This is a genomic window from Streptomyces sp. AK08-02 (assembly GCF_033795085.1).
GTDB classification, from domain to species: domain Bacteria; phylum Actinomycetota; class Actinomycetes; order Streptomycetales; family Streptomycetaceae; genus Streptomyces; species Streptomyces echiniscabiei.
In genome coordinates, this window is sequence record NZ_JARAZV010000022.1 from 1 (window position 1) to 115,343 (window position 115,343).

The 115,343-nt window shown below is 70.3% G+C and carries 97 protein-coding genes, 3 tRNA genes and 7 pseudogenes (1 of these 107 running past the window's edge); 44 read left to right on the forward strand and 63 right to left on the reverse strand.

All coding sequences use genetic code 11. The annotated features are described in order from the left end of the window. Window positions 1-325 precede the first annotated feature (325 nt). On the reverse strand, window positions 326-2,647 hold the full coding sequence (locus tag PV734_RS37595; RefSeq protein WP_319093272.1) for a glycoside hydrolase family 3 N-terminal domain-containing protein: 2,322 nt from the start codon (window positions 2,645-2,647) through the stop codon (window positions 326-328). 47 nt (window positions 2,648-2,694) lie between these two features. Further along, complete coding sequence (locus PV734_RS37600) at window positions 2,695-3,726, reverse strand: LacI family DNA-binding transcriptional regulator (protein WP_319093273.1); 1,032 nt, start codon at window positions 3,724-3,726, stop codon at window positions 2,695-2,697. Between the two features lie 190 nt (window positions 3,727-3,916). On the opposite strand from PV734_RS37600, the gene PV734_RS37605 reads away from it, so the two are divergent. The 6 genes from PV734_RS37605 (at window position 3,917) to PV734_RS37630 (ending at window position 10,071) form a co-directional block, all read left to right on the forward strand. After that, window positions 3,917-5,236, forward strand: coding sequence for an extracellular solute-binding protein (locus PV734_RS37605; RefSeq protein WP_319293874.1), 1,320 nt, complete (start codon window positions 3,917-3,919; stop codon window positions 5,234-5,236). Beyond that, window positions 5,233-6,135 (forward strand): carbohydrate ABC transporter permease, encoded by a 903-nt coding sequence (locus PV734_RS37610; protein ID WP_415924328.1) that lies wholly within the window; start codon window positions 5,233-5,235, stop codon window positions 6,133-6,135. The genes PV734_RS37605 and PV734_RS37610 overlap by 4 nt, the downstream gene beginning before the upstream one ends. Further along, entirely contained in the window at window positions 6,135-7,046 is a 912-nt protein-coding gene (locus tag PV734_RS37615) for a carbohydrate ABC transporter permease (RefSeq protein ID WP_319293876.1), read from the forward strand. Before PV734_RS37610 ends, PV734_RS37615 begins: the two co-directional genes overlap by 1 nt. A 472-nt stretch (window positions 7,047-7,518) precedes the next feature. Next, window positions 7,519-8,424 (forward strand): NADP-dependent oxidoreductase, encoded by a 906-nt coding sequence (locus PV734_RS37620; protein WP_319093276.1) that lies wholly within the window; start codon window positions 7,519-7,521, stop codon window positions 8,422-8,424. Window positions 8,425-8,518: 94 nt separating this feature from the next. Next, entirely contained in the window at window positions 8,519-9,580 is a 1,062-nt protein-coding gene (locus PV734_RS37625; RefSeq protein WP_319293878.1) for an alkene reductase, read from the forward strand. 11 nt (window positions 9,581-9,591) lie between these two features. Beyond that, window positions 9,592-10,071 carry a MarR family winged helix-turn-helix transcriptional regulator gene (locus PV734_RS37630; RefSeq protein WP_319293880.1) on the forward strand — a complete coding sequence of 160 codons (480 nt, stop codon included), beginning with the start codon at window positions 9,592-9,594 and terminating at the stop codon, window positions 10,069-10,071. Between the two features lie 113 nt (window positions 10,072-10,184). Here the strand turns inward: PV734_RS37630 and PV734_RS37635 are convergent, their stop codons facing one another. The 3 genes from PV734_RS37635 to PV734_RS37645 form a co-directional block, all read right to left on the reverse strand. Then, window positions 10,185-11,345, reverse strand: coding sequence for a DUF418 domain-containing protein (locus tag PV734_RS37635; protein ID WP_319293881.1), 1,161 nt, complete (start codon window positions 11,343-11,345; stop codon window positions 10,185-10,187). Between the two features lie 407 nt (window positions 11,346-11,752). Then, entirely contained in the window at window positions 11,753-12,865 is a 1,113-nt protein-coding gene (locus tag PV734_RS37640; RefSeq protein WP_319293883.1) for a sensor histidine kinase, read from the reverse strand. Next, a complete protein-coding gene (locus PV734_RS37645; RefSeq protein ID WP_319093281.1) occupies window positions 12,862-13,557 on the reverse strand; it encodes a response regulator transcription factor in 696 nt (231 codons plus the stop codon). Before PV734_RS37645 ends, PV734_RS37640 begins: the two co-directional genes overlap by 4 nt. 543 nt (window positions 13,558-14,100) lie before the next feature. Here PV734_RS37645 and PV734_RS37650 point away from each other — a divergent pair. After that, window positions 14,101-15,408, forward strand: coding sequence for a DUF418 domain-containing protein (locus PV734_RS37650; protein ID WP_319293885.1), 1,308 nt, complete (start codon window positions 14,101-14,103; stop codon window positions 15,406-15,408). Window positions 15,409-15,456: 48 nt separating this feature from the next. Here PV734_RS37650 and PV734_RS37655 read toward each other — a convergent pair. Further along, window positions 15,457-15,703 (reverse strand): annotated as a pseudogene (locus PV734_RS37655) (alpha-amylase family glycosyl hydrolase); the annotation flags it as partial. A 35-nt stretch (window positions 15,704-15,738) separates the two neighbouring features. Between PV734_RS37655 and PV734_RS37660 the strand changes: the two are divergent. From PV734_RS37660 to PV734_RS37670, 3 genes are all read left to right on the forward strand, one after another. Beyond that, complete coding sequence (locus PV734_RS37660; protein ID WP_319293887.1) at window positions 15,739-15,927, forward strand: hypothetical protein; 189 nt, start codon at window positions 15,739-15,741, stop codon at window positions 15,925-15,927. Window positions 15,928-16,315: 388 nt separating this feature from the next. Beyond that, window positions 16,316-18,427, forward strand: a complete 2,112-nt coding sequence (locus tag PV734_RS37665) for a LamG domain-containing protein (protein WP_319294031.1) — start codon at window positions 16,316-16,318, stop codon at window positions 18,425-18,427. A 421-nt stretch (window positions 18,428-18,848) separates the two neighbouring features. After that, window positions 18,849-19,097: a hypothetical protein gene (locus PV734_RS37670; RefSeq protein WP_319293889.1), complete on the forward strand. Its 249-nt coding sequence runs from the start codon at window positions 18,849-18,851 to the stop codon at window positions 19,095-19,097. A gap of 4 nt (window positions 19,098-19,101) precedes the next feature. On the opposite strand, the gene PV734_RS37675 is transcribed toward PV734_RS37670, so the two are convergent. The 10 genes and pseudogenes from PV734_RS37675 to PV734_RS37720 form a co-directional block, all read right to left on the reverse strand. Then, entirely contained in the window at window positions 19,102-19,371 is a 270-nt protein-coding gene (locus PV734_RS37675; RefSeq protein ID WP_319093472.1) for a gas vesicle protein K, read from the reverse strand. Window positions 19,372-19,514: 143 nt separating this feature from the next. Further along, window positions 19,515-19,709, reverse strand: a complete 195-nt coding sequence (locus PV734_RS37680) for a gas vesicle protein (RefSeq protein ID WP_319093285.1) — start codon at window positions 19,707-19,709, stop codon at window positions 19,515-19,517. Next, window positions 19,706-20,551, reverse strand: coding sequence for a GvpL/GvpF family gas vesicle protein (locus PV734_RS37685; protein WP_319293891.1), 846 nt, complete (start codon window positions 20,549-20,551; stop codon window positions 19,706-19,708). Before PV734_RS37685 ends, PV734_RS37680 begins: the two co-directional genes overlap by 4 nt. Continuing rightward, complete coding sequence (locus tag PV734_RS37690; RefSeq protein ID WP_319093287.1) at window positions 20,541-20,906, reverse strand: gas vesicle protein; 366 nt, start codon at window positions 20,904-20,906, stop codon at window positions 20,541-20,543. The genes PV734_RS37685 and PV734_RS37690 overlap by 11 nt, the downstream gene beginning before the upstream one ends. Beyond that, complete coding sequence (locus PV734_RS37695; RefSeq protein ID WP_319093288.1) at window positions 20,903-21,190, reverse strand: gas vesicle protein GvpG; 288 nt, start codon at window positions 21,188-21,190, stop codon at window positions 20,903-20,905. Before PV734_RS37695 ends, PV734_RS37690 begins: the two co-directional genes overlap by 4 nt. A gap of 61 nt (window positions 21,191-21,251) precedes the next feature. Continuing rightward, on the reverse strand, window positions 21,252-21,965 hold the full coding sequence (locus PV734_RS37700; protein ID WP_319293893.1) for a GvpL/GvpF family gas vesicle protein: 714 nt from the start codon (window positions 21,963-21,965) through the stop codon (window positions 21,252-21,254). Window positions 21,966-22,565: 600 nt separating this feature from the next. Beyond that, window positions 22,566-22,790 (reverse strand): annotated as a pseudogene (gene gvpJ, locus PV734_RS37705) (gas vesicle protein GvpJ); the annotation flags it as partial. Window positions 22,791-23,032: 242 nt separating this feature from the next. Further along, window positions 23,033-23,362: a gas vesicle protein gene (locus PV734_RS37710; protein ID WP_415924329.1), complete on the reverse strand. Its 330-nt coding sequence runs from the start codon at window positions 23,360-23,362 to the stop codon at window positions 23,033-23,035. Between the two features lie 284 nt (window positions 23,363-23,646). Beyond that, window positions 23,647-24,033 (reverse strand): annotated as a pseudogene (locus PV734_RS37715) (transposase); the annotation flags it as partial. Between the two features lie 135 nt (window positions 24,034-24,168). Further along, the gene (locus PV734_RS37720) at window positions 24,169-24,762 is read right to left on the reverse strand and encodes a TetR/AcrR family transcriptional regulator (protein WP_319093290.1); all 594 of its coding nucleotides are present in this window, start codon (window positions 24,760-24,762) and stop codon (window positions 24,169-24,171) included. A gap of 57 nt (window positions 24,763-24,819) precedes the next feature. On the opposite strand from PV734_RS37720, the gene PV734_RS37725 reads away from it, so the two are divergent. Continuing rightward, entirely contained in the window at window positions 24,820-25,740 is a 921-nt protein-coding gene (locus PV734_RS37725) for an alpha/beta hydrolase (protein WP_319293895.1), read from the forward strand. Here the strand turns inward: PV734_RS37725 and PV734_RS37730 are convergent. The 8 genes and pseudogenes from PV734_RS37730 to PV734_RS37765 all read right to left on the reverse strand — a co-directional run bounded on the left by PV734_RS37730 (window position 25,679) and on the right by PV734_RS37765 (window position 31,110). Beyond that, window positions 25,679-25,999, reverse strand: a complete 321-nt coding sequence (locus tag PV734_RS37730; RefSeq protein ID WP_319294033.1) for an XRE family transcriptional regulator — start codon at window positions 25,997-25,999, stop codon at window positions 25,679-25,681. The genes PV734_RS37725 and PV734_RS37730 overlap by 62 nt on opposite strands. Before the next feature lie 18 nt (window positions 26,000-26,017). Next, window positions 26,018-26,197: a hypothetical protein gene (locus tag PV734_RS37735; RefSeq protein WP_319293897.1), complete on the reverse strand. Its 180-nt coding sequence runs from the start codon at window positions 26,195-26,197 to the stop codon at window positions 26,018-26,020. Between the two features lie 329 nt (window positions 26,198-26,526). After that, window positions 26,527-26,727: pseudogene (locus tag PV734_RS37740) on the reverse strand (IS256 family transposase); the annotation flags it as partial. A 164-nt stretch (window positions 26,728-26,891) separates the two neighbouring features. Continuing rightward, window positions 26,892-27,830 carry an ABC transporter substrate-binding protein gene (locus PV734_RS37745; RefSeq protein WP_319293899.1) on the reverse strand — a complete coding sequence of 313 codons (939 nt, stop codon included), beginning with the start codon at window positions 27,828-27,830 and terminating at the stop codon, window positions 26,892-26,894. 10 nt (window positions 27,831-27,840) lie between these two features. Further along, complete coding sequence (locus PV734_RS37750; RefSeq protein ID WP_319293901.1) at window positions 27,841-28,578, reverse strand: ABC transporter permease; 738 nt, start codon at window positions 28,576-28,578, stop codon at window positions 27,841-27,843. After that, complete coding sequence (locus PV734_RS37755) at window positions 28,575-29,228, reverse strand: ABC transporter permease (RefSeq protein ID WP_319093294.1); 654 nt, start codon at window positions 29,226-29,228, stop codon at window positions 28,575-28,577. The genes PV734_RS37750 and PV734_RS37755 overlap by 4 nt, the downstream gene beginning before the upstream one ends. Continuing rightward, window positions 29,225-30,403: an ABC transporter ATP-binding protein gene (locus tag PV734_RS37760; RefSeq protein WP_319293903.1), complete on the reverse strand. Its 1,179-nt coding sequence runs from the start codon at window positions 30,401-30,403 to the stop codon at window positions 29,225-29,227. Before PV734_RS37760 ends, PV734_RS37755 begins: the two co-directional genes overlap by 4 nt. Continuing rightward, a complete protein-coding gene (locus PV734_RS37765; RefSeq protein WP_319293905.1) occupies window positions 30,400-31,110 on the reverse strand; it encodes an IclR family transcriptional regulator in 711 nt (236 codons plus the stop codon). Before PV734_RS37765 ends, PV734_RS37760 begins: the two co-directional genes overlap by 4 nt. A gap of 343 nt (window positions 31,111-31,453) precedes the next feature. On the opposite strand from PV734_RS37765, the gene PV734_RS37770 reads away from it, so the two are divergent. Genes PV734_RS37770 through hutU form a run of 5 tightly spaced genes read left to right on the forward strand, consistent with a single transcriptional unit; the run spans window position 31,454 to window position 37,550 of the window. Then, complete coding sequence (locus tag PV734_RS37770; RefSeq protein WP_319293907.1) at window positions 31,454-32,995, forward strand: histidine ammonia-lyase; 1,542 nt, start codon at window positions 31,454-31,456, stop codon at window positions 32,993-32,995. Continuing rightward, window positions 32,992-34,215 (forward strand): CaiB/BaiF CoA-transferase family protein, encoded by a 1,224-nt coding sequence (locus PV734_RS37775; protein ID WP_319293909.1) that lies wholly within the window; start codon window positions 32,992-32,994, stop codon window positions 34,213-34,215. The genes PV734_RS37770 and PV734_RS37775 overlap by 4 nt, the downstream gene beginning before the upstream one ends. A 20-nt stretch (window positions 34,216-34,235) precedes the next feature. Next, entirely contained in the window at window positions 34,236-35,111 is an 876-nt protein-coding gene (locus tag PV734_RS37780) for a 3-hydroxyacyl-CoA dehydrogenase family protein (RefSeq protein WP_319093299.1), read from the forward strand. Beyond that, window positions 35,104-35,886, forward strand: a complete 783-nt coding sequence (locus tag PV734_RS37785; RefSeq protein ID WP_319093300.1) for an enoyl-CoA hydratase-related protein — start codon at window positions 35,104-35,106, stop codon at window positions 35,884-35,886. The genes PV734_RS37780 and PV734_RS37785 overlap by 8 nt, the downstream gene beginning before the upstream one ends. Window positions 35,887-35,891: 5 nt before the next feature. Next, complete coding sequence (hutU, locus tag PV734_RS37790) at window positions 35,892-37,550, forward strand: urocanate hydratase (protein ID WP_319294035.1); 1,659 nt, start codon at window positions 35,892-35,894, stop codon at window positions 37,548-37,550. Window positions 37,551-38,067: 517 nt separating this feature from the next. On the opposite strand, the gene PV734_RS37795 is transcribed toward hutU, so the two are convergent. Beyond that, the gene (locus PV734_RS37795; protein WP_319293911.1) at window positions 38,068-41,934 is read right to left on the reverse strand and encodes a carboxypeptidase regulatory-like domain-containing protein; all 3,867 of its coding nucleotides are present in this window, start codon (window positions 41,932-41,934) and stop codon (window positions 38,068-38,070) included. Between the two features lie 848 nt (window positions 41,935-42,782). On the opposite strand from PV734_RS37795, the gene PV734_RS37800 reads away from it, so the two are divergent. Further along, window positions 42,783-43,223 (forward strand): hypothetical protein, encoded by a 441-nt coding sequence (locus PV734_RS37800; protein ID WP_319093302.1) that lies wholly within the window; start codon window positions 42,783-42,785, stop codon window positions 43,221-43,223. Window positions 43,224-43,522: 299 nt separating this feature from the next. On the opposite strand, the gene PV734_RS37805 is transcribed toward PV734_RS37800, so the two are convergent. The 4 genes and pseudogenes from PV734_RS37805 to PV734_RS37820 form a co-directional block, all read right to left on the reverse strand. Next, window positions 43,523-43,861, reverse strand: coding sequence for an XRE family transcriptional regulator (locus PV734_RS37805; RefSeq protein WP_319293913.1), 339 nt, complete (start codon window positions 43,859-43,861; stop codon window positions 43,523-43,525). Beyond that, window positions 43,858-44,239, reverse strand: a pseudogene (locus tag PV734_RS37810) (type II toxin-antitoxin system RelE/ParE family toxin). Before PV734_RS37810 ends, PV734_RS37805 begins: the two are co-directional and overlap by 4 nt. Window positions 44,240-44,383: 144 nt before the next feature. Further along, complete coding sequence (locus PV734_RS37815; RefSeq protein ID WP_319293915.1) at window positions 44,384-45,223, reverse strand: hypothetical protein; 840 nt, start codon at window positions 45,221-45,223, stop codon at window positions 44,384-44,386. Beyond that, window positions 45,220-45,954, reverse strand: coding sequence for a MerR family transcriptional regulator (locus tag PV734_RS37820; RefSeq protein WP_319093306.1), 735 nt, complete (start codon window positions 45,952-45,954; stop codon window positions 45,220-45,222). The genes PV734_RS37815 and PV734_RS37820 overlap by 4 nt, the downstream gene beginning before the upstream one ends. Window positions 45,955-46,291: 337 nt before the next feature. On the opposite strand from PV734_RS37820, the pseudogene PV734_RS45955 reads away from it, so the two are divergent. Further along, window positions 46,292-46,404, forward strand: a pseudogene (locus PV734_RS45955) (DNA-binding response regulator); the annotation flags it as partial. 78 nt (window positions 46,405-46,482) lie between these two features. Here PV734_RS45955 and PV734_RS37825 read toward each other — a convergent pair. The 5 genes from PV734_RS37825 to PV734_RS37845 all read right to left on the reverse strand — a co-directional run bounded on the left by PV734_RS37825 (window position 46,483) and on the right by PV734_RS37845 (window position 47,842). Then, complete coding sequence (locus tag PV734_RS37825; protein WP_319293917.1) at window positions 46,483-46,890, reverse strand: PIN domain nuclease; 408 nt, start codon at window positions 46,888-46,890, stop codon at window positions 46,483-46,485. Next, window positions 46,887-47,120, reverse strand: coding sequence for a type II toxin-antitoxin system VapB family antitoxin (locus PV734_RS37830; protein WP_319093309.1), 234 nt, complete (start codon window positions 47,118-47,120; stop codon window positions 46,887-46,889). Before PV734_RS37830 ends, PV734_RS37825 begins: the two co-directional genes overlap by 4 nt. A 329-nt stretch (window positions 47,121-47,449) precedes the next feature. Further along, a tRNA-Ile gene (locus tag PV734_RS37835) sits at window positions 47,450-47,523 on the reverse strand. Between the two features lie 167 nt (window positions 47,524-47,690). Further along, window positions 47,691-47,763 (reverse strand) — tRNA-Asn (locus tag PV734_RS37840). Between the two features lie 6 nt (window positions 47,764-47,769). Then, window positions 47,770-47,842: transfer RNA gene (locus PV734_RS37845), tRNA-Asn, on the reverse strand. A gap of 255 nt (window positions 47,843-48,097) precedes the next feature. On the opposite strand from PV734_RS37845, the gene PV734_RS37850 reads away from it, so the two are divergent. From PV734_RS37850 to PV734_RS37865, 4 genes are all read left to right on the forward strand, one after another. Further along, entirely contained in the window at window positions 48,098-48,403 is a 306-nt protein-coding gene (locus PV734_RS37850; RefSeq protein ID WP_319093310.1) for a YtxH domain-containing protein, read from the forward strand. Window positions 48,404-48,532: 129 nt separating this feature from the next. Further along, window positions 48,533-49,993, forward strand: coding sequence for an FGGY family carbohydrate kinase (locus PV734_RS37855; RefSeq protein WP_319093311.1), 1,461 nt, complete (start codon window positions 48,533-48,535; stop codon window positions 49,991-49,993). A gap of 271 nt (window positions 49,994-50,264) precedes the next feature. Further along, window positions 50,265-51,998 carry an ABC transporter ATP-binding protein gene (locus PV734_RS37860; RefSeq protein ID WP_319093312.1) on the forward strand — a complete coding sequence of 578 codons (1,734 nt, stop codon included), beginning with the start codon at window positions 50,265-50,267 and terminating at the stop codon, window positions 51,996-51,998. Beyond that, window positions 51,998-53,932 (forward strand): ABC transporter ATP-binding protein, encoded by a 1,935-nt coding sequence (locus tag PV734_RS37865; protein WP_319293919.1) that lies wholly within the window; start codon window positions 51,998-52,000, stop codon window positions 53,930-53,932. Before PV734_RS37860 ends, PV734_RS37865 begins: the two co-directional genes overlap by 1 nt. Before the next feature lie 208 nt (window positions 53,933-54,140). Here PV734_RS37865 and PV734_RS37870 read toward each other — a convergent pair whose 3' ends face one another. From PV734_RS37870 to PV734_RS37890, 5 genes are all read right to left on the reverse strand, one after another. Further along, the gene (locus PV734_RS37870) at window positions 54,141-55,550 is read right to left on the reverse strand and encodes a sigma-70 family RNA polymerase sigma factor (protein WP_319293921.1); all 1,410 of its coding nucleotides are present in this window, start codon (window positions 55,548-55,550) and stop codon (window positions 54,141-54,143) included. Window positions 55,551-55,780: 230 nt separating this feature from the next. After that, window positions 55,781-57,694 (reverse strand): DNA primase, encoded by a 1,914-nt coding sequence (gene dnaG / locus PV734_RS37875; protein ID WP_319293923.1) that lies wholly within the window; start codon window positions 57,692-57,694, stop codon window positions 55,781-55,783. A 299-nt stretch (window positions 57,695-57,993) separates the two neighbouring features. Further along, the gene (locus PV734_RS37880) at window positions 57,994-59,259 is read right to left on the reverse strand and encodes an NAD(P)/FAD-dependent oxidoreductase (protein WP_319293925.1); all 1,266 of its coding nucleotides are present in this window, start codon (window positions 59,257-59,259) and stop codon (window positions 57,994-57,996) included. 196 nt (window positions 59,260-59,455) lie between these two features. Further along, a complete protein-coding gene (locus PV734_RS37885) occupies window positions 59,456-60,823 on the reverse strand; it encodes a deoxyguanosinetriphosphate triphosphohydrolase (protein ID WP_319293927.1) in 1,368 nt (455 codons plus the stop codon). Between the two features lie 122 nt (window positions 60,824-60,945). Continuing rightward, complete coding sequence (locus PV734_RS37890) at window positions 60,946-61,851, reverse strand: sirohydrochlorin chelatase (RefSeq protein ID WP_319293929.1); 906 nt, start codon at window positions 61,849-61,851, stop codon at window positions 60,946-60,948. A gap of 211 nt (window positions 61,852-62,062) precedes the next feature. Here PV734_RS37890 and PV734_RS37895 point away from each other — a divergent pair, with 211 nt between their 5' ends. After that, a complete protein-coding gene (locus tag PV734_RS37895) occupies window positions 62,063-62,830 on the forward strand; it encodes a SanA/YdcF family protein (protein WP_415924330.1) in 768 nt (255 codons plus the stop codon). 216 nt (window positions 62,831-63,046) lie between these two features. Further along, window positions 63,047-65,149, forward strand: a complete 2,103-nt coding sequence (locus PV734_RS37900; RefSeq protein WP_319093322.1) for a molybdopterin oxidoreductase family protein — start codon at window positions 63,047-63,049, stop codon at window positions 65,147-65,149. Window positions 65,150-65,174: 25 nt separating this feature from the next. On the opposite strand, the gene PV734_RS37905 is transcribed toward PV734_RS37900, so the two are convergent. Beyond that, entirely contained in the window at window positions 65,175-66,401 is a 1,227-nt protein-coding gene (locus PV734_RS37905; protein ID WP_319293933.1) for a cytochrome P450, read from the reverse strand. 266 nt (window positions 66,402-66,667) lie between these two features. Between PV734_RS37905 and PV734_RS37910 the strand changes: the two genes are divergently transcribed. Continuing rightward, window positions 66,668-66,841 carry a hypothetical protein gene (locus PV734_RS37910; protein WP_319293935.1) on the forward strand — a complete coding sequence of 58 codons (174 nt, stop codon included), beginning with the start codon at window positions 66,668-66,670 and terminating at the stop codon, window positions 66,839-66,841. A 26-nt stretch (window positions 66,842-66,867) separates the two neighbouring features. Here PV734_RS37910 and PV734_RS37915 read toward each other — a convergent pair whose 3' ends face one another. The 6 genes from PV734_RS37915 to PV734_RS37940 all read right to left on the reverse strand — a co-directional run bounded on the left by PV734_RS37915 (window position 66,868) and on the right by PV734_RS37940 (window position 72,947). Further along, window positions 66,868-68,280, reverse strand: a complete 1,413-nt coding sequence (locus PV734_RS37915) for an alkaline phosphatase family protein (protein ID WP_319293937.1) — start codon at window positions 68,278-68,280, stop codon at window positions 66,868-66,870. Window positions 68,281-68,299: 19 nt separating this feature from the next. After that, entirely contained in the window at window positions 68,300-69,466 is a 1,167-nt protein-coding gene (eboE, locus tag PV734_RS37920) for a metabolite traffic protein EboE (RefSeq protein WP_319293939.1), read from the reverse strand. 7 nt (window positions 69,467-69,473) lie between these two features. After that, window positions 69,474-70,340, reverse strand: coding sequence for a TatD family hydrolase (locus tag PV734_RS37925; protein ID WP_319293941.1), 867 nt, complete (start codon window positions 70,338-70,340; stop codon window positions 69,474-69,476). Between the two features lie 2 nt (window positions 70,341-70,342). Then, window positions 70,343-71,029: an EboA domain-containing protein gene (locus PV734_RS37930; RefSeq protein WP_319093327.1), complete on the reverse strand. Its 687-nt coding sequence runs from the start codon at window positions 71,027-71,029 to the stop codon at window positions 70,343-70,345. Between the two features lie 111 nt (window positions 71,030-71,140). Further along, a complete protein-coding gene (locus tag PV734_RS37935) occupies window positions 71,141-71,989 on the reverse strand; it encodes a sugar phosphate isomerase/epimerase family protein (protein WP_319093328.1) in 849 nt (282 codons plus the stop codon). Window positions 71,990-72,017: 28 nt separating this feature from the next. Next, entirely contained in the window at window positions 72,018-72,947 is a 930-nt protein-coding gene (locus PV734_RS37940; protein ID WP_319093329.1) for an SCO3242 family prenyltransferase, read from the reverse strand. A 485-nt stretch (window positions 72,948-73,432) separates the two neighbouring features. On the opposite strand from PV734_RS37940, the gene PV734_RS37945 reads away from it, so the two are divergent. Both PV734_RS37945 and PV734_RS37950 read left to right on the forward strand, forming a co-directional pair. Beyond that, window positions 73,433-75,094 carry a M4 family metallopeptidase gene (locus tag PV734_RS37945; RefSeq protein ID WP_319093330.1) on the forward strand — a complete coding sequence of 554 codons (1,662 nt, stop codon included), beginning with the start codon at window positions 73,433-73,435 and terminating at the stop codon, window positions 75,092-75,094. Window positions 75,095-75,302: 208 nt separating this feature from the next. After that, window positions 75,303-76,100, forward strand: coding sequence for an SAM-dependent methyltransferase (locus PV734_RS37950; RefSeq protein WP_319093331.1), 798 nt, complete (start codon window positions 75,303-75,305; stop codon window positions 76,098-76,100). A gap of 77 nt (window positions 76,101-76,177) precedes the next feature. On the opposite strand, the gene PV734_RS37955 is transcribed toward PV734_RS37950, so the two are convergent. After that, window positions 76,178-77,017, reverse strand: a complete 840-nt coding sequence (locus PV734_RS37955; RefSeq protein ID WP_319293943.1) for an inositol monophosphatase — start codon at window positions 77,015-77,017, stop codon at window positions 76,178-76,180. 65 nt (window positions 77,018-77,082) lie between these two features. On the opposite strand from PV734_RS37955, the gene PV734_RS37960 reads away from it, so the two are divergent. After that, window positions 77,083-77,982 carry a LysR family transcriptional regulator gene (locus PV734_RS37960; protein WP_319093333.1) on the forward strand — a complete coding sequence of 300 codons (900 nt, stop codon included), beginning with the start codon at window positions 77,083-77,085 and terminating at the stop codon, window positions 77,980-77,982. 9 nt (window positions 77,983-77,991) lie between these two features. On the opposite strand, the gene PV734_RS37965 is transcribed toward PV734_RS37960, so the two are convergent. Then, entirely contained in the window at window positions 77,992-78,600 is a 609-nt protein-coding gene (locus tag PV734_RS37965; protein WP_319293945.1) for an NAD(P)-binding oxidoreductase, read from the reverse strand. Window positions 78,601-78,782: 182 nt separating this feature from the next. Beyond that, window positions 78,783-79,109 (reverse strand): antibiotic biosynthesis monooxygenase, encoded by a 327-nt coding sequence (locus PV734_RS37970; RefSeq protein WP_319293947.1) that lies wholly within the window; start codon window positions 79,107-79,109, stop codon window positions 78,783-78,785. A gap of 495 nt (window positions 79,110-79,604) precedes the next feature. Between PV734_RS37970 and PV734_RS37975 the strand changes: the two are divergent. Continuing rightward, window positions 79,605-79,691: pseudogene (locus PV734_RS37975) on the forward strand (type I restriction endonuclease subunit M); the annotation flags it as partial. Between the two features lie 26 nt (window positions 79,692-79,717). Here the strand turns inward: PV734_RS37975 and PV734_RS37980 are convergent. The 4 genes from PV734_RS37980 to PV734_RS37995 form a co-directional block, all read right to left on the reverse strand. Next, on the reverse strand, window positions 79,718-80,233 hold the full coding sequence (locus PV734_RS37980) for a hypothetical protein (protein ID WP_319293949.1): 516 nt from the start codon (window positions 80,231-80,233) through the stop codon (window positions 79,718-79,720). Window positions 80,234-80,388: 155 nt separating this feature from the next. After that, entirely contained in the window at window positions 80,389-80,754 is a 366-nt protein-coding gene (locus PV734_RS37985) for an ankyrin repeat domain-containing protein (protein ID WP_319293951.1), read from the reverse strand. A gap of 446 nt (window positions 80,755-81,200) precedes the next feature. Next, window positions 81,201-81,983 carry a DUF4253 domain-containing protein gene (locus PV734_RS37990; RefSeq protein ID WP_319293954.1) on the reverse strand — a complete coding sequence of 261 codons (783 nt, stop codon included), beginning with the start codon at window positions 81,981-81,983 and terminating at the stop codon, window positions 81,201-81,203. A 91-nt stretch (window positions 81,984-82,074) separates the two neighbouring features. Beyond that, entirely contained in the window at window positions 82,075-82,692 is a 618-nt protein-coding gene (locus PV734_RS37995; protein WP_319293956.1) for a DUF6000 family protein, read from the reverse strand. 301 nt (window positions 82,693-82,993) lie between these two features. On the opposite strand from PV734_RS37995, the gene PV734_RS38000 reads away from it, so the two are divergent. After that, on the forward strand, window positions 82,994-83,926 hold the full coding sequence (locus PV734_RS38000; RefSeq protein WP_319293958.1) for an aminoglycoside phosphotransferase family protein: 933 nt from the start codon (window positions 82,994-82,996) through the stop codon (window positions 83,924-83,926). Window positions 83,927-84,092: 166 nt separating this feature from the next. Here the strand turns inward: PV734_RS38000 and PV734_RS38005 are convergent, their stop codons facing one another. Continuing rightward, window positions 84,093-84,686 (reverse strand): NAD(P)H-dependent oxidoreductase, encoded by a 594-nt coding sequence (locus PV734_RS38005; protein ID WP_319293960.1) that lies wholly within the window; start codon window positions 84,684-84,686, stop codon window positions 84,093-84,095. Window positions 84,687-84,978: 292 nt separating this feature from the next. Here PV734_RS38005 and PV734_RS38010 point away from each other — a divergent pair, with 292 nt between their 5' ends. From PV734_RS38010 to PV734_RS38020, 3 genes are all read left to right on the forward strand, one after another. Beyond that, on the forward strand, window positions 84,979-85,551 hold the full coding sequence (locus PV734_RS38010) for a hypothetical protein (protein WP_319293962.1): 573 nt from the start codon (window positions 84,979-84,981) through the stop codon (window positions 85,549-85,551). A gap of 203 nt (window positions 85,552-85,754) precedes the next feature. Next, a complete protein-coding gene (locus PV734_RS38015) occupies window positions 85,755-86,396 on the forward strand; it encodes a class F sortase (RefSeq protein WP_319293964.1) in 642 nt (213 codons plus the stop codon). A gap of 124 nt (window positions 86,397-86,520) precedes the next feature. Then, the gene (locus PV734_RS38020; RefSeq protein ID WP_415924331.1) at window positions 86,521-87,585 is read left to right on the forward strand and encodes a S1C family serine protease; all 1,065 of its coding nucleotides are present in this window, start codon (window positions 86,521-86,523) and stop codon (window positions 87,583-87,585) included. A gap of 68 nt (window positions 87,586-87,653) precedes the next feature. Here the strand turns inward: PV734_RS38020 and PV734_RS38025 are convergent, their stop codons facing one another. Further along, on the reverse strand, window positions 87,654-88,439 hold the full coding sequence (locus PV734_RS38025) for a sulfite exporter TauE/SafE family protein (RefSeq protein ID WP_319293965.1): 786 nt from the start codon (window positions 88,437-88,439) through the stop codon (window positions 87,654-87,656). A 165-nt stretch (window positions 88,440-88,604) separates the two neighbouring features. On the opposite strand from PV734_RS38025, the gene PV734_RS38030 reads away from it, so the two are divergent. Genes PV734_RS38030 through nirD form a run of 3 tightly spaced genes read left to right on the forward strand, consistent with a single transcriptional unit; the run spans window position 88,605 to window position 92,886 of the window. Beyond that, window positions 88,605-89,879 (forward strand): NAD(P)/FAD-dependent oxidoreductase, encoded by a 1,275-nt coding sequence (locus PV734_RS38030; RefSeq protein ID WP_319093344.1) that lies wholly within the window; start codon window positions 88,605-88,607, stop codon window positions 89,877-89,879. Further along, entirely contained in the window at window positions 89,879-92,509 is a 2,631-nt protein-coding gene (gene nirB, locus PV734_RS38035) for a nitrite reductase large subunit NirB (RefSeq protein ID WP_319093345.1), read from the forward strand. Before PV734_RS38030 ends, nirB begins: the two co-directional genes overlap by 1 nt. Next, window positions 92,506-92,886 carry a nitrite reductase small subunit NirD gene (nirD, locus tag PV734_RS38040; RefSeq protein ID WP_319093346.1) on the forward strand — a complete coding sequence of 127 codons (381 nt, stop codon included), beginning with the start codon at window positions 92,506-92,508 and terminating at the stop codon, window positions 92,884-92,886. The genes nirB and nirD overlap by 4 nt, the downstream gene beginning before the upstream one ends. A gap of 76 nt (window positions 92,887-92,962) precedes the next feature. Here nirD and PV734_RS38045 read toward each other — a convergent pair whose 3' ends face one another. Beyond that, complete coding sequence (locus tag PV734_RS38045) at window positions 92,963-93,892, reverse strand: oxidoreductase (RefSeq protein ID WP_319293966.1); 930 nt, start codon at window positions 93,890-93,892, stop codon at window positions 92,963-92,965. A gap of 128 nt (window positions 93,893-94,020) precedes the next feature. Further along, window positions 94,021-94,884: an SAM-dependent methyltransferase gene (locus tag PV734_RS38050; protein WP_319293968.1), complete on the reverse strand. Its 864-nt coding sequence runs from the start codon at window positions 94,882-94,884 to the stop codon at window positions 94,021-94,023. 200 nt (window positions 94,885-95,084) lie between these two features. Here PV734_RS38050 and PV734_RS38055 point away from each other — a divergent pair, with 200 nt between their 5' ends. Next, on the forward strand, window positions 95,085-96,257 hold the full coding sequence (locus tag PV734_RS38055) for an alkaline phosphatase PhoX (RefSeq protein WP_319293970.1): 1,173 nt from the start codon (window positions 95,085-95,087) through the stop codon (window positions 96,255-96,257). Window positions 96,258-96,321: 64 nt separating this feature from the next. Then, window positions 96,322-96,915, forward strand: a complete 594-nt coding sequence (locus PV734_RS38060) for a hypothetical protein (protein ID WP_319093350.1) — start codon at window positions 96,322-96,324, stop codon at window positions 96,913-96,915. A 7-nt stretch (window positions 96,916-96,922) separates the two neighbouring features. Here PV734_RS38060 and PV734_RS38065 read toward each other — a convergent pair whose 3' ends face one another. Continuing rightward, a complete protein-coding gene (locus PV734_RS38065) occupies window positions 96,923-97,519 on the reverse strand; it encodes an NAD(P)H-dependent oxidoreductase (protein ID WP_319093351.1) in 597 nt (198 codons plus the stop codon). A 112-nt stretch (window positions 97,520-97,631) separates the two neighbouring features. Between PV734_RS38065 and PV734_RS38070 the strand changes: the two genes are divergently transcribed. Next, on the forward strand, window positions 97,632-98,483 hold the full coding sequence (locus tag PV734_RS38070; RefSeq protein WP_319093352.1) for a helix-turn-helix transcriptional regulator: 852 nt from the start codon (window positions 97,632-97,634) through the stop codon (window positions 98,481-98,483). Between the two features lie 178 nt (window positions 98,484-98,661). Here PV734_RS38070 and ppdK read toward each other — a convergent pair whose 3' ends face one another. After that, the gene (gene ppdK, locus PV734_RS38075; RefSeq protein WP_319093353.1) at window positions 98,662-101,382 is read right to left on the reverse strand and encodes a pyruvate, phosphate dikinase; all 2,721 of its coding nucleotides are present in this window, start codon (window positions 101,380-101,382) and stop codon (window positions 98,662-98,664) included. A gap of 412 nt (window positions 101,383-101,794) precedes the next feature. After that, on the reverse strand, window positions 101,795-103,018 hold the full coding sequence (locus PV734_RS38080; RefSeq protein WP_319093354.1) for an ROK family protein: 1,224 nt from the start codon (window positions 103,016-103,018) through the stop codon (window positions 101,795-101,797). Between the two features lie 119 nt (window positions 103,019-103,137). On the opposite strand from PV734_RS38080, the gene PV734_RS38085 reads away from it, so the two are divergent. The 3 genes from PV734_RS38085 (at window position 103,138) to PV734_RS38095 (ending at window position 108,814) form a co-directional block, all read left to right on the forward strand. Next, window positions 103,138-104,661 (forward strand): MGH1-like glycoside hydrolase domain-containing protein, encoded by a 1,524-nt coding sequence (locus PV734_RS38085; RefSeq protein WP_319093355.1) that lies wholly within the window; start codon window positions 103,138-103,140, stop codon window positions 104,659-104,661. Beyond that, window positions 104,658-106,595, forward strand: a complete 1,938-nt coding sequence (locus PV734_RS38090; RefSeq protein ID WP_319093356.1) for a glycogen debranching N-terminal domain-containing protein — start codon at window positions 104,658-104,660, stop codon at window positions 106,593-106,595. Before PV734_RS38085 ends, PV734_RS38090 begins: the two co-directional genes overlap by 4 nt. Before the next feature lie 182 nt (window positions 106,596-106,777). Further along, a complete protein-coding gene (locus PV734_RS38095) occupies window positions 106,778-108,814 on the forward strand; it encodes a sulfatase-like hydrolase/transferase (RefSeq protein ID WP_319293972.1) in 2,037 nt (678 codons plus the stop codon). 68 nt (window positions 108,815-108,882) lie between these two features. Here PV734_RS38095 and dusB read toward each other — a convergent pair whose 3' ends face one another. Then, window positions 108,883-110,049 carry a tRNA dihydrouridine synthase DusB gene (gene dusB, locus PV734_RS38100; RefSeq protein WP_319093358.1) on the reverse strand — a complete coding sequence of 389 codons (1,167 nt, stop codon included), beginning with the start codon at window positions 110,047-110,049 and terminating at the stop codon, window positions 108,883-108,885. Window positions 110,050-110,114: 65 nt separating this feature from the next. Between dusB and PV734_RS38105 the strand changes: the two genes are divergently transcribed. Beyond that, window positions 110,115-111,674 (forward strand): MFS transporter, encoded by a 1,560-nt coding sequence (locus PV734_RS38105; RefSeq protein ID WP_319093359.1) that lies wholly within the window; start codon window positions 110,115-110,117, stop codon window positions 111,672-111,674. Window positions 111,675-111,803: 129 nt separating this feature from the next. Next, window positions 111,804-114,068, forward strand: coding sequence for an ATP-binding protein (locus tag PV734_RS38110; RefSeq protein ID WP_319293973.1), 2,265 nt, complete (start codon window positions 111,804-111,806; stop codon window positions 114,066-114,068). A gap of 4 nt (window positions 114,069-114,072) precedes the next feature. Here PV734_RS38110 and PV734_RS38115 read toward each other — a convergent pair whose 3' ends face one another. Then, window positions 114,073-114,942, reverse strand: a complete 870-nt coding sequence (locus PV734_RS38115) for an MEDS domain-containing protein (protein WP_319293975.1) — start codon at window positions 114,940-114,942, stop codon at window positions 114,073-114,075. 162 nt (window positions 114,943-115,104) lie between these two features. Continuing rightward, window positions 115,105-115,343: the 3' end of a helix-turn-helix transcriptional regulator gene (locus PV734_RS38120; RefSeq protein ID WP_415924332.1), read on the reverse strand. The gene runs 751 nt beyond the window's last position; 239 of the gene's 990 nt are visible here — the last part of the coding sequence; the start codon falls outside the window, past its right edge — the gene reads right to left on this strand; it ends in the stop codon at window positions 115,105-115,107.

Sequence of the window (115,343 nt, forward strand, 5' to 3'; positions counted from 1 at the left end):
ACGCTGACGCCGTACCCGGTGTCCCAGGTCGCACGATCACGTTAGCCCGAACAGCCCAGACCACCACAAGCCCGCACGCGAACGATCACACGATCGAGGTAATCCGACCTTGCACTTACTCCTTCGCGAGCAGCTCCAACCCCCGACAAGGGGACCGTCCTGCGCGGCGACACGGCCTACGTCCTGAGCGCGGCCTACGTCACCGCCCAGGATCCCAACCTCGTCCTCGTCCACCTGAACCACTGAGCAGCCGCGTCCGCGCAGGGTGCCGGAAGAGAGCGGCGCCCCGGCAGCGCCGGCGCGACGCGTCCTGCCACGCCCCGAGTCAGTCGGTGTGAGCCGGCGTGTGCAGCACCCGGTCGTGGCCCGCCCCGCGGACCGGGCCGGTGAGGCGGAGGGTGCCGGTGAGGCGGACGTCGGTGCTGGAGGCGCCGAGCATGACGGTGATGTCGCCGGGTTCGACGATGCGCCGCAGGTCGGGGCCGGTGTAGGCGAGGCGGTCGGTGTGCAGGCGGAAGGTCACCCTGCGCTGCTCGCCGGGGTCGAGCCGGACCCGGGTGAAGCCGGTCAACTGGGTTACCGGGCGCGGTAGTCGCGCGATCGGGTCGGCGGTGTAGAGCTGGACGACCTCCGTGCCGGGGCGGTCGCCGGTGTTGCGGACCAGGCAGCTGATGTCGACCTCGCCGTCCGTGGGGACGGTGTCGGCGCTCAGGGTGAGAGCGTCGTACGCGAAGGTCGTGTACGAGAGTCCGTGGCCGAACGGGTAGGCGGGCGTGGGGTCGAGGTTGCTGACGCCCTCGGTGTTGCCGCCCAGCGGCGCGTGCAGATAGGTGCCGGGCTGGCCGCCCGGAGTGCGCGGGACCTGGACGGGCAGCTTGCCCGACGGCACGACGCGTCCGGCGAGGATGCCGGCCAGGGCGGGGCCGCCCTCCTCGCCGGGGAAGAACGCCTGGACGATCGCCGCCGCCCGGTCGGTGTACGCGCCGAGGGCGTACGGGCGGCCGGAGACGACGAGCAGGACGACCGGGGTGCCGGTGGCGAGCAGCGCCTCGACCAACTCGCCCTGGACGCCGGGCAGGGCGAGGTCCTCGGCGTCGCAGCCCTCGCCGGAGGTACCGAGGCCGAAGAGGCCGGCCCGGTCGCCGACGACGGCGACACAGACGTCCGCGTTCCGGGCCGCCGTCACCGCCGCGTCGATGCCGTCGCGGTCGGCGTCCTTCACGGGGCAGCCCTGTTCGTAGGCGATGAGGGTCCCGGGAAGCTCGGCGGCCAGGGCGTCCAGCAGGGAGGGGGCCTCGATGCCGTTGTCGTGGCCGGGGTGGTGCGGAAGGACGTGGTTGGGGAAGGAGTAGCAGCCGAAGAAGGCGTTCGGGTCGTCGGCGCAGGGACCGACGAGGGCGATGGACCCGGTGTCGGCGGCCAGGGGGAGGATCCCGGCGCGGTTGTCGAGCAGGACGACGCTCTCCTCGGCGAGGGCGCGGGCCAGCGCGCGGTGCTCGGGCGGGTCGAGGTCGATCGGGCCCGTGGAGGTGGCGGTGGAGGTGGAGATGTCCGGGTCGAAGTCGGCGTCCAGGAGGCCCAGTTCGACCTTCTGGCGCAGTACGCGGCGTACGGCCCGGTCGACCAGGTCCTCCGGGACGGTGCCCGCGCGGACGAGTTCGGCGAGGGGTTCGCCGTAGCAGAGGGTGTCGGGGAGTTCGACATCGATGCCGGCCTCCAGGGCGCGGGCGCCGGCCTCGCCGTACGTCTCGCCGATGCGGTGCATCGTGCGCAGGAAGGCGACCGACCAGTAGTCGGAGACGACCGTGCCCTCGAAGCCCCACTCGTCGCGCAGGAGCCGGGTGAGTAGTCCGGGGTCCGCGCCCGCCGGTACGCCGTCCACGTCGGCGTAGGAGTTCATGACCGAGCGGGCGCCGCCGTCCCGGACAGCCGCCTCGAACGGGGGCAGGATCACGTCGGCGAGCTCGCGCGGGCCCATGGAGACGGGGGCGTGGTTGCGGGCGCCCTTGGAGGCGGAGTACCCGGCGAAGTGCTTGAGGGTGGCGATGATCCCGGCGCTCTCCAGGCCGCGCACATAGGCGGCGCCGCTGGTCGCGACGAGGTACGGGTCCTCGCCGAGGGTCTCCTCGACCCGGCCCCAGCGGTAGTCGCGTACGACGTCCAGGACCGGGGAGAGTCCCTGGTGGACGCCGACCGCGCGCATGCTCGTACCGATGGCGCCGGCCATGCGTTCGACGAGTTCGGGGTGGAAGGCGGCGGCCCAGGCCAGCGCGGTGGGGAAGACCGTCGCATGGTGCGTGGTGAACCCGGTCAGGCACTCCTCGTGGGCGATGGCGGGGATGCCCAGCCGGGTGCCGTCCATCAACTCACGCTGAAGAGACGCCAGTTGGGCCGCACCGGTCGCCGGGTCGACGGGCTTGGTGCCGAACGGGCGGGTGAGATGGCCGAGGCCGTCCTTGCTGGCCTGCTCGAACTCGGTGTGACGGGCGAAGACGTCCTGCATGGGGGCCACGTTGCCGCTGACGTGTTCCACGCCCGGCCAGGCGCTGCCGAGCTGGGCGAGCTTCTCTTCCAGGGTCATCTGGGCGAGCAGGGCCTCGACCCTGTCGTCACGGGGGCAGGCCGGATCGGCCCAAGGCGTGGTCATGGCGTGTCCTCGGGGTGGTGTGGGCGGGGGTCGCGGGGGGCGACTGTTCAGGAAGAGGTGGGCGGCGGGGCGGTGGACGAGCGGACGACGAGCTGGGTGGCCAGCTCCACCCGGTGGCTGTCCAGGGGTTCTCCCGCGGTGAGCCGCAGCAGGGTGCGCAGCGCGGCGCGGCCGATCTCGACGAAGGGCTGGCGGACGGTGGTCAGGGGCGGGGCGGAGGTGCTGGCCGCGCCGGTGTCGTCGAAGCCGACGACGCTCAGGTCTTCCGGCACCCGCAGGCCGTGTCGGCGGGCGGCCTCGATGACGCCGAACGCCGACTGGTCGTTGCCGGCGAAGACCGCGGTCGGCGGGTCGTCGAGGGCGAAGAGTTCCAGGGCGGCCCGGTGCGCGGGTTCGAAGCGGAAGTCGCCCTGCTTGATGAGCCGGGGGTCGGGGGTGATGCCGGCGCCGGTGAGCGCGGCCTGGTAGCCGTGCAGCCGGGCGGTGTTGCAGACGGCGTCGTGCCGGCCCTCGATCATCGCGATCCGTCGGTGGCCGAGCTTCAGCAGGTGCTCGGTCGCGGTCATACCACCGGCGAAGTTGGTCGCGCCGATGCTCGGCACGCTCTCGTCCGGCACGTTCGTCGGGTCGATCAGCACCACCGGGACACCGGCCTGCGCGAACTGGGCGCGCTGCCGGGCCGTCAGCACGGACGTCACCAGGATGACGCCCTCCCGCCCGGCGTTGGTGATCTTCCGGGACCAGGCGGCACCCAGCGGGTCGTCGGGCGCCGTACCGAGGACGACGTCGACGCCCGCCTCGGCCGCCGCCTGGGTCACCCCCTGCGCGATGACCAGGTTGTTGGGGTTGACCAGCGCGTCGAAGGTCAGGTCGATGGTGCGCACCGGCGACTGTGCGCCGCCCGGGCCGCGGGCCACGTAGTCGTGCTCGACGAGCAGTTGCTCGACGCGCGCCCGGGTCTCGGGAGAGACGTCGCTACGACCGTTGACCACCTTCGACACGGTGGCCACAGAGACCCCGGCCGCCTCGGCGACACCGGTCAGGGTGGTCCGGCTCCGCGTAACGGCTCTCTTCGCCATGCTGATCCTTTCGAACGTTTACGGGGACGGTAGCGCAAGCTTTCGCACCGGTCCAGAGCGGAATTGTCCGGAAAAATAATCCGCTCAGCGTCTTGACCTCCTCGAACAGCACACCTACTTTATCGGCCAGAAATCGCGGAGATTTCGAAAACTTTCGAATCGGACCCTCTGCTGAGCGAAGGAGCTCCCGATGGCCCTGAGAACCCCGATCCGTGTCATGGTCACCGCCTCGACGGCGGCACTCGCCCTCACTCTGACCGCCTGCGGAAGCGGCGGGCGCGGCACCGGAGCCGGCTCCGGTGACGGCGCGCTGGTCTGGGCGCTGACCCAGGGGTCCGAAGCGACCTTCCGGGCCTCCGCCACCGAGTGGAACAAGCGGCACCCGGACAGCGCGATCACCTACCAGTACTTCCAGAACGACCCCTACAAGCAGAAGCTGCGCACCGCCGTCGGCGCCGGCAACGGCCCGGTCCTCTTCGAGAACTGGGGCGGCGGCGGGCTCAAGAGCTACGTGGACGCGGGCAAGGTCGCCGACCTCACCGCCGACCTCGACGCCAGCCCGGCGTGGAAGGACCGCATCTTCCCCTCGGTCCTGAAGTCGGCCACCTTCGACGGCAGGACCTACGGCGTCCCCGTCAACGGCGTGCAGCCCGTGGTCCTGTACTTCAACCAGGAGCTGTTCAGGAAGGCCGGCGCCGAGCCGCCCAAGACCTGGGACGACCTGCTCGCCCTGGTGAAGAAGTTCAAGGCCGAGGGCATCGCGCCGATCTCCATGGGCGGCGCCTCCAAGTGGCCGGACCTGATGTGGCTGGAGTACCTCGTCGACCGCGTCGGCGGCCCCGACACCTTCGCCGCCATCGCCGACGGCAGGAAGGGCGCCTGGTCCGACCCGGCCGTCATCGAGGCCACCCGGATGATCAAGCAGCTCGTGGACGCGGGCGGCTTCGCCAAGGGCTTCACCTCGGTCTCCGCCGACACCGGCCAGGCCGAGGCCCAGCTCTACACCGGCAAGGCCGCGATGATCCTCCAGGGCAGCTGGGGATACGGGTCCATCGCCACCGGCGCTCCCAAGTTCGTCGCCGGGGGGAACCTCGGCTGGACCGGCTTCCCGGCGGTCACCGGCGGCAAGGGCGACGCGAGCAACATCGTCGGCAACACCGCCAACTTCTTCTCCCTGTCCGCGCAGGCGACCGCCAAGGAGAAGAAGGCCGCCGTGTCGTACCTCAGGGACGGCGTCTACAACGACACGTACGTCGACAGCCTGCTCAAGAACGGCGACGTCCCGCCGGTGAAGGACCTGGACGCCAAGATCAAGGCCTCGGCCAACGCGGACTGGTCGTCGTACGTCTACAACCTCACCCGCGACGCGAAGAACTTCCAGCTCTCCTGGGACCAGGCCCTCAGCCCCGAACTGGGCAACGACCTGCTCACCCACCTCGACCAGCTCTTCCTGGGCCAGATCAGCCCGGAGCAGTTCTGCGCGCAGATGGACGAGGCGGCGGCGAAGTGAGCACCGCCAAGGTCGCCGCGTCGCCCCGGCAACAGGGCGGCCCGCCCTTCCTCATGGCCCTGCCGGCCCTGCTGCTGTTCGCCGTCTTCGCGCTGGTCCCGATGGGGATCGTCGTCTACCTCAGCTTCACCCACTGGGACGGACTGGGCAGCCCGGCGTGGGCCGGGGCCGACAACTGGCGCGAGGTGCTGACCAGCGACGTCACCCGGCACGCCCTCTGGCTCACCCTCAAGTTCATGCTGGTCTCCTGGGTCGTACAGACCCCGATCAGTCTGCTCCTGGGCGTCTTCGTCGCCGGAAAGCAGCGCTACCGGGCCCTGCTCGCGGTCTTCTACTTCGTCCCGCTGCTGATCTCCACGGCGGCCATCGCCATCATCTTCAAGAACCTGCTCGACCCCAACTTCGGCCTGGGCGCGAGTCTGGACCTGCCCCTGCTGAACCAGAACTGGCTGGGCGATCCCGAACTCGCCTTCTACGCCGTCGTGTTCGTCATCGCCTGGCAGTTCGTACCGTTCCACACCCTGCTCTACCAGGCGGGCACCCGGCAGATCCCGGGCTCGCTGTACGAGGCCGCGGCGATCGACGGGGCCGGCCGACTCGCCCAGTTCTGGCACATCACCCTGCCCCAGCTCCGCTACACCGTCGTCACCTCCTCGATGCTGATGCTGGTCGGCTCCCTCACCTACTTCGACCTCGTCTTCGTCCTCACCGGCGGCGGCCCCGGCTACGCCACCCGCCTCCTCCCGCTCGACATGTACATCACCGGCTTCCAGAGCAACGAGATGGGCCTCGCCAGCGCCATCTCCGTCATCCTGGTCGCCGCCGGGCTCCTTCTCTCCCTGATCGTCGTCCGCTTCTCCGGCTTCTCCCGGATGCGCAGCCAGCAGGCAGGTGTGTGATGTCCGCGCTCTCCCACGCCCCGCAGACCGACTCCGAGGCCACTGCGGCCCGGTCGTCCGCAGCACCGTCCACGCCACCGGGCCGCCTCGCCCGTCTGCGCCGCACCAACTCGCCGGGCGCCCTGGCCGGCCTGGTCTGGCTGCTGATCGTCCTCGTACCGGTGTACTGGGTCGTCGTCACCAGCCTCCGCACCCGCGAGGGCTTCTTCGACGCCAACCCCCTCGCGGTCCCGACCCACCCGACGCTGGAGAACTACCGCCTGGTCCTGGACAACGACTTCGCCCACTTCCTGTGGAACAGCGTCCTGGTGACCACCGGAGCGACACTCCTGACCCTCGTGGTGTCGTTCCTGGCCGCCTACGCCATCGTGCGCGGCACCAGCCGGGCCCTGCGCTGGACGTTCAGCGTCTTCCTGCTGGGGCTCGCCATCCCGCTGCAGGCCACGATCATCCCCGTGTACTACCTGATCGCCAAGGCGCAGATGTACGACACCCTGGGCGCGATCGTGCTCCCCTCGGCGGCGTTCGCCATCCCGCTCACGGTGATCATCCTCGTCAACTTCCTGAGGGACATCCCGGACGAGCTGTACGAGTCGATGCGCGCGGACGGCGCGGGCCACTGGCGCATGCTGTGGAGTCTGGCGCTGCCGCTCTCCCGCCCCGCGTTGATCACGGTGACCATCTACGACGCGCTCAACGTCTGGAACGGCTTCCTCTTCCCGCTGATCCTGACCCAGAGCCCCGACAAACGCGTCCTGCCCCTGTTCGTGTGGAGCTTCCAGGGCGAGTTCACCATCAACATCCCCGCCATCCTCGCCGCCGTCATCCTGTCCACCCTCCCGATCCTCGCCCTCTACGTCCTCGGCCGCCGCCAGCTGATCGGCGGCCTCACCGCCGGCTTCGGCAAGTAGCGGCCACCGCCGCCGATCCGTTCCGGGAACGCTGCAGGCCGCCTGATCCGACATCAGGCGGCCGCCGAGGGGACCCCGTCCGCGCCGGAGCTCGGGCCCGGAGCCCGCTGCGGAACCGCGGATGCCGTGGTGCGGCTCAGGCGCGGCCCACGTGGCGGGCTCCTGGTGCGACGTACGGATGGACGCAGCCGCGAGGGGCGAGGAACCCTGCCCGCCACCGTCCGGGCGCCGCCCCTGGCGGAACGCCACACCCGTGACGGTGGCGTGACGATGCGCTGCCTGACGGAGGGAAGCAGGGCTGACGCGTCCTTGGCCGGCCCCAGCTCCGCGGCTTGGCTTGGCCGGCCGCTGCACCGCTTGGCCGATCTTGCGTAGCCCGAGCGAAAGCAAATACTTGGCTAGCCACATGTTTGCTGTTACGTTGATTATGTGGCCAGCCACCTAAACGGGTGACGGCACTGGAGGAGCCATCATGAAAGCCATCCTGTTCGACCGTTTCGGCGACACCGAAGTGCTGCACGAGGCGGACATCGATGTCCCGCAGCCCGGCCCCGGGCAGATCCGCGTCCGCGTCAGGGCGGCCGGGCTGAACGCGCTGGACGGCAAGATCCGGTCCGGGGCGATGGAGGCCGCGTTCCCCACACCGCTTCCCTCCGTCCCCGGTCACGAGCTCGCCGGCGTGGTGGACGCCCTCGGCGAGGGCGTGCGGGACGTGCGGGTCGGCGATGAGGTGCTGGGCTGGTCGGACACCGGCTCGTACGCCCAGTACGCGCTGGCCACCACCGTGGCCCCCAAGCCCGCCGGCCTCGACTGGCAGCACGCGGTCGCGCTGCCGGTGGCCGCCGAGACGGCCGAGCGGGTCCTGGACCTGCTCGGCGTCGCCGCCGGGGAGACCGTACTGATGCACGGCGCGGCCGGAGCGGTCGGCACCCTGGCGGTCCAGCTCGCCACGGCCCGCGGAGCGCGGGTCATCGCCACCGCCGGCCCCGCCAACCAGGACTACCTCACCGCGCTCGGCGCCACCGCGACCCTCTACGGCGAGGGCCTGGTCGAACGGGTCCGGGCGCTCGCCCCCGACGGCGTGGACGCGGTGTTCGACCTGGCCGGCAAGGGAGCCCTGGAGGACTCCATCACCCTGCGCGGCGGCACCGACCGCATCGTCACCATCGCCGACTTCCGCGCGCACCAGCTCGGCATCACCTTCTCCAGCGGTGGCCAGGAACGCTCGGCCGCCCGCCTGGCCGCGCTGGCGCAGGACGCCGCGACCGGCAAGCTCGTCACCACCGTCACCGCCTACCCGCTCGACCAGGCCGCCACGGCCCAGCGGATCAGCGACGCCGGGCATGTCCGGGGCAAGCTCGTCCTCACCCTCGACTGATCACGCCCGCCACTCCCTCTTGTTCAGATTCGTTCGGACTTGATTCGACTTGTTCCGATCATCACCTGGCCGTCACCGCACCGAAGGACCACTCATGCTGAACGCCCTCTGGGCGCCGACCACCGTCGGCGACATCTCCCTCCCGCACCGCCTGGTCATGGCCCCCATGACCCGTGACCGCTCCACCCCTGAAGGCGTACCGACCGAGCTGAACGCCGAGTACTACGCCCAGCGGGCCTCGCACGCGCTCATCATCACCGAGGGCACCCAGCCCTCCGCCGACGGCCAGGGCTACCTCCTCACCCCCGGCATCCACAATGCCGATCAGATCGCCGGGTGGCGCAAGGTCACCGACGCCGTGCACGCGGCCGACGGCCGGATCGTCATCCAGCTGATGCACACCGGACGCGTCTCCCACCCTGACAACACCCCTCACGGCCGTCAGCCGGTAGCCCCATCGGCGGTCCAGCCACAGGGCGCGATGTTCACCGCGTCCGGGCCCCAGGAGATGCCCACGCCCCGCGCGCTGTCGACGCGGGAGGTCGTGGCGACCGTCGACGACTTCCGCCGCGCCGCGGCGGCCGCCGTCGCGGCAGGCGCCGACGGCGTGGAGATCCACGGCGCCAACGGCTACCTCGTGCACCAGTTCCTCGCCGACAACACCAACCAGCGCACCGACCGCTACGGCGGCTCCCTCGACAACCGCATCCGCTTCGCCGTCGAGGTCGCCACCGCCGTGGCCGACGAGATCGGCGCCGACCGAACCGGCCTGCGCATCTCCCCCGGCAACCCCTACAACGACATCGCCGAGTCCGACACCGCCGAGCTGTATCCGGCGCTCCTGCGCGCCGTCAGCCCGCTCGGTCTCGCCTACCTCCACGTGATGCACGCGGGCGACGAGGAACTGCTGGGCACCCTGCGCGCGCTGTGGCCGACCACGCTGATCCTCAACCGGGCCGGCACCGACCTGCCCACGCGCGCCAAGGACGTCGACAACGGCACGGCCGACCTCGTCTCCGTCGGCGCTCTCGCGCTCGCCAACCCGGACCTGGTCGAGCGGCTACGCTCTGACGCGCCGCTGAACACCCCCGACCCGGCGACCTTCTACGGCGGCGGGGTGACCGGCTACACCGACTACCCCACCTACACCGTCTGAGGAACCGAACCATGCCCGCCCCCACACCCCGCCCTCCCAGCACGGCCGGCGGGGGGCCGATGAGCTACGCGATCTACCAGCTCGCCCGCGCTCACCGCGGCCGCGCCGCCGCCATACTCCGCGAGATGGACCTGCATCCCGGACAGGAACTGCTGCTGATGCACCTCCTGGACCGGGACGGCCAGACCCAGTCCGAGCTGCTCGAAAGCGTCGACGTGGACCACTCCACCATCTCCAAGACACTACGCCGCATGCAGGACGCCGGCCTGATCGTCCGCGAGCCCGCCGAACACGACCGGCGCGTCATGGTCGTCCACCTCACCGACAAGGGCCGTGCCATGCGCGAGCCCCTGGCAGCCATGTGGCGGACCCTGGAGGAGACCTCCGCGCGGAACCTGTCCGCGCAGCAGGTGGAGTCCTTCGTCAGCACCGCCTACGCCATCGCCGACGCGATCAACGGCGGTGCCGCCGCGGCGGAGGAGTCCGAGTAACTCCCTTCGGGGTGCACCCCGGTTCCGGCCTGGAGTGCGAATCGCTTCCCGCGCTGGATCCCTGAGCGTCCCGGGCCCGGGTGGAGTGTGGAGTTCACACCCCGGCCCGGGTCTCATCGGATGTGCTTCGCCGGCTTGGTGGCGGCGTTGAGGAGGTACTCCAGGGGGCCGCGGCGGAAGAAGCGGGACCAGATCGCGGCGAACAGGACGGCTCCGAGGACGTACATGATCAGGGGCAGCCAGGACTGCTGGGTGCCGGTTCCTGCGAGCGTGGAGAACCCGGTCTGTGCGAGGAAGTGGCCGACGTAGGCGGTCAGGGACATGGTGCCCACGGCGATGACCGGTTTCGCCAGACGGCGCAGTCGCGGCAGGCGGTCCATCAGCACCGTCGCGCCCACGATCACGAGGACCGCGACGCCGACGCTGCCGATGATGTCGAACGTGGTGCCGCTGTGCGGCCCGGCCGTCAGCAGCGTCGACGCCGGCATGCTGGGGAACGAGCCGCCGCCGGAAGGCATCGAGGCGCTGTCGAGTGGCATCGAACCGGAGCCGCCGGACGCCGGCCCGTCTTCCGCCGTGCTCCGCAACGCACCCGAGCCGGCGAGCAGCAGGGACATGCCGTACGCGGCCGTGATGAGGGCGGCGCCGAGCGCGGCCAGGCGCTTCTGGACGGTGGTGGAGGACAGGTCGAGGCGGCCCATCGCCATGCCCGCGATCACGAACGACATCCATGTGAGCGCCGGGTAGAAGCCGGTGAGCAGCAGATCGAGGACGCCCACCTCGCTGAGGCGGCGGAGCGGGTCGTAGGCGTTGACGCTCTCCTGGACCGAAGGAGTCAGCAGCGAGGTGAGGACGAACGCCAGCTGCGGGGCGACGAGGGCGAACGCGGCCGCGATGATCGCGAGGGTCCTGGCGCCCAGGCGCACCAGCGGCAGGGCAAGGAGGAAGTAGACCCCGTAGAAGCCGAGGATGATCACTCCCCCGTACTCCATCGCCATCGCCGTGCCCAGGGCCAGCAGGATCACGGCACGGATCGCGATGCGGGCCTTGGCCTGCCGGCCGGCCAGGCCGGTCTTAGGCTCGCGGCGGCCGGCGAGCAGCATCAGTGAGAACCCGGCGAGGGTGGCGAACAGGACCGACGAGTGACCGTCCGCCAGGTACCGGATCCAGCTGGCGACGCCGGTCGTGGCGGACAGCGGGGGGCCGATGTGCACGACGTACATGCCGAACACCGCCAGTGCGCGGGCCAGGTCCACCCCGACGAGGCGTCCCATCGAGGGACCTGGCGAGGCCGGGGACTCGGGGGAGGTTCGGGGCGGCGGAGGCGAGTTCTCCTGCGGAGCCGATGTCTCCTGCGGCGGCTGTGTCTGTGTCATACGGAGAACCTCGCGCGGACGCCCGGGGTCGGACCATCCGGCAGTCTTCGGGCGCTCCCCCGCCGACCGGCGGGTACCGCCCTGCCGACCGGCGGAGTCTCGTCCTGACCGCCCGTCCGGTGCGACCGGACGGGCGGTGTTGTCCAGCCACTCGGCGGGGGTGGACCCGACGGTTGCCGGATGGGCGCGGGTGGTGGCGGCGCTGCCCACCACACTGCTGCTGGGCTGGGGCGTGCTCGCCACCCGGGCCGCGGGCCGCACCTGGGGACGAGCCGTCGGGATCGACGGTACTGACGCGCTCTTTGTCAGTCCGCGCTCAGGGGCACCCTCAGCCGCACCCGGTAGCCGCCCTGTGCGGTCGGGCCCGCGTCCAGGGTGCCGTGCAGGATCTCGGCCCGTTCCCGCAGACCTACCAAGCCCTGCTGCGAACCGGGCAAGGAGGGGGAGGGGCGCGTGGGAGGCGTGTTGGTGACGGTCACTCCGATACCGTCCCCGTCCTGCCACAGCTCGACGCGAGCGTTCGCGCCGGGGGCGTGTTTGCGGACGTTGGTCAGCGCCTCCTGGACCGTGCGGTAGAGGGCGCGTTGGGCGGGTGTGCCCACGGTGGGCGGCAGCTCACCCGTCAGCTCCGTGTGAGTGCCGCTGGACTCCACCAGTTTGCGCAGGTCGGCCAGGGTGGGCTGAGGCGTCAACTCGGTGGCTTTGCCGCCGGAGGCGCGCAGCAGGGTGACCATGGTGCGCAGTTCGTCGAGGGTGGTGACGCTCAGCGAACGGATCGTGCGGGCGGCCTCCTTGGCGTCCGCGTCCTTGGCGGCGACCTGCAACGCCCCGGCCCGTACGGCGATCAGGCTGACCTGGTGGGAGACCACGTCGTGCATCTCGCGGGCCAGCTGGGCGCGTTCACGGGCGAGCACGGCCTGGGCGTGCAGGGTCCGCTCGTGCTCCCTGGCCTCCTCGACCTCGGCCAGCCGCCGCGCCAGGTCCCGTCGTGCCTGGAGAAGCTGGCCGAACAGGACCGGGGCGACGCTGGTTGCCAGGCCGTACACGAAGAAGACCAGCGTCATGGTCCGGTCCGCCTCGGCCAGGGGCCACGGAGTACTGCTCGCGACGGCGGCCAGGACGACGCACACCGCGAGGAGACGGCGGTCGCGGGAGCGTTCGGCCAGCGTGAACAGCGCCGCGAGCACAGCGACGGCGACATCCTGCATCAGCGCGATGGGCAGGGTGAGCAGGAAGACGCCGAGCGGGAACCGGCGCCGGAACGCCAACGCGGCGCAGCCGACCGCGACCAGCGTGGCCTCGGGACGCGTGTACTCCCCCATGTCCACCACCAGCACATCCACGGCCGCCACCGCCACCAGGACGAGGTCGACGACCGGCGCGGGAACCCGCTGCCACACGGCACGTGCACGGCTCACCGGCCGGCCTCCGACCGCGGGCGCTCGTCGAGCAGCCCGGACCGCTGCGCCAGCAGCGCGGCCTGCACCCGGCTCGTCACCCGCAGCTTCGTGAGGATCGCGCTGACGTGGTCCTTCACCGTGCCCGCCCCCAGGTGGATACGCGCCCCGATGTCGGCGTTCGACAGCCCCTCCGCCACCAGGACGAGGACGTCGCGCTCCCGCGCGGTGAGCAGCCGGACCCGCGCGGCCTCCTCGTCGACGGCCGCCTCGGTGCCGGGGTGGCTGTGCAGCAGCGTCCGCGACGCCTTGGGGGACAGCACCACACCGCCCGCGACCAGGGTCCGCACCAGGTGGGCAAGCTGCTCCGGCTCGGTGTCCTTGAGCAGGAAGCCGGCCGCGCCGGAGTTCAGCGCGGTCAGGATGTACTCGTCGGCGTCGAACGTGGTCAGCATCGCCACCACCGGCGGATCCGGCATCGTGCGCAGCTCGCGCAGGACGGTGAGCCCGTCGACGTCCGGCATGCGGATGTCCAGCAGCACCACGTCGGGCCGCTCCCGCCGGACGGTCTCCACCGCTTGGCCGCCGCTCGCGGTCGCGACGACCTCGATGTCCTCGGAGGCGCCCAGAATGAGTTCGAAGCCCGAGCGGACCAGTGCCTCGTCGTCGACCACCACTACCCGGATCACGCGCTCCGCCTCACCTTCGTTCATGCCGTGCGGCCCATGTCGACCAGACCCTAAAGCCACGTAGAACTCTTACCGCCCGGCGAGCGGCAGCTCCACCCACCCGGCGGGGTAGCACCCACCACTCGGCAGGGACACGGCAGCCTTCTGCCGGATGGTCGATGATCGGTCCGAATTCCAGCCTGAGGGTCATGACCCATCACCCAGACTCCCCGCCGCTGACGCCCGACGCGCCGTCCCCGAACGCGAGCGCGGCGAGGCATCGACCGGCGTACCAGGCGTACCAGGCGTGGGCCGGCTGACAGGGCTGGACCTGGCCCGCGGCCCGGCCGTCAATATCGATGAGGAGAAGTGACGCCGCTCGGCTTTCAGGCGGAGCGGAAGAACTGCCGGCTCGTGGTGAGCCTGCCGACCCACGGCATCGCGGCGACCAGCTCGACCACCACAGGCGTGCCTGTACGACCGAGACCGGGCCCCCGCCGATCGGAGGGGACCGGTCGGCCGACCGGCGGGGGACCTCCTGATGCCCGGCGGATGGTCGACCGCCCTCGCCTCGGCGAGGTTGTCCCGGTGACCGAGATCGAAAGCGCCAAGAAGGCGCCTACCCAGCCCGCACTCGTACCCGCACCCGCACCCGAGTCCGCCACAGCGACGAAACGCCCTTCGTCGACCGCACGGTTGGTCGGAGTGGACCTCGCCCGTGCCGTGGCCGTGTTCGGAATGTTCGCCGTGCACGTCGGCCCCTTCAACCCCTTCCCCACCTCCGGCGACGGCGCGGGCACCTGGTTCGTCTGGCTGGCGAGCGGCCGGGCCTCGGCGCTGTTCGCCACCCTCGCCGGATTCTCGCTGGTGCTGATCGCCGGCCGCCTGGAACCGAGGACCGGACTGGCCGGCCGGCAGGCGAAGGCCAGGATCGTGATCCGGGCCGTGATCCTGCTCGTGGTGGGCACCGCGCTGGCGATGACCGACTTCGGCGGCGGCGTCATCATCAACTTCTACGCGGTGTACTTCCTGCTGGCCCTGCCCCTGCTGCGGCTGCGGGCCAGGACCCTCGCGACCATCGCGGTCGCGCTCGCGCTCATCGCGCCGCAGGTGGCGTACTGCCTGCGGGCGCTGCTCAGCGAATCGATCGTGAACACCATCGACTCCTACGACCCGATCGCGCGCCTCTCCGGCGTGGGCGGGCTCGACTTCCTGCTCACCGGCTTCTACCCGGCGATCACCTGGATGACGTTCGTGGTCACCGGCATGGCGCTCGGCCGGCTTGATCTGTCCTCGGGCGCCGTGCGGCGGCGGCTGGCCGTGGTCGGGCCCGCGCTGATCGCGTTCGGATACGGCGTCTCGTGGTTGGCGCTCCGGCTGACCGACGGCGCCAGGGAGATGGCGGCCGGGATGCCTGGCATGAAGGAGTTCGACGTCTTCAAGGACCGTGGTGCCATGCCGGATCCCGGCATGGCAGAGGGATCCTTCGACCTGCCGGTCGGCAGTGGGCTGTGGGGCCCCGACGGCTGGGGGCTGCTGGCGGCCGAGCCGCACAGCGGTTCCACGTTCGACCTCGTCGGCTGCCTGGGTGTCGCGATCACCGTGATCCTGTGCCTGACGGTGGCCGTGGACCGGCTGCCGGTGCTGCGTCGGCCGGCAGCGCCAGTCATCGCCGTCGGAACCATGTCCCTGACCCTCTACGTGAGCCACATCCTGGTGATCCTCGCCCTGCCCGGCGAAGCGGTGACCCCACCGCGGTCCGCCTCCTTCGAGCTGCTGCTCTGCTTCGTCGTCGGAGCCACCCTGTTCGCGGCGATCTGGTCCCGCTTCTTCCACCGCGGACCGCTGGAGTACCTCCTCAACACCACCACCGAACTGGCGAACCGCGTCCGCTGAACCTCGGGCGGGCACCCCGGAAAGTCCGTACACCTCGGTAAATCCAAGCCCACCCGCGCCCGCACACCGGAGGAAGACGTAACGCTCGCGCTCCGGGCTGCTGGGACCTGCGTCCAGTGCCGCCCGGAACCAGGCGTGCTCGTCGGAGGTGTGGTTCGGGACGATGTCGGGGATGACGGATTCCGTGCTGGTGTGCTTCGGCGACGTCGTAGCCACCGTCCGCCATCGGGGACTTGTACCAGGAGCTGATCCACAGGGCGTCCACGCCGAGCGACTTGAGGTAGGGCAGCCGAGCCGGGCGGTGAGTTCGCCGACGGAATGGACGTCAGGATGCGGGACCTGCTGCGGCAGCACCTGGAGCCGCTGGTCCCCGAGGACCGAGTGGAGACCTACGTCGATCTGGTGCGGGTGACCGTGAACGGCATTGTGCTCGCGGCCGTCGAACACCACGAAGACTGGCCGGCCAAGCGCCAACTCACCGTACTGGAAGAGGCTTTGTCGGCCTTCGGCCTGTGGTAGGCCAATTCAGAGAGCGTGACGACCTGGTACTGGCGGCCGACCCGCTGGCAGGTGACGGCTCGATGGGGTGGTGCGCGGCATACGAGCGATCCTGGATCCGCGCTGTCCAGCGCCCAGGACAGGACGCTTCACGGTGTTCACGCGGCTGCGCGCTCCGCCTGGTGCGGGCAGCCGGCAGGGCCCGGCCCCGTGACCACCGCCTTTCGGCGCGGTGTCAGGCACTGGTCGTGAACGCTCGCCCGCTCGGCTACGGCATGGCAGGAAGCCCTTTCCGTGCTGTCAGTGGTCTCTGTTAGCTTCAGGCGCTCGTGTGATCCACGAGCATCAAGCACTCACAGGGGAGGGCCACTTGACCAGGTTCACAAGGACAGGAAGACGCAGACGCACGGTGGTGGGGAGCTGTGCGGCGGCGCTGTTGGCCACGGCTGCCGGGACGGCGTACGCGGTGGCCAACCTGCCGCCGAATCAGCCGCTTGTCCAAGACCTCCAGTCGGGAGGCAAGGCATGCGCGACTGGCGATGACACGCCTTACGTCTCGGCGCCGCCCAGGCTCAGTGCGGTGCTGTACGACCCCGAGGAGGACAATCAGCCCTCCGAATCCAGCCCGGTCAGTGGCGAGTTCGAAGCCTGGTGGACGGACGCGACAGGGGTGGAACAGCGGCGTACCCACACCACCATCACTCTGTCGTCGGGGGACCGCCAGTACTGGTCGATGCCGGACGACGTACCGGCGAACACCGTCGTCTCCTGGCATGTCCGCGCAAATGACGGCAAGGCGACCTCCGCGTGGAGCGACGAGGGCGAAGGCGCGGTCTGCTCGTTCGTGTACGACGATGTGAGCCCGGAGAAGGCGACGATCACCTCTCCCGAATACCCCAACCCGGAGGACGTGTTCTGGGTGGACGGAGTGGGCGTCTACGGCCACTTCACCATGGACTCCCCCTCCGACGACGTGGTGTCCTACACGTACGGCTTCCTGGGCGGCCCCTACGGAACCGTCTCCGCGGAGCGGCCCGGCGCGGCCGTGACCGTTCCGTACCTGCCGCTCGCCGCGGGACCAAAGGCACTGACGGTCCGCGCGATCGACCGGTCGGGCCGTAGCAGCGGGGAGGCGCGCTACGACTTCAACGTGAAGGACGGCCGTGCTCCCGTCGCCCGCTGGAAGCTGGACGACCCGGCGGACTCCCGCTCGGCCGCCGCCGAGACCGGCACCCCCGCCCGTGCCGGGACCGGCGTGACCTTCGGCGGTCCGGCGCCCGCCGGCACCACGACCACCGCCACGGTCAGCCTCGACGGCGGCGGCCACGGCTTTCTCACACCGGACGCCCCGGCGACCGACACCCGCAAGACCTTCGCGGTGAGCGCGTGGGTACGGCCCGCCGAAACCGACCGGAACATGATCGTCGCCAGCCAGGACGCCGACGGGGCGCCCGGCTTCGGCCTCGGGCTGCGTCGTCAGGACTCCGGGCCCGCCTGGTCGTTCGCGATCGGTGGCGCACGGGTGTCCGGCGGCGCCCCCGAGACCGGCGAGTGGACCCATCTGCTGGGGTTGTACGACGCCGAGACCGGAAAGGCGCGGCTGTACGTCAACGGCCAGGAGACCGGGGCCGCGGCTGACGCGACTCCCACCGAGGCGGCCGGCGCTTTCCAGATCGGGCGCGCCCGCGGGGCTGCCGGCTATCGGGACCGGTGGCACGGGGACATCGGTGACGTACAGGTCCACGACCGGGTCGTGGTGCCCAACGAGGTGGCCGAACTGGCGTACCGCAAGCCGAAGCTGCTCGGCCACTGGTCGCTGGAGAACGCGACGGACGGGGCGAGCCCCGAGCAGTCGGACGGCGCGCCGCTGCGGCTCGGCACGGGGGCTTCGATCTACCGGGGCTCCGACAGTTCCTGTATCCCGGACCTCGACCCGGACTGCACCTACGTACCGCCGCCACTCGTCGGCGACGGCCATCTGCTTCTGGACGGCGAGAACGGGTACGCCGCTGCCGACGGGCCCGTCGTGGACACCGGGGACAGCTTCACTCTCGGCGTCGTCGTACGCCTCGCGGACTCCGCGCCCGCCCACCCGATGACCGTGCTCTCGCAGGCGGGCGAGCACACCGACGCCTTCAAGGTGCGCTACGAGCCGTCCACGCACACCTGGCAACTGGTGATGCCGGAGAAGGACGAGGCCGGAGCCCCCGAGAAGGTGGTGTCCCGGATCGCGAGCGCGGACGGAGGGGAGGGCCAAGGCCATCGCCTCGCCGTTGTCTACGACGACGCCACCGACACGATCAAGCTCTACCTCGACGGCTACACCAACGCCCAGGCGACCGCGAGCCTCCCCAACGGCTGGCACAGCACCGGTGCCCTCCAGATCGGCAGAGCCAGGTCCGAGGACGGCTGGGGCGAGTACCTGCACGGCGACGTGGACGAGGTACAGGCCTACTCCGGCGCGCTGAGGGACCGCGACGTCTCCGGCCTGGGGTGGGGTACGGATCCTTGTCTGTGCTGAGACGCCATCCGCTTGTCGATCACGGGACTGGCCTGGTCGAACAGAGTTCCTGATCGGGTGATCGCGTGAGGGCCGATGCATGACAGCAGGGCCTCTTGGTAGTTCGGGGTCGCGAACCAAACCGATCACCAGAAGGCCCTGTTGCCGCAGTCTTTCGCGTCCGCGTGTGGAGTCCGACTCGGCGTGCCTGTCGTGTGACTGCCTCGCGCACAGGTTCGGCAACGCGGCGGACGGGCCGGACCGCATCCCGAGGGCTCCGACATGACGAAGGCGGGGTGGCGGGTGGTGAGGCCGTTGCTGCCGGTTCCGGCCTGGCGGGTGGCCGGCGGCGTCTCGTAGTCACGCACCAGGTGACGCAGCTCCAACCGCAGCACCCGAACCCGCGCTGCGGGAAGTCACGGCCCGCTACCGGCGCCTGCGGATGCGCGAGACCGACCGGGTGTGCGTGTGGGAGATCCGCCTCGCCCCGGGCGAGCCGGCGGCCGGGAGGGGCGCGCCGAAGTCGGCGGCCATGCCCTCCACCAACCCGGCGCTCGACACGCTGTTGGGGGAGGAAAGCAACAGGGTCGGGGGCTTTCGCGAGTTCCCTGCGCAGGCGCCGCGCGAACCGGATCCGCATCCGGGTCGGCTCCGAACTCTTCCTGCCGTGGCCGCCGATGTGTCTGCGTGAGACCTCAGTAGCTCCCCTCCTGCCGCGGCAGGAGGGGGCCGAGTGGGCCGAGGTCGAGGTTCAGGTCTTCGGGGCTCAGGCCGTAGCGCTCGCGTAGTTCGGTCATGCGGTCGTCGAGGATCATGAGCGTCATGCCGATGCGTTCTTCCTGTTCCTCGGTCAGGTCGTTCCTTTCGACTCGGCGGATGGCCTGCCGTTCCATGAGCTGGCGCAGCAACTCCACGACGGTGAGCACCAGTCGGACGAGGTCGCGTTCGACCGTGTCCTTGTCCAGGTCGAGGCGTCGGGCCGGGGACTGGCCGGGGTCCGGTGCCGGCGTCGCCTGAGCGCCGAGAGGAAGCGGGCGTTCCGAGTCGAGAGGCTGGGGCGATGTACGCGAGCCTGGGAGCCGGCCGGGTGCGGGCTCGTCGTGTGATGTCACGCCAGGATTCCTTCCGTGGCTGCCTCGACCGAGGTGAGCAGGGCGCGCAGGGAGATGCGGACCAGTTCCACGTCGGCGATGCAGAGGCTGAGGTCTCCCGTGATGACGACACCGCCGGCCAGGAGCCGGTCGAGGAGATCGACCAGAGCGACCTCCGCGTGGGGCAGGCCGCTGGCCCCACTGACCGTCACGGCGTCGTCCGCGGGATCGTGGGGTCCGCCCTTTCGGCCTGTTCCGGCGGGGGCGAGGCGAAGGAGTAAGGGGCCCAGGGTCCGGTGATCTCGAGTCGGACGCCGACAGTCCCGGCGCCGAGCGCCTCCACGTGGTCCTGGAAGTTCCGCGTGTGCTTTCGCGGGACGAGGTAGGCCACGTTGACGACGTTCTCCCCCGGTTTCGCGGACAGGGCAGCCGGCTGGGGACGATGGTGCCGTACGTCGGCGGCCAGGTTCGTTTCCGCGAGCGTACGGTCCACTCGTGCGCCGAGGTCGGCGGCGGCCTGGTGGGCCAGGTCGTGGCCGTCTCGGCTCGTGCGGCGCGCTCGCAGGTAGTCACGCCCGGAGCGTGGCCGGTCCCCCGGGGGCGGGGTGGTGGTCGGTGGGTGGGCGTAGATCTTGACGCCCCATTCGTCGTGGCCCTCCAGCTGGTTCAAGGTGGTGCGGAAGTGGCCGTCGTCGGCGTGCAGACGTCGCAGCAGGCTGTCGTCGTCGAGGTACACCGTGGCCAACCGGAGGGGTAGCACTGCCGTTTGGGAGGCCAGTGCGGCGATCACCAGGTGGTGGTCGCGGGCCAGGCGTTCCAGTTCGGTGATGTCGTCGAGCCGCTGCGCGATGGCCTCTTCGCCGAAGGCGTCGGCGGGTACGTCGCTGACGACCGCGGCTGTGTCGGCACCGCACAGGATCCGTACCGGCAGCCCGTCGACGCCGCGCAGTTCTCGGGCGGCCCGCTCGGCCGCCTCGTTCCGCAGCAGTACTGCGTACGCGTAGACCGCCTCGGTAAGGTCTGCTGCGGGCGGGGTGTGGGCCTCAGAGAGCATCAGGTTCCTTCAACCGGGCGTTGAGCGACTGGAGTTCGGCGCGAAGGCGCGCGTTCTCGGCGGCGAGTTCCGCCGTGCGGGCGGGGTCGGGTGACGGGGCGGGACGTACGGCGCGAGAGGACAGCGTCGGGTCGTGCTCCCACCAGTCGATGCCCATCTCGCGCGCGGTGTCGACGGAGACGACGAGCAACCGCAGCTTGATGGTGAGGAGTTCGATGTCGAGCAGGTTGATTTTGATGTCGCCTGCGATCACGACCCCCTTGTCGAGGACGCGTTCCAGAATGTCGGCCAGATTGCCCGCGCCGCCCGCTTGGGGCGACAGGGCACCTGACCGTCGGGACAGGGCATCGGTCACTGATGGCCTTCCTGTGGTGCCTGACCGCCGGAGCCGGCCAGATCCTCGCCACTGCCGGTCGTGATCTGTTCCAGACGATCCAGGAGTTCGTCCTCCCGAAGGTCGAACTCCTCCTCGGTGATACGGCCGGCCCGCAGATCCGTCTCCAGTTCGGCCAGCTCACGGTGGATGGGGGCCGGGTCGGCGTACTGCCGCTCCGCTTCCTCCACCACCTGTTCCAGTACCCAGCCGACCCCGCGCAGCGGAGCCAGGGGCAGACCGAGCAGGCCACTCAACAGACCCATACGGCGCGCTCCTTCCAGTCGGGAGGTGGTGGTGGGGTGAGGGGCGGTCACGGTGACGCCTTCAGACAAAGCTGTAGGGCGGAAGAGGTCCGGTCACCCGCAGTTCCAGCCCGTGACCGAGGCTCTCGGCAACCCGGCCCACGGACGCGGCGAACGTGTCGGCCTGCCCGCGTTCGATCAGCAGGCTCAGGTTCAGGAAGACCTCTCCCGTCGGATCACCCGCGGTGGTGCGGTGAGCCAGCGGCTCCAGTCGGCGGGTGATGTCCTGGGCGTGCTGCGCCTGCAGTGCCTCGACCCCGGCGGCGACGACCGTACCGAGGGCCACCTGCTCGTCGTGCGAGCCTGCGCCGTCCCGCGTGCGGGCGCTCAGGCGTCGGGCTTCGGCACTGTCCCGCAGGACATCGCGCAGGGCGGTGTCCTCGTCCTGCAGGGCCTTGACATTGAACTCGACGCGGTCCTCGACCTCTCGGAGTCGATCGGTGAACAACGACTCCTGGTCCACCAGCGCGCGGCGCACCGCGCCGTCGTCGGGGGCGAGTGTGCCGAAGCGCAGGGGCAGCACGGCGCCGGCGGCACCGAGCATCAACAGCACGTTCTGATGAGCCATCAGATCTCTTCGCTTGGCGCGCAGTTGAGCTGGAGCCTCGCTGACTACGGCGGCCACCCGGGCAGCGCGCAGCGCCCTCAAGGGCGCGGGCGAGGCCCCGATCCCGGTGGCACCGTCGACGGGCAGCGGATGGTCCGCGTCCGTGACCGCATACAGGTAGAGCGGCATCGGTCAGGCCTCCCCGCCCTGCTGTCCCTTGCCGCCCCGGCTCCTGCCGCGTGCGGTGGGAGCCTGCTCGTGGTCGGCCGCGGTCGGCCCCGGAGCGTCGGCCACTTCCTGCGCTGCGTGCACCGTCTCCTGCTCCACGACAGCGATCTCGGCGGCGCTGTGCACCGCGGGATCCGTCACCGGGGCGGTACCGGCCGCCGGGGCGACAGTGCTCACCCCGGTCGCCACTGCCGGGGTGACGGCCCCCACCACGGTGCCGGCCGTCCGGCCCACCGTGCCGACCACCCCGCCGACCGTAGGCACCACGCTGCCGGCCAGTCCCCCGACGGTCGGGGTGACGGCGCCGACGACGCCACCGACCGTCCGGCCGACCGCCCCGAGTGCCTGCCCCACCGTCTGTCCCAGGTCCCCGACGACGGGGACCGCAGCACCGGTACCGGACGGCCAGCCGGTGACGGGCTGCCCCTGCACGACGACACCACCGGGAGCGGGAGCTGCCACGACGCCTGGCGGGACAGCCGCCTGACCTCCGGATGCCACGGCGGTGGGCAGGCCCGGCGTGAACGCCACGGGCGCTGGAGTCAGCACAGGAGTACCGCGGTTCTCCAGGTCCAGGCGATTGGTCGCCGCCGCGAAGCGCAGGTAGGTGTCGACGCTGGCGATGACAATGCGGATGTCGACTCGCAGGACCTCGATACCGATCACCGACACTCGGATGAAGACATCGATCACGAGTCCGCGGTCAAGGATCAGGTCGAGGATGTCGTAGAGACCTCCGTCGGTCTTCTGGGCTCGGGGTGCGGCGGTCTGGGCAAGTACGGTCATCGGTGAGGTTCCCTCTCAGAGGTGGGGCGAGGGTGTTCGGGGCGAGCGCCGGCGGTGGGTTGCCGTGCGGTCGGCGTACGACGACCGGGCCGAGATCCCGGACCGGCGCAACCGGGTCAGGGGTGAGGGCGTCGCAGACATGGACGCCGCAACAGCAGGCGGGGCAGCCGTGCGCAAGGGTCCACGTCACTCCGAGGGAGGCGATGGACCGGCATCACGGTCGCTGCGCGCCTCGCACGCCCTCATTGCCGGTCGACCTGGCCTCGGGTGTAGCGGCGGCTGCGGGCATAGCCGAGAAGAAGACCGTCGGCGTCCAGCGTCACTCGGTAGACGGCAAGCACGCTGGTGGAATCGGGGATGCGCTCCAGCTCCACGACCTCGACGTCGACCTGCCAGCCCGTCCCGTCGCGGCTGATCGCCGAGACCGACTCCGGTGTACGGCCCAGAAGTTCGGCAAGTTGGGCGCGCGCGTTACGCATCGCGCCCACAGCATCCCCGACCACCGGGGACCCAGCGGCAGGTGGCGCCGGGTCCGAGCGCGGCGCGGAGTCGGGTAAGTCGCTCGTGCTCATAGTTCGTCTGTTCCGTCCAACTGGAAAGTACGTCCGACAGGTCACGACGTGCCGGCAGGGCTTTCGCGCGCCCTCCGAGCACGACGTCCGACAGGCTCCGACTCACCAAGTGTCGTGCACATGATCTCAACACATCTTGACCACGCAATACCCGCAACTTCAACACATCATGCACGCGAATTTTCGCGCCCCACCCGTCACACGCGACAACCAGCCCACCGGAAAAGAAGACTTCGACGCCCAGGGGCAGCCCCGGTCCCTCGACGCCGACGATGCGCTGGACATTTGGACACCTCGGCGGCGTACACCTCGGCGAGATGATCCGATACCTCCCCGTGAGTGAGGCCCTTCGCGGACAAGGAGAGCACCATCCCGTCGATGCCGGTCAGGCGCCGCTGTCGCTTCTTGACGATCTGCGGCTCGAAGCAGCCGGCAGTGTCGCGGGGCACCTTCACTTCCACCGGCCCGACGTCGGTCAGCACTGTCGTGGCCCGGCTCCCGTTGCGGGAGTTGGCGCCGCCCCGGCCGACAGCATCGTGGCGTTCGTAGCCGAGGTGATCGGTGATCTCGCCTTCCAGGGCAGATTCCAGGACCCGCTTGGTCAGCTGCTGCAGCAGGCCGCCCTGACCGGTCAACTGCAGCCACTCCGACCGGGCCCGTTCCACCAGCATCGCGACCAGTCGCTCATCCGACACGGGTGCAGGCTGCCCGGACATGGTGCTCTCGACAGGTTCCACGGCCTCCAACTCCACCGCGGTGTCAGTCACTTGGCGCCTCTCCCATGACCGTCGGATCCGCCGTTGGATTTACCCTCCCGATAGTGGATGTGGTCGCCCAGGGATCCGGGCGGCGGCTGCGGCAACGGTTGCCAGGTCTTCGCTCGAGAAGCCGGCACGGCTCAGCACCGCCAGGGATTTGTTCGTCGCCAGCGTGCACAACGCCAGCTCTGCAGCCTCCTGTTCATCGGCCCCCGCCGCCAGCAAGGCCTGCTCCAGCCTTGCCCGCAAACCGCCGATCATGGCGCGGACCATCGTCCGGCCCTCCGCGTCGAGCGCCGGGAACTGCGTTGCCGACACCGTGAGCAGGCAGCCATCCGGGACCGTCGGGTCGGCGATCCGGTTCAGGGTGACCTGCAGGAAGGCGGCCACAACGGCGCTCGGGCTCGGGTGGGGGCCGGACAGTGCCTGCTCGTACAGCGGGTGGTAGGTCTGCGCGTACCGTTGGAGGCTTTTCCGGAAGAGGGCGCTCTTGTCGCCGAAGGTGCCGTAGAGCGAGCCCCGGCCCAGGCCCGTGCCCTCGGTCAGGCGATCGATCGAGGCCTCCGAATAGCCCCAGCGCCAGAAGACGTGCATCGCACGTCGTAGCGCCTCGTCCACGTCGAATTGCTTGCGGCCTGCCATGGTCCGTCAGCCTACACATCTTGTACCGATCGTTCAAAGATGGGTATGGTCGTCGGCATGACAACCTTGAGTTCGCTGCGGCTGCCCGACGGGTTCACCGACGTCTTCACCAGCCGCCTCGTCGAGGTGAACGGACTGCGGCTGCACGCGGTCACCGGCGGGGACGGCCCCGCGCTGCTGCTGGTCGGCGGGTGGCCCCAGACCTGGTACGCCTGGCGGAAAGTGATGCCCGCGCTCGCCCGCGAGCACACCGTCGTCGCCGTCGACTCGCGCGGCGCCGGGCTCTCGGACAAGCCCGACGACGGGTACGACGCCGGCACACTGGCCACCGATCTGGTCGCGTTGATGGCCGCGCTCGGGCACGACCGGTTCGACGTGGTCGGCCACGACATCGGCATGTGGACCGGATACGCCCTCGCCGCCGATCACCCCGAGCGGGTGGGCCGGCTCGCCGTCGTCGACGCCATCGTCCCCGGCCTCACGCCGACCCCGTCGGTCTTCAGCCCGGCCGCGGTCAACCAGCGGCTCTGGCACTTCGGCTTCAACCGGCTCACCGACCTCAACGAGGACCTGGTCCGGGGGCGGGAGCGGCTCTTCTTCGGCTACCAGTTCGCCAAGAAGGCAGCCACCCCGGACGCGATCCCCGCGTACGCCGTCGACGTCTACGTCGATGCGATCGTCGCGGATCCTCGCGGGCTGCGGGCGAGCTTCGCGTACTACCGGGCGCTGGACGAGACGATCGCGCAGAACGAGCAGCGCAGGAAGACCCGGCTGACGCTGCCGGTGCTCGCCATCGGCGGCGCGCGGTACAGCGGCGCGATGGTCGCCGAGACGATGCGGCTGGCGGCCGACGACGTCACCGGGGTGGTCCTCGACGACTGCGGCCATTACGCAGCCGAGGAACAGCCGGCGCGGTTCACCGAGATCCTGGAGGAGTTCCTCGGTGGCAAACCGATAGCAGGCGTGCCGCACGGCTGACACATTCGTGGCGGAGTTTCGCCATGTCCGTCTTGCACCCCCGCTCATTCGCGTTGCGGCGCCTCCCGGGCGCCAAGAAGTCGGCGACTACCTTCAACTTGCCGCCGAGCGCCTTGACGTAGGCCGCGAGGGCGTCGACCTCGCTGCGCTCCAGTTGCCCCTTCTCGATGCGCGCGACGCGAACCTGGGTGACGCCCATGGCTTCTGCAACCTGGACCTGTGGGTGCTGCCGCTTCCGTAACTCGGCAGGACGGTGCAGACGGGAGGCTGCGGTTGATCACCCGCCGATCAGTCGGCCTTCGGTGCGACCGCCACGCCAGCACTCCCATGACGGGGTGGCCGGCAGTGCACCGATCGGTTCCGTACTGGTCGGCAGCGTCGAGTAGAGCTTCTCAAGCACCGCTTGGCGCGCTGCGGGCGCGGCCTGCCAGTGGCCGCCGAGTCCACTTGTGGCCACGTCGGCATGGTGCCGATTCACGCCGTTCTTGCAGGTCAGACGTGTCGATCTATGTCAGCCCTGTGCAGTGCTTGTCGGTCTGTTCCAGTCCTTGCGGCCCCTCAATGGCCCCTGGGAGTCGATGAGTTGGACGTTTACCACAGCAGCCGCCGCGTCCGCCCAGTTCAGTCAACAGGATAGAAACCCTCGTACAGCGGTTTTCCTTTCCAACGCGCAGAGACTCCGCCTCGGGACGGAGCCTCTGTGGCCGTAGTCGCAGCCGGGACGTCTACGGGCATGTTGCGGTCGCACAAGACGCGGGACACGTCAGCGGCCTTCTGGTGTCGCGTGTCATAGCCGAGGTGGTCGGTGATCTCGCCCTCCAGGGCGGACTCCAGCAGTCGCTTGGTCAGTTGCTGCAGCAGCCCGCCCTCGCCTGTCAGCTACAGGCCCTCGGCCTGGGCCCGGTGCACCAGCTCGTCGATCAACTGGTCGTCCACGGCCCTCGCCGACTCGACAGGCTTGGGATCGGTCACGTTCTCACTGGTCATCGGTGCATCTTCCATGATCGGGAGTTACACCGGACGTCTTACAGTCCCACAGCCCCACCACCATGCAGTGACTGTCAGTCAGCGCACACGAAGGGCACACCGCTCAAGTTCGAAGACCCGGATCAGCGAGAGAACGTGAGACGAGGCTGAGTAGGCGATGGAGATCAGCTCAGACCGGCGGACGTGAGCCAGGCCTTGGCGACGTCGCTCATGTCGTCGAGCTTGGCGACCTTGCCGTTCAGCTCCATGAGTTCCTCGGTGGTCAGCGCAGCGGACACGGCGTTGAGGGTGCTGGTGACGGTGGGGGTGACCTTGCCCGTGTTGATGACGGGCAGGATGTTCTCGGCCAGGAAGAGGTTCTTGTCGTCCTTGAGGGTGACGAGCTTGTTCTTGGCGATGGCGGGGTCCGTGCTGGTCAGGTCACCGACCTGCACCTGGTTGTTGGTGATGGCGGCGAGGGTCAGCGGGCCTCCGGCGTCCAGCGAGACGAACTTCTTGAAGGACAGCCCGTAGACGCTCTTCAGCCCGACCACGCCGTTGACCCGGGTCTTCCACTCCGGCGGTGCGCCCAGTGCCATCGTGCCGGCCACCGGGGCGAGGTCGGAGATGGTGGTGAGGTCGTGGGCGGTCGCCGTCTTCTGGGTGACGGCCAGCACGTCCTTGTCCTCCGCCGTGGACTGCTTGAGCGCGGAGATGCCGGAGGGCAGCGCCTTGGTCAGCGCGGCGGAGACCTCGGCCGGGCTGCTGGCCTTCGTCTTCGGGTCGAAGTACTGGAGCAGCGCGCCCGTGTACTCCGGGAGGAGATCGATCGAGCCGTCCTTGAGCGCGGGGATGTACGTCTCCCGGCTGCCGATGTTCAGCCGGGTCTTGACCTTGACGCCCTTGGCCTTCAGCGCCTCCGCGTAGATGGTGGCGAGGAGTTGGCTCTCCGTGAAGTTCGCCGACCCGACGGTGATGGTGTCGGCGGCGGACGAGGCGCCGGCCGTGGCGCCGGCGCTCATCGGGTCACCGCCGCTGCCGCACGCGGTGAGGACGAGGGCGCCGGTGGCGGTCAGGGCCGCGAGGCCGAGGAGCTTCTTGCTTCTTGTGGACGCGCTGTTCATGGGACTCTCTTCACTGTGCGGTGGCGGTGGCGGATGCCGGTACTGCGGGAGGGGAAGCGCGGCGGGAGACCCTGCGGGTGAGGCCGGGTGAGACGAGGAGCCTGGCCAGCCCGAGCAGGAGGAGTTCGACGGCCAGGGCGAGCGCGGCGACGAGGATCGCTCCGCCCGCCATCTGCGCGTAGTCGCTCTGGGCGAGGCCGTCGATGAGGAACCGGCCGAGACCGCCGAGCGAGACGTACGCAGCCACGGTCGCGGTCGCGATGATCTGCAGCGCCGCGGCCCGGATCCCGGACAGGATCAGCGGCAGCGCGCACGGCAGTTGAACGCGCAGCAGGATGTCCCGGCCACGCCAGCCCATGCCGCGCGCGGCGTCGACGGCGGCGGCGTCCACCGCGAAGACACCCGCGTAGGTGTTGGTCAGGATCGGCGGCACCGCGAGCAGGACGAGCACGATCAGGCTCGGAATGGTGAACGCCAGGTCGGAGGCGATGTGCGGGGTGATCAGCAGCACCGCGATCATCAGCACACCCAGCGTCGGCAGGGCACGCAACGCGTTGGCGAGGCCGCCGACCAGGAAGGCGCCGCGCCCGGTGTGACCGATCAGGAGGCCGACGGGCACGCCGATGACGAGGGCGATGGCCAGCGCCGTGCCGGACAGTTCGAGGTGGGCCAGGCTCTGGGCGGGGATGCCGTCGGGACCGCTCCAGTTGACGGGATCGGTGAGCCAGCCGGTGATGCTCGTACTCATCGGGCGGACCTCCTGGGCTGCCAAGGGGTGAGCGAGTGGCCGGCGAGCAGGATCAGCCCGTCCAGCACCAGCGCGATGACCAGGCTCAGTACGACGCCGGTGACGATCGGGGTGAAGAAGTGCAGCTGGAAGCCCTGCGTGAACAGCGAGCCGAGCTGCGGCACACCGAGCAGCGCGGCCATCGACACGATGCTGACGTTGGAGACCGCCGCGACCCGCAGCCCGGCGGCGATGACCGGTACGGCGATGGGCAGTTCGATCCGTATCAGCCGCTGGTGCGACCGGTAGCCCATGGCGTGGGCGGACTGGATGACGTCGGCGGGTACGGCCGCCAGCCCGTCGGCCACGACCCGCACCAGGAGCGCCGTTGTGTAGACGCTCAGCGCGATGACCACGTTGACCGGGTCGAGGATCCGGGTGCCGAGCAACTTCGGCAGCAGGATGAACAGAGCGAGGGAGGGCACCGTGTAGACCAGCCCGGCCAGCGCCACCAGCAGCGGGTAGAGCCGACGGCTGCGGTGGGCCAGCCGACCCAGCGGCAGCGCGACCAGCAGGCCGATGAGCAGCGGCAGTACGGACAGCCAGAGGTGCCATGCGGTGAGGTCGGCGATCTCTCCGGCGTTGTGGCGGAGCCATTCCGCGGCGGTCACAGGTGGCTCCCGGCGGGGGCCTCGGCGGCGGACCCGGCGGCGGGCTCGACGGACCCAGCGGTGGCCCCCGCAGGGGCGGTCGCCGACGCGGCCTCTTCGATCGCGCGGGCCACGGCTGTCGGCGACACGGTCCCGGCCAGGTGTCCTTCGGCGTCGACCAGGACACCGCGACCGCTGGGAGAGGACAGTGCCGCGTCCAGCAGTTCGCGGAGGGTGCCGTCCGTCCGGGCCGTGGTGGCGCTGAGGTTGAGGTCCCGCTCGGTGACCCGGTCGCCGTCGAGCCGGTCGAGCGCGGCCCAGCCGACCGGCTCACCGCCGGCGGCGGTGACCAGGATCCAGCCGTCCAGTGCCGCCGCCTCGGCCTCGGCGCGCGTCGCGCCGAGCACGACGGCAGGCTCGGCGGCGGGAGTCACGCCGTCTCCCGTACCGGCGAAGCCCAGCGCCCGGTAGCCCCGGTCACGGCCGACGAAGCCCGCGACGAAGGCGTCGGCGGGCCGGGCCAGCAGCTCGGCCGGGGCCGCGGCCTGTGCGAGCCGCCCGCCCTCGCGGAGCACCGCGACCTGGTCGCCGAGCTTGAGCGCCTCGTCGATGTCATGGGTGACCAGCACGATCGTCTTGCCGATCTCGCGCTGGAGGCGGAGGAACTCCTCCTGCAACTGGGCGCGTACGACCGGGTCGACGGCGCTGAACGGCTCGTCCATCAGCAGGTAGGGCGGGTCGGCGGCCAGCGCGCGGGCGACACCGACGCGCTGCTGCTGGCCGCCGGACAACTGCCAGGGGTAGCGGTCGGCGAACTGCGGGCCGAGGCCGACCCGTTCCAGCAGTTCCAGGGCCCGGGTCCGGGCCTCGCGGCGGCCGAGCCCGAGGAGCCGGGGCAGCGCCATGACATTGTCGGCGACGTTCTTGTGCGGAAAGAGGCCGGCGTGCTGGATGACGTAACCGATCTTCCGCCGCAGCTCGGTGGCGTCGGTCCCGGAGACCGGCTGTCCGCCCAGCGTGATGGTGCCGGAGGTGGGCTCGATCAGGCGGTTGACCATGCGCATGGAGGTGGTCTTGCCGCAGCCGGACGGCCCCACCAGAACGGTGATCTTCCCGGTCGGTGCCTCCAGACTGAGCCGGTCGACGGCGACCGTACCGTCCGGATATGCCTTGGTGACGTTGTCGAATCGGATCATGACACTCTCTCCGTTACGGTGCCGTATGTCGGCTGTGCCGGCTGTGCCGGCGGCGGTAGCTGCCCGCCGAGCGAACGCGACAGGTCGTGGGCCTCACCGGCGAGCCGGGCCCCGATCCGTACGACCTTGTCGCCGCGCAGCCGGTAGTCGGGGACCACCACGCTCAGGGCGGCGATCACCCTGGACCCGGTGAGCAGTGGTGCCGCGATCGCGGTGACGTCGTTCTCGACGCCGTCCTCCACGACGACGTAACCCCGGGCCGGCGTCTCCCCCGCGAACACCGCCCCGACCGCGCTGGCGCGCCGGGGGATCGTCCGGCCCACCCAACTGGTGTGCCGGACCGAGTGGGTGCCCTCGGTGATCGCGATGTACAGGGCGGTGTCCTCGTGAGAGGGGATGCTCAGGTACACCGACTCCCGGGTCACCGCGACGATCCGTTCCATCGCCTCGCGGCAGTACGGCACCAGGGACTCGTGACTCAGGGCCCGTGCCCCGAACTGCACGATCCGGGTGCCGGGGCGGAACGATCCGTCGACCTCGCGTCGCACGAAACCGCCGTTCTCCAGCGCGCGCAGGAGGCGCAGCGCGGTGCTGGCCGCCAGCCCGGTCTCCCGGGCGCTCTCCGCCAGGGTGATGGCCCCGTGCTCGCAGACCACGCCGAGCAGAGCCATCGCCCGCTCCGCAGTCCGTGTCGACGTTTCGCCCATGCCCCACCTCCTGAATAGGTGGCAACACTAGAGACGGTTCTTTTCAGATGTATTCAGTACGGTTTCTGTTGAGTGAATCCCGATTGCCACCAGACGGAATACGCGAAACACATGGTGGCGATTTGCTCACGAAGAGTCACTGCCCGGCAGGGGAAATGCTCCCAGAAAGGCAGGATTGCACTGCCACAGATATGCGCGGAGCCCGAAAGGACATCCTGAGCAGGCCGCTCTGCCACCTGGTGGCAATCGGGTTTCATCGGGCAGAAACCTCGGCGAGCAAGACGTGAAACCGGGCGTCCGTAGCGTCCGATTCCATACACACGCACCGCTGGGAAGGAATACCGTGAGTGATTCTCGGGAGCCGGTGGCCATCGGATCCACGCCGCTGTCCATTGACGACATCGTGGCGGTGGCGCGGCACGGCGCCCCGGTGCTGCTCACCGAGGAAGCCGCCCTGGCGGTCAAGGACATGCGCGTCCGGATGCTCGCGGGCCTCGACGCGGACGGACCGCCCGTCTACGGGCTCACCACGGGTGTCGGCGACCTCTACGACGTGTCGGTCGCCCCGGAGCACGTGTCGTCGGCCCAGCTGAAGATGCTCAAGAGCCATGCCTGCGGGGTGGGCGAGCCCTACCCGCCCGAAGTCATGCGCGCCATGATCCTCCTGATCGTGCGGGCGATGGCCCAGGGCCGCAGCGGAGTGGGCCTCGGTCTGGTCGAGACCCTCGTCGCGATGCTCAACCGAGGCGTCACCCCCTGGTCCCCCGGCCGCGGCTCGGTCGGATATCTGATCGGCACCGCACACATCGGCCTGGTCACGGCCGGTCTCGGCCGGGCGTACTTCGAGGGCGAGCTGCTGCCCGGCGCCGAGGCGATGCGCCGCGCCGGTCTGCCCGTTCTCGAACTGGGCCCCCGCGAGGGTCACGCCCTGGTCAGCGGCACGTACGAGGTGACCGCGATGGCGGCGCTCGCCGTCCACGACGCCCGGCTGCTGACCGCCGCCGCCGACATAGCGGCGGCGATGAGCCTGGAGGCCCTGCGCGGCAACGACCGCGCCTTCGACCCCCGCGTCCAGCAGGTCCGCCCGCACCCCGGCCAGGCGGCCACCGCCGCGAACCTGCGCGCCCTGCTCGACGGCAGCGCGATCGTGGCGGCGCACCGTCACCACCGCCTCCAGGACCCGCTGAGCCTGCGCTGCGCGCCCCAGGTCCACGGCAGCGTGCGCGACGCGCTGGACTACGCCGAGCGCACGGTCGCCATCGAGGCCAACTCGGTCACCGACAACCCGCTGTTCTCCGTCGCCGGCGACGAGCTCACCGCCCACACCGGCGGCAACGGCCACGGCGCCCCGGTCGCGATGGCGCTGGACGTCCTCGCCATCGCCGTCACCCACCTGCTCAACATCTCCGAGCGCCGCACCGACCGCCTCACCAACGCCCACTTCAGCGAACTGCCGGCCTTCCTCGCGGCCCCCGGCGGCGAGGACTCCGGCTTCATGATCCCGCAGTACGTCGCCGCCTCGCTGGCCGCCGAGGCCCGCGCACTCGCCCAGCCCGCCTCCGTGCACAACATCCCGACCTCGGCGATGCAGGAGGACCACGTCAGCATGGGCGTCCCCGCCGGCTGGCAGGCCCGGCAGGCGGTCGAGTACGCACAGCAGGGCCTCGGCATCGAGATCCTGGCGGCGGCGCAGGGGCTGGAGCACCACGGCACCCTGCGCCCGGGAGCCGGGACGGGGGCCGCGTACCGAGCGGTCCGGGAGCGGGTGGCCGCCCTGGAGGAGGACCGCGAGATGTACCCCGACCTCGCGGCGGCCCGGGAGCTGGTCGCGGACGGCAGCCTCGTGGCGGCCGTGGAAGCAGTAGTGGGAGGACTGGCCCGATGAAGAGCACGGTGACGAGCGAGAACAACGCAGATCAGAAAGGCCCGCTGTCCGGCGTCAAGGTCCTCGACCTCTCCCGGGTCCTGGCCGGTCCGCTCTGCGGGGCGCTGCTCGGTGACCTCGGAGCCGAGGTCACCAAGGTCGAGATGCCCGGCGCCGGCGACGACTCCCGGCACTTCGCCCCGCACATCAACGGCGAGAGCTCGTACTTCATGATGCTCAACCGGGGCAAACGCGGCATCACCCTCAACCTGAAGTCCGACGAGGGCCGCGACCTGCTGCACCGCCTGGTGCGCGACACGGACATCCTGATCGAGAACTACAGGCCCGGCGTCACCGCCCGCCTCGGCATCGACTACGACACCCTGGCCGCCGTCAACCCGCGCCTGGTGTACGTCAGCATCTCCGGTTTCGGCCAGACCGGACCACTCGCCCACCGCCCCGCCTACGACCACATCATCCAGGCCATGGGCGGCATCATGAGCCTCACCGGCTGGCCCGGCACCGGCCCGACCCGCGTCGGCGAGTCCATCGGCGACGTCGTCGCCGGGATGTACGGCTCGTACGGTGCCCTGGCCGCGCTCCGGCAACGCGACGTCACCGGGCACGGGCAGCACGTGGATGTCGCCATGCTCGACTCCGTGCTGTCCCTGCTCGTCGTGTCGCTGTCCCAGTTCACCGCCGACGGCACCGAACCCGAGCGGATCGGCAACCGTCATCCGGTCTCCGCCCCCATGGACAGCTTCCCCGCCCGCGACGGACAGGTCGTCCTCGCGGTCGCCAACGACGCCCTCTTCGCCCGTCTGTGCAAGGAGACCGGCATGCCCGAACTCCTCGACGACCCCCGCTTCGCCACGGACGCCCAGCGCGCCCGCCACCACGCCGAACTCCGGGTACTGATCGAGAACTGGACGCGTGGCCTGACGGTCGACGAGGCCGTGAGCCGGCTGGAGGCGGCGGGCGTACCGGCCGGTCCCATCTGGAGCCTCAAGGAGGCCCTGGACAGCGACCACGCGCGGCAGCGACAGCTGCTGGGCACCGCACGGCACCCGGTGGCCGGCGAGGTCGCCGTGATGCGTCAGCCCGTCCGCTTCTCCGGAGCACGGCCCGCCGCCCCCGCACCCGCGCCGGTCCTCGGGCAGCACACGGACGAGGTGCTGGCCGCCGCGCTCGGGCTGAGCCCCGACGAGATCGCGGGCCTGCGTGCCCGTGGCGCGATCTGAGCCCCCGAATGGAGAGAGACATGCCGGAGAAGAAACTGCCCACCGTGGCGGTGATCGGCGCCGGGACCATGGGCGCGGGCATCGCCCAGGTCTTCGCCCGAGCGGGCTGCCGGGTCGCCCTGTGGTCCCGCAGCGAAGCCACCCTGGACGCCGCGCGCGCTCTCGTCCCGGACGAGGTCCTCCGCACGCGTTCGCTGTCGGAGGCGCTGGACGGCGCGGACGTGGTGAGCGAGAACGTCGCCGAAGTGGTCGCCCTCAAGCAGGACGTCCTCGCCTCGATCGAGGCCGCGGTGACACCGGACTGCCTGCTCACCACCAACACCTCCAGCGTGCCGATCACCCTGCTGGGCAAGGCACTTGACGATCCCGGCCGGTTCCTCGGCATGCACTGGTTCAATCCCGCGCCGGTCATGCCGCTCGTCGAACTCGTCGCCGGCGAGGCCACCTCCGCGAGGGCGATGGAGCGCGCCGAGTCGCTGACCCGGCGGCTCGGCAAGCTGCCCGTCGTCGTACGGGCGGATGTCCCCGGCTTCGTCGTCAACCGTATCCAGTACGCGGTGCTGCGCGAGGTGCTGCACCTGGTGGATTCGGGCGTGACCTCCGTGGCGGACGCCGACCTGGCGGTCCGTACGACGCTCGCCCCACGCTGGGCGGCCTGCGGCCCACTGGAGCTGATGGACCTGGCCGGGCTGGACGTGGTCGAGCAGGTGTCGGCGATCCTGATGCCCGAGCTGAGCCGCTCGGCCGAAGTGCCGGAGTCCGTGAGGAAACTGGTGGCCGAAGGCGCTCTGGGCGCCAAGTCGGGACGCGGCTTCTACGAGTGGCCCGGCGAACGGGCCGACCGGGTCAAGGCCCACCGGGACGCCGTCGTCAGGCAGTTGACCCACGATGGCTGACGGCACCGGCACCATTCTGACCCGTACCGAGGACGCGGTCGGCCACGTCCGCCTCCACCGCCCCGAAGCGGCCAACGCGCTGAGCCGCGCCATGATGACGGCTCTGCTGGACGCCGTACGCGCCTGGGACACCGACCCCGACGTCCGCTGCGTCGTCATCAGCGGCACGGAACGCCTCTTCGCGGCCGGCGCCGACATCGCCGACCTGGCGGAACTCTCGGAGTCCGGCCCGGTCGGCACGTACCTCGATGATTTCAGCGACCTGTGGGAGGCCCTGTACGCCACCCGCATCCCTCTTGTCGCGGCGGTCAACGGCCATGTCCTGGGCGGCGGCTGCGAACTCGCCATGATCTGCGACCTCGTCATCGCCTCGGACACCGCCCGCTTCGGCCAGCCCGAGCTGCGTCTCGGTGCGATCCCCGGTGCGGGCGGCACCCAACGCCTCGTCCGCGCGGTCGGCAAGGCCCTGGCGATGGACATGATCCTCACCGGCCGCACCATCACCGCCCCCGAAGCCCTCGCCGCCGGTCTCGTCAGCCGCGTCGTACCCCCCGACCAGCTCGACCGCACCGCCCACGACGCGGCCCGCACCATCGCCGCCCACCCCGCGACCGCGGTCCGGCTGGCGAAGGAGGCGGTGCTGACGGCCTTCGAGACGCCCCTCTCCGCCGGCATCCGCACCGAACGCCGCCTGGCCGCCCTCAACTCCTCCACCGACGACCACACCCAGGGCCTGCGGGCCTTCCTCGACAAGCGCCGGAGCAACGAACGATGACTGGAATTTCTGGACCGAGGACCGTGCGCGCTCCCCGCGGCAGCTCGCTCAGCGCGCAGGGCTGGCAGCAGGAGGCAGCGCTGCGGATGCTGCAGAACAACCTGGACCCCGAGGTCGCCGAGCACCCCGACAAGCTCGTCGTCTACGGCGGCACCGGCAAGGCCGCCCGTGACTGGCGCTCCTTCGACGCGATGGTCCGCACCCTGCGCACCCTCAAGCAGGACGAGACGATGCTCGTCCAGTCGGGCCGCCCGGTCGGTGTCATGCAGACCCACGAGTGGGCCCCGCGTGTCCTGATCGCCAACTCCAACCTGGTCGGCGACTGGGCCAACTGGGAGGAGTTCCGCCGCCTGGAGGCCCTGGGCCTGACCATGTACGGGCAGATGACGGCCGGCTCGTGGATCTACATCGGCACCCAGGGCATCCTCCAGGGCACCTACGAGACCTTCTCCGCCGTCGCCGCGAAGAAGTTCGGCGGCACCCTCGCCGGGACGATCACGCTGACAGCGGGCCTCGGCGGGATGGGCGGCGCCCAGCCGCTCGCCGTGACGATGAACGACGGCGTCGCGATCTGTATCGACGTCGACCCGCGTGCCATCGAGCGCCGCATCGAGCACCGGTACCTCGACGTGCGCGCGGACTCGCTGCAGCACGCCCTGCAGCTGGCGGTGGAGGCCCGGGACGCCCGCCGGCCTCTGTCGATCGGCCTGCTCGGCAACGCGGCCGAACTGCTCCCGCAGATGCTCGCCGAGGGCGCCCCCATCGACATCGTGACCGACCAGACCTCCGCCCACGACCCCCTGGCCTACCTGCCCGTCGGCGTCGACTTCGACGACATGGCCGACGCCGCGGCCAAGGACCCGGCGGGCTTCACCACCCGCGCCCGTGAGTCCATGGCCAAGCACGTCGAGGCGATGGTCGGCTTCATGGACGCCGGCGCCGAGGTCTTCGACTACGGCAACTCGATCCGGGGCGAGGCCCAACTCGCCGGATACGAGCGGGCGTTCGCCTTCCCCGGCTTCGTGCCCGCCTACATCCGCCCGCTCTTCTGCGAGGGCAAGGGCCCCTTCCGCTGGGCGGCCCTGTCGGGCGAGGCGTCCGACATCGCGAAGACCGACAAAGCGATGCTGGAGCTGTTCCCGGAGAACGAGTCGCTGCAGCGCTGGATCAAGATGGCCGGGGAGCGCGTCCACTTCCAGGGACTGCCGGCCCGGATCTGCTGGCTCGGCTACGGCGAGCGGGACAAGGCGGGCGAGCGCTTCAACGACATGGTGGCGAGCGGGGAACTGGCCGCGCCGCTGGTGATCGGCCGCGACCACCTGGACAGCGGGTCCGTCGCCTCCCCGTACCGGGAGACGGAGGCCATGCTCGACGGCTCCGACGCGATCGCCGACTGGCCGCTGCTCAACGCCATGGTCAATGTGGCGTCCGGCGCGTCCTGGGTCTCCATCCACCATGGCGGCGGCGTCGGCATGGGGCGCTCCATCCACGCCGGCCAGGTCTCCGTCGCCGACGGCACCGCACTCGCCGGCGAGAAGCTGCGCCGCGTGCTGACCAACGACCCCGGCATGGGCGTCATCCGCCACGTCGACGCCGGCTACGACATCGCGGAGACGGTCGCCGACGAGCGGGGCGTCCGGGTGCCTATGCGCGAAGGCGTCTGATCGGCGGCGCGCTCGAGCAGCAGCGTGGCAGCCGTCCTCGGCGGCGGCGCCGGCCCGGCCTGCCCCGACGACGATCATGTCCCAGACGCCGGGCGCGCGGACCTGGGCGGAGGACTACGGCATGCGGCGGTCACCTCCCGGCTGGTCGAACGGGCGGGCGGAGGCCGTCAGCAGCCGACGGCCGACCGGGCCACGGCAAGATCGCTCCCGCACGGAGCGTCGGCCCGCCCCCGCCCGGGACGCAGACAGGCCCACACCACCGTGGCGGGAACGTCCAAGGCCGGTTCGCGCTGGAGGCGGAGCGCAGGGCGACGGCCAGGAGAGAGCCCATTCGGCGTCGGGGCCGCCGCAGTCCTGCGGGTCACCGTCGACGACGGCACCGGCTTCCCGACCGTCGACCGCCGCTCACCTCGCCTCCCACGCCGGGCTCGCCCCCACCACGAGGAGGCCCCCTCGCGACTGATGCGGCGCGAGGGGGCGGCGAAGAACGACCCGACGATTGTCGGATGGCGGTTTGTCAGCGCACGGTCATCCGCACCGGCACCACTGGGTACGTGTACGGCGTGTCCGTGCTGACCGCGAGCGCGGCCGTGTAGGTCCCGGCCACGTCCACCGCCGTAGCGCCCGCGTCCAGCCGGACGGTGACGGTCAGGCGCCGGCCGGGGGCGAGCGTATGGGTGGTGGGCGTAGTGGAGAGCCAGCGGACGTCGGCTGCCGGGACGCAGCTGTCGAGGCCCGGCAACTGCTCGACATTCGCACGGGCGTCGAAGACGCTCGGCGCACCGCCGACCCGGTAGAACCCGCAGGCGCCACCGGCCCGGTAGAGCGGCGTGGAGGCGGCGGGCAGGGCCGTCCAGGTGCGGGCGGCCGGGTCGTAGGCGTAGCCGGCGCTGGTGACGACGCTTAGCAGGTTGCTGACCCCGCCGGAGAGGAGGAAGCGGCCGTCGGCGGTGGTGGCGGCCGAGGCCCACAGGTCGATGGGAAGGTCGGTGATCGGAGTCCAGGCGGCGGTGGCCGGGTCGTAGGCGTAGCCGTGCCGCGTACCCTCCACCACGGTGGTGCCGCCCGCGCAGTACAGGGTGCCCGAGACGGCGCCGCAGCCGAGCCAGGAGATGGCCTCGGGGTAGGGAGTGGTGGCGGCCCAGGTGTCGGTGGCCGGGTCGTAGACCTGCACTGCGGTGGCGCCGGTGCAGTATCCCTGGCCGCAGCCGCCGACCAGGTACCACTTGCCGTCGAGTGTGGCGGAAGCCGCTGCCGCGTATCCGGCGGGCACCGGGGCGGCGGTGGACCAGGTGCGGTGTTGCGGGTCGTAGACCTCGGTGGTGGTCACGGTGCCGCCGTCCGCTGTCCAGCCGCCGGTGACGTACAACTTGCCGTTCAGGAAGGCGGACTGGGGTGACTCGCGGGGGGTGGGGTGGCCGCCGGGGATCGCCGTCCAGGCGGCGGTGACGGGGTCGTAGACGTAGCCGCCGGACAGAACGGAGGCGCCGTCGGTGCCGCCGACCGAGTAGACGCGACCGTCCGGGCCGGTGGCGACGGCGTTGTCGATGACGGGGGTGGGGTAGTCGGCCAGGGAGGTCCAGGCCGAGGCGGCGGGGGTCACGTCCGTGGACGTGGACGTGGACGTGGTCTTCGGCTTCGTCTTCGTCAGCCGGTCGGGGGTGAAGTCACCGGGAACGTACTGCGGAGCTGCCGCGCGGGCCGTCGTCGCCGTCGGGATGTCCCCGGACCGCTCGGTGAGGCTGACGGTGAGCGGGGCCGAGCCGGTGTTGCGCAGGGTGACCTGGGCGGTGGTGGCTTTCCCCTTGCGTACGGTCTTGTCGACCGCCGCCGGGCTGATCGCCAGCTGTCCGGCGAGCAGCACCGCGTCGAGGCGGGTGGCGTGGTCGGCCTTGACGTTCACCTTCTTCGCTGCCGTGGTGTAGTGCTCGGCGCTGAACGCGACCTGCTGACGGCCCGTCCGCGGCGCGAAGCGTACGTACGAACCGTCGCCCGCCGTGGTCGCCTCGGCGCCGGTCTTGCCGCTCACCGTGGCACCGCTCAGCTGCCGGCCGGTGTTGCGGTCCGTCACCGTCCCGTACAGCAGCCCACCCGGCACCGGCTCGCAGGTCATGCCGCCGAAGGCGACGTCGTCGACCTGCCAGTAGTAGGCGTAGTCGCCGAAGTAGCGGAACCGCACCTGGACGGCGGACTTCCCCGCCGCGTCCGGGAGGGCGATGCTCTGCGTCCCGGGGCCCGCGGATTCGGTGTCGCGGTGCCAGACCGTGGACCAGGTCGTGCCGCCGTCGACGCTGAGGTCAACGTCGGCCTTGGAGTCGTCGTCGAACGGCTTGTAGAAGGTGCCGAAGCGGACCGCGGGCGTGTCGTAGCCGGTCAGGTCGAGGACCGGGGAGAGGAGAGAGGTGTTCTGCCGGTCGCCGGAGTAGCCGCTGTCGGCGATGGCGAAGTCGCCCGGCCCACCGGTGAGGTTGCCGCGCCCGGCCGGGTCGTCGAAGCGCCAGGTGTGGCCGCTGCCGGTGACGCTCCACCCGGCGGGCGCCCGCGTGCCGTCGAAGGTCTCGGTGGCCTCGCTGAACGTCTGCTTGTAGCCGGGCGCCACGCAGGCGGCGGCGTCGACCGGGATGCCGAAGTCCTTGCGGCCGGCCTTGGCACCCACCGTCAGGTCGGCCGTCGTGACCTGGTAACCGGTGTAGACCGGGTCGACCTGCAGGGTGTAGGTGCTGTTGGCGGGCAGTTCGAGGGTGTAGCGGCCGGTCGCCGGGTCGGTGTACGTCCGAGTGGACGGCTCGCCCGTGACCTGGATGCCCGCGGAGAGCGGCCAGCCGTGCCCGGAGCCGTCCCGGATCCGCCCGCTGACGGTGACCAGGGGCTGGGCGGAGAGCGTGAAGTCCCGGGCCACGGTCACGTCGTCGCCGACCTCGACGGCGGCCGGCGTGGTGCTGCCGTAGCCGAACTTGGCGGCTGTCACGTCGTACGTGCCCGCCGGGAGCGTCATGTCGTACGTGCCGTCGGCGGCGGTCGTCGTGGCGTTCGCGCCGGCCGTGATCCGCACCCCGGCCACCGGGCCACCGGCGGACGGGTCGGTGACCTTGCCGGTCAACCTGCCGTACGGGCCGGTGGTGAAGGCGACGGTGCCGTTCGGGGTGCCGAGGCCGGTGGGGCCGTCCCAGCCGGGGCCGGCGGTGCACAGATAGGCGGTGGCACAGGTGCCGTTGGTGCCGCTGGTCACGTCGTTCAGAGCGCCGTTCGGCGCGCCGTCGGGGGCGGCGGTGTGGGCGTACGGGTAGGCGTTGGGGTAGGTCTTCGCGCCCGGCTTCCCGGCGAGCGCGTAGGTGGCGGCGATGATCGGGGCGGACGCGCTGGTACCGCCGTAGACGCCCCAGCCGCGGTCCTCGTAGGTGTTGTAGACGGTGACGCCTGTCGCCGGGTCGGCGACGGCCGACACGTCCGCGTTGGCGCGGTTGGCGCAGCCCCGGTCGGTCTGGAAGGACGGCTTGGGGGAGTAGGCCGAGCAGCCGCTGCCCGCCCCGGTCCAGGCGGACTCGTTCCAGCCCCGGGTCGTCCCGCCGTCCCGGCTCAGCGAGGTCCCGCCGACCGCCGTGACGTACGGGAGCGTGGCCGGGTAGCTGTTGCCGTAGCCGTTGTCGCCGGTGCTGAAGGTGATCGCCACGCCCGGGTGCTTGTAGTAGTCGTCGCCGGGCAGGTCGCCGAACGCGCTCTCGCTCCCGCCCCAGCTGTTGGAGATGTACGAGGCGCCGAGTGCGACCGCCGTGTTCTCCGCCTCGCCGAGGCCCTCGATGGACGGCTCGTCTGCCTCGACGAGCAGGATGTGGCAGAGCGGGCAGGCGGCGCTGACCATGTCGACGTCGAGGGCTATCTCTCCGGCCCAGCCCTGGTCGGGCTGTGGGTACTCGGTGCCGCCGCGCTGGTCGGTCTTGCGGAAGCAGCCGTTGGCGGTGGTGCAGGGCGGCAGGCCGAACTGGGAGCGGTAGACGGCCAGGTCGGCCTCGGCGTTCGGGTTGTCGTAGGCGTCGACGATGGCCACCGTGACCCCCGCCCCGGCCACGTCGGACGTCAGGTCGTAGGCGCTCTGAAGGTCGGCGGGGCCCAACCCGGCGGGGGCCAGCAGGGGTTGGAAGCCCTTGCCGGTCTGCCGGACATCATCGCGGGCGACCGCGAAGCAGGCCATCTGGTTGGGTTTGTCGGGTCTCGCGCAGAGAGGGTGCGTCGGCACGGTCGAGGCCGTCGCGGCGGTATCGGCGGTTGCCTCGGTGGTGACGGTGGCGGTGGCGGGCTGGGGAAGTGCCCAGACCATTGTCATCAGGATGCTGAACAGGGCGGTTAACGCCGCCAGTCGGGTACGGAACAGTCCCACCTTGATCATCCGAGTCCTCTCAGATATTCATGGGCATGAGGGAAACGATCAGACGGCAGCTTATGTCTCGTACATGTCATGTGTGTGAAATTGTGCGCTCCTGTTTGATCGATTGGGTGGCAGGCTGCTGCCACCGGGCGCCCCGCCACGCGAGGCGATGCGCCGTCGACCCCGGTCAAGCCGCACGCCGCCGGGTCATGGCGACCGGCCGGCTGACCGCCGACCCGTCGGACGCCTTGACCGCAGCCCGTGCCGACGAACTGCGCGACCAGATACAGCACTTGACCACCGCCCTGACCAAGACCGAAGCGCGGCTCGCGGACCTGGCCACCACCCGGGACGTCATCGCCGAACTCGCACCAGCTTCAGGCCAACCCGCACCACCCGAGACGAATACCGCCTACCAGGCCATGGTGAAACCTTCAACCAGCATCCCGATCAAGAGCTCCGAGCCCGTGAGCCGCACGAACGCCTCGGCATGCCCACCGACGAGGCATCCGTCAACATCACCCGCAGCCGCCTCGGACGCCTCACCCGCCAAGGCTTCCTCACTCGACCCGAACGAGGCCGCTACCAGAAACGGACTTAACGCCCACTCAAAAGGGAGTTGGGGAAACCCGATGACACACGACGGGACCGCCACCCCAACTCCCGTTCGATTACCGGTGGTCGAACGCTGCCGGGCCCTGACCGACACCCGCTGGTTCGCGGCTGCCGTCCTCACACTCATCCTCCCCGAAAGCCCCCCGTCACCTCCCATCCCCACCCGGTAACCTGCTGATCCGCGCCGCAGTTCCATACATCCATCGATGAGACAGCCACCAGGTGGCGCGGACGGCGGCCGTCAGAGGTATGTAGTGCGTAGCACAACGGGGAAGATTCTCACGCTGACCACCATGGCGGCACTGGCGCTCGGTGTCAGCGTCTCGCCGGCCTCCGCGGCGACGACGGACAAGACGATCCGCAAGGTCAACGGCGTCTACGGGACGAGCGGCGAGTACTGGTACACCAACGGCAAGTCCTGGCGTGCCCTCAACGCGGTCGGCGCCCACAAGTCCGACATCACGGGCACGAAGAAGCCGACGCTGTACGCCCGCTTCCTCTACAAGAAGCCCGGCGGCACATACAAGGCTGCCAGTGGCTGGAAGAAATCCGAGGTCTACAAGATCAGCGGCACATGGGAGGCCTACACCACCTGGGGCAAGCACGCCCACACGGGCGCGAAGTATCCCAAGAACACTCTGATCTGCACCCAGTTCAAGGGCAGCACCGTGAAGACCTGTGCCCCCCTGAAGTAACGACTCACCAGCGACCGACCGGAGGCGGCACACCCGACCGCCTCCGGCACGGCCTCTCCGCAGGAGGAACACCTCTCGGCTGGGAGCCGCTCCCTGGGCGTCGGTGAGTTGGATGCTTACCACAGCAGCAGTCGCGTCCGCCCAGTTCGGCGAAGAAGATGGAACCTTCGCACAGCAGAGTCCCCTACCGACGCGATGATGCTCCACCCATTCTCCCGGGGTGGAGCATCACCCCTGGCGTCAAGACCCGAGTTGTCCACCGGATCGTTCATCGACCTGGGCCGCAGCGCGCCGACTGGTCAGCCGAGGACATAGGACTCATCGCCGAAGTCAGCGACGATCTTCAGCTTGCCCCCGAGCGCCTTGACGTAGGCGGCGAGGGTGTCGACCTCGCTGCGCTCCAGTTGCCCCTTCTCGATGCGTGAGACGCGAGCCTGGGTGACACCCATGGCTTCGGCAACCTGAACCTGTGTGGTGTGCTGCCGCTTCCGCAACTCGGCGAGGCGGTGCACACGGGAGGCCAGGACCATCGCCTGAGCCCCCTTCTGAACCTGGTCCTTTTCGGCATCGGTGAAGGCGAAATCCTCAGCCAGGTCTCCCCAGGAGACGGCCTGCGGGTCCTTGAGGTGATCAGTCATCGTGCCCCGTCCTCTCCATCGATTCGCTTCAGATGCTCCGCGTATGCCTGCTCCGCCTGGGGCACCGCGACGCGGTACCAGCCGGACCAGTTGCCCGCCTTGTCACCGCCGACCAGGATCACGGCCTGGCGGTCCGGGTCGAACACGAACAGCAACCGCACTTCCGTGGCTCCTGCCGAGCCGGGGCGGAGCTCCTTGAGATTGATTGGACAGCGCCGAGCCCTTGATCGTGTCCACCAGAGGGCGGCCCAGCGCGGGACCTTCCTCCTGAAGGGCGGTGACAGCCTGGCTAACCTGAATCAGGGTGTCGCGGTCAGTACGGCGCAGTCCGTGAAGCCACGAAAGAGCTGGCTCGACCACGACGATCTCCCAAGCCATGCACATGCCCCCATCTGCAATTTATTACACTGGCAGCATACACCACTGACGTCATAATGGCAGACGTGGGACCAGGCTGGCCCGGTCAGCCAAAAGGGAGCACCTTGCCGGGCGTCACGCCGCGGCGAAGACCAACCCGTGTGCTCAGGCGGGCTGACGGAGTGCGCTGACCAGTGCGCGCGGGTCGTCGGCGTGGAAGCGGATGGTGTGGGCCTCTTCCGTTGCGCCGAGCGGGCGGGTGAAGGGGAGTGGCCGGTTCAGCTCCAGGGTCACCGAGGTCTGGCTGCCCACGATCAGGTCGAGGACCCCGTCTTCGGAGAGGGTGATCAGGCCGCCTTCGGGGTAGCGCCGGTCGACCCGGACCGAGGCGACCGCGTCCTGCGGTACGGCGAGATCGAAGAGGACTCCGTACCGGATCCGCAGAGAGCCGTCGGGGCGCACGACGTGTGGCCGGGTGACGCAGGCGGCATGCAGGGCCAGCACGAGGACGACGCCGTACAGGTCGAGTACCAGGATCACCCGGTGGACCGTCGGCCAAGGGATGAGGAAGGCCAAGCCCACCGTCTCGATGACCATCACGAAGAGCAGCCCGTACATCATCGCGGTCTGGGGCCCGGTGTACGCGGCGGCGTGGTCCCCGGGGCGCACCCCGTGCGTGCCGCGCCGCACCCACCGCCCCAGGGAGGCGAGGGCGCGTAGCTCGTGGAGGACCAGGCGGCGGACCGTCACCGGCACCACCTCCCGTACGGCAGCTCGCCGCGCCGCCCGGCGGTCTGCGCCGCGGGCGCGCGCGGCGACATACAGCGAGCGCAGCACCCAGGCTTCCAGCAGCAGCACCGCGAGCACCAGCGCCTCGACGCCCGCCAGCGCCCAGCCGGGCGGCTGGACCCCGGCCACCAGGCAGGCCGCCAGGGCCAGTTCCCCCGGCAGTACGGCGGCGACCGCGACCCGCGCCGCCCGTACGCCCCTTGGTCGGCCGTTCATCCCCGGCCCCTCTCGATGAACGCGTCCATAAGTCGGCCCACGACTTCCGCCTGCGCGGGGGTGTACTCGGCGAGCAGCGCCTCCTTGAACCCGGTCACGACCGCCCCGTCCTGGGGGATTGCGGCGAACAGCTCCTCGGGGACGGCTGCCATCAGGTCAGCTGCCAGAGGTGCGATCCGCGGATCGCCGGCGGGGGCTTCGGTGAGCGCGTCGAGGCGCTCATACAGTTCGACGACCGCGGGATCGGCGACCAGTGTTCCGAGCAGCGCGAAAATCTCTTGGCTACCGGAGCTGGTGGCGTCCATCAGCGTGAGGTACTCGCGGTCCTTGGCCGCGCTCGGCGAGTCTGTCCTGGGGGCCTGTGCCAGCAGTGCGGCGAGGGCGGGTGAGACGGGCCCGGTCGCGCCGGGCGGCTCGGCGAGCAGGGCGCTGAGCCGGCGGCGGCGCTCCCGGATGTCGGCTTCCTGGCGGGCCAGGTCGGCGTCGAGTTCCTCCAACACCTCGGCCAGTTCGCGTCCGGCATCATCGGCGAGGGCGTCGCGCACTTCATCTAGGCTGAGGCCGAGTTCGGTGAGTCGGCGCACCCGGGCCAGCAGTACGGCGTCGCGGACGCTGTAGGCCCGGTACCCATTGGGGCGCCGCTCCGGTTCCGGAAGCAGCCCGACATGGTGGTAGTGCCGGATCGCCCGGGTGGTGAGCCCAACGAGCGCGGCGATCTCTCCGATTCGCATGCCGCCAGTAGAAACCCTGCCGTTGCGTCAAGGTCAAGCGCTGAAAGTATCGTCGGGCGCCAAACGATTCGAGCGCGTCTAAACACCGGAGTGATACGTCTTCGTCAGCGCACGTATCTGGCCAGAGTCCGCTCCCGCTACCCCTCGTCGTCCACGTCGAGTTCGAGTACGTCCGGGTCGCGCAGCGGGTGCAGGGCGCCGCCGGCGGGGGTGGAGGCAATCAAGCTGTGGCGGCCCAGGAAACGAGAGCGCGCTCCCCGGGGGTCAGAAGCTCGGCCGCCTCGCCAGCGTCACTCCGATAGGACAGCCCCACGCCGGTCCCGTCACTGTCGGCTTCGACGCCGACTCCAACACCCTGCCGGCCATCGAGGCGGGCGCGGGTCAACTGCTCAAGGACGCCCCGGCGACGAGTTCTTCACGGCCGTCCACGCGAGGGCCAACGACCGCACGGCTAGCCAGGGCAGTGACTTGGGCATCGGTCGTCCAGAGGCCAACAGACCGACAACGTGAACCGGCTGCTCGAGAAGATCAGGCTCGTACGTCCCGCTGCTGAACTTCCTTGAGCACTCCGGCCACCGTCGCGAAGTCGTTGTCCACGTGGAGAACGGTGTGCCCGTGGTGTACAGCTGTCGCACACACCAACAGATCGATCGCTCCAGCCGCCCGATGCTGGCCCCGTTGGGTCAGTTTGTACTGGGCGGTGTCGACCCAGCGCCAGGCGTTCTTCGGAACCGGAGAGAGCAAGCAGAGCGCATCCAGTTCCTCTGCAAGCTCATCCCGATGGGACGGGCTGGTTGCCGAGTAGAGAAAATCGGCACGCGTCGGCTCGCAGAGGTGGAACACCCCGGCGGCAATGTGTCCCTCCCAGGGACGCAACGCACCTGGGGTGCGAAACAGGTGCCACAGAGCCGAGGTGTCCACCAGATACGTGATCACTCGAAGGCCTCGCGTCGCGCACGTTTCTCCGCGTCATGCGCCGCCGCGGCCTGCTCGAACTCACCACGCGCACCCCGCGCGGCCAACTTCTCCACAGCCTCAAGCCGCTTGATCCGCGCCACGTAGTCCCGAAGGGCCGCGTTGACGGTCTCTTTCTTCGTCGTTACACCCATGAGCCGCATGGCCTCGGCCAGCGCCTCGTCGTCGAGATCAATCTGCGTGACGGACATCGGACACCTCCAACATCCACGATGTATGCACCCAAGATACATCACCAACATTGGGGCGCCCATCGACCACACCGGACCACCCGAGGCAAGCACGGACGTCGGGCGTTCCCATGGGCCACTTCCCGCTACGGGACGAGCCAGCGGAGACCTGCCCGACATCGACGCGAACTACCCCATAGCGACCATGACCGACTTGATCGAAATCGGCGTCCAGAATCCGTCCGGACGATCATGAAATGGTGATCCGGACAAGGCCGCCAGGGCCCTCAACTCACCCGACCCACCAGCTAAGTTGCTGGTCAGAAGGTTTCTCCTCGCGTAGCGCGGAGTGGGGCGGGTGGGACTCGAACCCACGGCCGACGGATTATGAGTCCGCTGCTCTAACCGGCTGAGCTACCGCCCCATTACGGCGCGTCGCGCACATTTGTGCGCGCCGTCTGCCGCAGCATAGCCGCTCATACGATCTCCTGCTTCGGATGGTCGACTTCGCATGACCATGAGGACATCGGCGCGGATCGCGCGGTTCCCCCGGGCATGAAAAAGGACCCCAACGGGGTCCTCGTTCAAGCGCTCTCCCGACTGGACTCGAACCAGTAACCTGCCGGTTAACAGCCGGCTGCTCTGCCAATTGAGCTACGGAAGATCGAAGCTCCCCCGACTGGACTTGAACCAGTAACCTGCCGATTAACAGTCGGCTGCTCTGCCAATTGAGCTACAGGGGATTGCCTCGTTGCATCGATCGCGGCTCCCCGGGTATTCGCCAGGGGGCGTGCGGTCGCTGCGACACATACATTAGCGCAAGCAGGGGGGTGCTCCGCCAATCGGTTCCGCGTGCCTCGCACCCGGTACCCCTCGTCCACCAGTCGTCGCCCGTCCATCGTCAGTCCGTCGCCCGTCCGCCGTTCGTCCGTCGCCTCACTCACCACCCCGTCGTTCCTCACTCGACACACGACACACGTCAAGGAAAGGTGGCCGTCATGCGTTACCGGCTCACGTTCGTCGCCGGACTGGCCCTGGGTTACGTGCTGGGCACACGGGCCGGGCGCGAGCGCTACGAACAGCTGAAGAAGTCCGGTCGGCGGATCGCGCAGAACCCCGCCGTCCGCAACACCGCCGAGTCCGCCGCCCTGCAGGGGCGGGAGTTCGCCGGCAAGGCGTTCCACACCGTGAGCGAGAAGGTCGGCGACCGGGTCCCGGACTCCGTGGCCGGCCGGGTGCGTTCCCTGCGTGAGCGCAACGGCGCGGGAGGTGGCGAGGACGACTGGGGCACCAGTAACACCTGAGCCGCGTGGTGTCGGCATGGACACATCTGCGGCACCCGCACGCCCCTGGTCACGGACAACGCGCAGGTCTTCGACCACGGAAGTCCGACCCGGCGCGTTCACCTCTCCGCGTACGGCAGAATTTTCGCCATGGGGATAGTCGCCGGGTTGGACAGTTCGCCCGATTTCACTCGTATCGTCGTCTGCGACGCGGACACGGGGTCCGTGCTGCGGCAGGGCTATGCGCCGCATCCGGTGGAAGGCCCCGAGGGCGGGGGCGGCGGGCGGCCCTCCGATGTCGATCCGCAGGCCTGGCTGCTCTCCCTCGGTGAGGCGGCCGGCGGCGGCCTGCTCGAAGGTGTGCAGGCCATCGGGGTGTCCGCGCAGCAGAACGCGCTCGTACCGGTCGACGCACAGGGCAACACCGTGAGACCGGCGATGGTCGGCGGGGACAAGCGGGCGCAGGTCGCCGCCGCCGATCTGATCGACGCGCTCGGTGGGCGTGAGGCGTGGGCGCAGGCCGTGGGATGTGTGCCGCAGGCCGGGCAGCCGGTGACCAAGCTGCGCTGGCTGGCGCGGAACGAGCCGGAGGCCGCGCAGCGGACCGCCGTGCTGATGCAGGCGCACGACTGGCTGGTGTGGCAGTTGCTGGGTCGGCCGGTGCGCCGGACCACGGACCGGGGCGGGGCCTCCGGGACCGGGTACTGGTCGGCCGCCATGGGCGCCTACCGGGGTGATCTCGTCGAACTCGCGCTCGGGCGGCAGGCGATGCTGCCCGAGGTGCTCGGTCCGTCCGACGCCGCCGGTACGACGCCCGAGGGGCTGCTCATCTCCGCCGGGACCGGGGAGACCATGGCCGCCGCCTTCGGGCTCGGGCTGGGGCTCGGGGACGTCGTGGTGTCACTCGGGGCCTCCGGGTCCGTGATGGCCGTACATCCCGAGGCGCTCTTCGACTCGACCGGGATGATCACCTCGCTGGCCGACGCTACCGGGCTGCACCTGCCCGTCGTCACGACGCTGAACGCCGTCCGGACCTTGCGGGGGACGGCTGAGCTGCTGGGGCTCGGGGATCTGGAGAGTCTGTCCGACCTCGCGATGAAGTCGACCCCGGGCGCTCACGGGCTGGTCATGCTGCCCTATCTGGAGGGTGAGCGGACGCCCAATCTGCCGCACACCGCCGGGACGCTCGCCGGGCTGCGGCGGGAGTCCATGAAGGCCGAGCATCTGGCGCGGGCCGCCTTCGAGGGGATGCTGTGCGGGCTCGCCGACGCGCTGGACGTGCTGCGGGGGCGCGGGGTCGACGTGCAGCGCGTCTTCCTGCTCGGGTCCGCCGCCGAGCTGCCCGCCGTACAGGCCGCGGCGCCGCCGCTGTTCGGGGCGCAGGTCGTCGTACCGCAGCCCGCCGACTACGCGGCGATCGGGGCCGCGCGGCAGGCCGCCTGGGCGCTCGGGGTGTCGCAGGGCACGCTCGACCCGCGTACCCCGCCGGCCTGGCAGGGTGCCGCCGCGCAGGTGCTGGAGCCCGGTGAGGAGCTGGCGGTGGGGCAGGCGGTGCGGCAGCAGTACGTGTCCGTACGGGAGCAGACGCATCCTGGGGCATTTCGCAGCTGATGGCTGAGTGGTGCGTCGCCGGCGTCTGCCTGGTACGTGGCTGATGTCTGGTTGGTGCGCGGCCGACGGCTGAGCGATGCGTGGCCGATGACTGACGGGGGCGTGGCCGATATCTGACCGCGGAGTCCGGGTCGTCCCCCGCTCGGGCGGTTTCTTGGTCCGCTGTTGGATTAATCGGTTGAAGTAACACGGGTGGGGTGTCAGACGATGGGTGCGTGGGGCACTCCCCATCGTCCGTCACGGACAAACCGCCGACTCCGAGAGATTCAGCGTGCTCATACGACTTCTGCGCACTTATCTGAGGCCCTACAAGAAACCCATCGGGCTGCTGGTGCTGCTGCAGCTCCTGCAGACCTGCGCCACCCTGTACCTGCCCACGCTCAACGCGGACATCATCGACAAGGGTGTGGTGAAGGGCGACACCGGCTACATCCTGCTCTCCGGCGCCGTGATGATCGGTATCTCGCTGGTGCAGGTCTTCTGCAACATCGGGGCCGTGTACTACGGCGCCCGTACGGCGTCGGCGCTCGGCCGGGACGTCCGCGCCGCCGTCTTCGACCGCGTGCAGTCGTTCTCGGCGCGCGAGGTCGGGCAGTTCGGCGCGCCCTCGCTGATCACGCGTACGACCAATGACGTCCAGCAGGTGCAGATGCTCGCGCTGATGACGTTCACGCTGATGGTGTCGGCGCCGATCATGTGCGTGGGCGGCATCGTGCTCGCGCTGGGCCTGGATGTGCCGCTGTCGGGCGTGCTCATCGCGGTCGTCCCGGTGCTGGGCATCTGCGTGACGTTGATCGTGCGGCGGCTGCGGCCGCTGTTCCGGACGATGCAGGTACGGCTCGACACGGTCAACCGGGTGCTGCGCGAGCAGATCACCGGCAACCGGGTGATCCGTGCCTTCGTGCGGGACGAGTACGAGAAGGAGCGGTTCGGGAAGGCGAACCACGAGCTGACCGAGGTGTCGCTGGGCACCGGGCGACTGCTCGCACTGATGTTCCCGATCGTCATGACCGTCGTCAACATCTCGTCCATCGCGGTGGTGTGGTTCGGCGCGCATCGCATCGACAGCGGCGGGATGGAGATCGGTGCGCTGACCGCGTTCCTCGCCTATCTGATGCAGATCGTCATGTCCGTGATGATGGCCACCTTCATGTTCATGATGGTGCCGCGCGCGGAGGTGTGCGCCGAGCGCATCGAGGAGGTCCTCGCGACGTCGTCGAGCGTCGTCCCGCCGACCGCTCCCGTGGTGGAGCTGCGGCGGCACGGGCATCTGGAGATCCGCGGGGCCGGGTTCCACTACCCGGGTGCCGAGGAGCCGGTGCTGAAGGCCGTCGACCTGGTGGCGCGGCCCGGTGAGGTGACCGCGGTGATCGGGTCCACGGGGAGTGGCAAGTCGACGCTGCTGGGGCTGGTCCCCCGCCTGTTCGACGCGACCGACGGGGAGGTCCTCGTCGACGGCGTGGACGTGGCCACCGTAGAGCCGAAGTTGCTGGCCAGGACGGTCGGGCTGGTGCCGCAGAAGCCGTATCTGTTCGCGGGGACCGTGGCGAGCAATCTGCGCTACGGCAATCCGGACGCCACCGACGAGGAGCTGTGGCGGGCGCTGGAGGTGGCGCAGGGCAAGGGGTTCGTCGAGCGGCTGGAAGGCGGGCTCGACGCGCCGATCGCGCAGGGCGGGACGAATGTGTCGGGCGGTCAGCGGCAGCGGCTCGCGATCGCGCGGACGCTGGTCCAGCGGCCCGAGATCTACCTCTTCGACGACTCCTTCTCCGCGCTCGACTACGCCACGGACGCGGCCCTGCGGACGGCGCTCGCGCGCGAGACCGCCGAGGCGACCGTCGTGATCGTCGCCCAGCGGGTGTCCACGATCAGGGAGGCCGACCGGATCATCGTCCTCGACGAGGGCCAGGTCGTCGGCACCGGCCGCCATCACGAGCTGATGGCGGACAACGAGACCTACCGGGAGATCGTGCTCTCCCAGCTCACGGAAGCGGAGGCTGCCTGATGGCCGGGCCGATGGCGCGCATGATGGCGGGAGCCGGCCCCGACCAGCACTCGCTCGACTTCAAGGAGTCCGGCAAACGGCTCCTCTCCCAGTTCAGGCCCGAACGGGCCACGATGTACGTGATGCTGTGCGCGGTGTTCGTGAGCGTTGGCCTGTCGGTGGTGGGCCCGAAGATCCTGGGGCGGGCGACCGACCTGGTCTTCTCCGGCATCATCGGACGGCAGTTCGAGAGCGGTGCTTCGAAGGCCGAGGTTCTCGCCGCCATGCGCAAGCAGGGCAGGAACGGCATGGCCGACATGCTCTCCGGTACGGACTTCACACCGGGCAAGGGCATCGACTTCGGCGCGGTGGGCGAGGTGCTGGGGCTCGCCCTGGTGGTGTTCGTGTTCGCGGGGCTGCTGATGCTGGTCGCCACGCGGCTGGTGAACCGGGCGGTCAACCGGACCGTGTACCGGATGCGCGAGGACCTGCAGGCGAAGCTGTCGCGACTGCCGCTGTCGTACTTCGACAAGCGGCAGCGCGGTGAGGTGCTGTCCCGCGCGACGAACGACATCGACAACATCGGGCAGACGCTCCAGCAGTCGATGGGGCAGCTCATCAACTCCCTCCTCACGATCATCGGCGTGCTCGCGATGATGTTCTGGGTGTCCTGGCTGCTGGCGCTGGTCGCGCTGGTGACCGTGCCGCTGTCGTTCTTCATCGCCACGCGCGTCGGCAAGCGGTCGCAGCCGCACTTCGTGCAGCAGTGGCGGACCACGGGCAAGCTGAACGCCCACATCGAGGAGATGTACACCGGGCACACCCTGGTGAAGGTGTTCGGGCGGCAGGACGAGTCGGCGCAGCAGTTCGCCGAGCAGAACGACGCGCTGTACGAGGCCGGGTTCAAGGCCCAGTTCAACAGCGGGATCATGCAGCCGCTGATGATGTTCGTGTCGAACATCAACTACGTGCTGGTGGCCGTGGTCGGCGGGCTGCGGGTCGCTTCGGGGTCGCTGTCGATCGGTGATGTGCAGGCCTTCATCCAGTACTCGCGGCAGTTCTCCATGCCGCTGACGCAGGTCGCGTCCATGGCGAACCTGGTGCAGTCCGGTGTGGCCTCCGCCGAGCGGATCTTCGAACTGCTGGACGCGGAGGAGCAGCAGGCCGATCCGATGCCGGGGGTACGGCCGGACGAGCTGCGTGGGCTGGTCTCGCTGGAGCACGTGTCGTTCCGGTACGAGCCCGAGAAGCCGCTGATCGAGGATCTGTCGCTGTCGGTGGAGCCGGGGAACACGGTCGCGATCGTCGGTCCCACCGGCGCCGGCAAGACGACCCTGGTGAATCTGCTGATGCGGTTCTACGAGGTCTCCGGGGGCCGGATCACGCTCGACGGGGTGGACATCGCGTCCATGTCCCGGGACGAACTCCGGGCCGGGATCGGGATGGTCCTCCAGGACACCTGGCTGTTCGGCGGAACCATCGCGGAGAACATCGCGTACGGGGCCGCACGGGAGCGCGAGGTGACGCGCGGGGAGATCGAGGAGGCCGCGCGGGCCGCGCACGCCGACCGTTTCATCCGTACGTTGCCGGACGGGTACGACACCGTGATCGACGACGAGGGGACGGGGGTCAGCGCGGGTGAGAAGCAGCTCATCACCATCGCGCGGGCGTTCCTGTCCGATCCGGTGATCCTGGTGCTGGACGAGGCGACGAGTTCCGTGGACACGAGGACGGAGGTTCTCATCCAGAAGGCGATGGCCAAACTGGCGCACGGGCGGACGTCGTTCGTGATCGCGCACCGGCTGTCGACGATTCGGGACGCGGACACGATTCTGGTGATGGAGAACGGGGCGATCGTCGAACAGGGGGCGCACGGGGAGTTGTTGGGGGCGGACGGCGCCTATGCACGGTTGTACAAGGCTCAGTTCGCGGAGGCGGTGGCTGAGGTGGAGTGAGTTCGCCCCCGCCGCCCCTACCCGTCCCATCCCGTACCTGGGGGCTGCGCCCCCAGACCCCCCATCGGCCCTGAACGGGCCTTGTCCTCAAACGCCGGACGGGCTGAAGGTGCGGGCCGGGGTGCAAGGGAGCCGGCCCTGGGCGGGCCTCGTCCTCAAACGCCGGGCGGGCTGGTAGTCAGCCTTTCCGGCGTTTGAGGAGCGGGGGTCAGTCCAGGTAGCCCCGCAGCTGGTCCGCGAACGCGTGGTCCCTCAGTTTGTTCAGGGTCTTGGACTCGATCTGGCGGATGCGCTCCCGGGTGACGCCGAAGATCCGGCCGATCTCCTCCAGCGTGCGCGGGCGCCCGTCCGCCAGGCCGTAGCGGAGTTGGACGACCTTCCGCTCCCGCTCACCCAGCGTCGACAGGACCGCCTCCAGGTGTTCCCGCAGCAGCAGGAACGCCGCCGACTCGACCGGTGACGCGGCGTCGCCGTCCTCGATGAGGTCTCCGAGGGCCACGTCGTCCTCCTCGCCCACCGGTGCGTGCAGCGACACCGGTTCCTGGGCCAGGCGCAGCACTTCGCTGACGCGTTCGGGCAGAAGGTCCAGGTGGGCGGCGACCTCCTCCGGGGTGGGCTCGTAGCCGCGCTCCTGGAGCATCCGGCGCTGGACGCGGACGACCCGGTTGATCAGTTCGACCACGTGTACGGGGACACGGATCGTCCGGGCCTGGTCGGCGAGGGCGCGGGACATGGCCTGGCGGATCCACCAGGTCGCGTACGTCGAGAACTTGTAGCCGCGCGCGTAGTCGAACTTCTCGACGGCGCGGATCAGGCCCAGGTTTCCCTCCTGGACGAGGTCCAGCATGGTCAGGCCGCGGCCCACGTACCGTTTCGCCACCGAGACGACCAGGCGGAGGTTCGCCTCGATCAGGCGACGCTTGGCCATGCGGCCCAGGACGACCAACCGGTCCAGGTCCAGGGCCAGTTGGCTGTCCAGGTCGGAGGCGAGCCGGAGTTTCTCCTCGGCGAACAGGCCGGCCTCGACCCGGCGGGCGAGGTCCACCTCCTCGGCGGCGGTGAGCAGCGGGATGCGGCCGATCTCGCGCAGATACTGGCGGAACAGGTCGGAGGAGGGTCCGCTGGTGTCGGCGCGGGAGGGTCCGCGCGCCGGGGCGCGGGGGCGGAGCCGTTCGGCCGGCTCGACGGGATCGAGCAGTTCGGCGGGCTCGACCGACTCGACCGGCTCGACGAGCCCGATCGGTTCCGCCGTCTCCAGGGCGTCCGCCGGGGGTTCGTCCGGCTCGGGCGGACCGTCGGGTTCGGCCGTCTCCGGGTGGTGCGCGGCGCGGCTCTGCGGAGGCACGGCCCCGATGACCTCGGCGACGGCGGTGACGTCCGCGCTCTCGGTCTCGGCGGCGCCGGACTCCGTTACTGCGGTACTGCTGTCGGTCTGGGTGAGGGTCTGGGTCTGCACGGGGGCGACCTCCAGGATGATCGCTGCTGAGGCGTACGGCAGCGGTACTCGGGGGGCGGAGGAGGCGGCCTCGCCGCTGTCCGTCCCGTACGCGTTGAGCGGAATCGCGGGGGTGTCGGACCCGTTGGGGACGGGTCGGCCGCGCTCCGAGGACTCAGGCACCGGAACCCAGTGTGGAGTACGACACATAGCTGCCACGAGGGGCGTGCGACGACTTTTTGCGCTCGGTCCGTGACCACGTGGTTACCGCCGAGGCAAGTCCGAGTGCTTGTTCGGGGTCCCACCTGGCACGATCGGCGCGAGTCCGGTTCTCTTCGCTCAACTCACGTGTACGAAACCCACATCACCCTCACCCGCGGCCGGGTTCGACGGGCGGTGACTCCGGGGCCCGCTCAGAGGGCTGCCGCGCCCCGCTCCCGCAGGGCCTGGTCGTACTGCTGGAGTACCCACAACTCGTTCTGCACCGCGGCCAGTTCGGCCGGGTCGCCGTGGGTGGCCAGGCGGGTGTGGGTGACCTGGACCTCCTGGATGCGGCGTTCCACCGCTCTGCGGCGGACCATGACCAACTGGTCGCTCGCGTACACGTCGTCGACCGTTCTGCGCATGATCGCCTCGACCGCCAGCTCCGTCACCATGGCGCGGACCGTGTTGTCCGGGGCGATCTCGCGGACGCGGACCAGGTACTCCTGGGGGTCCTGGGCGCCGTACTCCGCGCCGCCCGCTTCCATGATCGCCTGGCGGACGGCGGCGTAGGGGGCGGCCGTGAACTCGTCGATGCCGTAGGCGTCGAAGGCCGGGGCGACCAGGTCGGGGCGCTGGAGGGCCAGTTTGAGGAGTTCGCGTTCGGTGGCGTAGACCGGGTTGCGGAGGTTCAGGGCGGGGCCGGAGGGGCCGCCGGATCGCGCCGAGGTCTGCTCGTACAACTGGGTCCGGCCCTGCTGTCCGGTGGGGGCCGGGCCCTTGCCGCCGCGGTCGCGGGCCCAACGGGCCAGCTGGGCCACCCTTTTGACGACGAACTGCGTGTCCAGGATGCCGAGCATGCCGGCGAGCTGGACGGCCACCTCGTGCTGTGCGCCGCTGTTCTTGATGCGGGCGACGATCGGGGCCGCCTCGTCCAGCGCCGCCGCGCGGCCCGCCGGGGTCTCCAGGTCGTAGCGGACGGCGATCTGGCGCAGGGCGAACTCGAAGAGGGGGGTGCGGGGTTCGGCGAGTTCGGCGACGGCCTGGTCGCCCTTGGCGAGGCGCAGGTCGCAGGGGTCCATGCCGTCGGGCGCGATCGCGATGTACGTCTCGGCGGCGAACTTCTGGTCGTCCTCGAAGGCGCGCAGTGCCGCCTTCTGGCCGGCCGCGTCGCCGTCGAAGGTGAAGATCACGCGGGCCGAGCCGTTGTCCATCAGCAGCCGGCGGAGGATCTTGATGTGGTCGGTGCCGAAGGCCGTACCGCAGGTCGCGATGGCCGTCGTCACGCCGGCCAGATGACAGGCCATGACGTCCGTGTAGCCCTCGACGACGACCGCGCGGCTCGTCTTCGCGATGTCCTTCTTGGCGAGATCGATGCCGTACAGGACCTGGGACTTGCGGTAGATCGCCGTGTCCGGGGTGTTCAGGTACTTGGGGCCGGTGTCCGCCTCGTACAGCTTGCGCGCGCCGAAGCCGACGACCTCGCCGCCGATGTCGCGGATCGGCCACATCAGGCGGCCCCGGAAGCGGTCGATGGGGCCGCGGCGGCCTTCCTGGGCGATGCCGGACAGCAGGAGTTCCTTGTCCGAGAAGCCCTTGCCGCGGAGGTAGCGGGTGAGGTGGTCCCAGCCCTGGGGGCTGTAGCCGACGGAGAAGTGCTCGGCGGCCGACTGGTCGAAGCCCCGCTCCGCCAGGAACTTGCGGCCCGCGTCCGCCTCGGAGCTGGTGGCCAACTGCTCCGCGTACCACTGCGCGGCGATCTTGTGGGCCTCGACCAGGCGGATGCGCTCGCCGCGCTGGTGGGTGGGGTTGTAGCCACCCTCCTCGTACCGCAGGGTGATGCCGGCCTGGCCGGCCAGGCGCTCGACCGACTCGGAGAAGGAGAGATGGTCGACCTTCATCACGAACGTGATGGTGTCGCCGCCTTCCTGGCAGCCGAAGCAGTGGAACAGTCCCTTGCTCGGGCTGACCTGGAAGGACGGTGACTTCTCGTCGTGGAAGGGGCACAGGCCCTTGAGGTTGCCGCCGCCCGCGTTGCGCAGCTGGAGGTACTCGGACACCACGGCGTCGATCGGGACCGCGTCCCGAACCGCCTTCACGTCCTCGTCGTTGATCCTTCCGGCCACGCAGTGATTCTACGGTGGCGGACCGACAGTCCCGTGACAGTCCCGGGGCCCGCCACGGCTAGGACCTGTCCGGCCGATCAAGTCGCAGGAAAGTGGCAGGGCCTGTTCAGTGCCGGTGAGCGGGGTGTGGGGTGTGCAGCTGCAAGGCGGAGGAGGGCGTCGACGCGATGGGGGTCCCCCCGGTCGAGCGCAGTCGAGAGTGGGGGAGTCGGCAACCGACGACAACGCCGCTGGGGGTCCCCCCTCTGGGGGAGTGCGCCCCACACCCCGCGTCTGCGGCATGATCGGCCGGACAGGTCCTAAGGGACGAGGGTGTCCAGCGGTACGCGCGGGTCCGCCAGGGCCTCCGTGTCCACCTGGGCCCGGGATCGGATGAGCTGCTGGACGGTCTCTGTGACGTCCCACACATTCACGTTCATCCCGGCCAGCACCCGGCCCTCCTTCACCCAGAAGGCGATGAACTCGCGCTTGCCCGCGTCTCCCCGGATCACCACCTGGTCGTACGAGCCGGGGGGCGCCCAGCCCGAGTACTCCATGCCCATGTCGTACTGGTCGGAGAAGAAATAGGGCACACGGTCGTACGTCGACTCGCGGCCCAGCATCGAGCGAGCCGCCGCCGGGCCCCCGTTGAGGGCGTTGGCCCAGTGCTCGACCCGCAGCCTGGTGTCGAACAGGGCGTGGTGGAAGGCGGCCACGTCCCCGGCCGCGTAGATGTCGGGGTCGGAGGTGCGCAGGCGTTCGTCGACCTCGATGCCGCCGCCGTACGCGCGGGCGGCGAGGGTCAGGCCGGCCGCCTCCGCCAGTCCCGTGCGCGGAGCTGCCCCGATGGCGGCCAGGACGTCGTGGGCCGGGTGCTCCTCGCCGTCGTCCGTACGGGCCGCGAGGACCATGCCGTCCTGGCCGACGATCTCCGTCAGCCGGGCGCCGAAGTGGAAACGGACCCCGTGCTCGCGGTGCAGCTCGGCGAAGATGTTGCCCAGCTCGGGGCCGAGCACCGAGTGCAGCGGGGTCGAGGACGGCTCGACGACGGTCACCTCGGCGCCGTACTCCCGCGCCGCCGCCGCGACCTCCAGGCCGATCCAGCCGGCGCCGGCGATCACGAGGTGGCCGTTGTCGCGGCCCAGGGCGGCCAGGACGCCCTTGAGGCGCTCGGCGTGCGCGAGGCGGCGCAGATGGTGGACGCCGGCCAGGCCCGTCCCGGGGATGTCGAGGCGGCGCGGCTCGGCGCCGGTGGCGATGAGTAGTTTGTCGTAGTGGACGAGGGTGCCGTCGTCTCCGAACCGGACCGTCTTCGCCGTACGGTCGATGGCGTCGACGGTCTGGCCGAGGTGGAGTTCGATGTCGTTGCGCGCGTACCAGGCGGGTTCGTGGACGAAGACGCTGTCGCGCTCCTCCTTGCCGAGGAGGTAGCCCTTGGAGAGCGGGGGCCGCTCGTACGGGTGGTCGCGTTCGTCGCAGATCAGTATCACGCGGCCGGTGAAGCCCTCCGTCCGAAGCGTCTCGGCCGCCTTGGCGCCGGCCAGTCCGCCTCCGACGATGACGAATGTCTGATCCGCGTCGACCACTTCATGCCTCCTCGTAATAACGGGTGCCACGTGTTGCCCGTGTCGCGTGATGCTGGTGCCTTGTGTACGGATGCCCCCTGGCGAGCGTCCCGCACGGAGTGTGATGGGGGAAGAGGGTGTGGCCCGATCAGGCCACGCAGGGTCACATTCGTGTCATATGCGGTCGCAGATGGGTCAACTGCGGGTCATATGCGGGTCATATGCGGCCCAGGCCCTTCAGGTGGGCGTGCAGCGAACGCGCCGACGCGTCGGTGAGGGACGCGATCTGGTCGACGATCACCCGCTTGCGCGCCCGGTCGTCGGCCGCCTCGTCGAACAGCGCGCGGAACTGGGGGTCCAGGCCGTCCGGGGCGCGGGCGGTGAGGGCCTCGGCGAGTTCGGCGACGACGACACGCTGGTCCGCGCGGAGCAGTTCCTGTTCGGCGCGCTGCATCACGTACCGGTCGGCGACGGCCTTGAGGACGGCGCACTCCAGCCGCGCCGCGCGCGGGACGACCAGTTCCGCCGCGTACCTCGTGAGCCGGCCGCCGCCGTACGCGGCGCGCGTGGCGCCCTCCGCGGCCAGGCAGAAGCGGCCGATGAGCTGGCTGGTGGCGTCCTTCAGCCGGGCCTGGGCGACGGCCGTGCCGTCGTAGCCGTGCGGCCACCACTCCTGGTCGAGGAGGCGGTCGAGGGCCTCGGCGAGTTCGGCGGGGTCGGTGTCGGCGGCCACGTACCGACCGGTGGCGACCCGGAAGATCTCCTGGCGCTCGGGCTCCGCGTGCAGGCAGTTGGGGTCGATGTGCCCGGCGTGGAGGCCGTCCTCGACGTCGTGCACCGAATACGCCACGTCGTCCGCCCAGTCCATGACCTGGGCCTCGAAGGTCGTACGCGTGCCGGGGGCGCCCTGGCGGACCCAGTCGAAGACCGGCCGGTCGTCGTCGTAGACACCGAACTTCGGGGACGCCGGGTCCGTGGGGTGCGCGCCGCGCGGCCAGGGGTACTTGGTGGCGGCGTCGAGGGTGGCCCGGGTGAGGTTGAGCCCCACGCTGACCAGGTCACCGGTGGTGCCGGGCTCGCCCGTGACGCCGAGCCGTTCGCGGTTCACGAAGCGTTTCGGTTCGATCCGGGTCAGGAGTCTGAGCGACTGGGCGTTGCCCTCGAAGCCGCCGCAGTCCGCCGCGAACTCGTTGAGCGCCTGTTCGCCGTTGTGCCCGAAGGGCGGGTGGCCGAGGTCGTGCGAGAGGCAGGCCGCTTCGACGAGGTCGGGATCGCAGCCGAGAGCGGCGCCCAGTTCACGGCCGACCTGGGCGCATTCCAGGGAGTGCGTGAGGCGGGTGCGTGGGCTGGCGTCCCAGATCTGGCTGCGGGTGCCGGGGGTCACCACCTGGGTCTTGCCGGCGAGCCGGCGTAGGGCGGAGGAGTGCAGTACGCGGGCGCGGTCGCGTTGGAAGGCGGTGCGGCCTGGGCGTTTGTCGGGCTCGGCGGCCCAGCGGGCGACTGCCGTCGGGGCGTAGGGGGTGGGGGTGTTGTAGTTCTCGGGGGGTTGGGGGGTGTGGGTCGTGTTGGTGCGTGTGCCTTCCATGGTTCGACAGTAAGCGCAGGTACTGACAATTTGGGCGTGTGTGTGCGCCTGCGCGTCTGCCGAGTGCAGTTTCGTTTGCGGGTGCGGGTCGCAGGTGGCTTGTCGCGCAGTTCCCCGCGCCCCTAAAAGGCCGAGGCCAGCGCCGGTTCCGTACGCAACGAGCTCGCCGCGGCCTCGTCGTAGCGGTGGAGGATCAGGGCGGCCATCGCCGGGTGGGCGCCCAGGGGGGCCGCGGCGATCCAGGGGGCGGCCTCGGCGCACTCCGTGGCGAAGCGGCCCGGGGCCGTGAAGTACGAGGCCACGGCGACCCGGTGGCGGCCTCGGGCGGCCAGGGCACGTACGGCGGCGGGGACGGTCGGTGCGGCGGTGGTGGCGTACGCGGGTACGACGGGCACACCCAGGCGCTCGGCGAGGAGCCGGGCGGTGCGGTGGGTGTCGATGTCCGAGTCGGGGTCGCGGGAACCCGCGGCGGCGAGGACGACCGCGCTCGACCGGCGCTGCTCGTCGGTCATCCGGGTGCGCCAGCCGGCCTCGACGAGGCGGGCGTACAGGGTCTCGACGAGAAGGGGGTGCGGACCGAGCGGGGTGGCCACGCGCGTGCGTGCCGATGCCGCCGCGGCCATCTGCGGGATGTCCTGCTTGACGTGGTAGCCGCGGCTGAGCAGCAGCGGTACGAGAACGGCCTCCGCGGTGCCCAGCGCCGCGAGCGTGTCCGGGAGCAGCGGCGCGTTCAGCTCGATGTGCCCCAGGTGCACGGGCAGGTCGGGGCGCAGCGCGCGGACGCGTTCGGCGAGCGCGCCGACGGTGCTCAGGGCGCGCGGGTCGCGGCTGCCGTGGCCCACGAGGACCAGGGCGGGCGGCGCGGGGCGACGGCTGCCGTCGAGCGGCACGAGGCTGAGCCGGCCGCCGAGCCGGCTGGTGATCCGGTCCATGGTGTGCGCCGAACTGTCGAGGTGGGCGCCTCCGGGGTGCCGGAGGCTCTGCGGGAGCTGCTGGGACTCGTCGTGTGGAGGGGGCGAGGCCGTCATGTACCGATCGTGACGGTACGAGGTTGCCACGCCGTTGCGCAGTGATGACGGGTCTTTTCCGAGGGTTCACGGTGCGGGGCAAGGGGTGTGTGAGGTGGATTGACCTGCGGTTTCTCGCGGGCGAGTGAAGCTGGTCACGCCGGGGGCGGCGAACCGGGGCGGGGTCGAGGGCGTCCTTCTTGATCGAAGGCCACCTGGGAGGACCCGTGTGATGAGCACTCCGATGAGCAGTCCGCCGAGCAGTCCGAAGGCGCGCGGATCGTGGTGGGCGCCTGCCTGGGCGCGGCGTGTGTGGGGCCGGGTTCGCGTGCGGGTTCGGGTTCCTCGTACGCGGGCCGGTCAGCGGCGGGCCGTGCGGGTCGTGGTGTCGGTGTGCGTGCTGGCGCTGCTCCCGTCCACGTGGATGTTCGTCACCACCGGCGACCGGCTGCGCGATGTGTCGGACGTGCCGCGTACCGATGTCGCCGTCGTCTTCGGCGCCGGGTTGTGGGACGGGGAGCCGTCCCCGTATCTCGCGCACCGGTTGGACGCGGCGGCGGAGCTGTACCGGGCCGGGCGGGTCAGGGTGGTCCTCGTCACCGGGGACAACAGCCGGAAGGACTACGACGAGCCGGACGCCATGCGGGCGTATCTCACGCGGCACGGGGTGCCGGACGGGCGGATCGTGAGCGACTACGCCGGGTTCGACACCTGGGACTCCTGCGTCCGGGCGAAGAAGATCTTCGGGGTGGACCGGGCCGTGCTGATCAGTCAGGGGTTTCATATTCGCCGTGCGGTCGCTTTGTGCGAGGCGGCGGGGGTGGAGTCGTACGGGGTCGGGGTCGAGGCCAAGCATGACGTGACCTGGTACTACGGCGGGGCGCGGGAGATTCTCGCGGCGGGCAAGGCGGCGTTGGACGCGGTGTTCAAGCCTGATCCGCGGTTCCTGGGGCCGGTGGAGGTGGGGGTTCAGCGGGCGTTGCGGGGAGATGCCGGGTGAGGATTTCGCCCCCGCCGCCCCTACCCGTCCCATCCTGTACCTGGGGGCTGCGCCCCCAGACCCCCCTTTCGGCCCTGAACGGGCCTCGTCCTCAAACGCCGGACGGGCTGCAGGACCCGACCTCACCGGGGGCCCCGGGCTCCCGGGAGGTGCCCGTGCCTGCTGTGTAACGGGGGGCGTTCCGGGGTGTAACACGGGCGCCGCACTCTGGGCGGTATGGAGACCTCCGTGACGCCCACGCACTGCCCGTACTGCGCCCTGCAGTGCGGTATGAACCTCACGCCGGTCGCGGGCGGGGGCGTCACGGTCTCCGAGCGCGTCGACTTCCCGGTCAACCGGGGCGCTCTGTGCGGCAAGGGGCGCACCGCGCCCGCGCTGCTGTCGCCGGCGCTGCGGCTGACCGAGCCGCTCGTCCGGCGTGACGGGGTCCTCGTGCCCGCCTCCTGGGAGGAGGCGCTGGACCGGGTCGCCGAGGGACTGACCCGCACGCGTACGGAGCATGGCCCGGACGCGTGCGGTGTCTTCGGCGGGGGTGGGCTGACGAACGAGAAGGCCTACGCGCTCGGCAAGTTCGCGCGGGTCGTTCTCGGCACCTCCCAGATCGACTACAACGGGCGTTTCTGCATGTCGTCCGCCGCCGCTGCCGGGAACAAGGCGTTCGGGATCGACCGTGGGCTGCCCTTCCCGATGGAGGACATTCCCAGGACCGGCTGTGTCATCCTCGTCGGCTCCAATCTCGCCGAGACCATGCCGCCCGCCCTCCGCTACTTCGCGGAACTCAAGGAGAACGGGGGGACGTTGATCGTCATCGATCCGCGTCGGACCCGTACCGCCGAACAGGCCGACCTGCATCTCGCGCCGCGTCCCGGCACCGATCTCGCCCTCGCGCTGGGCCTGTTGCACCTGATCGTGTCCCAAGGGCGTACCGACGAGGCGTTCATCGAGGAGCGGACCAGCGGCTGGGAGGAGACCCGGGCGGCGGCAATGGCCCACTGGCCGGAGTACGTCGAGCGGATCACCGGCGTGCCTGTGCCCCAACTCCGCGAAGCTGTACGGATGTTCTGCGAACCGTCCGCCGCCATGGTGCTCACGGCGCGCGGACCCGAGCAGCAGTCCAAGGGGACGGACACGGTCGGCGCGTGGATCAACCTGTGCCTGGCGACCGGGCGCGCGGGGCGGCCGTACTCCGGATACGGGTGTCTGACCGGACAGGGCAACGGGCAGGGCGGGCGTGAACACGGCCAGAAGGCCGACCAGTTGCCCGGCTATCGCAAGCTGACCGACCCGGAGGCGCGGCGCCATGTGGCCGGCGTGTGGGGCGTCGACCCCGACTCGCTGCCCGGACCCGGGCTGAGCGCGTACGAGCTGCTCGACGCGCTCGGCTCCGACATCCGCTCGCTGCTGCTGATGGGGTCCAACCCGGTGGTGTCCGCGCCCCGGGCCGCACACATCCAACAGCGCCTGGAGTCACTGGACTTCCTCGCCGTCGCGGATGTCGTGCTGTCCGAGACGGCCGCGCTCGCCGATGTCGTCCTGCCCGTGACCCAGTGGGCGGAGGAGACGGGGACGACCACCAATCTGGAGGGTCGGGTGCTGCTGCGCCGACAGGCCGTCACTCCCCCGGTCGGTGTCCGCAGCGACCTGTACGTGCTGCACCAACTCGCCGCCCGCGCCGGGGTGGAGAAGGGGTTCCCGATCGACCCCGAGGAGGTCTTCGAGGAGTTGCGCCGGGCCAGCGCGGGCGGGATCGCCGACTACTCGGGGATCACCTATCGGCGGCTCGCCGAGGAGAACGGCGTCTTCTGGCCGTGTCCGGCGCTGGAGGAGCAGGCGGACGGGCCGTCGGCGGCGCCGCATCCCGGTTCTCCCCGTCTCTTCCTCGACCGGTTCGCGACCGAGGACGGGCGGGCCCGGTTCGCGCCCGTCACACACCGGCCGATCGCCGAGGAGCCGGACGCCGAGTACCCGGTGCTGCTGACCACCGGGCGGGTCGTGGCCCAGTACCAGTCCGGGGCCCAGACGCGGCGTGTCGACGAGCTGAACGCCGCCGCGCCCGGGCCGTTCGTGGAACTGCACCCCCGGCTCGCCGCCCGGTTGGGGGCCGGCGAGGGGGACGCCATCGCCGTCGTGTCCCGGCGTGGGCGGGCCGTGGCGCCGGCGCGGATCACCACCTCGATCCGCCCCGACACCGTCTTCATGCCCTTCCACTGGCCGGGCGAGGGCCGGGCCAACACGCTGACCAATCCGGCCCTCGACCCGACCTCACGGATGCCGGAGTTCAAGGCGTGCGCGGTACGGCTGGAGACCGTACGCCCTTGAGCGGTGGGTGAGTTGCGGCGGCGCGTTACCAGGTGACCGGGAGGCCGCTTACGCCGTGGACCGCGCGTCCCTCGTGGGAGTTCGCCTCCGCCGGGGCCGTCAGCCGTAGGGTCGGCAGGCGGCGGAACAGGGTGGGCAGGGCGATCTGGAGTTCGGCGCGGGCCAGGGCCTGGCCGAGGCAGTTGTGCAGGCCGTGACCGAACGTCAGGTGGTGCTGGGTGTCCCGGGTGATGTCGAAGGTGTCCGGGTCGGCGTAGGCGCGGGGGTCGCGATTGGCGGCCTGGAGCGAGACGACGACACCTTCACCGGCCCGTACGGTGACACCGCCGATCTCCACGTCCTGGGTGGCGACACGCCGTATCCCGATGTGAACGACCGTGAGGTAGCGCAGGAGTTCCTCGATCGCCCCCGGAACCAGCTCCGGATCGGCTTGCAGGGCGGCGAGTTGGGTGGGGTGGGACAGCAGGGTCACCGCGCCGAGCGACAGCATGCTCGCCGTCGTCTCGTGTCCCGCGATGAGCAGCATCACCGCGAGTCCGGCCGCCTCGGCGGGGGTCGCCTCGCCGGTGGCGACACGTTCGGACGCGAGCCTGCTGAGCAGGTCGTCGCCGGGGTCGGCGGTCTTGGCCGCGAGCAGCTCCATGAGGTAGCCGAACAGCGCGCCCCAGCCCGCCCGCATCGCCTCGGGCCCGTCGGTCACGGTGGCGAAGGCGGCGGCGTGGCGGTGGATGAACTCCCGGTCCGTGTAGGGCACTCCGAGGAGTTCGCAGATGACGAGCAGCGGGAGTGGCAGCGTGAAGTGCTCCACGAGATCGACGTCCGGCCCCTTGGTCAGCAGGTCGTCGATGAGGCGGTCGGTCAACTGCTGGATCGTCGGCCGCAGTTCCTCCGCGCGGCGGAAGGTGAAGTCCGGGATCAGCAGTCGGCGCAGCCGGGTGTGGTCAGGCGCGTCCATGGCGAAGAGCTGGCCGGGGGTGGGCGGCGGCGGAGTGGGCTGCAGCCCGGGGAAACCCTCCCGTCGGTTGTCCGAGCTGAAACGGGCGTCCGCCAGCACGGCACGCGCGTCCTCGTGCCGGGTGACCAGCCAGGGGGTGTTGCCGCCCCAGAGCGCGACACGGCTGAGCCGGCTCTGCTCGCGCAACAGGGCGTATTCGGCGGGGGGATCGAGCAGGGCGGTGCGCCGCATGGGCAGCGGGGGGAACGTGGTCTCGGACATGGTGGGGGTCTCGGACGTGGTGGAGGTCTCGGACATGGTGGGGGTCTCCGCGTGGTGGGGGTCGGGGGCTACGGCCGGGGGCGAGGGGGGCCAGGGGTTGCGGCCACGGGGCCGGGGTCACGGGGCCGGGGGTCGGAGGCGGGGGCCAGAGATCGAGAGGCCAAGGATCCGGGGCGGGGCGGGGCCGGGGGCCAGGGATCGGAGGGCGGGAGCCAGGGATCCGGGGGGCGGGAGCCAGGGATCCGGGGGGCCAAGGATCCGGGGCGGGGGCCAGGGGTGCGGCGAAGAGGGAGGGCGGAGGCGTGGGGTGGTGGCCGGGCGGGCGGGGCTCGGCCGTCAGGGCGCACGGCAAGAGCGGTGCCCGCGACACCGCCACCGGCACCGGCACCGGCACCGGCACCGGCACCGACTGGATGCCGTGCCGCAGGCACATCGGGTGTGCCACAACCCTCGGCCTGAGCCTGTGCCCGCGGTGAGGCCTGTGTGCGGGCGCCGCCCCTCCCTAGGCGTCGTCGGTGGGTGGGGCCTGTGGCAGGCCGGCGAGTTTCAGGAGTAGGCCCTTGACCTCGGTCGCCGCGACGGCCTCGGTGTTGTGCTCGGGTTCGGAGCACAGGAACACGGGGCCGTGGTCGGGGTCGCTCGGGAGGCGGCCGTGGCTGCCTCGGACGCCCGAGGGGTCCAGCGGCACCGTCTGCAGGCGGTAGCGGAACCCGAGCTTCTTGCGGGCGAGTTGACCGGCCGCGTGCAGTTTCACCGTCGGGACGGTGTCGTCCCACAGCAGTTCGGCCGGGTCGTAGCCGGGCTTGCGGTGGATCTCGACCTGGCGGGCGAAGTCGGGAGCCCGGTCGTCGTCGAGCCAGTAGTAGTACGTGAACCAGGCGTCGGCGTCCGCCACCGCGACCAACTCCCCCGAGCGCTCATGGTCCAGGCCCTGCGCCGCCTTGCCCATCTCGCCCAACACCTGCTCCACACCGTCGAGTTCACCGAGAACCTTGGCGACCTCGCGGATGTCGGCCGGGTCCCGGACATAGACGTGTGCCACCTGATGGTCGGCGACCGCGAAGGCGCGGGAGGTCCAGGGGTCGAGGTACTCCATGCCGTCCTGGGTGTGCACCTCCAGCAACCCGGCCCGGCGCAGGGCCCTGTTGATGTCCACGGGGCGGGACACCGGGGTGATGCCGTACTCGCTCAGGGCCACCACCGTGGCGCCGGCGGCCAGGAAGTGGTCGATCAACGGGCGCAGGGCGTCGTCGAGTTGGCGGGCGGCGCGGATGGACTCCTCGGACTGGGGCCCGGACCGCTGGGGTTCGTAGTCCATCTGCGGGATGTAGACCAGCGTCAGGTCGGGCTCGTGCTCGTCGAATATCTGGCGTGCGGCACCCAGGATCCACTGGGTGGAGGGCATACCGGCGTTCGGGCCCCAGTAGGTGAACAGGGGGAAGGGGCCGAGGCGTTCGGTGAGTTCGTCGTGCAGGGAGGGCGGCCAGGTGTAGCAGTCGGGTTCCTTGCGGCCGTCGGAGTAGTAGATCGGGCGCGGGGTCACCGTCCAGTCGACGTCGGCGCCCATGGCGTACCACCAGCAGATGTTGGCGACCTTGTAGCCGGGCGACCGCTTCCGGGCCGCGTCCCAGATCTTCTCGCCGCCGACGAGGGCGTTGTGCTGCCGCCAGAGGAGGACGTCCCCGAGGTCGCGGAAGTACCACCCGTTGGCCACCGCACCGTGTGTGGAGGGGAGTTCGCCGGTGAGGAACGTCGACTGGGCGGTGCAGGTGACGGCCGGGAGTGTGGTGCCGAGAGGCGCCCGGAAGCCACGGTCGCCGAGCGCCGCGACAGCCGGCATGTGCCGTAGGAGGGCGGGGGTGAGGCCGACGATGTCGAGGACGACGAGTCGGCTGGTGTTCGGGATCTCGGTCATGAGCAGTTCCTTGAGACGGTCATGAGTTCTCCTCCTTGAGGCCGAGGCCGGTCAACCGGTCGCGGACCCATGCGAGTTCGGCGGCTATGCCGGCGGCGAGGTCGGCGGGCGGGCGGGGCAGGACGGACCAGGTGTAGGTCTCGACCTCGATGTGGTCGCACACGGCGCTCGGTCCGCCGAGAAGTCCGTCCAGGACGGTGGTGAGTTGGTCGGCGGTGGTACGGAGGGGTGGTTCGGGATCCGCGTGCAGCGGGGCGTGGAAGTGGGTGCGCCAGGGGTTGCCGGTGCGCGATGCCGGAAGCGTGTCGCCGTCCAGGGCGTCCGGCAGGTCGTCGACACCGACTACCGCGCCCTCGTGGACTGTTCGGGTCTGGTGCAGGAACCGTCGTTCGGCCAGTTCCCGCAGGGCGGCGCGGGCGCGCGGGTCGGTGGGATCGGGGGCCTCGACCGCGCAGGACGCCTGGAGCTTGACGACCGGCAGACCGGCGTCGGTCAGCCGCCCGAGGGCCTCGCCGGGCTCCTCGAACTGGACGGCGAGATGGCAGGCGTCCAGACAGACGCCGAGGTAGTCGTGGTCGACGTCGGCGAACTCCCGTACCGCCTGGGTGGTGGTCTCCACGACGCACCCCGGTTCCGGTTCGAAGCCGACTCGAATGCGGCGCCCGGTGCTCGACTCCAACTCCGCCAGTCCTGAGGCCAGTTGGTCCAGCGCATGGCGAGCCGCGTCCGCCCCCTCCGTAGGCCACGGGGTGCGCCAGCCGAGCGGGAGGGTGGAGACGCTGCCGCGTCGGGCGTCGTCGGGGAGAAGGGCCGCGAGGACTCGGGCGCAGTCGAGGGTGTAGGCGAGGCGGGCCGGGTCGGCCCAGTCCGGGAGGTAGACGTCCTTCTTGACGACCTCGCGGTGGAACCCCTCGTACGGAAAGGCGTTGAGGGTGACCGTCTCCAGGCCGCGCGCCGCGAGCTCGGCCTTGAGGGACGTCAACGCGCCCTCGTCGGAGGCAAGTTCGGTGACCGCGGTACGGGCCAGCCACAGACCGATGCCGAGCCGGCCGACTCCGAGCCGTTCCCGTACGGGTTCGGCGTGGGCACCGAGCTGGGCGACGACCCCGGCGAGGTCCTCGGCCTGGTGGACGTTGCTGCAGTACGCGAGATGGACGGGGGTGCCGTCTGGGTGGCGGAAGCGCACGGGCGGCTCACTCTCCCCCGCGCCGGATGGAGTTGCCCTCGAACGACGACGTGTCGTCGGGCTTCGCCACACCGTCCGTGTCGTCCAGGTCGAGGCGCCCGCTCTGACCGTAGAAGGCGACGGGGTTGCGCCACAGGACGCGGTCGACGTCGTCGTCCGTGAAGCCGTCGGCGAGCATGGCGTCGCCGGTCTTGCGGGTCTTCAGGGGGTCCGAACTTCCCCAGTCCGCAGCCGAGTTGACCATGACACGGTCGAGTCCGTGCTCCCGGAGGATGCGGACCATGCGGTCCTCGCTCATCTTCGTCCTCGGGTAGACGGAGAACCCCGCCCAGCAGCCGCTGTCGAGGACCATGCCTACCGTCAGCTCGTTCAGATGGTCCAGGACGACGAGTTCGGGGGCGATGCCCGACTCCCGTACGACGTCCAGGGTCCGCCTGGTCCCGGCCGCCTTGTCGCGGTGCGGGGTGTGGACGAGGGCGGGCAGGCCGTGTTCCACGGCGAGCTGGAGCTGACGGGCCAGGACTTCGTCCTCCTCCTTGGTCATCGAGTCGTAGCCGATCTCACCGACGGCGACGACCCTGTCCTTGGCGAGGTAGCGGGGCAGTTCGTCGAGGACGGGCAGGCAGCGCGGGTCGTTCGCCTCCTTCGGGTTGAGGGCGATCGTGCAGAAGTGCTGGATGCCGAACTGGGCCGCCCGGTACGGCTCCCAGCCGAGCAGCGAGTCGAAGTAGTCGTAGAAGGTGTCGGGCGAGGTGCGGGGCTGGCCGAGCCAGAAGGCGGGTTCGACGACGGCCCGGACCCCGGCCGCGTACATCGCCTCGTAGTCGTCGGTGGTGCGGGAGGACATGTGGATGTGGGGGTCGAAGATGCGCATGCTCACACGGTTTCGTCGGTGGTGTCGAAGGCGGTGAAGGTGGTGGGGGTTCGGTGAGTGGCGGTGGGGTCAAGGGTGGTGGGGTCAGGGGTGGTGAAGGGGCGTACGAGAGGGGCGATGTCCTCGGGTACGGGGCGTCCGGCCGCTGTCCGCTCGTGTGCGAAGTCCGTGAGCATGCGGGCGAGTTCGGCGTCGGCTCGGTCGTCGAGTCCGGCGACGCGGGCGAGCGGGATCTCGCAGAACACGCATTTCAGGACGGCCTGGCGGTATTCGTCCGAAGGGAGGTGATCCGCCGCGTAGGGGCCGAGGGCGGCCTCGATCAGCGTGGTGTCGTTGCCGCGCAGGGTCTGCCGCACGAGGTCCAGGAACCGGCCGGTCCGTTCCGGGTCGAGCTGGGGCAACGCCCGTAGGACGGCCCGTTGTTCAGCGGGGTCGCCGTAGCGGTGGAGCGCTGTCACCTCGTCGACGAGTGCCTGACCGTGCAGAGGCAGGGCGGCCAGGAGCAGGGCACGGGCAGCCTCGTCGACGGTCCGGCCGTCGGGCAGCGGGGCCCGTCCGCAGTTGCGGCGGACGGCGGGGAAGAGGGCTCGGACGGTGGTGGGGTCGGCGGCGACCTGGGCCAGGGCCGTATCGAGCCAGACGCGGGCTTCGGGCGTGAGATCGAGGGGGGCTGAGCCGGAAAGAGGCATACGGCTTTCCAAAAAGGGAGTTGGAGAAGCGGGAAGAGACGACGGAATGGGGGACCGGAGAATGCCGGGAAGGTGACGCCGAACGCTCGTGAACAGCCGGCGGTCGGCCGCTCAGGAAGGGAGCAGGCTCCGGGCCTCGGCTCTGCGCAGGAATTCCAGGGAGCCGCGGGCGATGTCGGGGGCGTCCAGGGCGCCGCCCTGGATCTCGACGGACACCAGACCGCGGTGGCCGAGGTCGGTCAGCGCCGCCAGGACCGGCGGGAAGTCGATCTCGCCCGCACCGAACTCCAGATGCCGGTGGACCCCGCGGACCATGTCCTCGATCTGGACGTTCAGCAGGTGCGGCGCGGCCAGGCCGACGCAGTCGAGGAGCGACGGCTCCTCCACGCAGTGGGCGTGTCCCAGGTCGAGGGTGACGCCCAACAGCTCGTGCCCACCGAGCAGTTCACGCAGTTTCAGACACTTGGCGACCGTGTCGACGAACATGTGCGGCTCGGGTTCGAAGGCCAGCGCGACGCCGTAGGCCTCCGCCGTCTCCAGCGCCGCGCCGACGCCGACGGCCAGCCGCCGCCAGGCCTCCACCTCCGGAATGTCGTCCGGGGCCGGTCCGCTGCACAACTGGACGGTGGGCGAGCCGAGTTCGGCGGCGACGCGTACGGCACGCCGCAACAGGTCGACACGGCGTTCCGGTTGCCCGGACATCAGCGTCGGCTGGTGCTTGGCCCAGGGGTCGAGGAAGTAGGGCGCCCCGGTCTCGACGGTGACGGTCAGCCCGAGGTGTGCCAACTGCGTTCGCACCCGGTCGACTTGGTGGCCCAGGTCGTCGGCGTACGGGTCGAGGTGGTTGTGGTCGAGGGTGAGGGCGACGCCGTCGTAGCCCAGGTCGGCGAGGATCCCGAGGACGTCGGAGAGGCGGTGGTGGGTGAACCCGTTGGTGCCGTAGCCGAATCTCAGGCCCATGGTGCGCCCTTCGCCTTGGTCGAGTCGCTCATGTCGGGGACACCCGTCTCGCCAGGCGCTGTGCCACGGGGTGCACGGCACCCAGGAGCGCGGCGGCGACAGGCGCCCCCGCCCGCGCCGTGAGCGCTGCCTGCAGGGGGACCATGGCAAGGATGCCCGCCCCCACCGCACGCCGTACGGAACTCCCGCTCGGATCGCGTACGGCACGCGCCTGCGCCCAGCCGTACGTCCCCAGGTAGGCGAGAACTCCGGCGGAGGCGACGGCGGTTCGGGCGATCTCCTCGCGGGGCACGGCTCGTCGGGGCGGCAGGATCGCCGGGAGCACGGAAGGCAGCACCGTCGACAGTGCCGTGGCCGACGACACGGCGAGCGTCGTGGCGGGCAGCCGCGCGGGCGCGCCGGAAATCTCGTGACGGCTGAGGGCGGTGAGTGTGTAGGTGTGCACCCCGGCGAGGAGTGCGGGGACGGCGCCGCGAGCGAGCGCGACGGCCGTGCCGGCGCCGCGGGACCCATGTGCCGGGGGGCTGCCGCCGCCCGCGACCGCACCGGCCAGCACGTCGAGCGCACGTGCGCCCGCCATCGCCGCCGGGCCGGCCGGAGTGGACTTCAACTTGAGGTCGTACGCCCAGATCAGCGCCGTCAGCGGCAGGGCGACGGCGAGTCCGCGCCGACCGCCCGACACCGCGGCGAGGCCGAGGCCGGCGCCGGTCAGGCCGGTGGCGACGGTCAGCGCGGTCCTGCGCGGTACGCGGCCGGAGGGCACCGGACGGGCAGGCCGCTCGACCGAGTCGACGGCTGCGTCGGCGTAGTCGTTGAGGGCCATGCCGGCCCAGTAGAGACAGACGGAGGAGGCCATCGCGCCGACCGTCCGAGCCCCGAGGGGGCGACCCGCCGCCGTCGCGCCCGCCAGGATGTCGCCGGGGACACTGAGCGCGGCGGGGGCGCGGACAAGGCTCAACAGATCGGAAAGCGCGGGTGGTTGGGATTTGACTCTTTGCAGGGCTGGTGGGGGTTCTAGGGAACCGGCGGGGGGGAATGATTTCCGGTCACTCATGGCTACATCATTGCCGAAATTACGTGCGAACCAATGGCGTAAGTGGATGTTGATTCTTGTGACGAACCCGACAACAACACATCATTGACAGGGACTTCACATTACTTACCTACCGACACCCCCACGGGCGGGGTGCGGGCGCGGGAACTTCACGCTTCGGTGGCAGGGCTGCCACGACCGGCGGAAGACCTGGCCGGATACCTCCGGATACATACAGAGAGCGCACAGGGAACACACAACGCGCTATGGACATGCCGTGTCATGGACCTTTAAATCTCAGTCAACATCCGCGTCCCCCACGCGCGTTGGACGTCACCAGTCCCTACCCAGCCTTCCTCCACGTCCCGTCGCGCGTCCTCCCACCTGCTTGAACAAGCCCGAGGAGACCGATGAGTCGGACACAGCGCACCCCCCACGTTCAGCGCATCCGAGGTTCCCGTCTCGCCGCGGCGGGCACCACGGTCGGCGTCGCGGCCCTGTTGGCCGCCGCGCTCTCCCCCACCGCCGACGCGGCAGACAGACCGACCAGGGACACCGCGATCAGGAACGCGGTCACGGCACTCGCCGACCAGGCCACCCACCTTGGCCTGACCTCCTTGCAGAGCACCAAGGTCCGGGACGTCATCGTCGACAAGGACGGCAGCCAGCACGTCCGTTACGACCGGACCTACCGTCAACTCCCCGTTCTCGGCGGCGACTTCGTGGTCCACCTGGCTCCGAGTGGCGCCTACCGCAGCGCGAGCCGCGCCACGACCCGCCCGATATCCCTGGCCACGATCACCCCGGCGGTGTCGGCCCCGAAGGCCGCCGACCTCGCGGTGTCGGCGCTGCGTGCGGCGAACCGGGGCGAGGCGCTGAAGAAGGCAACGTCCAAGCCCCAGCTGGTGGTTGACGCCCTGCACGGCACCCCGAAACTCGCCTGGCAGACGAACGCGGTGGCGCTGGACTCGGTCGGCAACCCGGTCGCCCGCACCGTGGTGACCGACGCGCGCACGGGCGCCCAGATCGACGCCTGGGACAGCATCGAGACGGCGACGGGCGACGGCAAGTCCCTGTACGGCGGCACGGTCCCGCTGGAGACGACGCTCTCCGGATCGACGTACCAGCTGAAGGACCCGACGCGCGGCAACACGTACACGGGCGACGCCGAGAACGGCACCGACCTGTGCATCTTCGGCATCTGCATCGTCCGCGCCCCCGCCACACTCTTCACGGACGCGGACAACCACTGGGGCACGGGCGCGACGGCGGACCGGGCCTCGGCGGCGGTGGACGCGCAGTACGGCACCGACAAGACCTGGGACTACTACAAGAACACGTTCGGGCGCAGCGGTATCAAGGGCAACGGGGTCGGCTCGTACAACCGTGTGCACTACGGCAGCAACTACAACAACGCGTTCTGGGACAACACCTGCTTCTGCATGACGTACGGCGACGGTGACGGCACGACGTTCGGCCCGCTGGTCTCGCTGGACGTGGCCGGCCACGAGATGACGCACGGTGTGACGTCGTCGACGGCCAACCTGACGTACTCGGGCGAGTCGGGCGGCCTCAACGAGGCGACCTCGGACATCTTCGGCACGCTGGTGGAGTTCAGCGCGGCCAACTCCACTGATCTCGGTGACTACTTGATCGGCGAGAAGGTCGTCAGGTCGGGCTTCGGCAAGACGGCCCTCCGCTACATGGACCAGCCGTCGAAGGACACCAAGTCGGCCAACTGCTGGAGTTCGGCCACCGGGAGCCTGGACGTCCACTACTCCTCGGGAGTGGCGAACCACTTCGCGTACCTCCTCGCGGAGGGCAGCGGCGCCAAGTCGCTGAACGGCGTCGACTACAACTCCCCGACGTGCAACAGCTCCACGGTCACGGGCATCGGCCGGGCCAAGCTGGGCGCGATCTGGTACAAGGCCCTGACCACGTACATGACGTCCTCGACGAACTACGCGGGCGCGCGCACGGCCACGCTGAACGCGGCGCGGGACCTGTACGGGACGGGCAGCACGGAGTACGCCGCGGTGGGCGCGGCGTGGAGTGCGGTGTCCGTGGGCTGACGGCCGTAGTCCGGCGCGTGTGACCGGTGGCCACCCCGGAAGGACCTCGGGGTGGCCACCGTGTCGCTCGCGGACTCGGCGACACGGATGACACGGACGACGCGCAAGACGTGAAGAGCTGGAAGACGCGGCATACATATCGTCGACTCGGGCGTTAAGTTGAACCTTGCACGAAGGCGTCCGTTACAGCCGAGGAGACGATGCCGGCATGTCCGAATCCGAACAGAAAATCGACACTTCGGTACCGCACTCCGCCCGTATCTGGAACTACTGGCTGGGTGGCAAGGACAACTACCCCGTCGACGAAGCGGCCGGCGACGCGTACACGGCAGTGTTCCCCGGCATCGTCACGATCGCGCGCAGCAGCCGGGCATTCCTCGGCCGTACGATCCGCCACCTGGCCGGGGAGGCGGGCATCCGCCAGTTCCTGGACGTCGGCACGGGCCTGCCGACGGTGGACAACACGCACGAGGTGGCCCAGTCGGTGGCCCCCGACGCCCGCATCGTCTACGTGGACCACGACCCGCTGGTCCTGACCCACGCCCGAGCCCTCCTCACCTCGACCCCCCAGGGCGCGACGGACTACGTGGACGCCGAGCTGTACGACACGGATCGCATCCTGGAGGCGGCGGCGAGGACGCTGGACCCCACCCGCCCGACCGCGCTGATCCTGAGCGGCATCCTGGGGCACGTGGCCGACCACGAGGTGGCGCGCGGCATCGTCCGCGACCTGATGGCGAGCCTCCCGTCCGGCAGCTACCTCTCCCTGAACGAGGGCTCGCGGGGCACGGATCCGGCCTACGAGGCAGCGCAGGACGCCTACAACGAAACGGGCGCGGTGCCGTATTTCCTGCGGCCGGTGGAGCAGATCGAGGCGTACTTCGAAGGACTCGAACTGGTGGAGCCCGGAGTGGTCTCGGTGCCCCTGTGGCGGCCGGAGCCGAGCGCGTCCGGAGTGACGGCTCCGGCGATCGGGCAGCACGGCGGGGTGGGGCGCAAGCCGTAAGCAGATCGGTCGCCCTGCCAGGACCGAGCCGGAGTCCGGTCCTGCCAGGGCGATCGCCGAGTCCCACGACGGAGTTCTCAGGTCTTCGGAAGAAGGCGGCCCCCTTCAGGAGGTGAGGTCTTCAGGAGGTGAGGACTGCAGGAGGTGAGGACTTCCAGCGCCGCGGCGTGCACACCCGGCGCGGCGGCGAGGTAGCTCTGACTGGCCAGTTCCCACGGTTTGCCGTCGAGGTCGGTGACGACACCTCCGGCCTCCTGGACCAGCAGCACGCCTGCCGCATGGGACCGGACGTTGTCGAACTGCCAGTGCAGGTCCATCCGGCCCGCGGCGACCTGGGCGAGCTGGTGGGTCACCGGTACGGAGACCCGTACGTACAGCGCGGAGTTCGTCATCGCGGTGAAGGCTTCACCCATCCGCTTCGCGAGCTCGGGGTCGCGACCCGGCTGGGCCTGCCCGGTCCCGGCCAGTGCGCCGTCCAACGACGTCTTGACGGAAACACGCAGCCGTACGTCGTTGAGGAACGCCCCGTCGCCCTCGGTGGCCGTGAACATCTCGTCGAGGACCGGGAAGTAGACCACCGCCAGCACCGGGCGGCCGTCACGGACGAGGCTCACGCCGATGTTCCAGTCGGGCATGCCGTGCACGGCGTTGACGTTGCCACCGACCGGGTCGATGAGCCACCACTCGCCCGTGGCCAGCGGTCCCGATCCGTGTTCGTCGTTGAGCCAGCCCGCGCCCGGCAGGGCCTCGGTCAACGCCGGGCGCAACGTCTCGACCACGGCCGCGTCATTGGCCTGGAGGTTCGCGAGCAGTTCGGGGAGCCCGGACTGACGGGACTCGGTCGAGTAGCGCGTCATCATCCGGGCGCCGGCGTGGCGGACGGCGGCGACAGTGGAGGCAAGCAGTTCCTGGGTCATGGGACGCTCCTGGAGTTAACTGAAGTTGATTGAAGTGGATCTATGTGTTGTTAGGGTTTACTTTCATGCAACTGGACTTGAATCTGCTGACCGTGCTCGACGCCCTGCTCGAAGAGGGCAGCGTGATGGGCGCGGCCGAGCGGCTGCACCTGTCCTCGCCCGCGGTCAGCCGCACCCTCGGCCGGCTCCGCGCCGTCACCGGGGACGACATCCTGGTGCGCACCGGCCACTCGATGACTCCCACCCCGTACGCGATGTCGGTACGGGAGGACGTGCACCGGCTGGTCAGGCAGGCGCACCAAGTGCTCGCGCCGGTCCGCGAGTTGGACCTGGCCGAGCTGGATCGCACCTTCACGATCCAGTGTCACGACGCGGCGGCCGCGTCACTGGTACCGGTGCTGGTCGAGCGGATCCAGCAGCGGGCTTCCGGGGTTCAACTGCGGGTGCTGGCGGAGAACTCCGTCGACACCGACGATCTGCGACACGGCCGCGTCGATCTGGAACTCGGTGGCGGGAGACCGAGTCTGCCCGAGTTCCGGTCCGAGCCGCTCGGTGATGACCGGCTTGTCGTGGCGATGCGCACGGACCATCCGTGCGCCGCCGGACTCGACCTGGCCTCCTACGCGGCGCAGCCACATGTGGTGATCTCCCGGCGCGGCCGGCTCACCGCGCCGATCGACGAGATGCTGGCCGCCGAAGGCCTGCGGCGCCGGGTGGTCGCGGCGGTGGCAACGGTGTCGACCGCTCTGCAGATCGCCGCCCGTGGCGACGCGCTGGTCACCTGCACGGCGATCCTCAGCCGCCCGCTCATCGAGGCGTTCGGGCTCCTCACCCGGCCGCTGCCGATCGAGACTCCGGCAGCGACGATCAGCTGCAACTGGCACCAGCGCTACGATTCCGACCCCGCCCACTCCTGGCTGCGCGAGCAGGTGCGGGCGTCGTTCGAGGAGATCACCGCCGGCTGACCGCTGCACCTACTCCGCCAGCGGCAGGGCCACGGCACCGGGAAAACCAGGCGCCTCCGCCTCGTCGAGCATCGCCGCAGCGACGGTTTCCCGGCTGACCTTCGCACCGAGGTCGAAGGGAAGCCCGGCCTCCAGGCCGACCGTGCGCCGACGGGGGCTTTCCGGCCCGTCGGCGAGCATTCCGGCATGGAAGACCGTACCCCCGGCCGCGAGAACGGTGTCGTCGGCGTCGACCTTGTCCGCGAGCCGGTCGCCCAGCACCTTGGCGAGCATGGCCGCGCCCTCCCCCGCCGCTTCGGCCGACCTGCCCGTGCCGTAGGCGCCGAGCCAGATGACGCGCCGCGGGCCGGCGGCGACAACGGCCCGGGCGCCGGTCAGGAGAGTCCCGGCCCGGTCCGTGCCGAGCGCGGAAAGGACCACGGATTCCCCGTCCACGACGGCGGCGATACCGGCCGCGTCGTTCACGTCGCCCGCCACTTTCCGCAGGTTCGGGGAGTCGGGCAGGGCGATCCGCTCGGGGTCACGCGCGATGGCGGTCACGGTGTGACCACGTCGCAGCGCCTGTCGGGTGAGGGCGATGCCGGTCTGGCCGGAGGCCGCGAGGACGGTGAGGTTCATGTCGAGAACGTTAGGGAGTTCCCTAATTAACATCAAGTGCATGTTACTGACTTGATGATTTACCCAGACGCAATTAAAAGCCCGTCTACGGCGCCGGGTGCACGGCGTCACCGATCAGGGCACGCGATCCTCAGCGGTGCGCCGAGAACCGCGGCAGCGGCTCGGCGCCCGCAGCAGGAGGCTCAGCCCTGCTTGGGAGCGGCCTGCTGGACCACATCGAAGGACCAGAGGGTCGAAGCGGACGCGGCGGGCTTGGGCTGCTCCCCACCGGCGGCCGCAGGACGGTGCGCCGACTGCATCGGGCCCGCCATCCAGGCCTGGAAGTCCTCCTCGCTGCGCCACCGCGTGTACACCAGGTAGCTGTCGGTGCCCTCGACAGGCCGAAGCAGCTCGAACCACTCGAACCCGTCCGACCCCTCGACGGCCCCGGCCCGCGACGCGAACCGCTTCTCCAGCGTCTCGCGCTGCTCTTGGGGAACGGTCAGTACGTTGATCTTTACGATGCTCATGAGGCCCATCCTGCCGCAGGGTGTCGCTGACGGTTCCGTGTGGGGGCGGTGGCGGATACGGGGTCCAGCTCACACCAGCCGAGCTTGCCGACGGTCAGTTCGGCCAGGCAGGGGGCAACAGTGGCCAGGAGGATGGTCAACCGCGTTGAACCGGCCTGCCCCGCTGACGCTCACGCCCCTGTCGGCCCCAGGAAACCGGACGCCACAGGCGGTCTTGACGCCTGCCCTGCGGTGCGGTGCCATGGCCTTGTCGAAGGAGGGGCCGTGGCACCCGATGGGTACAGCGATGCCGGGGACCGTGCTGGTGAGGGTGGTGGTGACCGGCCCGACAGCTCACCGGATACGCACCGTCCGGGACCTGCGGACAGTTTCTGGGTGGGAGTGCTCGTCCTGATCGTGGTGGTACTCCTCCTGACCGTCCTCGTGGCCCACATGGACTGGAGTCCTGGAGACCCGACCAACAACATGCCGCCCTACAAGTGACGCTTCCGCCGCATGGTCGATGAGTTCGCGCAGGACGCCATGCACAGGAGACTGCGGCGGGACCGCGAGGCGCTGCTCCGGAAACTCGACGGCTTGTCATGTCATGTCATGTCATGTCATGTGAGCTAACCGTCCTCGCAGGCCCGTGCCTTGAACTCCGCCACCGGGACAGTGACCGACGATTCGTCGCCCTCGTAGCGGACCGTTCCCGGGGTGAGCCGGTCCCGGTCGGGCAGGGTGAAGGAGACGCTGCTCGACGACCACGAGTTGTCCTTGGTCCAGCCGTAGAGCATGTACGTGGTCTTGGCGGTGAGCGGCTTGAGAGGTGTGGTCGCGGTCCAGCCGGCGGCAGGAGTGTCGAGGGTCCAGGTGGCGAGACCGGACTTGAGAGGGCGCGCGGCGGTCCATGAACCGACCGTCACCTGCTTGTCGGTGTCATCGCTGTCCACGTAGAGAGTCGCGCCGTCGATGTGATGACCGCAGACCATCATGACGCCGACCAGGTGACCGTCGTCGGTCACCGAGATCCCGGCGACGGCATCAACGGCAACCGTGCACCCCGAGGTTGCGGCCAGTGCCGCACAGGCCGCGAGGGCGCCGACGGAACGCCGGACCAACGGCCACGAAACTGTCGACTGCACGGTGCCCCCTGACCAAGGGTCGCTATTCGTACCCCTGTTACACCGGATGGTAGGGACGATCCGCGTCGAACTGTGGCGCCGCCGCCGACCCGTTGTTGGCTCGTTGTGGCTCCGTGGCCGGAGGGACAACTGTCGGTGAGCAGGACACCCATGCTTCACCCCTCAGCGCCTTGCCCCAGGAAATGCCTCAGCAGACGCTGGGCCGGTGCGTGGTCGTACTCCTCCGCGAATTCCATCGGCGTCTGCCCGTTGCGCGAGACCAACGCCGGATCAGCTCCGTAGGCAAGCACGACCGCAGTGAGCGCGGCATCCGGGCGGCCACCGGACTGAAGCGCCGAATCCCCTTCGAGTTCGATGGCGTGCGCGAGCAGCGTCAGCCCGAAGCAGACTTCGTTCGGGTCTGCGCCTGCGTCAAGAAGCGCGGCCAACTCTTCGTGGTCGCTGGACTCAACCGCCCGATGGGACGGCGTCCAAGGCTTCAATTCCACTGACGCCGCACCCCACTTCATGCCCGCCTGCATGAGACACGCCGTTTCCTACGCGTTGCCGGGACCGTCGACGAAGCGAAGCAGCACGGCGGCCTCCACGCAGAGTCGCTCGGCTCGGTCGGCAACAACTCAAGCGCCGCGCCGCGGAGTTCGGCTTCGCCCACGGGCACCGCCTCGGCGTTGTCGAGTGCGCCGAGTGTTGCCCGCACGACGCTCACCGCGACCTTGTCCCGGGCGCGCATCGCCTCGGGCAGAGCTTGACGCATATGAAGACGTAGGGACATGCAGGTGATCGTATGGCGGCGCTCCTGGACCAACACGCGATACGTGTGCGCGCAACACGAGGCCTACCGCCAAGCGCGCGCTAGGCGACAAGATCAGGTGTCCACTCGGCCATGAGAGCCGACAGCCGGGAGTCCGCTCCCTGGGGCGACCGAGGAAAGCGGCCAAGCGCTTCCGCTTACGGGCCAACTCCCTGCCTAGTCCCACCAGAACGACCAGCGAGTCCGCCCCGGAAGGGCCGCCGCGTACTCGGGGAACGGCGTCGGCGGGTCGTCGACGATGTTGTCCGCGGTCGACAGAACGTGCTCCAGAGCAAGCCGGTTCACTCGCTCGGCTTCGACAGGGGGCCGCGCGACCGAGACACGTAGCTCGCTGCCGGACACCGCCATGACCTGAGCGCCGAAGCGGTCCTCCCAGCTCCGCAGGAGTGCGCACAGCAGAGCGAGCGGTGCGTCCACCGACCAGCCGAGCAACGCCAGGGCATCGCTGCCGCGCCCGGCGGGGACGAGAACGAGGCGACACTCGTCCAACCCGCACCGGCCCGTCTCGACGATTTCCTGCAGCATCCCCGACACAGCTTCCTCGGGCGTCGGGCCCGCGGAGGTGACCGGCATCCCCGGTGCCAGGCCAGGCCACTGTTCGAAGGGCGGCCCAGGGTCGTGTGGCCAGGGTTCGACTCCTTGAGGTACCCAGGCAGGCGTCGGGTCCGTCCATGACGGCAGTCTCTGTCGGCGGTACTCGGTGAAGTCCGCGGTCAACACCTCCTCCAGACGGACGGCGTCGACGTGGTCCGGGCCGAGTGGTCTTCCCAGGGCGTCGAGCCGGCACAGGAGCGGAACCAGGCCGTTGGTTCCCTGCTCGCTCAGCAGGCGGGGCCACAACTCATCGATGTCTTCGGGGAATTCGTCGGAGACCCAGGCGTGTACGGAGTCACGGGGCAGGAAACGGCCGACAGGCAGACCATCAGGCAGGGCGAACATGGCCGTCACCGTAGACCGCCCCACTGACATCGCGACCATCGGCGGCAGCAGGTGGGGTGGGCTCCCCGGGGTGGGGCGTCTCCGTTGTCAGTTACGTATCCGTACAGTGCCGGGCGCCGACCTCGACCAAGTCGCAGAGACTGCTGATGGACCTGCGCAAATCGTCCGGGTCGTCGGTGTTCTTGCTGGGCGGTCCGGCGAGCCACCGGTGCCAGAGGCCGTCCGGGGTCAGGAACCTGGCCGCCCGATCGGTGCCGAGCCTGGTGTCGAGGTGCAGCAGTGCGCCGAGGGCGGCCCTCTGGTCGTAGTAGAGGTCGGGGCGGAGCAGGTAGTGGTCGAGATACGCGGCCAGGAGTTCGGCGTCGGCTGCCGTGCCGAAGGCGGTCAGAGTCACGCAGTAGGCCAGGCCCGCGCAGCAGACTTCGCTGGCCAGCAGGAGTTCGCCGAGGCGTTCGCGGAACTCGGTTCTGCCCGAGACTGCGATGAGCCAGGCCGCGGTCCTGCGCTCACGCCATCCGCAGTCGAGCAGGAGGCCCAGTTCACGGGGTGTGATTTCGGCGGCGGTCTCGCCCAACTTCTTCAGGAACTCGGTGCGTTCGGGTTCTGCCTTGCGCAGGAGGCCGCCGCCGAGCCGGAGGTAACGCCGGTCGGGCGTGACATAGCGATGGACCAGGGCGAGCAGCTCGGGGTCCTCGTAGGCGTGTCGCATTACGGCATCCTCGCCCCGGCGAAGCCCTTCGGCCAACGAATTGACCGGCCGCCGGGTTCAGTGGCCGGCTCGTCGTGGTGTTCCCAACACATCCAACACATCCAACACATCCAACACATCCAATCCAGACGAATCGAGGCCGGGCCGGGCCAACCGTACGGACGGTACGACCCGCGCCGGACCCATGACGCCCAGTACTCCAGCTGTAGATCGCGATCTTCGTAGTGGGCGGTTTGCCGGGCGGCGCCAGCGGTCTGCTGGGGCTTGGTGGCCGCGGCGGGCCGACGCGTAGGGTGCCGGGATGATCGCGATGCCCGAGGAGTTCGCACAGAGCACGGTCGACCGCGAGGGGGCTGCCGGGGCGGCGTGGATCGCTGAGTTGCCCGGGATCGTGGAGGAGTTGCTGGGGCGCTGGGGGTGCGTGCCGGACGGCGAGGTCATGCACGGAGGCGTTGGTCTCATCGTTCCGGTACGACGGCGGTCCGAGGAGCGCGCCGTGCTGAAGGTGTCGTTTCCGCATCCCGGCAACGTCCATGAGCCGGATGCGTTCGTTGCGTGGGGCGGTTGCGGCGCCGTTCTGTTGCATGAGCGTGACGACGAGCGGTTCGCGATGCTGCTGGAGCGGGTTCAGCCGTCGACTCTGGCTGAGGTCGAGGACGGCGACGAGGTGGTGACGGTCGCCGGGCGGCTCAATCGGCGCCTGGCCATCCCCGCACCGCCCGGCCTGCCCCGGCTGCGTGAGCAGGCCGATGCCTGGGATGATCAGCTGCGCAGGGACGCCGAGGAGCTGCCGCATGCGCTGCCGCGTCAGGTGCTGGATGCCGCCGTGGCGAGCGTTCGGGAGCTGGGTCACGCCCAGCCGGACACCCTCATCCACGGCGACCTGCATGCCCGGAACATCCTGCGGGCCGTCCGAGAGCCGTGGCTGGCTGTCGACCCCAAGGGGTACGTGGGAGATCCCGCCTACGACGGCGGCACACTGCTGAAGTCCCACGCGCTGACGCTCCTCGAAGCGGATGACCTGCGCAGGGCTGTCCACCGTGTCTTGGACGTCTTCGCCGAGGCCGCGGAACTCGACCGTGAACGCGTCCAGCGGTGGGCCCAGTTCCATGCCGTCCAGGCTGCGTACTGGGGCCGCCGCCACGGCTTTCGTATAGCCCGCAGCGGACCACGGCTGGACTGGCTCACCGGATTCGCCGACAGCCTGGCGGCGTTGCTCACCGAACGCGCGTAGTGCGTGATTGTGCTGGCCGGCCTCGCCACGACATGGCCCACCGGCTCGGCCTGTCGCACCGGCGGCGGCTCCACCAACAGCGATCCCTCACCAGCCGTTACCGGCGACGAGTCGCATCTCATATCCCACATCCCAGACATGAAGATTGCGATCTACAGCCGGATTACTAGCCTCCGTACGGCCGAGCCTGCCGTCCCTCCCTCAACACCCTGCCCCACCACACCACTTGCCCCAGCATCACCTTCGCCGCCGTGTCCGGGCCCGACGGATCCCTCGGGCGGCCCCCCTCGTCGAACGCCGCCCCCGCGTTGTGGAACGACACCGTGTCCCGGACCGTCGTCGCGTGGAGTTCCGCGAAGACCTGGCGGAGGTGTTCGACCGCGCGGAGGCCTCCGGAGACGCCGCCGTAGGAGACGAAGGCGACCGGCTTGGCCTGCCATTCCGTGTAGTGCCAGTCGATGAGGTTCTTGAGGCCGGCCGGGTAGGAGTGGTTGTACTCGGGGGTCAGGACGATGAACGCGTCCGCCGAAGCCAGTTTCGGGGTGACCGTCGCCAGCTGGGCCTTCGCGTCCGCGTCGGTCGCGAACGTCGTCGGGAGGGCGGTGTCCGCGACGTCCACGACCTCCGCCACAAGGTCGTCGCGACTCTCCAGCCGGTTCAGGAGCCAGTCGGCCACCACCGGGCCGAAACGGCCCTCCCGGTTGCTGCCGACGACCACGGTCACTCGTACGGGCTCGACAGGTTCAGTGTGTGTCTGCATGCGGTACAGCCTCATACCTCAAGCTTTCTTGAGGTCAAGCCCAGCAGTCGAATTCCTCCCTGTCACCCGTTCACACCGCCGACTCCCGGCCATCCGGTTCCTTTCGCGACACTCCAGCAGTACGGCGATGACCTGCCCGGATACCGACGCGTCGGTCGTTTGCCGCGATGCCCGGCCACCCGTTCACCGTATTTCTGACGGGCCATCAGGGAGCGCGTCCGGGCCCCTGCCGCTTATCTCGGTAACAGACCACCCCGTCCGCAAGCTCTCGGATCCCGGAGGAGCAAGCCCGATGCGCCGTACCGCCGCCGCCCGTCCGCTGACCGGTATCGCGCTCGCCGTCGCCCTCGCCGGACCTGCAGTGGTCATCACCCTCACCTCCGCCCTCGCCGCGCCCGCCCACGCGAGCAGTGGCGGGACGCTGGAGGTGTACCCGGCGACCGTCACTCCCGGCACCCGGGTCACCGTCAACACGACCGCCTGCGGCAGCGGCGGTACCGCCGCCGGGGACGCCAGTGCTGTGGGCGCGGGGGTCTTCGTTCTCGCGCCCGGTACGCACAGGGAAGTCGCCGTCGGGCAGTTTCGGGTGCCGCCGGGTGCGCAGCCCGGGACGTACGAGATCGTCGCCCGGTGCGATGGAAAGGCGGATGCGCGGCAGGTCAGTGGTGATCTCGTCGTGACGTTGACCTCGACCCGACCGCCTGTGCGGCCTCCTGTGCAGCCCAGGGGGAGTGTGAAGACGGGGGTCGGTGGCGCGCTCGGCCCTGACCCCGTGCAGACCACGGCCGGTGTGGCGACTCTCGCCGCCGCCGGCGTGGGCGGTACCTGGCTCCTGCATCGCCGGGCGAGAGGCGACAGGATCTGACGGACACCCTCCGCCGTCCGTCGGCCGGTACCGCATGTCCCCCTCCCCTCCGGGCCCGACGCCCCTCGCGGCCCGGAGGGGGGTCGGGGTGAACCATCAGGGATGAACCAGGGCAGGGCATCAGGGGGAAACAGGGGCGTCCAGGAGTCGGCCCATGAGGTGGCCCGTGAAGTGGTCCGGAAACGGTTCAGGAGGTGGTTCACGTGCGCAGATTCACCGACATCCTCATAGCCGCCCTCACCGTCACCGCCCTCTGCTCCGGCGCCTGGCTGGTCCGCAGCGGCGGCGAGACCCACGCCCCGCCACAGCCGTCCGCCGCCCAGGCCCGTACGCGGCCCACCCACCCGGAGTCCTCCCACCCGGAGTCCCCCACCCCGACCCTCCCGCCCTCCCCGCCCCTCCGTATCCGCATCCCCGCCATCGGCGTGGACGCCCCGCTGATGGGCCTCGGCCTCACCGCCACCGGCAGCTTGGACGTACCGCCCGCCGAGCGTGAGAACCTGGCCGGCTGGTACGAGGACGGCACCGTCCCGGGTGGGACGGGCACCGCGATCGTCGCCGGGCATGTCGACAACGCCGACGGACCCTCCGTCTTCTACCGCCTCGGCGCCCTGGAGAAGGGCGGCGGGATCGAGGTCGAGCGGCTCGACGGGAGCACCGCTCGCTTCACCGTCGACGCCGTCGAGGTGTACGACACGGAGAACTTCCCCGACGAGAAGGTGTACGGGGCCGCGAAACGGGCCGAGTTGCGGGTCATCACCTGCGGGGGGAGATATTCGCGGTCGACCGGATATCAGGGGAACGTGGTCGTGTTCGCGCATCTTACGGGAAGTCGGAGGGAGTGACCGGCAGGCTCCCTTTGCTCATCCCTCATCGCTTCCCCTCGGCGCGACAGGGAATTATTCGGGCATTATCCTGGACGTGACGTTCACTTCCCACCAGGAGGCCCTTATGAGGCCTACAGGAAGAATGTGCGTGGCTGTCACATCGGCCATCGCGTTGACCGGGAGTGTCACAGCGGCTTCGGGGGTTTCGGCCGGCAGGGCGGACGACCCCAAGGAGGTCTTCGAACAGGTCGCGCCCGCGACCGTACAGGTGCTGGGAGTCGACCGCAGCGGTACGGGCGTCATCTACGACGCCGACAACGGTCTCATCATCACCAACGCCCATGTGGTCGCCGGTCAGAGTGCTCTTCAGGTCCGTATCGAGGACCGCGAGCCCGTGCCGGTCCGGCTGATGGGCAGCGATCCCTGTGAGGACCTGGCGGTCGTGAAGCTCGTGTCGCCGCAGAAGGACCTGGACGAGGTGAAGTTCGGCACCAGCGGCGACCTCGGTCAGGGGGACGAAGTGACCGCGATCGGCTATCCGGCGGCAGCAGGCGACGCCGGCCACCAGAAGCCCGTACTCACCAGCGGTGTGGTCCAGTCGCCCGACGTCGCGGAGCAGGGACAGCTGAGCGGACCCAATTTCCCGTCGGCCGTCCAGCATTCGGCGACGCTCAATCCCGGCAATTCCGGCGGCCCGCTGCTCAACAGTGATGCGGAGCTCGTCGGGATCAACTCCTTCAGCTACACGGGTTCCATCGAGGGCCAGCACTACGCCATCAGCAGCGACCATGCCGCGCCCATTGTCAAGGAGCTCGCCGCCGGAAAGAGCAAGAACAATCCCGGTTGGGGATCGTTGCTCGCGATTTCCGACCCCGACTTCCCGTCCTACTTCCCGGCGGACGACCAGGAGAGCGCCGACGCATTGCAGCAGATTCTTCGGAAAGCGCATGTCGACGGTCTCTATGTGTCGAGCGTCTCCAGCAATTCACCGGCGAGCGAGGCGAAGCTGGCCGAGGGCGACATCATCACCCGCCTCAAGGACACGGCTGTCGGCACCGTCCCGAAGGTGTGTGGCATCCTCCAGTCGGCCGCGCCAGGGGAGAAACTCGGCGTCGACGGCGTCTTCACCAGCGAAGGCCAGTTCGATGACGGGACGCCTTACGCGTTCGGTGACCCCTGGCATGTCGACATGACGCTCAGGAAGTGACCAGCGGTGAGTGGTGTTCGCACTGGTGGTGACCGGTGCGAACACCATACGAACACCAGTGGTGCCGGTCAGGCCAGCCACTGCTGGTACGCCAGGTTCGCCACCAGGGTGAACACCACCACCAGCAGCACCACCCGCACGAACCCGCTCCCCTTCTTCAGCGCCGTGTGCGCCCCCGCCATCCCGCCGGCCAGGTTGAACGCGGCCAGCAGCGCGCCCAGCTCCCAGTAGACCGTGCCCTGCCAGGCGAAGATCGCGAGGGCGCCCGCGTTGGTGCAGCAGTTGACGACCTTGGCCGTGGCGGAGGCGGTCACCAGGTCGAGGTGGAGCAGCGCGGTGAGTGCGAGGACGAGGAACGTGCCCGTGCCGGGGCCGATGAGGCCGTCGTAGAAGCCGATGCCCAGGCCCGCGAGACCGATCGCGGCGAGGACGCGGCGCGCGGAGACCGGGGTGGTCGCCGGGGCCGTGCCGAAGGCGGGCTTGAAGATCACGAAGGCGCCCACGCCGAGCAGGACGATCATGATGACCGGCTTCAGGGTGTCCGTGCTCATGCCGGCCGCGACGAACGCCCCGGCCGTCGAGCCGGCGACCGCCGCCAGGCCGATCCGTACCGCGAGGCGTACGTCCACCGGTGCCTTGCGTGTATACGTGACTGCCGCGCCCGTGGTGCCGACGATCGCCATGGCTTTGTTGGTGCCGAGCGCGTACTGCGCCACCGAGGACGTGTCCGGGAGGCCCAGCAGGAGTACGGGCATCATGAGCAGGCCGCCCCCGCCCACCACCGCGTCGATCCAGCCTGCCGCGAGGGCGGCGGCGCAGAGGGCGGCGATCATGGGCAGGGATATGTCGGGCATGATCTCGATCCTAGGCTGCTGCCGTATCGTTCCTGCACCTCACAGCCGTCCGGCTCGCCCCTCCTGAACCCTCACACCTCTTCCAGGCCTCCGCTGAGGGAAGCGTGCCTCCCGGGAAACAGACGTGATGCGGCCGGGTAACACCGGCAACGCACTCTGCAGTACATGACCTCGAATGCGCGTGTGGTGGTGATCGGCGCCGGGCTCGCGGGCGTACGGCTCGCCCGGCGGCTTGGTGAGCTCGGCCTGTCCGCCTCGGACGTCGTGCTCGTCGGTGAGGAGGAGCACCGCCCGTACAACAGGGTGCTGCTCGCCGAGGTCCTCGCCGGGCGGTACGCCCCCGAGGTGATCGCCCTGCCGACGCCGGACCGGCTGGTCCGGGCCCGGGCCGAGCACATCGACCGCGCCGACCGGACCGTGCACTGCTCCGACGGATCGGTGATCGCATACGACACGCTGGTGCTGGCGACGGGCTCCAACCCCGTACTCCCGCCCCTGCGTGGGCTGTTCACCCCGGACCATGAACTCCCCGAAGGCGTCCACGCGTTCCGGACGATGGACGACTGCCTGGGACTGTCCAAGGCGGTACGTCCGGGAGCGAAGGCCGTCGTCATCGGCGGTGGGCTGCTCGGTGTGTCCGCCGCCCGCGCGCTGGCCGTACGCGGTGCGCAGGTCGTTCTCGCCCAGCAGGCCGAGCGCCTGATGGAACGTCAACTCGACCCGGGTGCGTCGGCGTTGGTGCTTCGGCATCTCAACGAGCTGGGCGTCGAGGTGCACACCGAGTGCCGGGTCCGGGACGTACGCTGCGTGGGCGGCAGGGTCCGGTCGGTCGAGCTGGCCGACCACTACGCCCTCGACGCGGACCTCGTCGTACTGGCCTGCGGTGTCCACCCCAAGGTGGGGCTCGCGCGCGACGCGGGGCTCGCCGTGCACAAGGGCATCCTCGTCGACGACGAACTGCGCACCTCCGACCCGCACATCAGGGCCCTCGGGGACTGCTCCCAGCACCAGGGAACGATCTACGGTCTGGCCACTCCCGCTCTCGAACAGGCCGAAGTCCTGGCCGAGTTGATCGCGGGCGAGGCGGCCGAGGCGGGACACGCGGGCGGGTCCGGCGACACCGGCGCCCGCTACACCGGCACCCGTGCCCTCACGCGTCTCACGCTCACCGACTTCACCGCCGACACCGGCAACCCCTTCGATCTCGCCGCGTTCGGCGAGCCGACCCCCCGCCCCGGAGACGACGTCATCCAGCTCGCCGACGCCACCCGGGGCACGTACCGCAAGGTCGTCGTCCGTGACGACCGGCTGGTCGGCGGGGTGCTCGTCGGCGAACTCGGCACCGTCGGCGCCCTCGCGCGCGCCTGGGAGGGAGCAGAGCCGCTCCCCACTGACGGCGGCCCGTTGCTCCACCTGCTCACCAACGATGGAGGCTCCTAATGACCGCCGCTGATGGGGCCACCCCCACGACCACCCCCACGATCGTGCTCGTCGGCCACGGAATGGTCGGCCAGCGCTTCCTCGAAGCCCTCGCCGAACGCGGCCTGACCGCCGCGCACCGCGTGGTCGTGCTGTGCGAGGAGCCACGTCCGGCGTACGACCGCGTCGCGCTGACCTCGTACTTCTCGGGCAAGACGCCCGAGGACCTCTCGATGACGGACATGGCGTTCATCGAGAAGGAGGGCATCGAGCTGCACATCGGTGACCCGGCCGAGACCATCGACCGGGAGGCGAAGCGGGTGACCGCCCGCTCGGGCCTGGTCGTCGACTACGACGTCCTCGTCCTCGCCACCGGCTCCTACCCGTTCGTCCCGCCGGTCCCCAACAAGGACGCCGAGGGCTGCTTCGTCTACCGCACCATCGAGGACCTCCTCGCCATCGAGGAGTACGCGAGCACCCGCACGACGGGTGCCGTGGTCGGCGGTGGTCTGCTCGGACTTGAGGCGGCCGGCGCGCTGAAGGGTCTCGGACTCACCTCCCACATCGTCGAGTTCGCGCCGCGCCTGATGCCGGTGCAGGTCGACGACGGCGGCGGCGCGGCCCTGCTGCGCACCATCGAGGACATGGGCCTGTCCGTCCACACGGGCGTCGGCACGCAGGAGATCGTCGTCGGCGAGGACGGCGCGGTCACCGGGATGAAGCTGTCCGACGGCAGCGAACTCGCCACCGACCTGGTGGTGTTCAGCGCCGGTGTCCGGCCGAGGGACCAACTCGCCCGCGACTGCGGCCTGTCGGTCGGCGAGCGCGGCGGCATCGCGGTCGACGAGCAGTGCCGTACGGTCAACGACCCGCATGTCTTCGCGATCGGCGAGTGCGCGCTGGCCTCCGACGGCCGGGTGTACGGCCTGGTCGCCCCCGGCTACGAGCAGGCGGAGACCGCCGCCGCCGCCATCGCCGCCGACGAGGAGGCCGAGGAGCTGACGTTCACCGGCGCCGATCTCTCCACCAAGCTGAAGCTGCTCGGCGTGGACGTGGCGTCCTTCGGCGACGCGCACGGCGCGACCGAGGACTGCCTCGACGTCGTCTACTCCGACTCCCGCTCGGGTCTGTACAAGAAGCTCGTCATCGGCCGCGACGGCAAGCTGCTCGGCGGCATCCTCGTCGGCGACGCGGAGGCCTACGGCACACTGCGCGCGTTCACCGGCACGGTCCCGCCGGTCTCCCCCGAGTCCCTGGTGCTCCCGGCCGGCGCCGGCGGCCCGGTCCAGCTCGGCCCGACCGCGCTGCCGGACGCCGCGATCATCTGCTCCTGCAACAACGTCACCAAGGGCACGATCCGCGGCGCGGTCACCGAGCACAACTGCACCACCGTGCCCGAGGTCAAGAAGTGCACCAAGGCCGGTACGACGTGCGGGAGTTGCGTCAAGGTCCTCGGCCAGCTCGTCACCGCCGAGCTGGAGGCGAGCGGTGTCGTCGTCGACAAGGGCCTGTGCGGCTGCTTCTCGCAGACCCGCGAGGAGCTGTACGAGATCGTCCTCGCCCTGCGCGTCAACACCTACCAGGACCTGCTGGACCGCTACGGCCGCGACCACGCCAAGGGCGGCGACGGCTGCGACGTCTGCAAGCCGGCCGTCGCCTCGATCATCGCCTCCCTCGCCCCGACCATCGGCGCGAGCGGCTACGTCCTCGACGGCGAGCAGGCGGCGCTGCAGGAGACCAACGACCACTTCCTCGCCAACCTGCAGAAGAACGGCTCGTACTCGGTCGTCCCGCGCATCCCCGGCGGTGAGGTCACCCCCGAGGGCCTGATCGTCATCGGCGAGATCGCCCGCGACTTCGGCCTCTACACGAAGATCACCGGAGGTCAGCGGATCGACATGTTCGGCGCGCGCGTCGAGCAACTCCCCCTGATCTGGACCCGGTTGGTCGACGCCGGCTTCGAGTCCGGCCACGCCTACGGCAAGTCGCTGCGCACGGTGAAGTCCTGTGTCGGCCAGACCTGGTGCCGTTACGGCGTCCAGGACTCGGTCCGGATGGCGATCGACCTGGAGCTGCGCTACCGGGGGCTGCGGTCCCCGCACAAGCTCAAGTCCGCCGTCTCCGGCTGCGCCCGCGAGTGCGCCGAGGCCCAGTCGAAGGACTTCGGCATCATCGCCACCTCGGGCGGCTGGAACCTGTACGTCGGCGGCAACGGCGGCGCGACCCCCCGCCACGCGGACCTGCTGGCCCAGGACCTGAACGACGCCGAACTGATCAGGCTGATCGACCGGTTCCTGATGTTCTACATCCGCACGGCGGACCGTCTTGAGCGTACGTCGACCTGGCTGGAGCGGATCCCCGGCGGCCTGGACCACGTACGGGACGTGGTCGTGGAGGACTCCCTCGGTATCTGCGAGGAGCTGGAGTCGCTGATGACCGATCACGTCGCCCACTACCGCGACGAGTGGGCCGACACCATCAACGACCCCGAGAAGCTGGCCCGGTTCGTGTCCTTCGTGAACGCGCCGGACACCCCCGACCCGGTCGTCGGCTTCGTCCCCGAGCGCGACCAGATCAAGCCCGACCTGCCGCTGCTGTCCATCGGCCTGCGCCCCGCCGACGACGTCCTGGAAGGAAGTGCCCAGCGATGACCCTGGCACCCGAGACGACCGACCTGAAGATCCAACTCCGCATCGACAACGGCGCGAGCGGCGAGACCGGCGACGACAGCTGGTTCACGGTCTGCGACCTGAGCGTCCTGCTGCCCGGCCGCGGTGTGGCGGCCCTGCTGCCCGACGGCCGGCAGGTGGCCATCTTCCGCGACCGCGCGGGCAGTCTGTACGCCATCGACAACCGCGACCCGTTCGGCGGCGCCGCGGTCCTCTCCCGCGGCCTGACCGGCACCCACCAGGGCCGCCCGTACGTCGCCTCCCCGCTCCTGAAGCAGCGCTTCGACCTGGAGTCGGGCCGCTGCCTGGACGACGAGGCGGTGGCCGTGACGGCGTACGAGGTGCGCGCCGCCGCCTGACGCGTGCCCGCACACACCTGATGATGCCGATCGTGAGCGGCGCCCCGGCCACCGTCGTCCGGGGCGCCGCTCGCGTTCACGAGGACTTGAGGCCCTCGTACGTCACTCCGGTGAGCTGCTCGGAGGCGGCCCAAAGCCGTTCTCCCGCTTGGTCGTTGAGCGTCCAGGAAGCCCGCCACGACTTGGCGGGCGCACCGCGCCAGCCGAGGATCCTGGGGCCGACGAACGCGTCGGGCCGTACGTCGGGGGCGGTGGCCGCGTACAGGGTGGGCAGGGCGCCCGCGTCGGCGGACTGGGCGAAGAAGCGGTTGCCGATCTCCATGAACCGCTCGGCACCCCTGCGGCCCTGCATCCTCGGCGCGGCGGTCTGCAGGTTGGTGGCGGCGTATCCGGGGTGCGCGGCGGCGGCCACGACGCCGGAGCCGACGGCGGCCAGCCTGCGCGCCAGCTCGTGCGTGAAGAGCAGGTTGGCCGTCTTGGAACGCCCGTACGCGGTCCAACGCCGGTAGTTCCGCTCGCTGTTGAGGTCGTCGATGTCGATGTTGCCGAGCGCGTGGGCCCCGCTGGAGAGGTTGACGATCCGGGCGCCGGGCGTGCCGAGCAGGGTCGGGAACAGCAGCCCGGTGAGCGCGAAGTGGCCGAGGTGGTTGACCCCGAACTGCGTCTCGAACCCGTCCGCCGTCGTTCCGTGCGGCAACGCCATCACGCCCGCGTTGTTGACGAGCAGGTCGATCCGCTCGTACGGCAGCTCGTCCGCGAACTCCCCTACGGAGCCCAGGTTTCCGAGGTCCAGCGGCCAGAACTCGGCGATGGCGTCCGGCACTTCGGCCAGCAGCCGTGCGACCGCCTCGTTACCCCGCGCCTCGCTCCGGCAGGCGAGCACCACCCGCGCCCCCTTGCGCGCCAACTCCCGCGCGGTGACGTACCCGAGCCCACTGTTGGCACCGGTGACGACGGCGATACGGCCGCTCTGGTCGGGGATGTCCTGCGTGTTCCAACCGGGCATGTTCGGGTGACCTCCATGGGCGTCGATCGAGGCGGCTCCGACGGTTCCGGGCAGGTGTGTCCGGATCCGCGTCCGGACTGCGCCGGATCGGCCCCCATGGCCAGTTCTACGCTCTGTGGCGCCGCGTGTCAGGGCTTGCGGCCCACTCCGCAGTAGGCGTCGACGGCCGTGGCGGGACCGGCCGGGCCCCGGAGGTCGGGGCGCCACTCCGGTACCTGGACCACGCCCGGGTCCAGCAGGTCGAGGCCGTCGAAGAAGGCGGCGATCTCCCCGATGCTCCGTACGTAGTACGGGACGGCGCCGCTCGCGTTGTAGGCGTCCGACGCGGCGATCATGCCCTCGCTGGTGGCGGTGCTGTCGCTGACCACCAGATGGCTGCCCGACGGCAGGCCCGCCATCAGCCGGGTCACCAGGTCGCGCGCCTGGTCGTGGTCGGCGACATGGCCGAGCGTGTTGAGGATCATCAGGGCGACCGGCCGGGAGAGGTCGAGGGTGTCGGCCGCCGCTTCGAGGATGGTCTCGGGGGCGTACAGGTCGGCGTTGAGGTAGACGGTCCGGCCCTCGGGGGTGCTGCCGAGCAGGGCGTCCGCGTGGGCCAGCACGACGGGGTCGTTGTCGACGTACACGATCCGGGCGTCCGGGGCGGCGCGCTGTGCGACCTCGTGGGTGTTGTCGGCGGTCGGGAGCCCGGTGCCGACGTCCAGGAACTGGCGTACACCCTGCTCGTCGGCCAGGTGGCGGACGGCGCGTCCTAAGAAGTGGCGGCTCGTGACGGCCACGTCGACGAGGCCGGGGAAGATCTCCTTGATGTGGTCCCCGATCTCCCGGTCGACCTCGTAGTTGTCCTTGCCGCCGACGAAGTAGTTCCAGAAGCGGGCCGAGTGCGGCTTGGAGGTGTCGATGTGCACCCGCGCGCGGGCGCCGGTACCGGCCGAGGGGGTGGGGTCGTCGTGCGACACGGCGGAGCCTCCGGTGTGTTCGATGCTGATCATTTGCGCACCAACGTAGGTGAACTCAGTGCGTCCGAAGCGGAGTTGGAAAGATCCACGATCAGGCACCAGAGCATTCCGGCCATTCGAACGGCCACCCGGGAGTCGCAGCGCGTACATGACAATTCCACTCTGCCGCCCTAGGGTCCCTGACGTCACCGCACGTCACGCCACCCCCCTTTGGAGCGAGAGTGGACGCACGAGTGAACGCACACGTTGCACGCCGTACCCTCCTGCGCGCCGCCGTCATCAGCGGCTCGGCGGCCGTCTTCGGCGGCACCCTGTGGCGCGGTGCCGCCCACGCGGCCCCCGCCCAGCCGGGCGCGGGCCCGTACGGAGCCCTCGGCGCGGCCGACGCCAACGGCATCAGACTCCCCGCCGGCTTCACCAGCCGGGTCGTCGCCCGCTCGGGCCATACGGTCACCGGAACGTCGTACACCTGGCACAACGCCCCTGACGGCGGGGCCTGTTACGCCAACGGCACGGGCTGGATCTACGTCTCCAACTCGGAGATCAACCCCTCGGGCGGCGCGAGTGCCGTGAGGTTCTCGGCGACCGGTGCCATCACGTCCGCGTACCGCATCCTGTCGGGTACCCGGCAGAACTGCGCGGGCGGGCGCACTCCGTGGAACACGTGGCTGTCCTGCGAGGAGGTGTCGCTGGGGTATGTCTACGAGACCGACCCGTGGGGCACGAGCGCGGCGGTACAGCGCCCCGCGATGGGCCGTTTCAAGCACGAGGCGGCGGCCGCGGACCCGGTCCGCAAGGTCGTCTATCTGACGGAGGACGAGACGAACGGCCGCTTCTACCGCTTCGTTCCCACGAGTTGGGGCGACCTGTCGTCCGGCACCCTCCAGGTCCTGGTGGCCGGCACGGCGACCTCTGGCTCATACACCTGGACGACGGTCCCCGACCCGGACGGCTCCCCGACGACCACCCGCGCCCAGGTCTCCGGCTCCAAGTCCTTCAACGGCGGCGAGGGTTGCCACTACGCCGACGACAAGGTCTGGTTCACCACGAAGGGCGACAACAGGGTCTGGCAGCTCAACCTCCTCACGAACACCTATGAGTTGGCGTACGACGACTCCCTCGTCACCTCGGGCACGGCCCCGCTGACCGGCGTCGACAACATCACCGGCACGTCGTCGGGCGACCTGTTCGTGGCGGAGGACGGCGGCAACATGGAGATCTGCCTGATCACCCCGGACGACGTGGTCACCCCGTTCCTGCGCGTCGACGGCCAGTCGGGCTCGGAGATCACGGGCCCGGCGTTCTCCCCCGACGGCAGCCGCCTGTACTTCTCCAGCCAGCGCGGCACCAGCGGCAGCTCCTCCGACGGGATCACGTACGAGGTGACGGGCCCGTTCCGCGCATAGCCCCCGGCATACGCCCGTACTGCGCACCGGCGTCGATGTCAGTGGTGCGCAGTACGTTGCGGTCATGGGCGTATACCTGGTCGATGTCGGTGCGGAGGAATGGTTCGATGAGGACGAGGACGAGGGCGGGCGCGCGAAGGTCGCCGTGGGCCTGAACGCGGAGTTGGTGCGGCGGGGGCTGCCTCGGTACGACTCCGTACCGGCGGCGGCGGACTTCGTACGCGGATCGGGCCGGTCCTTCGAGGAGAAACTGGTCCCGCCGATGGACGGCCTGACGGCGCTGTGCGAGGCGCACCTCTCGGCGGCGGAGACGGAGACCCTCCTCGGCTGGTCGGTCCTGGTGCCGGTGTCCCTGGACGAGGAGATCGAGTTGCCGGTGGAGTCCTCGTACTCCGACAACACCGTGATCGCGGGTGCGCCTCAGGTCCTGGCGATCGCCGAGAAGCTGGCAAGGGCCGTCGAACTGCCCCCCGAGGTGCCGGAGATGTGCGACAACCTGGACCTGACCATGTGGTTCCTGGACGGCGAGGCCGAGAAGGCGGCGGCCACCGCGCCGGGCCCGTGGAGCGAGGATCTCGACGCGTCCTTCTATGTCGCCCTCTACCTGCGCGCGGCACAGCACTCGCTCAGACGGGGGTGCCCGGTGGTCTACTCCTGAGGGACTCTCAGGCCGGGTAGGGAGCGGCCTCGCGTGCCGACCTGAGCGCGCCCGCCCACCAGGCGAGCTGCTCCAGCAGCGTCTTGGCGTACCCGGGGGCATCGGGGTCGACCGGGCGACCGTCCTGCCAGGCCGTGAAGTAGTTCGGGAAGGCGAGGCCGTCGCGGATCGTCACCGCGTGCAGTTCGGTCAGCACGTTCTCCAGATGCAGGACCGCGTGACGCCCGCCCGCCGCACCCCCGTAGCTCACGAAGGCGACCGGCTTGGCCGTCCACTGGGTGAAGTGCCAGTCGATGGCCGCCTTCAGGGAGGCGGGGTAGCTGTGGTTGTACTCGGGTGTGACCACGAGGAACGCGTCCGCGCTCTCCAGTGCGGTGGTCAGTGGCCGCATCCCGGCCGGGCGGGGATAGTCGTCACCGGCGTATTTCGGCGACTCGGCGGGCAGGGCCAGCGGGATGTCGAAGTCGGCCAGATCCAGGACCTCCACGTCGAACCCGCCGTGCAGGGCGGCCTGTTCGCCGACCCACTCGGCCACCACGGGACCGAAGCGACCCTCTCGGACGCTGGCGACGATGATCACGAGCTTGTGCGTGTCGTTGTTCATGTCCACCACTCTCCGGGCGGCCCCCGGCCGTAGCCAGGCCGAGCGCAGGCTGGCCCCCGCAGGGCCACGCTGAGCCCGCCGCGACCGGGCCGGCCCGTCCTATCCTCAAGGCATGGGTACGCCGTTGGGGGACTTCATCCGGACCATGCGCGACAGCATCCAGCCCGAGTCGCTCGGTCTGCCGGACCGGGGCCGCCGCCGCTCACCAGGGCTGCGGCGCCAGGATCTCGCGGCGCGCGCCGGCATCAGCGTCGAGTACCTGACCCGTATCGAGCAGGGCCGCGACCGCAATCCCTCGGTGGCGGTGGTCAACGCCCTCGCCGACGCCCTCAGCCTGTCCACGTCCGAGCGCACCCACCTGCGCTACCTCACGAAGATCACCGGCGGTGAGTGCACCGCGCACCCCCGGCCCGCGCCCGCGTCCCGGCATGTGCGGCCCGCCGTACTGCAGACGCTCCGTCTCCTCGAACCGGGTGGCATCGCCCTGGTGGCCAACCGGCTGGGCGACATCCTCGCCCACACCAGCGCGTACGCAGCGGTGGTGAACGGCAGCGGCCTGCTCGACGCCGAAGCCCCGAACCTCACCCGCTACGTCTTCACCGACCCCCGTGCCCGCACCTTCTTCGCCGACTGGGACGACATCGCCGACGAGCAGGCGTTCGACCTGTGGCTGGCCCCCTCCGTCGAGAACTCCGAGTGGTTCAGCGCGGAACTCGCGCCTCTCGCGGGCCCCGAGTTGACCCGCCGCCTGAACCGGCACGTCGTTCCGCAGCGGGGAGTGCTCCGGCTCGACCATCCCGCCGGACCGAAGCTCCGGCTGATCCGTGAGACGCTCGAACTCCCTGCGGAAGCACAGCAGTTGATTGTGTTTCTGCCCGAGGACCAGCAGACCGGACTTGCCGTCGAAGGCCTCCGCTCGGACTCCGCGCGGCCTCGGCACGGCGCGCTCCGCGCCATCTCCTGAGCACGGACAGATCAAGAGGGCGGCACCCCCCGCACAGGGGTGCCGCCCTCTCTCGTGCTCCGGAACCGCTGCCGTGTCGCTGAGGGTCGGGGTGACAGGCAACCGCTCCGGCGTCTCCGGGGCCTCCTGGAGCCGCTGAGGTTCTCAACGCTCCCCGGCCGCCCCTGGGCCTCAGGCCCTACCGGTGGTCGCTGCCCGTCGAGGACGAGGCCGCTCGGCCCGCCTCCAGCCTCGCCACCGGGATACGGAACGGCGAGCAGCTGACGTAGTCCAGGCCCACCTCGTGGAAGAAGTGCACCGACTCGGGGTCGCCGCCGTGTTCGCCGCAGACACCGAGTTTGAGGTCGGGGCGGGTGGCGCGGCCGGCCTCGGCGGCGAGCTTCACCAGGGAGCCGACGCCGTCCCTGTCGATCGTCTCGAACGGGGAGACACCGAAGATGCCCTTCTCCAGGTACGCCGTGAAGAACGAGGCCTCCACGTCGTCCCGGCTGAAGCCCCACACCGTCTGGGTGAGGTCGTTCGTGCCGAAGGAGAAGAACTCCGCCGCCTCCGCGATCTGACCGGCCGTGAGGGCGGCGCGGGGCAGTTCGATCATCGTGCCGATCGACAGCTTGAGGGACACGCCGGTCGCGGCCTCGACCTCCGCGACGACCTGGTCGGCCTCCTCGCGGACGATCTCCAGCTCCTGGACCGTACCGACCAGCGGGATCATGATCTCGGCGCGCGGGTCGCACTTGGCGTTCTTGCGCTCCGCCGCCGCCTCCGCGATGGCGCGGACCTGCATGGTGAACAGACCGGGGATGACCAGACCGAGACGTACACCGCGCAGGCCCAGCATCGGGTTCTGCTCGTGCAGCCGGTGTACGGCCTGGAGCAGCCGCAGGTCGTTCTCGTGCGGCTCCTGGCGGGACTCCGCCAGGGCGACGCGGACCGACAGCTCGGTGATGTCGGGCAGGAACTCGTGCAGCGGCGGGTCGAGGAGACGGACCGTCACCGGCAGGCCGTCCATCGCCGAGAACAGTTCGACGAAGTCCTGCTTCTGCAGCGGGAGAAGCGCCTTCAGGGACTCCTCGCGCTCGACGTCCGTGTCCGCCAGGATCAGCCGCTCGACCAGCTCGCGCCGGTCGCCGAGGAACATGTGCTCCGTACGGCACAGCCCGATGCCCTGGGCGCCGAAGCGGCGGGCGCGCAGCGCGTCCTCGGCGTTGTCCGCGTTGGCGCGGACACGGAGCCGGCGCTTGCGGTCGGCGAACGCCATGATGCGGTGGACGGCCTCGACCAGTTCGTCCGCGTCGTTGGCACCCGCGTGCATCCGGCCCTCGAAGTACTCCACGACGGGGGACGGCACGACCGGGACCTCGCCCAGGTACACCTTGCCGCTCGAACCGTCGATGGAGATGAGGTCACCCTCCTCCACGACGTGCCCGCCCGGCACCGTCATCCGGCGCCGCTTGGTGTCGACCTCGAGCTCCTCCGCGCCGCACACACACGTCTTGCCCATGCCGCGTGCGACCACGGCCGCGTGGGACGTCTTGCCGCCACGGCTGGTCAGGATGCCCTCGGCCGCGATCATGCCGTCGAGGTCGTCGGGGTTGGTCTCCCGGCGGACCAGGATGACCTTCTCCCCCGACCGCGACCACTTCACCGCGGTGTACGAGTCGAAGACCGCCTTGCCGACCGCCGCGCCCGGCGAGGCGGCGATGCCACGGCCGACCGGGGCGACCTTCGCCTCCTCGTCGAACTTCGGGAACATCAGCTGGGCGAGCTGGGCGCCGGTGACGCGCTGGAGCGCCTCGGCCTCGTCGATGAGTCCCTGGTCGACGAGCTGGGTGGCGATGCGGAAGGCGGCGCCCGCCGTGCGCTTGCCGACGCGCGTCTGGAGCATCCACAACTGGCCGCGCTCGATGGTGAACTCGATGTCGCAGAGATCCTTGTAGTGGTTCTCCAGCGTGGCCATGATCTGCATCAGCTGGTCGTACGAGTTCTTGTCGATCCGCTCCAGCTCGGCGAGCGGGACCGTGTTGCGGATGCCGGCGACGACGTCCTCGCCCTGCGCGTTCTGCAGGTAGTCGCCGTACACGCCCTGGTGGCCGCTGGCCGGGTCGCGGGTGAAGGCGACGCCCGTGCCCGAGTCGGGGCCCAGGTTGCCGAAGACCATCGAACAGACGTTGACCGCCGTGCCGAGGTCGCCGGGGATGCGTTCCTGGCGGCGGTAGAGCTTCGCCCGGTCGGTGTTCCAGGAGTCGAAGACCGCGTGGATCGCGAGGTCCATCTGCTCACGCGCGTCCTGAGGGAAATCGCGGCCCGCCTCGGTCTTGACGATCTTCTTGAACTTGGTGACCAGCTTCTTGAGGTCGGCGGCCTCCAGCTCCGTGTCGACCGCGACCTTCTTGGCCGTCTTCGCGGCGTCCAGCGCGTCCTCGAACAGCTCGCCCTCGACGCCGAGGACCGTCTTGCCGAACATCTGGATGAGGCGGCGGTACGAGTCCCAGGCGAAGCGCTCGTCGCCGGCCTGCTTGGCGAGGCCCTGGACCGACTTGTCGGAGAGGCCGATGTTCAGCACCGTGTCCATCATGCCGGGCATCGAGAACTTCGCCCCGGAACGGACGGAGACGAGGAGGGGGTCGTCGGCCTGGCCGAGCTTCTTGCCCATGGCCGCTTCGAGGGCGTCGAGGTGCGCGCTCACCTCGTCACGCAGTGCCGCCGGCTCGTCTCCGCTGTCGAGGTAGACCTTGCAGGCCTCCGTCGTGATGGTGAAGCCGGGGGGAACGGGGAGTCCCAGGTTGGTCATCTCGGCGAGGTTCGCGCCCTTGCCACCGAGGAGATCCTTGAGGTCCTTGTTTCCCTCGGTGAAGTCGTAAACGAACTTGACTACGTGGGACTCTTTGTTTTCCGACACGGGTCTCGACTCCCTCGGGACGCGGTGGCTGCCCTGACGGCCAGGAACATACCCAGATCCAAGGCGTATGGGTACGTCCACTTGCGTGTCATACGCCTGTAACCAGCCGTCAGCCAGCAGATCCAAAGTCAAGGCTCGGCAAGCAGTCGAAGCGTCATGTTTTCACTTCTTGAAGACACCGGCAGACACATGCCCATTTTGTCGCTCAGATGAGCGGATGGCAACACGCCTGAGTTCTATCGATGAACGATCAAAGGGTGGCACTGAGTGCCACCCTTTGAGAAGTGCAGCCGCCTGCGATCCGCTCATCTGAGCGACCCCTCTATCAAGGGTGGCGAGAATCACGCACGAACCAGCGCCCGGATTTCACCATGCGGACGCCGACAAGAAGGGGAAACACCGCTGTCACAGCTCACACCCCGAGCGCCGACAGCCGTTCCTCCACCCGCTCCGGCGCGTACAGGTACTCGACGACCATCGCCCCGGCCCCCACCAGCCCCGCCCGCTCCCCCAGCCTCGACGTCACCACGTCCAGATGAGCGGTCGAGCGCGGCAGCGCCCGCTGGTACAGCAGTTCCCGTACGCCGGTGAGGAACGGGGTGCCGGCCAGGTCGCCCGCGATCATCAGCACGCCCGGGTTGAGCAGCGTCACCACCGTCGCCAGTACGTCCCCCACACTCCGGCCCGCCTCCCGGGCGAGCGCGAGCGCCTCCGGGTGCCCGGCCGCGAGCAGGTCCCGTACGTCCGAGCCGGACGCCGCCGGCACCCCGGCCTCGGTGAGCCGCCGGGCGACGGCGCCCCCGCTCGCGACGGCGGCGAGACAGCCGTACGACCCGCACCGGCACAACGCCTCGGCGCCCTCCGGGACGCGGATGTGCCCGATGTCCCCGGCGCCGCCGTCGATGCCCCGGAAGACCGAGCCGCCGACCACCACGCCCGCGCCGATACCCGTCGAGACCTTCACCAGGACGAAGGCCGAGCAGCCGGGGTGTCCGGTGCGCTGTTCGCCGTACGCCATGAGGTTGGCGTCGTTGTCCACCAGCACCGGGATCCGCACCGCGGTCGGCTCGCCCGTGTGTTCGGCGACGGCGCGGGCCAGCCGGGTTCTGATGTCGTAGCCGTCCCAGCCGGGCATGATCGGCGGCTGGACGACCCGGCCGCTGTCCATGTCGACCGGGCCCGGTACCGCGAGGCCGATGCCGCACACCTCGGAGGGGCGGTGGCCGGCCTTCGTCAGAAGCTCCGCGAACCAGCGGCCGAGCTCGCCGAGCACCGCGTCGGGGCCGTCGTCCACCGCCAGGGTGCCCGAGTGTTCCGCGAGAAGTTCACCCGTGAGGGTGAGAACGGCGGCGCGGGCATGACGGGTGTCGAGGTCGGCGGCGAGGACGACGGCGTGGGCGTCGTCGAACTCCAGGGTGATCGACGGGCGCCCGCCGAGCGGCGAGTCGACCGGACCCGAGGCCCCTTCGCGCAACCAGCCCGCGCGGAACAGCCGGTCCAGGCGGTGGCCGACCGTCGCCCGTGAGAGACCCGTCACCTGTTGCAGGGCACCACGCGTCGTGGCGCGTCCACTGCGTACCAGTTCGAGCAGATCACCGGCGCTCGCCTGAGCGCGACCACTCGTACGACCGCTCATGCGCACCCCCTTGTGTTTCTCAAGCTTGCATTACATATTGAGTTATGCGTGTTAAATAGACGTAACTCTAAGGTGGCTCGACCGAACCGGTCGGGCCGAACGTCTTCGGGGAGCCCCGAGTGGATCGCACTGCCCAGCTGACCTCCCGTGCCCACGCCACGGCGCACTCCGTCGTATACGAACCGGACAGGCCGACACATTCCCAGTACGCCCCGCGCACTCCGCACACCGCGCACGCCGGCCTTGCCCTCCACGCCAGGGCGGCCGAGGTGCTGGAGGCCAACTGGACCGGCTCCTCGACGGTTCCCTCGCGCGGCCTGTATCCGCACCAGTGGTCCTGGGACTCGGCGTTCATCGCGATCGGCCTGCGTCATCTGTCGCCCCTGCGCGCCCAGACGGAGCTGGAGACGCTGCTCGGCGCCCAGTGGGGCGACGGCCGGATCCCGCACATCGTGTTCAACCCTTCCGTCCCGCTCGACGCGTACTTCCCGAGCCCCGACTTCTGGCGCTCCTCGACCGCGGGGCGCGCTGCGGGCGCCCCGCGCACCGTACAGACGTCCGGCATCGTGCAGCCACCGGTGCACGCGCTGGCCGTCTGGCTGGTGCACCAGGCGGACCCCGGCCTGTCCCGCTCCCGGGGCTTCCTCGCCCGCGCCTACCCCCGGCTCGCCGCCTGGCACCGCTATCTGCTGCACCGGCGCGACCTGGGCGGGGGCGGCCTCGCGTCGGTCGTGCACCCCTGGGAACAGGGTATGGACAACAGCCCCTGCTGGGACGCCCCGCTCAGCCGCGTCACCCCGGCCCCGGCGCGCTCCTTCCGGCGCGCCGACCTCGACCACGGAGCCGCCGAGGACCGGCCGACCGACCTGGACTACGGACGGTACGTACGGCTGGCCACGGAGTACCGGGACGGCGGGTACCGGGATGGGCCGGGCGGAGGGCATGGGGACGGGCCGGGCGGGGGCGGGGAGGCGGGGACCGGCGAGTTCGCCGTCGAGGACCCCTCCTTCAACGCGCTGCTGATCGCGTCGGAGCACGCCCTGGCCCGTATCGCACAGGAGCTGGGCGCGACGGCCACGGCCAGGAACGCCCGCGCGGAACGCCTGACGGCGGCGCTGGTGGAGCGGCTGTGGGACCCGGCGGAGGGGATGTTCTTCTGCCGGGACGTCGGCGCGGGCGCGCTCGTCCCCGAGCGGAGCGTCTCCGGCCTCATCCCCCTCCTGCTGCCCGCGCTCCCCCGTGACATCGCCGCCACCCTCGTCCGTACGGCGCGCGGTCCGCACTTCGAGGTCGGGGGCGCCGCCCGCCTCGTACCGTCCTACGACCTGCTCGGCGAGGCCTTCGACCCGCACCGCTACTGGCGCGGGCCGGCCTGGTTCAACACGGGGTGGCTGGTGGAGCGCGGGCTGCGGCAGCACGGCGAGCGGGCGCACGCCGACACCCTGCGCACGGCACTGCTGGAGACCGCCGACGCGACCGACTTCGCGGAGTACGTCGACCCGTACACCGGAGAGGCCTGCGGGGCGCTCGGCTTCGGCTGGACCGCCGCGCTCACCCTCGACCTGCTCCACCAACAGCCCTTCGACGACAGCGACATCAACAACGTGTTCGGCATGAGTGACCAGGGAGGGGAACGGCGATGACGGACCGGCATCATCTGCTCGTGCACGGCGGGACGTTCGCGGCCGTGGGTGACGGCGGGGACATCAGCGGGGTACGCGGGGGCAGCCAGCCCGACGGGTTGTTCGTGCGCGACGCACGGCACCTGAGCCGCTGGCAGCTCACCGTCGACGGTGCCCTGCCCGAGACGCTCAGCCCGGTCGCCGACGGGGACACCGCACGCTGCGTTCTCGTCCCGCGCGGGGGCCGTCAGGAACCGCCCGCCTACACGCTCTTCCGCGAACAGGCCCTCGGGGACGGCGCGTTCGTCGAGTCGCTGCGGGTGACCAGCAATCGTCCGGTGCCGGTGACGGTCCGGATCGCGGTCACCGCCGACGCCGACTTCACCGACCAGTTCGAGCTGCGCTCCGACCACCGTACGTACGTCAAGCCCGGCGCCGTCCGCAAACGTGAAGTCCTCGACGACGGCGTCGAGTTCAGCTACCGGCGCGGTGAATGGCTGTCCTCCACGACGGTCACCGCCGAGCCCGCGCCCGACGGTGTCGAGGAGACCGGCACCGGTGCCCGGCGCCTCGTCTGGACCCTGGACCTCGAACCGCACGGTTCGGCGGAACTGACACTGCGCGTCGCCGCCCGTCCGCACGGCGCACCGAAGGAACCGCTGGTTCCCTCCTCCCCCGCCGCCGCCAACGATCAACTCCTCGCACTGGAAGGGGAGTTCGTCGAGGGCGTCGCCTTCCCCACCGGCTGGCCGGAGCTGGCGGCGGCCTGCGCGCGCGGCCTCTGCGACCTGGCGTCGCTCCAGGTCCCCGCGACGGGACCGGACGGCGAGGAACTGCGCGTACCGGCCGCCGGCGCACCCTGGTTCCTCACCCTCCTCGGCCGCGACGCGCTCCTCACCTCTCTCTTCGCGCTCCCCTACCGTCCCCAACTCGCCGCCGCCACCCTCCCGGCGCTCGCCGCGACCCAGGCGACCGAGGTGGGCCCCGACTCCGTGGCCCAGCCGGGCAAGATCGTGCACGAGGTGCGGCACGGCGAGCTGGCGCACTTCGGGCAGGTGCCGTACGGGCGTTACTACGGCTCGGTCGACGCGACACCGCTGTTCCTGGTGCTCCTCGGCGCGTACGTCGAGCAGACCGGCGACACGGCGCTGGCCCGCCGCCTCGAAGCCAACGCCCGCGCGGCGATCGGCTGGATGCTGGACCACAGCGGCCTGACGTCCCGTGGCTATCTGGTCTACCGGGCCGACCAGGGCGGCCTCGCCAACCAGAACTGGAAGGACTCCCCCGGCGCCATCTGCTCGGCCGACGGCACCCGCGCGAGCGGCCCGGTGATGGCGGCGGGGGCCCAGGGCTACGCGTACGACGCCCTGCGCCGTACCGCTCATCTCGCCCGCACGGTATGGGACGACGAGGTGTACGCCGCTCTCCTCGAACAGGCGGCGGCCGACCTCCGGGACCGTTTCCAGCGGGACTTCTGGATGCCGGAGCACTCCTTCCCGGCGCTCGCCCTCGACGGCGAGGGCAACCAGGTCGACGCGCTGGCCTCCGACGCGGGACACCTTCTCTGGTCGGGGCTGCTCGACAAGGAGTACGGCGAGAAGGTCGGCCGGCGCCTGGTCGAACCGGACTTCTTCTCCGGCTGGGGCGTACGGACGCTGGCGTCGGGCCAGCCCGCCTACCACCCTCTCTCCTACCACCGGGGCTCGGTCTGGCCCCACGACAACGCCCTGATCACCCTCGGCCTGGCCCGGTACGGCCTGCACGACGAGGCCCGTACGGTCGCCCACGCCCTCGTCGACGCGGCGACCGCCACCGGCCACCGTCTCCCCGAGGTCCTCGCCGGCTACGGCCGCGACACCCACGGCGAACCGGTGCCCTACCCGCACGCGTGCGTACGGGAATCCCGGTCGGCGGCGGCCCCCCTGGCGCTGCTCACGGCGGTCGGGGGCGCCTGACCGCAGGTGCCGGTAGGCGTGTGACCGGCAGTTTGGTGAGGCGTTTGCCGGGTGTTTGCCGGGTGCTTGGACGCGGAGGCTGAACGGAGGCCGAGGGCCCGCCGTACGGGATGGCGGCGGACCTCGGCTCCCGCGCCGGGTCCGCCGCTCCCTGCACGGCTTCACACGGAAGGACCTCCGGGGTGCCTCAGTTCACTCGCACCAACCCATCGACGGACGCCACCCCCGAGGGATCTTCCGAGGCACCGTCCGACGCGCCATCAGAGGTGTCGGCGAAGACACCTTCGACCGAGACCCCGCCTCCGGACACGGCCGAGACAGGGACAGACGTAGAGGCAGAGGCACCGGTAGAGGCAGAGGCGGAGGCGGAGGCGGAGGCGGAGGCGGAGGCGGAGGCGGAGGCGGAGACCGCACCGGCGGCCGAACCCCCGACCGCATCCGCCGCGAGTCCCGCAGCGCCCGCCCACGAGCCGGCCCCGGCCACCGAGGCACCCGACAAGCCAACCGACACGCCCGAAGCACCCACCGAGGCCACCGAGGCCGAGAGTGCGGACGCGGCTGCGGCTCCCAAGGTCGGCTGGCGTACCCGGCGGCCCATCGCCGCCCGTAACGTCAGCTGGGCGGTGACCGCCCTCTCCGTGCTTCTCGTGCTCGTCTCGCTGCAGATGCCGAACACCTTCGGCAACCTGCGGATCTCGGAGTTCCTCCGGCTCCCGGCGGAGGCGATCGTCGCGGCCGTCGTGCTGCTCGCGATGCCGCGCCGGCCGCGTGTGATCACGGCGGCGGCCATCGGCGCCTTCCTCGGCGCGGTCACCGTGGTGAACCTGCTGGACATGGGGTTCGTCGAGTTCCTCGGCCGGCACTTCAACGTACTGCTCGACTGGGCGCTGCTGAGCGACGCCCAGTCGTACCTCACCGACTCGTTCGGCACGGCCGGTTCACTCGCCGCCACCCTCGCGGTGATCCTCCTCGTGCTGTTCCTGTTGGTCGCGACGGCCTTCGCGACGGTGCGGCTCAGCAACCTGCTCGCCCGGCACAACACCGTCGCCACCAAGGCGACGCTCATCGCGGGCACCGTCTGGATCACCTGCATGTCCCTCGGCCTGACGATCGGCGGGGTGCCGATCGCGTCGGACCACACCGCCGGGGTCGTCAAGGTGCACGCGCGGCGGGTGAGCGACACGCTGCACGACGAGGCGGAGTTCAAGGAGTTGGCGAAGAACGACCCGTTCGCGAAGACGCCCGGCGACCAGCTGGTGCCGGACCTGCGCGGCAAGGACGTCATCTTCACGTTCATCGAGAGCTACGGCCGCAGCGCGATCGAGGACCCGATCATGTCGCCCGGCGTGGACCGGACGCTCGCCGACAAGACCCAGGCCCTGACGGATGCCGGGTTCGCCGCGAAGAGCGGCTGGCTGACCTCGGCGACGTACGGCGGCAGCAGCTGGCTCGGCCACTCCACGTTCCTGTCGGGCCTGTGGATCAACAACCAGCAGCGCTACCGCACCCTCGTCAACAGTGACCGTCTCACGCTCCCCGAGGTGTTCCGGCGCACCGGCGACTTCCGGACCGTCGGCGTGATGCCGGGCGTGCAGAAGAGCTGGCCGGAGGCGAACTTCTACGGCCTGCAGAAGAACTACGCGGCGAAGGACCTCGGCTACAAGGGACCGAAGTTCAGCTGGTCCACCATGCCGGACCAGTACACGCTGGACGCCTACCAGCGCCTGGAGCACGGCAGGAAGCAGGCCAAGCCGCTGATGTCGGAGATCATCCTGACGTCGAGCCACCAGCCCTGGGCGCCGCTGCCGAAGACGGTCCCGCAGGACCAGCTCGGCGACGGCACGGTGTTCAACGCGATCCAGAAGGCGGGCAAGGACCCCAAGGACGTCCTCTACAACGGCCCCGAGGCCAAGGCGGAGTACGGCAAGTCGATCCAGTACTCGGTCACCAGCCTCATCGACTGGCTGACCCGTTACGGCACCGACAACACCGTCCTCGTCTTCCTCGGCGACCACCAGCCCATGTCCCGGGTGAGCGGCACCAACGCCAGCCGTGACGTGCCGGTGTCGGTCGTGGCCAAGGACCCGAAGATCCTCGACAAGATCGCCGACTGGAACTGGACGGACGGCCTGCGCCCCGCCCACAACGCCCCGGTCTGGAAGATGAGCGCGTTCCGCGACAAGTTCCTCACGGCATACGGCTCGACGCCCCACCCGTAAGCGCCCGAAGGGCGCGAAGGGGCGCGGGGAACTGCGCGACCAGCCGAAACGCACCCGCAGCCGAAAACTCAGCCCCCCGACGTATCCAACTCCGCATCCTCACTCACACCGGCACAGTCGTACGGATCCTTCAGCCACCCCTCCGGCAACACCACCCGGTTGTTGCCGGACGTACGACCCCGTGGCCCGTCCGCGCCGTCGGGCCAAGCCTGGTCGAGGTCCAACTCGTCCAGCCCGGAACGGAGTTCGACCAGTGACGAGGTGATCGCGAGACGCTTGCGCATCTCGGAGCCGACCGCGAAGCCCTTCAGGTACCAGGCGACGTGCTTACGGAAGTCGATGACCCCGCGCGCCTCGTCCCCGATCCACTCACCGAGCAGCGTGGCGTGCCGGACCATGATGTCGGCGACCTCACGGAGGGACGGGCGCGCGATGTCGTCCGTACGCCCCTCGAAGGCGGCCACCAGGTCCGAGAACAGCCACGGCCGGCCGAGGCAGCCACGGCCGACCACCACTCCGTCGCAGCCGGTCTCCCGGACCATCCGCAACGCGTCCTCGGCCGACCAGATGTCGCCGTTGCCGAGCACGGGGATCTCCGGCACGTGCTCCTTGAGGCGGGCGATGGCCTCCCAGTCGGCCGTGCCGCCGTAGTGCTGGGCAGCGGTGCGGCCGTGCAGCGCGATGGCCGTCACGCCCTCCTCCACCGCGATACGGCCGGCGTCGAGGTAGGTGATGTGGTCGTCGTCGATGCCCTTGCGCATCTTCATCGTGACGGGGAGGTCCCCGGCGCCGGAGACCGCCTCGCGCAGGATCGCGCGCAGCAGGTGCCGCTTGTACGGGAGGGCCGAGCCGCCGCCCTTCCTCGTCACCTTCGGGACGGGGCACCCGAAGTTGAGGTCGATGTGGTCGGCGAGGCCCTCCTCCGCGATCATGCGGACGGCCTTGCCGACGGTGGCGGGGTCGACGCCGTACAGCTGGATCGAGCGCGGCTTCTCGGTCGCGTCGAAGCGGATCAGCTGCATGGTCTTCTCGTTGCGTTCGACCAGCGCCCGGGTCGTGATCATCTCGCTGACGAACAGGCCCTTACCCCCGCTGAACTCCCTGCACAGGGTGCGGAAGGGCGCGTTCGTGATCCCCGCCATGGGGGCGAGGACGACGGGCGGCTGGACGGCGTGCGGGCCGATCCGGAGGAGGCTCGCGGGGGCGGCGACGGGCGCGGTGACGGGCGTGGACATCCCGCCATTCTCGCCCACCGGACGGAGTACAGCCAAAGTCGTTAGTTAGTCGTACTATGGACCGCATGTCCGAGCTGAGTCCCCGCCGCCGCATGCTGGTGCTCGCGATCTGCTGTATGAGCCTGCTGATCGTGAGCCTCGACGTCACCGTGCTCAATGTGGCGCTGCCCGCCATGGAGAAGGACCTGGGCGCGAGTGTGGCCGGTATGCAGTGGGCGCTCGACGCGTACACACTCGTACTGGCCTCACTGCTGATGCTGGCGGGTTCGACCGCCGACCGGATCGGCCGCCGCCGGGTCTTCCTGACCGGGCTGGTGCTGTTCACGCTCGGCTCTGTGCTCTGTTCGCTGGCCCCGAACCTCGACTCGCTCATCGTGTTCCGCATGATCCAGGCGGTCGGCGGTTCGATGCTCAACCCGGTCGCCATGTCGATCATCACCAACACCTTCACCGACCCTCGCGAGCGGGCCCGGGCGATCGGCGTGTGGGGTGCGGTGGTCGGTATATCCATGGCCGCCGGCCCGATCGTCGGCGGCGCGCTCGTGGACTCCGTCGGCTGGCGCTCGATCTTCTGGATCAACCTGCCGGTGGGCCTCGCCGCGCTCCTGCTGACCCTGCGGTACGTCCCGGAGTCCCGGGCGCCGAAGGCCCGCCGTCCGGACCCGGTCGGCCAGGTCCTGGTCATCGCGCTGCTCGGCTCGCTGACGTACGCGATCATCGAGGCGCCCGGTTCGCCGGTCTCGCACACGCTCGCCTTCGGTGCGGTCGCCCTGGCCGCGCTGCTCGGACTGCTGTACTACGAACCCCGGCGCACCGAACCCCTCATCGACCTGCGGTTCTTCCGGTCGGTGCCGTTCAGCGGGGCGACCGTGGTCGCGGTCAGCGCGTTCGCGGCGCTGAGCGGGTTCCTGTTCCTGTCGACGCTGTACCTGCAGAACGTGCGGGGGCTGTCAGCGCTGCACGCGGGTCTGTGGATGCTGCCGATGGCGGTGATGTGCTTCGTCTGCGCGCCGATCTCGGGGCGCCTGGTCGGCAGCCGGGGCCCGCGTGTCCCGCTCCTCACTGCCGGGGTGGCGATCACCGCGAGCGGGGTCCTGTTCGCCGGGTTCGACGCGGAGTCGTCGAACGTGACGCTGGTCATCGGGTACTTCCTGTTCGGCCTCGGCTTCGGCTTCGTCAACGCGCCCATCACCAACACGGCCGTCTCGGGCATGCCCCGGGCCCAGGCCGGGGTGGCCGCCGCGGTCGCCTCCACCAGCCGCCAGACCGGCGGCACGCTGGGGGTCGCGGTGATCGGCGCGGTGCTGGCGTCGGGCATCGGGGCGGGCCCGTACAAGGAGGTGTTCGTCTCCGCGTCGCGGCCCGGCTGGTGGATCATCGCGGGCTGCGGGCTGGCCGTACTGGTCCTGGGTGCCGTCACGACCGGCGGCTGGGCCCGGAAGACGGCGGAGCGGGCCGCCGGGCGTCTGGAGGACGGACAGATCGGAGAGTTCGGGGAGATAGAGGGTGGCGAGGGCGGAGGCGGCAGGAGTGAGGGCGGCTCGCGTGCCGATACCGAAGCCGATGCCGACGGGGGCGGGGAGACGGGCGTGCGAGGTGCGGCGGGGGCGCGTACCGCGAAGTGAGCCGTTGGTGTAACCCATTGCCGATGATCACCGTTGGGATGACGCAAGGGCACCATCAACTCGTCGAACGCGAAGAGGGCGTGGCCGATCGTGGGGGCAGCCGGGTCGCGGCGGACGGTCGGATTCCCTGTGCCGGGGACGAGTTTCGTCGGCCGACGCCATGAACTGACGCGGGCCAGACGGCTGTTGACCACGACCCGGCTGCTGACGCTCACCGGCCCCGGCGGGGTCGGCAAGACCCGGCTCGCGGGGCGGGTGGCGGAGGGAGCCGTACGGAGGTTCCCGGACGGGGTTCGGCTGGTGCCGCTGGCCGCCGTGCGGGACGGCGCGCTGGTGCCGCACGCGGTGGCGGACGCGCTCGGTATCCGGGACGAGACGGGCCGGGCCCCGCTGGACACGGTCGTCGAGCATCTGCGCGGCCGGCGGTTGCTGCTGGTCCTGGACAACTGCGAGCACCTGGCGGACACCTGCGCCTCGCTGGTGGCCGCGGTACTCGGGGCGACCGAGGGGGTCCGCGTACTGGCCACCAGCCGCCACCGGCTCGGCCTCACCGAGGAACAGCTGCTCCCGGTGGCCCCGCTGGCCACCCCGGCCCCCGGAGAGGCCCGCCCCGGGGCGGAGTTCCCCGCGCTGCGACTGTTCGCCGAACGGGCGGCGGCCGTGGTGCCCGGCTTCGCGATCACCGACCACAACCGAGCGGCCGTGGCCCGCCTCTGCCACCGTCTGGACGGCCTCCCGTTGGCCATCGAGCTGGCGGCCGTACGGATGCACGCCCTGGGGGTGGAGCAACTCGACGAACGCCTCGGCGAGCGTCTGGGCGACCGCTTCCGCCTCCTGACCTGCGGCAGCCCGGCCGCCCCACCCCGCCACCAGACCCTCCGTTCGGCCGTGGACTGGAGCCACGACCTGTGCACCCCAGCGGAGCAACTCGCCTGGGCCCACCTGTCGGTGTTCACCGGCAGCTTCGACCTGGCGGGCGCGGAGGCGGTGTGCGGTGCCGCCTCCGGCTCCCTCCGAGTCGCCGTGCCGGAGGCCGTGGTCGGGCTCGTGGAGAAGTCCGTTCTGGTCAGGGAGGGAAGCGAGGCCGGAAGCGGGGGTGGCGCGCGGTATCGGATGCTCGGGCTTCTTCGTGAGTACGGGCTGGAGAGGCTGGAGGCGCTCGGGGCGGGCGGCGACACCCGGCGGCGGTTGTGCGCGCACTTCGTGCGGGTCGCGGAGGAGCATGAGCGGAGCTGGTTCGGGCCGGACCAGCCGGGCACCCTGGCCGGCCTGCGCGCCGAGCACGACAATCTGCGCGCGGTGCTCGACTTCTGTCTCACCACCCCCGGCGAGACCCCGCGCGGACTGCGTCTGATCGGCAGCCTGTGGTTCTACTGGATCGCGCGCGGCGCCTGGGCGGAACTGCGGCACTGGTGGCAACGGCTCCTCCTGCGCGGAGGCCGACGCCGTCCCTCGCCCGAGCTGACCCGCGCGCACTGGGCCGCCGCTCTGATCCCGCTGGTCCGCAGCCGGACGAACGCCGTGCTCCTGACCGGCGCCCCGCACCCTCCGACACTGGCCCCGCACGAGATACCGGACGTCAGACCGCTGGCCGACGTCCTGCGCCGGCGACCGGGACACGGCGGCGACGACGAGAGACGACTGCTCGCCTTCCACCTCCTCAGCCGCGTCGAGCTGGCGGCCACGCTCACCTTCCACGGCCGCCCCGAACACGCCGTTCCGCTGTGTGTGGACGCCCTCGCAGTGTGCGAGACGTACGGCGAGCAGTGGGTCCGCTCATACGTCCTGGGCACACTCGCCACCGCCCGTTGGGCCCTGGGTGAGCACGAGGCCGCCGCCGAGAGTGCCCGGCACTGTCTGCGGCTGCCGTACGTCAGCGGCGAGCCGCACGCCGTCGGCGGCGCCCTGGAGATACTGGCCGTCGTCGCCGTCGCCCGGGGCGACACCGAGCGGGCGGCCGTGCTGCGGGGTGCGGCGCACCGTATCCACCGCGACCTCGGCCACGTCCCGTCGGCCGAGCGGCGGCAGGCCGACGGGACGCCCGCCGACGGCCCGTGCGGCGAGGCCCATCGGCGCGGTTACGAACTGTCGGCACACGAGGCCCTCGCCTACGCGCTGGGCGAGCCGCGCACCGCGACCGGGAACACCGGCGCCAAGGCCACCGGCGCCGGGCGCGCCGCACGGTCCGCACCGCCGGTGCCCGACACCGGGCTCACCCGGCGCGAGTTGGAGGTGGCCGCGCTGATCGCGTCGGGCCTGACGAACCGGCAGATCGCGGAGCGGCTGGTGATCTCCCGGCGTACGGCCGAGGGGCATGCCGAACGCATCCTCGCCAAGCTGGGTTTCGCGGCCCGGAGCCAGGTGGCGGCCTGGTTCAGCGGCTTGCCCCGCTGACCGTTCACCACTCCCCCCTCGGGGTCTGTGCCTCCGGCTCCGGATCCGATTCCGTACGAAGCCTCAACTGCCCTACGTCGTCGGAACCCAGGCCTCGGAGGACCGCTTCGAGGATCGGGTCGCAGCGGACGTCGAGAGTGTCGCCGTCGGGCAGTTCCCGGGCGAAGCCGATGAGCTGCCAGGCGGCGTGCGCCTCCATGTAGAACAGGCCGGTCAGGTCGAGTGCGTACCGGAGGGGGCCGGAGCCGCCCGTACCGATCACTTCGAGGGCGTCCAGGTGCGTCATCACCCGCAGCGGGTGGACCGTCCGCATCGCGGCCACCAGATGGTCGGTGTACTGGTGACGGCTGTACCAGCACATCGCGGTGAGGCGCGGATCCACGAAGAGCGGTCGCATGAACGCCTCGTAGTCGAGGAGTCGGTCCTCGCTGACGCCGGCCCGCTGCCCCCAGGCCATGTCCGCCCCGACCCGCAGCCCGGTCCACCCATCGGTCCGTGCCCGCTCCAACTCGTCGGAGTAGAGACGGAACTGGCGCTCCTCGGAGAAGCTGCCGTCAGGGACGTAGACAGCGCTGTTGCGTACGATCTCCAACTGACCGCTCCGCCATGCGGTTTCAGCCTGTCCGGTGCCGGTGTCGAGACGGGCGAGGGCGTCGTCGTCGCCCACGTCGGCGGGGTCGAGGACGACCATCACCTTCTCGCCACGGGTCAGTCCGGTGCGGGTGTAGGCGGTCAGTACCTGCCAGTGGGCGTGGGCGTCGGGCACGTCCAGGCAGGCGTGGTCGCCGGGGCGCAGCGCCTGAACCTGGACGGGAACGCTTCGGCCAGTCGAGTCCGCGTGCCCGTGTGCATGCTCAGGTGCGTGTTCGGTCATCGAGGGCGCCTTTCCGGGCGTTGATGATCAACTCCCGACGACGTTAGGGAAACGCCTGCGCCGAGGCGTTGCCGCCACCCCCAACACACCTCACGGAGAGCGGAATTGACCGCCAAGGTTTGATCTTCCGACCGAACTCGACCGGCTGCCGACCCTTCTCGACTACTCGCCTGCTTCTTCTCCCCAACCTCCGCCCAAGGCCATCGCGTACAGCTTCTCCAGGCGCTCGCGTGTCTCCTCGTCCGTCGGGACGAGCGTCACCAGCCGGGTGCCCAGTTCCGGGGCGAGCCACAGGTCGGTGTGGTCGACGGTGAGCAGACCGACGTACGGATTGCGGAACTGCTTGGTCTTGCCCCGGGCGGCGACCACCTCGTACCGCTCCCAGATCGCACAGAACTCCG

Coding starts and splice junctions, on each gene's coding strand:
- PV734_RS37595 (WP_319093272.1), bottom strand. CDS start 2,647: ATGACCACGCCTTGGGCCGATCCGGCCTGCCCCCGTGACGACAGGGTC.
- PV734_RS37600 (WP_319093273.1), bottom strand. CDS start 3,726: ATGGCGAAGAGAGCCGTTACGCGGAGCCGGACCACCCTGACCGGTGTC.
- PV734_RS37605 (WP_319293874.1), top strand. CDS start 3,917: ATGGCCCTGAGAACCCCGATCCGTGTCATGGTCACCGCCTCGACGGCG.
- PV734_RS37615 (WP_319293876.1), top strand. CDS start 6,135: ATGTCCGCGCTCTCCCACGCCCCGCAGACCGACTCCGAGGCCACTGCG.
- PV734_RS37620 (WP_319093276.1), top strand. CDS start 7,519: ATGAAAGCCATCCTGTTCGACCGTTTCGGCGACACCGAAGTGCTGCAC.
- PV734_RS37625 (WP_319293878.1), top strand. CDS start 8,519: ATGCTGAACGCCCTCTGGGCGCCGACCACCGTCGGCGACATCTCCCTC.
- PV734_RS37630 (WP_319293880.1), top strand. CDS start 9,592: ATGCCCGCCCCCACACCCCGCCCTCCCAGCACGGCCGGCGGGGGGCCG.
- PV734_RS37635 (WP_319293881.1), bottom strand. CDS start 11,345: ATGGGACGCCTCGTCGGGGTGGACCTGGCCCGCGCACTGGCGGTGTTC.
- PV734_RS37645 (WP_319093281.1), bottom strand. CDS start 13,557: ATGAACGAAGGTGAGGCGGAGCGCGTGATCCGGGTAGTGGTGGTCGAC.
- PV734_RS37660 (WP_319293887.1), top strand. CDS start 15,739: ATGCGGGACCTGCTGCGGCAGCACCTGGAGCCGCTGGTCCCCGAGGAC.
- PV734_RS37670 (WP_319293889.1), top strand. CDS start 18,849: ATGCGCGAGACCGACCGGGTGTGCGTGTGGGAGATCCGCCTCGCCCCG.
- PV734_RS37685 (WP_319293891.1), bottom strand. CDS start 20,551: ATGCTCTCTGAGGCCCACACCCCGCCCGCAGCAGACCTTACCGAGGCG.
- PV734_RS37695 (WP_319093288.1), bottom strand. CDS start 21,190: ATGGGTCTGTTGAGTGGCCTGCTCGGTCTGCCCCTGGCTCCGCTGCGC.
- PV734_RS37700 (WP_319293893.1), bottom strand. CDS start 21,965: ATGCCGCTCTACCTGTATGCGGTCACGGACGCGGACCATCCGCTGCCC.
- PV734_RS37710 (WP_415924329.1), bottom strand. CDS start 23,362: ATGAGCACGAGCGACTTACCCGACTCCGCGCCGCGCTCGGACCCGGCG.
- PV734_RS37720 (WP_319093290.1), bottom strand. CDS start 24,762: ATGGCAGGCCGCAAGCAATTCGACGTGGACGAGGCGCTACGACGTGCG.
- PV734_RS37725 (WP_319293895.1), top strand. CDS start 24,820: ATGACAACCTTGAGTTCGCTGCGGCTGCCCGACGGGTTCACCGACGTC.
- PV734_RS37745 (WP_319293899.1), bottom strand. CDS start 27,830: ATGAACAGCGCGTCCACAAGAAGCAAGAAGCTCCTCGGCCTCGCGGCC.
- PV734_RS37750 (WP_319293901.1), bottom strand. CDS start 28,578: ATGAGTACGAGCATCACCGGCTGGCTCACCGATCCCGTCAACTGGAGC.
- PV734_RS37760 (WP_319293903.1), bottom strand. CDS start 30,403: ATGATCCGATTCGACAACGTCACCAAGGCATATCCGGACGGTACGGTC.
- PV734_RS37765 (WP_319293905.1), bottom strand. CDS start 31,110: ATGGGCGAAACGTCGACACGGACTGCGGAGCGGGCGATGGCTCTGCTC.
- PV734_RS37775 (WP_319293909.1), top strand. CDS start 32,992: ATGAAGAGCACGGTGACGAGCGAGAACAACGCAGATCAGAAAGGCCCG.
- PV734_RS37780 (WP_319093299.1), top strand. CDS start 34,236: ATGCCGGAGAAGAAACTGCCCACCGTGGCGGTGATCGGCGCCGGGACC.
- PV734_RS37785 (WP_319093300.1), top strand. CDS start 35,104: ATGGCTGACGGCACCGGCACCATTCTGACCCGTACCGAGGACGCGGTC.
- PV734_RS37795 (WP_319293911.1), bottom strand. CDS start 41,934: ATGATCAAGGTGGGACTGTTCCGTACCCGACTGGCGGCGTTAACCGCC.
- PV734_RS37805 (WP_319293913.1), bottom strand. CDS start 43,861: ATGACTGATCACCTCAAGGACCCGCAGGCCGTCTCCTGGGGAGACCTG.
- PV734_RS37815 (WP_319293915.1), bottom strand. CDS start 45,223: ATGAACGGCCGACCAAGGGGCGTACGGGCGGCGCGGGTCGCGGTCGCC.
- PV734_RS37820 (WP_319093306.1), bottom strand. CDS start 45,954: ATGCGAATCGGAGAGATCGCCGCGCTCGTTGGGCTCACCACCCGGGCG.
- PV734_RS37830 (WP_319093309.1), bottom strand. CDS start 47,120: ATGTCCGTCACGCAGATTGATCTCGACGACGAGGCGCTGGCCGAGGCC.
- PV734_RS37850 (WP_319093310.1), top strand. CDS start 48,098: ATGCGTTACCGGCTCACGTTCGTCGCCGGACTGGCCCTGGGTTACGTG.
- PV734_RS37855 (WP_319093311.1), top strand. CDS start 48,533: ATGGGGATAGTCGCCGGGTTGGACAGTTCGCCCGATTTCACTCGTATC.
- PV734_RS37865 (WP_319293919.1), top strand. CDS start 51,998: ATGGCCGGGCCGATGGCGCGCATGATGGCGGGAGCCGGCCCCGACCAG.
- PV734_RS37885 (WP_319293927.1), bottom strand. CDS start 60,823: ATGGAAGGCACACGCACCAACACGACCCACACCCCCCAACCCCCCGAG.
- PV734_RS37890 (WP_319293929.1), bottom strand. CDS start 61,851: ATGACGGCCTCGCCCCCTCCACACGACGAGTCCCAGCAGCTCCCGCAG.
- PV734_RS37895 (WP_415924330.1), top strand. CDS start 62,063: ATGAGCACTCCGATGAGCAGTCCGCCGAGCAGTCCGAAGGCGCGCGGA.
- PV734_RS37900 (WP_319093322.1), top strand. CDS start 63,047: ATGGAGACCTCCGTGACGCCCACGCACTGCCCGTACTGCGCCCTGCAG.
- PV734_RS37905 (WP_319293933.1), bottom strand. CDS start 66,401: ATGTCCGAGACCTCCACCACGTCCGAGACCCCCACCATGTCCGAGACC.
- PV734_RS37915 (WP_319293937.1), bottom strand. CDS start 68,280: ATGACCGAGATCCCGAACACCAGCCGACTCGTCGTCCTCGACATCGTC.
- PV734_RS37925 (WP_319293941.1), bottom strand. CDS start 70,340: ATGCGCATCTTCGACCCCCACATCCACATGTCCTCCCGCACCACCGAC.
- PV734_RS37930 (WP_319093327.1), bottom strand. CDS start 71,029: ATGCCTCTTTCCGGCTCAGCCCCCCTCGATCTCACGCCCGAAGCCCGC.
- PV734_RS37935 (WP_319093328.1), bottom strand. CDS start 71,989: ATGGGCCTGAGATTCGGCTACGGCACCAACGGGTTCACCCACCACCGC.
- PV734_RS37945 (WP_319093330.1), top strand. CDS start 73,433: ATGAGTCGGACACAGCGCACCCCCCACGTTCAGCGCATCCGAGGTTCC.
- PV734_RS37950 (WP_319093331.1), top strand. CDS start 75,303: ATGTCCGAATCCGAACAGAAAATCGACACTTCGGTACCGCACTCCGCC.
- PV734_RS37955 (WP_319293943.1), bottom strand. CDS start 77,017: ATGACCCAGGAACTGCTTGCCTCCACTGTCGCCGCCGTCCGCCACGCC.
- PV734_RS37960 (WP_319093333.1), top strand. CDS start 77,083: ATGCAACTGGACTTGAATCTGCTGACCGTGCTCGACGCCCTGCTCGAA.
- PV734_RS37965 (WP_319293945.1), bottom strand. CDS start 78,600: ATGAACCTCACCGTCCTCGCGGCCTCCGGCCAGACCGGCATCGCCCTC.
- PV734_RS37970 (WP_319293947.1), bottom strand. CDS start 79,109: ATGAGCATCGTAAAGATCAACGTACTGACCGTTCCCCAAGAGCAGCGC.
- PV734_RS37985 (WP_319293951.1), bottom strand. CDS start 80,754: ATGCAGGCGGGCATGAAGTGGGGTGCGGCGTCAGTGGAATTGAAGCCT.
- PV734_RS37990 (WP_319293954.1), bottom strand. CDS start 81,983: ATGTTCGCCCTGCCTGATGGTCTGCCTGTCGGCCGTTTCCTGCCCCGT.
- PV734_RS37995 (WP_319293956.1), bottom strand. CDS start 82,692: ATGCGACACGCCTACGAGGACCCCGAGCTGCTCGCCCTGGTCCATCGC.
- PV734_RS38000 (WP_319293958.1), top strand. CDS start 82,994: ATGATCGCGATGCCCGAGGAGTTCGCACAGAGCACGGTCGACCGCGAG.
- PV734_RS38005 (WP_319293960.1), bottom strand. CDS start 84,686: ATGCAGACACACACTGAACCTGTCGAGCCCGTACGAGTGACCGTGGTC.
- PV734_RS38010 (WP_319293962.1), top strand. CDS start 84,979: ATGCGCCGTACCGCCGCCGCCCGTCCGCTGACCGGTATCGCGCTCGCC.
- PV734_RS38020 (WP_415924331.1), top strand. CDS start 86,521: ATGTGCGTGGCTGTCACATCGGCCATCGCGTTGACCGGGAGTGTCACA.
- PV734_RS38025 (WP_319293965.1), bottom strand. CDS start 88,439: ATGCCCGACATATCCCTGCCCATGATCGCCGCCCTCTGCGCCGCCGCC.
- PV734_RS38030 (WP_319093344.1), top strand. CDS start 88,605: ATGACCTCGAATGCGCGTGTGGTGGTGATCGGCGCCGGGCTCGCGGGC.
- nirB (WP_319093345.1), top strand. CDS start 89,879: ATGACCGCCGCTGATGGGGCCACCCCCACGACCACCCCCACGATCGTG.
- nirD (WP_319093346.1), top strand. CDS start 92,506: ATGACCCTGGCACCCGAGACGACCGACCTGAAGATCCAACTCCGCATC.
- PV734_RS38045 (WP_319293966.1), bottom strand. CDS start 93,892: ATGCCCGGTTGGAACACGCAGGACATCCCCGACCAGAGCGGCCGTATC.
- PV734_RS38050 (WP_319293968.1), bottom strand. CDS start 94,884: ATGATCAGCATCGAACACACCGGAGGCTCCGCCGTGTCGCACGACGAC.
- PV734_RS38060 (WP_319093350.1), top strand. CDS start 96,322: ATGGGCGTATACCTGGTCGATGTCGGTGCGGAGGAATGGTTCGATGAG.
- PV734_RS38065 (WP_319093351.1), bottom strand. CDS start 97,519: ATGAACAACGACACGCACAAGCTCGTGATCATCGTCGCCAGCGTCCGA.
- PV734_RS38070 (WP_319093352.1), top strand. CDS start 97,632: ATGGGTACGCCGTTGGGGGACTTCATCCGGACCATGCGCGACAGCATC.
- PV734_RS38080 (WP_319093354.1), bottom strand. CDS start 103,018: ATGAGCGGTCGTACGAGTGGTCGCGCTCAGGCGAGCGCCGGTGATCTG.
- PV734_RS38090 (WP_319093356.1), top strand. CDS start 104,658: ATGACGGACCGGCATCATCTGCTCGTGCACGGCGGGACGTTCGCGGCC.
- dusB (WP_319093358.1), bottom strand. CDS start 110,049: ATGTCCACGCCCGTCACCGCGCCCGTCGCCGCCCCCGCGAGCCTCCTC.
- PV734_RS38105 (WP_319093359.1), top strand. CDS start 110,115: ATGTCCGAGCTGAGTCCCCGCCGCCGCATGCTGGTGCTCGCGATCTGC.
- PV734_RS38115 (WP_319293975.1), bottom strand. CDS start 114,942: ATGACCGAACACGCACCTGAGCATGCACACGGGCACGCGGACTCGACT.